The organism is Streptomyces sp. NPDC026206, assembly GCF_040638465.1.
GTDB lineage: Bacteria > Actinomycetota > Actinomycetes > Streptomycetales > Streptomycetaceae > Streptomyces.
The window spans coordinates 55440-169644 of record NZ_JBEZYL010000013.1; the positions used below are offsets into that span (position 1 = coordinate 55440).

At 70.9% G+C, this 114205-nt stretch carries 96 protein-coding genes, 3 tRNA genes, 1 other RNA gene and 6 pseudogenes; 37 read left to right on the top strand and 69 right to left on the bottom strand.

Going from position 1 to position 114205, the window contains the following annotated elements; genetic code table 11:
• Window positions 1-136 precede the first annotated feature (136 nt).
• From ftsH to dacB, 5 genes are all read right to left on the bottom strand, one after another.
• On the bottom strand, window positions 137-2152 hold the full coding sequence (gene ftsH / locus AB0F13_RS19230) for an ATP-dependent zinc metalloprotease FtsH (RefSeq protein WP_362083300.1): 2016 nt from the start codon (window positions 2150-2152) through the stop codon (window positions 137-139).
• A gap of 276 nt (window positions 2153-2428) precedes the next feature.
• Entirely contained in the window at window positions 2429-2968 is a 540-nt protein-coding gene (hpt, locus tag AB0F13_RS19235; RefSeq protein ID WP_004940393.1) for a hypoxanthine phosphoribosyltransferase, read from the bottom strand.
• Window positions 2969-3044: 76 nt separating this feature from the next.
• Entirely contained in the window at window positions 3045-4085 is a 1041-nt protein-coding gene (gene tilS, locus AB0F13_RS19240; protein ID WP_362083303.1) for a tRNA lysidine(34) synthetase TilS, read from the bottom strand.
• Between the two features lie 209 nt (window positions 4086-4294).
• Window positions 4295-5416, bottom strand: a complete 1122-nt coding sequence (locus AB0F13_RS19245) for a zinc-dependent metalloprotease (protein ID WP_362083306.1) — start codon at window positions 5414-5416, stop codon at window positions 4295-4297.
• Window positions 5417-5592: 176 nt separating this feature from the next.
• Complete coding sequence (gene dacB, locus AB0F13_RS19250) at window positions 5593-7050, bottom strand: D-alanyl-D-alanine carboxypeptidase/D-alanyl-D-alanine-endopeptidase (RefSeq protein WP_362083309.1); 1458 nt, start codon at window positions 7048-7050, stop codon at window positions 5593-5595.
• Between the two features lie 86 nt (window positions 7051-7136).
• On the opposite strand from dacB, the gene AB0F13_RS19255 reads away from it, so the two are divergent.
• Window positions 7137-7634 carry an inorganic diphosphatase gene (locus AB0F13_RS19255; RefSeq protein ID WP_045933001.1) on the top strand — a complete coding sequence of 166 codons (498 nt, stop codon included), beginning with the start codon at window positions 7137-7139 and terminating at the stop codon, window positions 7632-7634.
• 133 nt (window positions 7635-7767) lie between these two features.
• On the opposite strand, the gene AB0F13_RS19260 is transcribed toward AB0F13_RS19255, so the two are convergent.
• Window positions 7768-9435, bottom strand: coding sequence for a threonine/serine exporter family protein (locus AB0F13_RS19260; protein WP_362083312.1), 1668 nt, complete (start codon window positions 9433-9435; stop codon window positions 7768-7770).
• 89 nt (window positions 9436-9524) lie between these two features.
• Window positions 9525-10223: a VTT domain-containing protein gene (locus AB0F13_RS19265; protein WP_362083315.1), complete on the bottom strand. Its 699-nt coding sequence runs from the start codon at window positions 10221-10223 to the stop codon at window positions 9525-9527.
• A 213-nt stretch (window positions 10224-10436) separates the two neighbouring features.
• On the opposite strand from AB0F13_RS19265, the gene AB0F13_RS19270 reads away from it, so the two are divergent.
• Window positions 10437-10805 carry a YbjQ family protein gene (locus AB0F13_RS19270; RefSeq protein ID WP_362083318.1) on the top strand — a complete coding sequence of 123 codons (369 nt, stop codon included), beginning with the start codon at window positions 10437-10439 and terminating at the stop codon, window positions 10803-10805.
• Window positions 10806-10858: 53 nt separating this feature from the next.
• Here the strand turns inward: AB0F13_RS19270 and AB0F13_RS19275 are convergent.
• Window positions 10859-11395, bottom strand: a pseudogene (locus AB0F13_RS19275) (helix-turn-helix domain-containing protein); the annotation flags it as partial.
• A gap of 4 nt (window positions 11396-11399) precedes the next feature.
• Here AB0F13_RS19275 and AB0F13_RS19280 point away from each other — a divergent pair.
• From AB0F13_RS19280 to AB0F13_RS19290, 3 genes and pseudogenes are all read left to right on the top strand, one after another.
• Window positions 11400-11978 (top strand): annotated as a pseudogene (locus AB0F13_RS19280) (NADP-dependent oxidoreductase); the annotation flags it as partial.
• 248 nt (window positions 11979-12226) lie between these two features.
• On the top strand, window positions 12227-12766 hold the full coding sequence (locus tag AB0F13_RS19285; RefSeq protein ID WP_362083321.1) for a hypothetical protein: 540 nt from the start codon (window positions 12227-12229) through the stop codon (window positions 12764-12766).
• On the top strand, window positions 12763-13143 hold the full coding sequence (locus tag AB0F13_RS19290) for a peptidase inhibitor family I36 protein (RefSeq protein ID WP_362083324.1): 381 nt from the start codon (window positions 12763-12765) through the stop codon (window positions 13141-13143). Before AB0F13_RS19285 ends, AB0F13_RS19290 begins: the two co-directional genes overlap by 4 nt.
• Window positions 13144-13192: 49 nt before the next feature.
• Here AB0F13_RS19290 and AB0F13_RS19295 read toward each other — a convergent pair whose 3' ends face one another.
• Window positions 13193-13618 carry an ATP-binding protein gene (locus AB0F13_RS19295; RefSeq protein ID WP_362083327.1) on the bottom strand — a complete coding sequence of 142 codons (426 nt, stop codon included), beginning with the start codon at window positions 13616-13618 and terminating at the stop codon, window positions 13193-13195.
• A 151-nt stretch (window positions 13619-13769) separates the two neighbouring features.
• Here AB0F13_RS19295 and AB0F13_RS19300 point away from each other — a divergent pair, with 151 nt between their 5' ends.
• The 3 genes from AB0F13_RS19300 to AB0F13_RS19310 all read left to right on the top strand — a co-directional run bounded on the left by AB0F13_RS19300 (window position 13770) and on the right by AB0F13_RS19310 (window position 15906).
• Window positions 13770-14585: a helix-turn-helix transcriptional regulator gene (locus AB0F13_RS19300; protein WP_362083330.1), complete on the top strand. Its 816-nt coding sequence runs from the start codon at window positions 13770-13772 to the stop codon at window positions 14583-14585.
• Window positions 14582-14788, top strand: a complete 207-nt coding sequence (locus AB0F13_RS19305; RefSeq protein WP_362083333.1) for a DUF397 domain-containing protein — start codon at window positions 14582-14584, stop codon at window positions 14786-14788. Before AB0F13_RS19300 ends, AB0F13_RS19305 begins: the two co-directional genes overlap by 4 nt.
• A 194-nt stretch (window positions 14789-14982) precedes the next feature.
• Complete coding sequence (locus AB0F13_RS19310; protein WP_362083336.1) at window positions 14983-15906, top strand: hypothetical protein; 924 nt, start codon at window positions 14983-14985, stop codon at window positions 15904-15906.
• Window positions 15907-15939: 33 nt separating this feature from the next.
• Here AB0F13_RS19310 and AB0F13_RS19315 read toward each other — a convergent pair whose 3' ends face one another.
• The 6 genes from AB0F13_RS19315 to AB0F13_RS19340 form a co-directional block, all read right to left on the bottom strand.
• Complete coding sequence (locus tag AB0F13_RS19315; protein ID WP_362083339.1) at window positions 15940-16725, bottom strand: ABC transporter permease; 786 nt, start codon at window positions 16723-16725, stop codon at window positions 15940-15942.
• Complete coding sequence (locus tag AB0F13_RS19320) at window positions 16722-17765, bottom strand: ATP-binding cassette domain-containing protein (RefSeq protein ID WP_362083342.1); 1044 nt, start codon at window positions 17763-17765, stop codon at window positions 16722-16724. The genes AB0F13_RS19315 and AB0F13_RS19320 overlap by 4 nt, the downstream gene beginning before the upstream one ends.
• 116 nt (window positions 17766-17881) lie before the next feature.
• A complete protein-coding gene (locus tag AB0F13_RS19325; protein WP_362083345.1) occupies window positions 17882-18541 on the bottom strand; it encodes a PadR family transcriptional regulator in 660 nt (219 codons plus the stop codon).
• Between the two features lie 137 nt (window positions 18542-18678).
• Entirely contained in the window at window positions 18679-19224 is a 546-nt protein-coding gene (locus AB0F13_RS19330) for a DinB family protein (protein ID WP_362083348.1), read from the bottom strand.
• A 216-nt stretch (window positions 19225-19440) separates the two neighbouring features.
• A complete protein-coding gene (locus AB0F13_RS19335) occupies window positions 19441-20928 on the bottom strand; it encodes an aldehyde dehydrogenase family protein (protein ID WP_362083351.1) in 1488 nt (495 codons plus the stop codon).
• Between the two features lie 98 nt (window positions 20929-21026).
• Window positions 21027-21890, bottom strand: a complete 864-nt coding sequence (locus AB0F13_RS19340) for a helix-turn-helix transcriptional regulator (RefSeq protein WP_362083354.1) — start codon at window positions 21888-21890, stop codon at window positions 21027-21029.
• A gap of 313 nt (window positions 21891-22203) precedes the next feature.
• On the opposite strand from AB0F13_RS19340, the gene AB0F13_RS19345 reads away from it, so the two are divergent.
• Window positions 22204-22692 carry an ATP-binding protein gene (locus tag AB0F13_RS19345; RefSeq protein WP_362083357.1) on the top strand — a complete coding sequence of 163 codons (489 nt, stop codon included), beginning with the start codon at window positions 22204-22206 and terminating at the stop codon, window positions 22690-22692.
• 303 nt (window positions 22693-22995) lie between these two features.
• On the opposite strand, the gene AB0F13_RS19350 is transcribed toward AB0F13_RS19345, so the two are convergent.
• From AB0F13_RS19350 to rpmG, 5 genes are all read right to left on the bottom strand, one after another.
• Window positions 22996-23235 carry a DUF397 domain-containing protein gene (locus AB0F13_RS19350; protein WP_362083360.1) on the bottom strand — a complete coding sequence of 80 codons (240 nt, stop codon included), beginning with the start codon at window positions 23233-23235 and terminating at the stop codon, window positions 22996-22998.
• Window positions 23236-23374: 139 nt separating this feature from the next.
• On the bottom strand, window positions 23375-23644 hold the full coding sequence (gene rpsR, locus AB0F13_RS19355; RefSeq protein ID WP_362083363.1) for a 30S ribosomal protein S18: 270 nt from the start codon (window positions 23642-23644) through the stop codon (window positions 23375-23377).
• A gap of 89 nt (window positions 23645-23733) precedes the next feature.
• Window positions 23734-25146 (bottom strand): GTP-binding protein, encoded by a 1413-nt coding sequence (locus AB0F13_RS19360; protein ID WP_362083366.1) that lies wholly within the window; start codon window positions 25144-25146, stop codon window positions 23734-23736.
• Entirely contained in the window at window positions 25146-25403 is a 258-nt protein-coding gene (locus AB0F13_RS19365; RefSeq protein ID WP_362083369.1) for a type B 50S ribosomal protein L31, read from the bottom strand. Before AB0F13_RS19365 ends, AB0F13_RS19360 begins: the two co-directional genes overlap by 1 nt.
• A gap of 5 nt (window positions 25404-25408) precedes the next feature.
• Complete coding sequence (gene rpmG, locus AB0F13_RS19370) at window positions 25409-25573, bottom strand: 50S ribosomal protein L33 (RefSeq protein ID WP_087926956.1); 165 nt, start codon at window positions 25571-25573, stop codon at window positions 25409-25411.
• A gap of 50 nt (window positions 25574-25623) precedes the next feature.
• Between rpmG and rpmB the strand changes: the two genes are divergently transcribed.
• On the top strand, window positions 25624-25860 hold the full coding sequence (gene rpmB / locus AB0F13_RS19375; protein ID WP_362083372.1) for a 50S ribosomal protein L28: 237 nt from the start codon (window positions 25624-25626) through the stop codon (window positions 25858-25860).
• Window positions 25860-26165, top strand: coding sequence for a 30S ribosomal protein S14 (gene rpsN / locus AB0F13_RS19380; RefSeq protein ID WP_362083375.1), 306 nt, complete (start codon window positions 25860-25862; stop codon window positions 26163-26165). Before rpmB ends, rpsN begins: the two co-directional genes overlap by 1 nt.
• A 431-nt stretch (window positions 26166-26596) precedes the next feature.
• Here the strand turns inward: rpsN and AB0F13_RS19385 are convergent, their stop codons facing one another.
• Entirely contained in the window at window positions 26597-26935 is a 339-nt protein-coding gene (locus AB0F13_RS19385) for a UBP-type zinc finger domain-containing protein (protein ID WP_362083378.1), read from the bottom strand.
• A 511-nt stretch (window positions 26936-27446) separates the two neighbouring features.
• Between AB0F13_RS19385 and AB0F13_RS19390 the strand changes: the two genes are divergently transcribed.
• From AB0F13_RS19390 to AB0F13_RS19400, 3 genes are all read left to right on the top strand, one after another.
• On the top strand, window positions 27447-28475 hold the full coding sequence (locus tag AB0F13_RS19390; RefSeq protein ID WP_362083381.1) for a rod shape-determining protein: 1029 nt from the start codon (window positions 27447-27449) through the stop codon (window positions 28473-28475).
• A 111-nt stretch (window positions 28476-28586) separates the two neighbouring features.
• Window positions 28587-29042, top strand: a complete 456-nt coding sequence (locus AB0F13_RS19395) for a TerB family tellurite resistance protein (protein ID WP_362083384.1) — start codon at window positions 28587-28589, stop codon at window positions 29040-29042.
• Between the two features lie 394 nt (window positions 29043-29436).
• A complete protein-coding gene (locus AB0F13_RS19400) occupies window positions 29437-31113 on the top strand; it encodes a S8 family serine peptidase (RefSeq protein ID WP_362083386.1) in 1677 nt (558 codons plus the stop codon).
• Between the two features lie 221 nt (window positions 31114-31334).
• Here the strand turns inward: AB0F13_RS19400 and AB0F13_RS19405 are convergent, their stop codons facing one another.
• Window positions 31335-32432 carry a type III polyketide synthase gene (locus AB0F13_RS19405; protein ID WP_362083572.1) on the bottom strand — a complete coding sequence of 366 codons (1098 nt, stop codon included), beginning with the start codon at window positions 32430-32432 and terminating at the stop codon, window positions 31335-31337.
• A gap of 567 nt (window positions 32433-32999) precedes the next feature.
• Here AB0F13_RS19405 and AB0F13_RS19410 point away from each other — a divergent pair.
• Window positions 33000-33773 carry a glucose 1-dehydrogenase gene (locus tag AB0F13_RS19410; RefSeq protein WP_362083389.1) on the top strand — a complete coding sequence of 258 codons (774 nt, stop codon included), beginning with the start codon at window positions 33000-33002 and terminating at the stop codon, window positions 33771-33773.
• 35 nt (window positions 33774-33808) lie between these two features.
• Here AB0F13_RS19410 and AB0F13_RS19415 read toward each other — a convergent pair whose 3' ends face one another.
• Complete coding sequence (locus AB0F13_RS19415) at window positions 33809-34846, bottom strand: ScbA/BarX family gamma-butyrolactone biosynthesis protein (RefSeq protein ID WP_362083392.1); 1038 nt, start codon at window positions 34844-34846, stop codon at window positions 33809-33811.
• A gap of 113 nt (window positions 34847-34959) precedes the next feature.
• On the opposite strand from AB0F13_RS19415, the gene AB0F13_RS19420 reads away from it, so the two are divergent.
• Window positions 34960-35607, top strand: coding sequence for a ScbR family autoregulator-binding transcription factor (locus tag AB0F13_RS19420; protein WP_362083395.1), 648 nt, complete (start codon window positions 34960-34962; stop codon window positions 35605-35607).
• Between the two features lie 148 nt (window positions 35608-35755).
• Here AB0F13_RS19420 and AB0F13_RS19425 read toward each other — a convergent pair.
• From AB0F13_RS19425 to bldG, 10 genes and pseudogenes are all read right to left on the bottom strand, one after another.
• Window positions 35756-35832: transfer RNA gene (locus tag AB0F13_RS19425), tRNA-Thr, on the bottom strand.
• 133 nt (window positions 35833-35965) lie between these two features.
• Entirely contained in the window at window positions 35966-37522 is a 1557-nt protein-coding gene (locus tag AB0F13_RS19430; protein WP_362083397.1) for an alpha/beta hydrolase, read from the bottom strand.
• A gap of 340 nt (window positions 37523-37862) precedes the next feature.
• Window positions 37863-39104 carry a DNA polymerase III subunit delta' gene (locus tag AB0F13_RS19435; RefSeq protein ID WP_362083400.1) on the bottom strand — a complete coding sequence of 414 codons (1242 nt, stop codon included), beginning with the start codon at window positions 39102-39104 and terminating at the stop codon, window positions 37863-37865.
• A 1584-nt stretch (window positions 39105-40688) separates the two neighbouring features.
• Window positions 40689-43292: pseudogene (tmk, locus tag AB0F13_RS19440) on the bottom strand (dTMP kinase); the annotation flags it as partial.
• A gap of 224 nt (window positions 43293-43516) precedes the next feature.
• Window positions 43517-46402 (bottom strand): type I DNA topoisomerase, encoded by a 2886-nt coding sequence (gene topA / locus AB0F13_RS19445; protein ID WP_362083403.1) that lies wholly within the window; start codon window positions 46400-46402, stop codon window positions 43517-43519.
• A gap of 377 nt (window positions 46403-46779) precedes the next feature.
• Window positions 46780-48318: a methyltransferase gene (locus AB0F13_RS19450; RefSeq protein WP_362083406.1), complete on the bottom strand. Its 1539-nt coding sequence runs from the start codon at window positions 48316-48318 to the stop codon at window positions 46780-46782.
• A gap of 271 nt (window positions 48319-48589) precedes the next feature.
• A complete protein-coding gene (locus AB0F13_RS19455) occupies window positions 48590-49162 on the bottom strand; it encodes a small secreted protein (protein ID WP_362083409.1) in 573 nt (190 codons plus the stop codon).
• A 220-nt stretch (window positions 49163-49382) separates the two neighbouring features.
• Window positions 49383-51773: a sodium-translocating pyrophosphatase gene (locus tag AB0F13_RS19460; RefSeq protein ID WP_362083412.1), complete on the bottom strand. Its 2391-nt coding sequence runs from the start codon at window positions 51771-51773 to the stop codon at window positions 49383-49385.
• A 511-nt stretch (window positions 51774-52284) separates the two neighbouring features.
• Window positions 52285-52773: an ATP-binding protein gene (locus tag AB0F13_RS19465; RefSeq protein ID WP_362083415.1), complete on the bottom strand. Its 489-nt coding sequence runs from the start codon at window positions 52771-52773 to the stop codon at window positions 52285-52287.
• 206 nt (window positions 52774-52979) lie between these two features.
• Entirely contained in the window at window positions 52980-53321 is a 342-nt protein-coding gene (gene bldG, locus AB0F13_RS19470; RefSeq protein WP_030367299.1) for an anti-sigma factor antagonist BldG, read from the bottom strand.
• 54 nt (window positions 53322-53375) lie between these two features.
• Here bldG and AB0F13_RS19475 point away from each other — a divergent pair, with 54 nt between their 5' ends.
• The gene (locus AB0F13_RS19475; RefSeq protein WP_362083418.1) at window positions 53376-55847 is read left to right on the top strand and encodes a DEAD/DEAH box helicase; all 2472 of its coding nucleotides are present in this window, start codon (window positions 53376-53378) and stop codon (window positions 55845-55847) included.
• Between the two features lie 23 nt (window positions 55848-55870).
• On the opposite strand, the pseudogene AB0F13_RS19480 reads toward AB0F13_RS19475, so the two are convergent.
• The 7 genes and pseudogenes from AB0F13_RS19480 to ssd form a co-directional block, all read right to left on the bottom strand.
• Window positions 55871-56191, bottom strand: a pseudogene (locus tag AB0F13_RS19480) (Rv3654c family TadE-like protein); the annotation flags it as partial.
• The gene (locus AB0F13_RS19485; protein WP_362083421.1) at window positions 56169-56513 is read right to left on the bottom strand and encodes a TadE family type IV pilus minor pilin; all 345 of its coding nucleotides are present in this window, start codon (window positions 56511-56513) and stop codon (window positions 56169-56171) included. The pseudogene AB0F13_RS19480 and the gene AB0F13_RS19485, both read right to left, overlap by 23 nt.
• Complete coding sequence (locus AB0F13_RS19490; RefSeq protein WP_362083423.1) at window positions 56500-56706, bottom strand: DUF4244 domain-containing protein; 207 nt, start codon at window positions 56704-56706, stop codon at window positions 56500-56502. The genes AB0F13_RS19485 and AB0F13_RS19490 overlap by 14 nt, the downstream gene beginning before the upstream one ends.
• Window positions 56707-56819: 113 nt before the next feature.
• Window positions 56820-57398, bottom strand: coding sequence for a type II secretion system F family protein (locus AB0F13_RS19495; RefSeq protein ID WP_362083426.1), 579 nt, complete (start codon window positions 57396-57398; stop codon window positions 56820-56822).
• 215 nt (window positions 57399-57613) lie between these two features.
• Window positions 57614-58540 (bottom strand): type II secretion system F family protein, encoded by a 927-nt coding sequence (locus AB0F13_RS19500; protein WP_362083429.1) that lies wholly within the window; start codon window positions 58538-58540, stop codon window positions 57614-57616.
• Window positions 58537-59694 (bottom strand): TadA family conjugal transfer-associated ATPase, encoded by a 1158-nt coding sequence (locus AB0F13_RS19505; protein WP_362083432.1) that lies wholly within the window; start codon window positions 59692-59694, stop codon window positions 58537-58539. Before AB0F13_RS19505 ends, AB0F13_RS19500 begins: the two co-directional genes overlap by 4 nt.
• Complete coding sequence (gene ssd / locus AB0F13_RS19510) at window positions 59691-60833, bottom strand: septum site-determining protein Ssd (RefSeq protein ID WP_362083435.1); 1143 nt, start codon at window positions 60831-60833, stop codon at window positions 59691-59693. Before ssd ends, AB0F13_RS19505 begins: the two co-directional genes overlap by 4 nt.
• 418 nt (window positions 60834-61251) lie before the next feature.
• Here ssd and AB0F13_RS19515 point away from each other — a divergent pair, with 418 nt between their 5' ends.
• Complete coding sequence (locus AB0F13_RS19515; RefSeq protein WP_362083438.1) at window positions 61252-62151, top strand: HAD family hydrolase; 900 nt, start codon at window positions 61252-61254, stop codon at window positions 62149-62151.
• Window positions 62152-62523: 372 nt separating this feature from the next.
• Here AB0F13_RS19515 and AB0F13_RS19520 read toward each other — a convergent pair whose 3' ends face one another.
• Window positions 62524-63345, bottom strand: a complete 822-nt coding sequence (locus AB0F13_RS19520; protein WP_362083441.1) for an oxidoreductase — start codon at window positions 63343-63345, stop codon at window positions 62524-62526.
• A 101-nt stretch (window positions 63346-63446) separates the two neighbouring features.
• Here AB0F13_RS19520 and AB0F13_RS19525 point away from each other — a divergent pair, with 101 nt between their 5' ends.
• From AB0F13_RS19525 to AB0F13_RS19555, 7 genes are all read left to right on the top strand, one after another.
• Window positions 63447-64439 (top strand): ATP-binding protein, encoded by a 993-nt coding sequence (locus tag AB0F13_RS19525; protein ID WP_362083444.1) that lies wholly within the window; start codon window positions 63447-63449, stop codon window positions 64437-64439.
• An 816-nt stretch (window positions 64440-65255) separates the two neighbouring features.
• On the top strand, window positions 65256-67574 hold the full coding sequence (locus AB0F13_RS19530; protein ID WP_362083447.1) for a SulP family inorganic anion transporter: 2319 nt from the start codon (window positions 65256-65258) through the stop codon (window positions 67572-67574).
• A 169-nt stretch (window positions 67575-67743) separates the two neighbouring features.
• Window positions 67744-69723 carry an acetate--CoA ligase gene (gene acs, locus AB0F13_RS19535; RefSeq protein ID WP_362083450.1) on the top strand — a complete coding sequence of 660 codons (1980 nt, stop codon included), beginning with the start codon at window positions 67744-67746 and terminating at the stop codon, window positions 69721-69723.
• 208 nt (window positions 69724-69931) lie between these two features.
• Complete coding sequence (gene nhaA, locus AB0F13_RS19540) at window positions 69932-71329, top strand: Na+/H+ antiporter NhaA (protein ID WP_362083453.1); 1398 nt, start codon at window positions 69932-69934, stop codon at window positions 71327-71329.
• Between the two features lie 114 nt (window positions 71330-71443).
• Complete coding sequence (locus AB0F13_RS19545; RefSeq protein ID WP_362083456.1) at window positions 71444-71902, top strand: phage holin family protein; 459 nt, start codon at window positions 71444-71446, stop codon at window positions 71900-71902.
• Window positions 71899-72909: an alpha/beta fold hydrolase gene (locus AB0F13_RS19550; protein WP_362083459.1), complete on the top strand. Its 1011-nt coding sequence runs from the start codon at window positions 71899-71901 to the stop codon at window positions 72907-72909. The genes AB0F13_RS19545 and AB0F13_RS19550 overlap by 4 nt, the downstream gene beginning before the upstream one ends.
• Window positions 72910-73048: 139 nt before the next feature.
• Window positions 73049-73258, top strand: coding sequence for a hypothetical protein (locus AB0F13_RS19555; RefSeq protein ID WP_362083462.1), 210 nt, complete (start codon window positions 73049-73051; stop codon window positions 73256-73258).
• Between the two features lie 88 nt (window positions 73259-73346).
• Here AB0F13_RS19555 and AB0F13_RS19560 read toward each other — a convergent pair whose 3' ends face one another.
• Genes AB0F13_RS19560 through nth form a run of 3 tightly spaced genes read right to left on the bottom strand, consistent with a single transcriptional unit; the run spans window position 73347 to window position 76181 of the window.
• Window positions 73347-74546, bottom strand: coding sequence for a MarP family serine protease (locus tag AB0F13_RS19560; protein ID WP_362083465.1), 1200 nt, complete (start codon window positions 74544-74546; stop codon window positions 73347-73349).
• Between the two features lie 58 nt (window positions 74547-74604).
• Window positions 74605-75288, bottom strand: coding sequence for a CoA pyrophosphatase (locus AB0F13_RS19565; protein WP_362083468.1), 684 nt, complete (start codon window positions 75286-75288; stop codon window positions 74605-74607).
• 56 nt (window positions 75289-75344) lie between these two features.
• Window positions 75345-76181: an endonuclease III gene (gene nth, locus AB0F13_RS19570; protein WP_362083575.1), complete on the bottom strand. Its 837-nt coding sequence runs from the start codon at window positions 76179-76181 to the stop codon at window positions 75345-75347.
• Between the two features lie 592 nt (window positions 76182-76773).
• Here nth and AB0F13_RS19575 point away from each other — a divergent pair.
• Entirely contained in the window at window positions 76774-77448 is a 675-nt protein-coding gene (locus AB0F13_RS19575; RefSeq protein ID WP_004939715.1) for a Crp/Fnr family transcriptional regulator, read from the top strand.
• A 219-nt stretch (window positions 77449-77667) separates the two neighbouring features.
• Here AB0F13_RS19575 and AB0F13_RS19580 read toward each other — a convergent pair whose 3' ends face one another.
• The 4 genes from AB0F13_RS19580 to AB0F13_RS19595 form a co-directional block, all read right to left on the bottom strand.
• A complete protein-coding gene (locus AB0F13_RS19580; RefSeq protein ID WP_362083471.1) occupies window positions 77668-78498 on the bottom strand; it encodes an MBL fold metallo-hydrolase in 831 nt (276 codons plus the stop codon).
• Window positions 78495-79415 (bottom strand): NUDIX hydrolase, encoded by a 921-nt coding sequence (locus tag AB0F13_RS19585; protein ID WP_362083474.1) that lies wholly within the window; start codon window positions 79413-79415, stop codon window positions 78495-78497. The genes AB0F13_RS19580 and AB0F13_RS19585 overlap by 4 nt, the downstream gene beginning before the upstream one ends.
• A 261-nt stretch (window positions 79416-79676) precedes the next feature.
• Entirely contained in the window at window positions 79677-80141 is a 465-nt protein-coding gene (locus tag AB0F13_RS19590; protein WP_362083477.1) for a RidA family protein, read from the bottom strand.
• The gene (locus tag AB0F13_RS19595) at window positions 80138-80296 is read right to left on the bottom strand and encodes a DUF4177 domain-containing protein (protein WP_003967454.1); all 159 of its coding nucleotides are present in this window, start codon (window positions 80294-80296) and stop codon (window positions 80138-80140) included. The genes AB0F13_RS19590 and AB0F13_RS19595 overlap by 4 nt, the downstream gene beginning before the upstream one ends.
• A 173-nt stretch (window positions 80297-80469) precedes the next feature.
• Here AB0F13_RS19595 and AB0F13_RS19600 point away from each other — a divergent pair, with 173 nt between their 5' ends.
• Complete coding sequence (locus tag AB0F13_RS19600) at window positions 80470-81462, top strand: ArsA-related P-loop ATPase (protein ID WP_362083480.1); 993 nt, start codon at window positions 80470-80472, stop codon at window positions 81460-81462.
• Window positions 81459-82952, top strand: a complete 1494-nt coding sequence (locus AB0F13_RS19605; RefSeq protein ID WP_362083483.1) for an ArsA-related P-loop ATPase — start codon at window positions 81459-81461, stop codon at window positions 82950-82952. The genes AB0F13_RS19600 and AB0F13_RS19605 overlap by 4 nt, the downstream gene beginning before the upstream one ends.
• 134 nt (window positions 82953-83086) lie before the next feature.
• Here AB0F13_RS19605 and AB0F13_RS19610 read toward each other — a convergent pair whose 3' ends face one another.
• A complete protein-coding gene (locus AB0F13_RS19610) occupies window positions 83087-83422 on the bottom strand; it encodes a WhiB family transcriptional regulator (protein WP_362083486.1) in 336 nt (111 codons plus the stop codon).
• Between the two features lie 385 nt (window positions 83423-83807).
• Here AB0F13_RS19610 and AB0F13_RS19615 point away from each other — a divergent pair, with 385 nt between their 5' ends.
• Complete coding sequence (locus tag AB0F13_RS19615) at window positions 83808-86099, top strand: transglycosylase domain-containing protein (protein ID WP_362083489.1); 2292 nt, start codon at window positions 83808-83810, stop codon at window positions 86097-86099.
• Window positions 86100-86274: 175 nt separating this feature from the next.
• Here AB0F13_RS19615 and AB0F13_RS19620 read toward each other — a convergent pair whose 3' ends face one another.
• The gene (locus tag AB0F13_RS19620; protein ID WP_362083492.1) at window positions 86275-86739 is read right to left on the bottom strand and encodes a GatB/YqeY domain-containing protein; all 465 of its coding nucleotides are present in this window, start codon (window positions 86737-86739) and stop codon (window positions 86275-86277) included.
• 364 nt (window positions 86740-87103) lie between these two features.
• Here AB0F13_RS19620 and AB0F13_RS19625 point away from each other — a divergent pair, with 364 nt between their 5' ends.
• The 3 genes from AB0F13_RS19625 (at window position 87104) to AB0F13_RS19635 (ending at window position 89240) form a co-directional block, all read left to right on the top strand.
• Window positions 87104-88030, top strand: coding sequence for a metallophosphoesterase (locus AB0F13_RS19625; protein ID WP_362083495.1), 927 nt, complete (start codon window positions 87104-87106; stop codon window positions 88028-88030).
• A 118-nt stretch (window positions 88031-88148) separates the two neighbouring features.
• Window positions 88149-88222: transfer RNA gene (locus AB0F13_RS19630), tRNA-Pro, on the top strand.
• Window positions 88223-88778: 556 nt separating this feature from the next.
• Window positions 88779-89240 (top strand): phage tail protein, encoded by a 462-nt coding sequence (locus AB0F13_RS19635; protein WP_362083497.1) that lies wholly within the window; start codon window positions 88779-88781, stop codon window positions 89238-89240.
• On the opposite strand, the gene AB0F13_RS19640 is transcribed toward AB0F13_RS19635, so the two are convergent.
• The 5 genes and pseudogenes from AB0F13_RS19640 to AB0F13_RS19660 form a co-directional block, all read right to left on the bottom strand.
• Entirely contained in the window at window positions 89166-89750 is a 585-nt protein-coding gene (locus AB0F13_RS19640; protein ID WP_362083500.1) for a transposase, read from the bottom strand. The genes AB0F13_RS19635 and AB0F13_RS19640 overlap by 75 nt on opposite strands.
• 101 nt (window positions 89751-89851) lie before the next feature.
• Window positions 89852-90061, bottom strand: a pseudogene (locus AB0F13_RS19645) (transposase domain-containing protein); the annotation flags it as partial.
• A 126-nt stretch (window positions 90062-90187) separates the two neighbouring features.
• On the bottom strand, window positions 90188-90688 hold the full coding sequence (locus AB0F13_RS19650; RefSeq protein WP_362083503.1) for a hypothetical protein: 501 nt from the start codon (window positions 90686-90688) through the stop codon (window positions 90188-90190).
• Between the two features lie 183 nt (window positions 90689-90871).
• Window positions 90872-91234 carry a hypothetical protein gene (locus AB0F13_RS19655; protein WP_362083506.1) on the bottom strand — a complete coding sequence of 121 codons (363 nt, stop codon included), beginning with the start codon at window positions 91232-91234 and terminating at the stop codon, window positions 90872-90874.
• Between the two features lie 157 nt (window positions 91235-91391).
• Entirely contained in the window at window positions 91392-91613 is a 222-nt protein-coding gene (locus AB0F13_RS19660; protein WP_362083509.1) for a hypothetical protein, read from the bottom strand.
• A 633-nt stretch (window positions 91614-92246) separates the two neighbouring features.
• Between AB0F13_RS19660 and AB0F13_RS19665 the strand changes: the two are divergent.
• Both AB0F13_RS19665 and AB0F13_RS19670 read left to right on the top strand, forming a co-directional pair.
• Window positions 92247-92961 (top strand): annotated as a pseudogene (locus AB0F13_RS19665) (IS5 family transposase); the annotation flags it as partial.
• Window positions 92962-93455: 494 nt separating this feature from the next.
• On the top strand, window positions 93456-95270 hold the full coding sequence (locus AB0F13_RS19670) for a prolyl oligopeptidase family serine peptidase (protein ID WP_362083578.1): 1815 nt from the start codon (window positions 93456-93458) through the stop codon (window positions 95268-95270).
• Here the strand turns inward: AB0F13_RS19670 and AB0F13_RS19675 are convergent.
• The 10 genes from AB0F13_RS19675 to ffs all read right to left on the bottom strand — a co-directional run bounded on the left by AB0F13_RS19675 (window position 95185) and on the right by ffs (window position 105599).
• On the bottom strand, window positions 95185-96036 hold the full coding sequence (locus AB0F13_RS19675) for an SURF1 family protein (RefSeq protein WP_362083512.1): 852 nt from the start codon (window positions 96034-96036) through the stop codon (window positions 95185-95187). The genes AB0F13_RS19670 and AB0F13_RS19675 overlap by 86 nt on opposite strands.
• A gap of 220 nt (window positions 96037-96256) precedes the next feature.
• On the bottom strand, window positions 96257-97612 hold the full coding sequence (locus tag AB0F13_RS19680) for a hypothetical protein (protein WP_362083515.1): 1356 nt from the start codon (window positions 97610-97612) through the stop codon (window positions 96257-96259).
• Entirely contained in the window at window positions 97609-98268 is a 660-nt protein-coding gene (locus AB0F13_RS19685) for a SigE family RNA polymerase sigma factor (protein WP_362083580.1), read from the bottom strand. The genes AB0F13_RS19680 and AB0F13_RS19685 overlap by 4 nt, the downstream gene beginning before the upstream one ends.
• A gap of 374 nt (window positions 98269-98642) precedes the next feature.
• Window positions 98643-99851 (bottom strand): aspartate-semialdehyde dehydrogenase, encoded by a 1209-nt coding sequence (locus AB0F13_RS19690; RefSeq protein WP_362083518.1) that lies wholly within the window; start codon window positions 99849-99851, stop codon window positions 98643-98645.
• The gene (locus AB0F13_RS19695) at window positions 99851-101122 is read right to left on the bottom strand and encodes an aspartate kinase (protein WP_362083521.1); all 1272 of its coding nucleotides are present in this window, start codon (window positions 101120-101122) and stop codon (window positions 99851-99853) included. Before AB0F13_RS19695 ends, AB0F13_RS19690 begins: the two co-directional genes overlap by 1 nt.
• Before the next feature lie 207 nt (window positions 101123-101329).
• On the bottom strand, window positions 101330-101989 hold the full coding sequence (locus tag AB0F13_RS19700; RefSeq protein ID WP_362083524.1) for a DUF5063 domain-containing protein: 660 nt from the start codon (window positions 101987-101989) through the stop codon (window positions 101330-101332).
• Window positions 101982-102581, bottom strand: coding sequence for a recombination mediator RecR (gene recR / locus AB0F13_RS19705; RefSeq protein WP_362083527.1), 600 nt, complete (start codon window positions 102579-102581; stop codon window positions 101982-101984). Before recR ends, AB0F13_RS19700 begins: the two co-directional genes overlap by 8 nt.
• Window positions 102582-102646: 65 nt before the next feature.
• Complete coding sequence (locus AB0F13_RS19710) at window positions 102647-102985, bottom strand: YbaB/EbfC family nucleoid-associated protein (RefSeq protein WP_362083530.1); 339 nt, start codon at window positions 102983-102985, stop codon at window positions 102647-102649.
• A gap of 132 nt (window positions 102986-103117) precedes the next feature.
• Window positions 103118-105397: a DNA polymerase III subunit gamma and tau gene (locus AB0F13_RS19715; protein ID WP_362083532.1), complete on the bottom strand. Its 2280-nt coding sequence runs from the start codon at window positions 105395-105397 to the stop codon at window positions 103118-103120.
• Between the two features lie 107 nt (window positions 105398-105504).
• Window positions 105505-105599, bottom strand: an RNA gene (ffs, locus tag AB0F13_RS19720) — signal recognition particle sRNA small type.
• 132 nt (window positions 105600-105731) lie between these two features.
• On the opposite strand from ffs, the gene AB0F13_RS19725 reads away from it, so the two are divergent.
• Window positions 105732-105819 (top strand) — tRNA-Ser (locus AB0F13_RS19725).
• A gap of 427 nt (window positions 105820-106246) precedes the next feature.
• Here AB0F13_RS19725 and AB0F13_RS19730 read toward each other — a convergent pair.
• The 3 genes from AB0F13_RS19730 to AB0F13_RS19740 all read right to left on the bottom strand — a co-directional run bounded on the left by AB0F13_RS19730 (window position 106247) and on the right by AB0F13_RS19740 (window position 108686).
• On the bottom strand, window positions 106247-107128 hold the full coding sequence (locus AB0F13_RS19730; RefSeq protein ID WP_362083535.1) for a GNAT family N-acetyltransferase: 882 nt from the start codon (window positions 107126-107128) through the stop codon (window positions 106247-106249).
• Window positions 107129-107193: 65 nt separating this feature from the next.
• The gene (locus AB0F13_RS19735; RefSeq protein ID WP_362083583.1) at window positions 107194-108054 is read right to left on the bottom strand and encodes a VOC family protein; all 861 of its coding nucleotides are present in this window, start codon (window positions 108052-108054) and stop codon (window positions 107194-107196) included.
• Window positions 108055-108101: 47 nt separating this feature from the next.
• Window positions 108102-108686, bottom strand: a complete 585-nt coding sequence (locus tag AB0F13_RS19740; RefSeq protein ID WP_362083538.1) for a dihydrofolate reductase family protein — start codon at window positions 108684-108686, stop codon at window positions 108102-108104.
• Window positions 108687-108798: 112 nt separating this feature from the next.
• Here AB0F13_RS19740 and AB0F13_RS19745 point away from each other — a divergent pair, with 112 nt between their 5' ends.
• The gene (locus tag AB0F13_RS19745; protein ID WP_362083586.1) at window positions 108799-109428 is read left to right on the top strand and encodes a TetR/AcrR family transcriptional regulator; all 630 of its coding nucleotides are present in this window, start codon (window positions 108799-108801) and stop codon (window positions 109426-109428) included.
• Window positions 109429-109762: 334 nt separating this feature from the next.
• Complete coding sequence (locus tag AB0F13_RS19750) at window positions 109763-112063, top strand: helicase-associated domain-containing protein (protein ID WP_362083541.1); 2301 nt, start codon at window positions 109763-109765, stop codon at window positions 112061-112063.
• Here AB0F13_RS19750 and AB0F13_RS19755 read toward each other — a convergent pair.
• Window positions 112053-114104, bottom strand: a complete 2052-nt coding sequence (locus tag AB0F13_RS19755) for a M6 family metalloprotease domain-containing protein (RefSeq protein ID WP_362083544.1) — start codon at window positions 114102-114104, stop codon at window positions 112053-112055. The genes AB0F13_RS19750 and AB0F13_RS19755 overlap by 11 nt on opposite strands.
• Window positions 114105-114205: the final 101 nt, after the last annotated feature.

Here is a 114205-nt window from a genome sequence, read left to right on the forward strand (position 1 = left end):
TCTCGTACGTGTACGCGCAGGTGCGGCCTCTCAGGCGCGCGCATATGCGCGATGCCGCGCTCCCAAGGCTAAAACCTGGGGAACGCGGCATCCATTCCGGGCCCTGTCAGGGACCGGATCGCCTGTGGAGCCGGGATCAGCTCTCCGTCGTGCCGGAGCTGTCCTTCGGGAGCTCGACCGAGTCGATCGGGTTCACTCCGTTGTTGCTGGCCGGGGTGAGCTCCTTGGGGGAGAGCACCGGCGGCCGGGTGGAGGGGGTACGGCGCGAGGAACCGGTCCACGCCGGGCGGGCCGGGCGCTTCACGATGTGCTTGAAGACCTCGGCGATCTCCTCCTTGTTCAGCGTCTCCTTCTCCAGGAGCGCCAGAACCAGGTTGTCGAGAACGTCGCGGTTCTCGACGAGGATCTCCCACGCCTCGTTGTGCGCGGTCTCGATGAGCTTCTTGACCTCTTCGTCGACCAGCGCGGCGACCTCTTCGGAGTAGTCCCGCTGGTGCGCCATCTCACGGCCCAGGAAGGGCTCGGAGTTGTCGGAGCCGAACTTGATCGCGCCGAGCCGCTCGGTCATGCCGTACTGCGTGACCATCGCGCGGGCCGTGGCCGTGGCCTTCTCGATGTCGTTCGCGGCACCCGTGGTCGGGTCGTGGAAGACGAGCTCCTCCGCCGCGCGGCCGCCCAGCATGTAGGCCAGCTGGTCGAGCATCTCGTTGCGCGTGGTGGAGTACTTGTCCTCGTCGGGCAGGACCATGGTGTAGCCGAGCGCGCGGCCCCGGGACAAGATCGTGATCTTGTGAACCGGGTCGGAGTTCGGGGAGGCCGCCGCGACCAGGGCGTGTCCGCCCTCGTGGTACGCGGTGATCTTCTTCTCCTTGTCGCTCATGATCCGGGTCCGCTTCTGCGGTCCGGCCACGACACGGTCGATCGCCTCGTCCAGCGAGTGGTTGTCGACCAGCTTCTTGTCGCTGCGGGCCGTCAGCAGGGCGGCCTCGTTCAGCACGTTCGACAGGTCCGCACCGGTGAAGCCGGGCGTACGACGGGCGACGGCGCCGAGGTCGACGTCCGGGGCGACCGGCTTGCCCTTCTGGTGGACCTTGAGGATCTCCAGGCGGCCCTGCATGTCCGGACGGTCGACGGCGATCTGCCGGTCGAAGCGGCCCGGGCGCAGCAGCGCCGGGTCGAGGATGTCCGGGCGGTTGGTGGCGGCGATCAGGATGACGCCGCCCTTGACGTCGAAGCCGTCCATCTCGACGAGCAGCTGGTTCAGCGTCTGCTCGCGCTCGTCGTGGCCGCCGCCGAGGCCCGCACCGCGGTGCCGGCCGACGGCGTCGATCTCGTCGACGAAGACGATGGCGGGGGCGTTGGCCTTGGCCTGCTCGAACAGGTCACGGACCCGGGAGGCACCCACACCGACGAACATCTCGACGAAGTCGGAGCCGGAGATCGAGTAGAACGGCACGCCCGCCTCGCCGGCGACGGCGCGCGCGAGCAGCGTCTTGCCCGTACCGGGCGGGCCGTAGAGCAGCACGCCCTTGGGAATCTTGGCGCCGACGGCCTGGAACTTCGCCGGCTCCTGGAGGAACTCCTTGATCTCGTGGAGCTCCTCGACGGCCTCGTCCGCCCCTGCCACATCGGCGAAGGTCGTCTTCGGCGTGTCCTTGGTGATCAGCTTGGCCTTGGACTTCCCGAAGTTCATGACCCGGGAGCCGCCGCCCTGCATCTGATTCATCAGGAACAGGAAGACCACGACGATCAGTACGAACGGCAGCAGCGAGAGCAGCACCCCGATGAGGGGGTTCTGCTTCGTCGTCGAGACGTTGTAGCCCTCGGGCAGTGTCTTCTGGTCATCGTCATCGGCCTTGGCCTGCAGATCCTTGGAGATCTCCACGCCCTGGTCGCCGATGTAATTGGCCTGGACCTTGCTGGAACCCTTGATCTTCTGGCCGCTGATCAGCTCGACCTTGATCTTGTTCTCGTCGCCGGTCGTCAGCTCGGCCGATTTCACCAGATTCTTGTCGATCGCATGCACGACCTGGCTGGTGTCCACCGACTTGTAGCCGCCGGACGAGCCGACGACCTGCATCAACACGACCACGGCGAGGACGGCCAGCACGATCCACATGACCGGCCCACGGAAGTAGCGCTTCACGTCCATCCATACGGGGCGCGAGCGCCCCGTCCCTCCTGCCACAGTGAGGCACGGCGACCCCGGAATGGGGTGCCTGTGCGTGCGGTGTCCTGCTCGACCTTGCAGTGCTTGAAAAAGAATGCTTGAAAAGACTGACCTTCGGACGGTACCCCAGCATTGTCACCCGACGCCGCTGCGGACGGTCAATAAACCCGCCCTCACCATGCTCCAACGGCGGGAAACCGGGTACGGTTCCCGCGCGCCGGAGTGTGCCGGAGTGTCCGTTCCGGGGAACGGCCGCGCTCAGCCGCCGTAGACGTGCGGCGCGAGCGTGCCCACGAAGGGCAGGTTGCGGTACTTCTCCGCGAAATCGAGACCATAACCGACGACGAACTCGTTCGGGATGTCGAAGCCGACCCACTTCACGTCGATGGCGACCTTCGCCGCCTCCGGCTTGCGCAGCAGCGTCACGACATTGAGCGACGCCGGCTCGCGGGAGCCGAGGTTCGACAGCAGCCACGACAGAGTGAGGCCGGAGTCGATGATGTCCTCGACGATCAGGACGTGCTTGCCCTTGATGTCGGTGTCCAGGTCCTTCAGGATCCGCACCACACCGGAGGACTGGGTGCCCGCGCCGTAGGAGGACACGGCCATCCAGTCCATGGTGACGGGGTTGGACAGCGCACGCGCGAGGTCCGCCATCACCATCACGGCGCCCTTGAGCACGCCGACGATGAGCAGGTCCTTGCCCGCGTACTCCGCGTCGATCTTCGCGGCCAGCTCCGCCAGCTTCGCGTCGATCTCTTCCTTGGTGATGAGCACCGACTTCAGGTCGGTGCCCATGTCCTTGTCGTCCACCCGCGCCACTCTCGCTCGTTCAAGACTCGTCCGGCCTACGAGGCGAGCCGCCTCGTTCGAATCAGCCCTGCCGGAGGACCAGTCTGCCACCCTGCCTGCGAACCGCGACGCGCCCGGGCAGGTTGATGGCCCCCTGACCGCGCCAACCGGTGATCAGCCGGTCGACTTCCTCCAGGTGCCGGGCGAAGAGCGAACCGGCCGGGGAACCCGCCGCGATGGCCGCGCGGCGCAGCACCCGGCGGCGGACGGCGGGCGGCAGGGCGAAGAGCTTGGCGACCTCGAGGTCGCCGGAGTCGTCCCGTACGGACGTCTCCACGGCGGCGGCCCAGGAGTCGAGGGCGTCCGCGTCGTCGCGGGAGAGCTGGGCGGTGCGGGCGAGCGCCTCCACGACGCCCTTGCCGAGGGCCTTCTCCAGGACGGGCAGCGCCTCGTGGCGGACCCGGGAGCGGGTGTAGGCCGGGTCGGCGTTGTGCGGGTCGTCCCAGACGGGCAGCGACTGGACCATGCAGGCCTTGCGGGCGGTCTGCCGGTCCAGGCCCAGGAAGGGCCGGCGGTAGCGGCCGCCGACGCCGGAGGCGACGGCCATGCCGGACAGCGAACGGATGCCGGAACCGCGGGCCAGCCCCAGCAGAACCGTCTCCGCCTGGTCGTCGCGGGTGTGGCCGAGCAGGATCGCCGCGGCGCCATGGCGATCGGCGACGGCGTCCAGTGCGGCGTAGCGGGCGTCACGGGCGGCGGCCTCGGGACCGCCCTCCCGGCCGACGTCGACCCGGACGGCCTCGACGGGGTCGAGGTCGAAGGCGGCGAGGCGGCTGACGACCTCGGCGGCGCGGAGGTCGGAGCCCGGCTGCAGACCGTGGTCGACGGTGACCCCGCCGGCCCGGATGCCGAGCCTGGGGGCCTCGAAGGCGAGCGCGGAGGCGAGCGCCATGGAGTCCGCGCCGCCGGAACAGGCGACCAGGACGAGCGGCGGCAGGCCGGAGGAGGGGGGCGAGGAGGGCGACGCGCTGGGTACGGAGGCGGGGGGAGCCAGGGTGAGGACGTCGTGCAGTACGCGGCGGACCGCCAGGCGTATCGCCGCGACCGCGGGGTGTGGACCCATGTCCGTGTGTCCAATCGTTCCATTCGGAGGCCATCGCGAGAGGGCCGTAGCCTTGCGACTCCGAGCCTCGGTCACGCTGTGTGCGTCGATGGTGACAGAGACGAGCCTTTACCCGAGCATCGCACGCCCACCCTCGGCAAACGGTCCCTCGGACGGGTGATAACGGGAGCGTTCATCCGACACGGGGCGTGACAAGGGGCGTGCCGCCCTCACCCCTCGGTCTTGCCGTGCACCCGTGCGACCCAGTCCGCCGGTTTGGCGATCTCGGACTTGGTCGGGAGGGTGTTCGGCGACGTCCAGACCCGGTTGAAGCCCTCCATGCCGACCTCGTCGACGACGGCCCGTACGAACCGCTCGCCATCACGGTACTGCCGCAGCTTGGCGTCCAGGCCCAGCAGCTTGCGCAGGGCGGCGTCCAGCCGGCCGGCGCCACTGGCCCGCCGCTTCTGGAACTTCTCCCGGATCTCGGCCACGGACGGTACGACCTGGGGCCCGACGCCGTCCATCACGTAGTCCGCATGACCCTCCAGCAAGGACATCACGGCCGTCAGCCGGGCGAGGATCTCCCGCTGGGCGGGCGTCTGCACCAGGTCCACGATGCTGCGGCTCTCGCCCTCCGGGGGCTTGCCGCCCGCCAGCGACTGGGCGGCCTCCCGGATGCGCTCCAGAAGGGTGGCGGGGTCGACCTCGGTCTCCCCGAGGAACGTCTGGATCTCGCCCTCGATGTGGTCGCGGAGCCAGGGCACCCCCGTGAACTGGGTGCGGTGCGTCTCCTCATGCAGGCACACCCACAGCCGGAAGTCGTGCGGGGCGACCTCCAGCTCGCGCTCGACGTGGACGATGTTGGGGGCGACGAGCAGGAGCCGGCCGCCGCCGTTGGCCGAGCCCGGCAGGTCGTGGGCGGCCGGCGCGAACGTCTCGTACTGCCCCAGCACCCGGGACGCCAGGAACGACAGCAGCATCCCCAGCTCCACGCCGGTCACCTTGCCGCCGACGGTCCCCAGCACCGCGCCGCCCGGGGCGTTGCCCCGCCGGTCCTGCATCTTCTCCAACAGCGGCCCGAGCAGCGCCCGGAACCCCGCCACGTTCGCCTTGACCCACCCCGCCCGGTCCACGACGAGGACGGGCGTGTCCCCGCCGCTCAGCGCCGGGGGCGCCATCCGTGTGAACGCCCGTACGTGTTCCTCCGACGACCGCGCGTGCCGCCGCAGCTCCGCGACCACCGCACGCGCCTCTTCCCGGCTGACCTCCGGCCCCGGCCGTACGAGCCGAGTCGCGGTCGCCACCGCGAGCTTCCAGTCGACCATCTCCGTACCACCGACGCTCGTCATGACTTCACCGTACGTGCTGCGCCCGGCTCGGGTAGAGGCCTTACCCGGTCCGGGACCGGGGTCGGCTGTGCTTGTGTCCTCAAGCGCCGGACGGGCTGATTTTCAGCCCGTCCGGGGGCACCTCCCAGCGGTAGCTGGGGGAGCTTGAGGACATGGGGGTCCGGGCGGAGCCCCCGTCAGCCCTCCGTCGACGCCACCGCCGAGGCCAGCCGGTCCAGCGCACGCTGCGCCGTGTCCGCGGAAGGCGTGCCCGACGCCAGGAAGGCGAAGGACAGGAGGCGCCCGGAGGGCGTGAGGGCCGTGCCGGCGAGGGTGTTGACCCCGGTGAGCGTGCCGGTCTTGGCCCGTACCGTCGCGCGCCCCGCCATGTCGCGGCCGTAGCGCCCGCGCAGGGTGCCGGTGAAGCCGGCCACCGGCAGTCCGGTCAGGACCGGCCGCAGCCGGGGGGCCGCGCGGCCGGCCGCCCGGGCGAGCAGCCGGGCCAGGAACTCCGCCGAGGCCTGGTCGGCACGGTCCAGGCCGCTGCCGTCGGCGATGCGGACCCCCGACATCGGCAGGCCCAGCCCCGTCAGCCGCTCGGTGACGGCCCTCGCCGCGCCCTCGAAGCTCGCCGGCTGCCCGGACGCGAGGGCCGTCTGCCGCGCCAGCGCCTCGGCGATGTCGTTGTCGCTGTTGGTGAGCGCCCGCTCGACCAGGTCGGCCAGCGGCGCCGAGGAGACCGCGGCTACGCGGGCCGCGTCCGGCGCGGCCCGGCCCTCGACGACCTCGACCTCGACCTCCACGCCCCGCTCCCGCAGCAGCACGGCGAACTTCCGCGCCGCGTCGGCGGCCGGTTCGGCCGTACGGTCGGCGGGCCCCCGGTCGGAGTCGTCCAGGCGGCCCTCGTCGGTCATGAGCGCGCTGACGGGCGCGAGGTTCTCGTTGGCGCCGATCACGTGCTGTGCGGGACCGGTGTAGCGCGAGGCGTCGTAGGCGAGCCTGGTGCGCTGCACCCCGCGCGCCTTGAGCGCGCGCGCCGTCGCCTCGGCCAGCTCCCCCAGGCTCGCGGAACGCGGCCCGGGGCCTTCCGCGGGCCGGGCCGTGAGCGTGGGGTCACCCCCGCCGACCAGCACGATCCCGTCTCCGCCCGCGCCAACCACCGTCGTCTCGATGCGGTGCTCCGGCCCCAGCGCGGCCAGCGCCGCGGCGGCCGTGGCCAGCTTGATGGTGGAGGCGGGGGTGTACGGGGCGTCCTGCCCGGAGCCGTAGAGCAGCTCACCCGTCGTCACATCGACGACGGACGCCGAGTGCTCGGACCCGAGCGCCGAATCCTGCAGGAGCGGCTCCAGCGCCGCGGCGAGGGCCGCCCGCGTCCCGGGCCGCCCGGAGCCCAGCGAGCCCAGCACCGGCGGCGCGCCGGCCGGCACCCGCCCGCCCACGGCCGCGTGACCCTCGCCACCCGTTCGCGCGGCGGCCACGGCGCGGTCGCGTTCGGCCTTACGCTGACCTCCGTCCCAGGGGCCGGTGGCCGCCACCGCACCGGTCGCGATCACGAGTCCGGCCACGGCGGACGCGGCGGCGAACCTCAGGGTCCGGCGCTGCGCCGGGGGCGCGTCCTGCCACCGCCTGACCTGCCAGCGTCCGGACTCCGGCACCACGGACCAGCCCCTTTCGCCACCACACACCTGCGTGGGGGACACTTAATCACCAGACGTATGTGTTGATCATGAAGGAGCCATCCGTGGAGTTCGACGTCACCATCGAGATCCCGAAGGGTTCGCGGAACAAGTACGAGGTGGACCACGAGACCGGTCGCATCCGTCTGGACCGCCGACTCTTCACCTCGACCAGCTACCCGGCCGACTACGGCTTCGTCGAGAACACCCTCGGCGAGGACGGCGACCCGCTGGACGCCCTGGTCATTCTCGACGAGCCGACCTTCCCCGGCTGCCTCATCAAGTGCCGCGCCATCGGCATGTTCCGCATGACGGACGAGGCCGGCGGCGACGACAAGCTGCTGTGCGTCCCGGCGAACGACCCCCGCGTGGAGCACCTGCGCGACATCCACCACGTGTCGGAGTTCGACCGCCTGGAGATCCAGCACTTCTTCGAGGTCTACAAGGACCTGGAGCCGGGCAAGTCCGTCGAGGGGGCAGACTGGGTCGGCCGCGCCGAGGCCGAGGCCGAGATCGAGGCCTCGTACAAGCGCCTTGAGGCCGCGGGCGGCTCGCACCACTGAGCGTCCGCGTCCGTGTGACGCCCAAGAGCACGCGCGGCTTCCGCTTCCTGGAAGCCGCGCGTCTTTGTCGGGAGTCTCCTGGAAGGGCGTTCCTTGGAAGGACGTTCCTCGGAAGCCGCTTCTCGGAAGTCCCTCAGAAGCCGCGCGTCCGCTTTGCTGCCCGGCGCGACGGCCCGGGCACCTTCAGGAACATTCCGGCCATTTCGGACCCGAGGTTCACTCCGATGGCGATCGCCAGCGCCAGGGCCGCCGCCTTGGTGAGGCTGGAGATGCCGGTGTTCAGCTCGTTCTTCGCGAAGTTCAGCAGCGCGAAGTAGACCGCACTACCGGGCAGCAGCGGCCCGATCGCCGCCGTGACGTACGGCAGCGCGGACGCGTGACGGGTACGCGCGAAGAGCTGCCCGAAGAGGCCGACGAGCCCGGCGGCGACGGCCGTGGCGGGCACCGGGTCGGCCTCGATGGTGTCGGCGAGTGCCCCGTAGACCACCCAGGCGACGCCGCCGTTGAGCGTGGCCACCCACACGGTGTGACGTTCCTGCTGCAGCAGCACAGCGAAGGCGAAGGCCAGCAGCATGGCCGCGATGATCTGAATGACGGGCCGTTCCTGCCGTTCCAGCGCCGCCTCGGGGTTGAGCGTCCCGCCGCCGATGTGCACGCCTCCGTAGAGGACCACGAGCACGCCGCAGACGATGCCGACGATGAGGTAGCCGACCTCCAGCAGCCGGGCCGCGGCGGTGATGTAGTAGCCCGTCAGGCCGTCCTGCACGCCCGCCACCAGGGCCCGTCCCGGAATCAGCGCGAACAGCCCACCGGTGATCACGGCCGAGGCCTGTACGTGGACGTACCCGTGGGTGGCGCTCAGTGCGACGCCCATCGCCGCGGGCGGCATCGCGGCCGCCACGAACTGGTAGAACTCCGGCAGCCCGCGGCCCGCCGCCAGCCACGCCAGCCGGTCGCCGAGCATCGCGCCGGCCGCCGCCGCGAGGAACACCACCAGGCTGCCGCCCACGAGCAGGCTGGCCGCGCCGGCGAGCAGCCCGGACGCGAGGGTGAGCGCCCAGCCGGGATACGGGTGACGGTTACGGCGTATCTCGGCCAGCCGGCCGTACGCCTCCTCCAGGGTGAGCCCCTGCGAGGTGATGTCGTGGACGAGCCGGTAGACGGCGTTCAGCCGGGTGTAGTCGGTGCCGCGCCGCCGCACGGTGCGGTTGGCGGTGACCGGGTCGTCGATGAGGGACGGCTGATAGCTGACGGTCAGCAGCGTGAACGTGACGGTCGGCTCGCAACGCGCCAGCCCGTAGGCGTGCGCGACGCCGAACATCGCCGCCTCGACGTCCTCGGCGCCCTCGCCGCCCGCGAGCAGCAGCTCGCCGATGCGCAGCGTCAGGTCCAGGACGCGCGGTACGGGCGGCCCGGCCTCCTCCTGCTTCTCCGGCCGGTCCGGAACCGGCCGCTCCCCGACCGGCATGCGCAGCATGGTGCGCATCCGGTCCTGCCAGGGGGCCTCCTTGACGAGGCTGACCTTGGGGATGCCGTACGGCGGGGTGAAGGCCGGATGCAGGGGGGCGCCTCCGGGCCGGCTGAAGGCCGACACCTCGGGCCCGCTCTCCGGCTCGGCGGTGACGCCCTGCGGAAGGGCGAACTCCGACGTGGGGTGCTCTTCCTCGGGCGGCGCCGGCAGCGGCACCCCGGGGGGCGGGGCGAAGGCGCTGTGCGCCTCGTCGGGATGCGGCTTGCGATCCTCGCCCGGACCCGGATCCGGGTCCGAAGCGCCGCCACCCCGCTGCCGATCAGCCACCACGCGCTCCTCGATACGCCTCCTGTTACCGCCACCATGCCTGATGGGTGGTACGGATGCGCACCGGGGGGCTACGGAAGAGAGCTGCGGGCTCAGCGACGGGCGTGACGGCCGCGCTGCGCGGGCGGCTGCTGGTCGCCGCCGCCGACGGGCGGGCCGGCCTTCTTGGCCTTGGAACGGGCGCGCAGGAACTCGATGCCGATCGGCACGACCGAGATCAGCACGATCCCGACCAGCATCATCTCGATGTGCTTGTTGACGAACTCGATCTTGCCGAGCGAGGCGCCGAGCAGCGTCACACCGCCGCCCCACAGGGTGCCGCCGATGATGTTGAAGGTGAGGAACGAGCGGTAGTTCATCTGGCTCACGCCCGCGATGATCGGCGTGAAGGTCCGGATCACCGGGACGAAGCGGGCCAGCACCAGCGACTTCGGCCCGTACTTCTCGAAGAACTCGTGGGCCTTCTCGACGTTCTCCTGCTTGAAGAGCTTCGAGTCCGGCCGCCGGAAGAGCGCCGGTCCCACCTTCCGCCCGAACAGGTAGCCGGCCTGGTCACCGAGGACCGCCGCGAGGACGACGAGCCCGCACACCGCCCACAGCGGGTAGTCCAGCTTCCCTGTCGTGACCAGAAGTCCGGTCGTGAACAGCAGCGAGTCTCCCGGCAGGAAGAAGCCGATGAGCAGGCCCGACTCGGCGAAGACGATGGCCAGGACTCCGACCAGGCCGAATTGGCTGATCAGATAGTCCGAGTCCAGCCACTGGGGGCCGAGCGCGAGAGTGGTCGGGGTCACAGGTGTGAGGCTCCTGGATCGAGGGCGCAGGCTCGTTGCGAGGCCCGGGCACAGGCGGGGGAGGCGGTGTGCGGCCCCAAGTTATCAACGCCACCCGGCACCCCCCGGTTCCAGACGGCCGCAGGCCCCCCGCACCCGGTCGGCGCAACCCCGACGCCCCGGGGTGCGTCCCGGACAACAACCGGCAAAACTGCACAGACGGAGGTGGATGCGATGGGCATCGAGGAATTCGGCGGCGGTCAGCACGAGAAGTCCGATGTGCTCGTGGTCACGACCAACGACGTTCCCGGATTCCGGGTGGAGCGCGTCATCGGCGAGGTCTTCGGCCTCACCGTCCGCTCCCGCCACATCGGCAGCCAGATCGGCGCGGGCCTGAAGTCCCTCGTCGGCGGCGAGCTCAAGGGCCTGACCAAGACCCTGGTCGAGACCCGCAACCAGGCCATGGAACGCCTCATCCAGCAGGCCAAGGCCCGCGGCGCCAACGCGGTCCTCATGTTCCGCTTCGACGTGACGGAGGCGGCGGACGTGGGCACGGAGGTCTGCGCGTACGGCACGGCAGTGGTGATCACGCCTCAGCAGTAACGATCAGCCCGTCCGGGCACCTGCCTACGCGACGCGAGGTGCAAGTCCGTACGTCACCGCAGGGGGACGGGCGCGGCGGCGCGAAACGTCCGCCGGTACGCCTGCGGGGAGACTCCGGTCGCGGCGTGCAGGTGCTGCCGCAATGACGTACCGGTGCCGAAACCCGTGCGGTGGGCCACGAGGTCGACGGGCCAGTCCGTGCTCTCCAGGAGGTGGCGGGCCCGGTCGACACGCTGGCGCAGCAGCCACTGACCGGGGCTGGTGCCGGTCTCGTCGCGGAAGCGCCGGGTGAAGGTACGCACGCTGACCTGTGCGTGCGCCGCCATCTCGGCCAGGGTCACGGGCTCGTCGAGACGCCCCAGGGCCCATGCCCGGGTGGGCGCCGTGCCGCTGGCCGACGGCTCCGGGACCGGATGGCGGATGTACTGGGCCTGACCGCCGTCGCGCCAGGGCGGTACGACGCAGGAGCGGGCCACCTCGTTGGCGACCTCGCTGCCGTGGTCGCGGCGGACGATGTGCAGGCACAGGTCTACTCCTGCGGCCGCCCCGGCCGACGTCAGGACGTCGCCGTCGTCGACGAACAGGACGTTCGCCGCCCTCCCGCCGGCCGCCCTCACCGCCTGGCAGGCCCTCGTCGACACCGCCGACATCCGGCCAGGACAGCGCGTGCTCATCCACGCCGCGGCAGGCGGCGTCGGCCACCTCGCCGTACAGATCGCCAAGGCACGCGGCGCGTACGTCATCGGCACGGCCCGCGAGGCCAAGCACGACTTCCTGCGCGACCTGGGCGCCGACGAACTCGTCGACTACACGCAGGCCGACTTCGCGGAGGTCGTCCGTGACGTCGACGTCGTCCTCGAAACCATCGGCGGCGACTACGCGCTGCGCTCACTGCGCACACTGCGCCCGGGCGGCACCCTGGTGTCCATTCTCCCGCTGGACGAGTCCTTTCCGGCGGAGGAGGCACGGGCAGCGGACGTACGGGCCGCGTTCATGCTGGTCGAACCGGACCGGGCGGGGCTCCAGGAGATCGCCGCGCTGGTGGAGGACGGACGGCTGCGGGTCGTGGTGAACCCGGATGCGGTGTTTCCGCTGGAGGACGCGGCGAAGGCGCACGCGCTGGGCGAGACGGGCCGCACGACGGGCAAGATCGTGCTGTCGGTGGCGCGCTGACCGGCTCCGGCGGCCAGGGCGGCCCGGCCCTCCAGCGGCTGTTCGACAGGCCGCCCGCCGGTGACCTTTCGAACAGGTAGTCACCTTTTCGGGTGGTATGGCGCATGCCTGCGGTGGGAAGTGTGACCAGGCCCAGATCGACCACCGCCACCCGGGGGCCACTCGCATGCGTCAACCTGTTGCAGCCACAGTCGCGTTCGCCGCCGCCCTCACCACTGCCCGGGGGTGCGAGCCCGGCTGATCCGCAGATGCTTGTCCGTACGCGAGCGGCCGGGCTCCTGGCCGCCCCCCTGCTCCTGACCGGCATCCTTCTGACCGGCTGCACGGACCCGGCGCCCCGCCGCCCCGCCCCCGACGAGGTGATCAAGGCCGCCACCCAGCGCCTCACCGACACCTGCCTCATCCGCCAGGGCCTCACCCCGCCCCAGCCCGGGCAGAGCCCGCCGCCGACCGCCGAGCAACAGCGGGTCACCGCCGCGCTGTTCGGCACGGGCCCGGCCGAGCTGTCCATCACCCTGCCCACCGGCTACGTCGTACGCGCCCACACCGACGGCTGCCTGGCCGCCGCCCAGCAGCGGCTCTACGGCGACCAACGCCGCTGGTTCCGGGCATCGGTGATCGTCAACAACCTCACGCCCGAAGCCGAACACACCCACCGCAGCCTCGCCGACGTCCGCGCCCGGCACCGCGCCGAGATCGCCGACTGGCGGCGGCTGCGCGCACACGCCCTCACCGGAGCCACCGACCTGCTCGACAACCGACCACCGACGGGAGACCCACGACCATGAAGCGCCTCACCGCTCTCCTCGCAGCCGGACTGATCTCCACCGGCGCCGTCCTGGCCACCTCGGCCACCTCGGCCACCGCCCAGGCAGCGCCCTGCCGCAGCGGTTTCTTCTGCGTCTGGACGGACGCGAACTTCCACGGCATGAAGATCGAGCACAGCGGCGACGACCACTGGTGGGAGGGCGACATGTTCAAGCACGACTCTTCGTGGGCGAACCACGGCATCTCCGGGCCGGGCGTCCCCGACCACGTCAAGGTCTACGAAGGCCGCCAGCTGCTGGGACGCGTAACCCTCTGCCTGGCTCCCGGGCAGGAGGTCGGCTACAACGCGGGCGCGAACGACCACGGCGGCTCCCACACGTGGTCCGTCCGCTGCTGAATGCCACGCGGTGGCTCCGGCCGCCGTCGGACACACCCTCCAGGAGCCTCTAGGAGTCCGCGAGCGCCAGCTCGCACCACACCGTCTTGCCGATGCCGTGCGGACGCGGGCAGAAGCCCCACGCGTCCGCCAGGGCGGCTACGAGCCGAAGCCCCCGGCCCGCCTCGTCCCCCGCCGACGCACCACAGAGCCGGGGGACGCCGTCACCCGCGTCCGACACCTCGATGCGCAGTTTGCCGCCGGCCACGATGCACAGCACGTGGACCTCGCGGCCGGGTGACACGCGCGCGTGCTTGCACGCGTTCGTCAGCAGCTCGCTGAGCAGCAGCGCCGCCGTCCAGGCCCGCTCGTCCGGGATCCCCCACGAGCGGGCCTGTTCGCGCAGCAGGGCGCGAGCCCGGCCCACGCTGCGGGGGTGGCGGGTGAACCGCCACCAGACGTATGTGGGCGGGGCGTCGAGTCGCACGGCTGTCATCGGTGTCCTTGGTGCGCGAGCGTCGCTCGGGAGCGGGGAGTTTTCGGCGTTCAAGGCTCAAAGGGTGCTGGTGGGGGAGCAGAATCGGCAGTATCGACGTGGGTACGGGGCCCTGCCGTCCCAGGCATGGGCCCGGGGAGGGGGCAGCGCGGTGTCGATCGAGAGCTCACAACCGCCGATGGCCTGGCGCTATTGCGGCAACCAGATCAAGCTCTGGCGCACGCAGGCGGGCGTGAGCCGGGAGGAGCTCGCGCAAGAGGCCAATTACGGATACGAGAGCCTCAAGTCCATGGAGCAGGGTCGACGACGGCCGAGCCTGCGGCTGCTGCAGATCGCGGACGAGATGTGCGGGGCGAAGGGGTTGCTGCTGGCGGCGCGGGATTATCTGCAGCCGGAGCGGGTGCCCTCCCATGTCCGGGAGTTCTTGGACATCGAGGCTGAGGCCATCGCCGTGACGTCGTACGAGCCCCTGCTCATCCCTGGACTCCTGCAAACAGAGCCGTACATGTGGGCTATCTGGAAGGGGCACTGGCCACCTGTAGACGATGAGAGTCTCCAGGAACGCGTCACGCACCGCCTGAAGCGACAGGAAAAGCTGACGCACGAACCGTCCGTCGCATTCACTTACGTGATCTACGAGGCAGCGCTACGCGCGGGCGCCGGTGGACAGGCAGTGATGAAGGACCAGCTGGGACATCTGCTCAACAGGACACAGTTGCGCAACCTCTCTCTTCACGTGCTCCCCATCGACTGCTGCGCAACCGACCATCTGAACGGGGCTCTCACTCTGATGGAGACCCCAAACCACCAGCACTACGCCTACGTGGAAGCGCAGAGCACCTTCGTGATGCACAGTGACGCCGAGATGGTCAGCCACCTGACCAAGACGCTGAACATGCTCAGCAGGCAGGCGCTGAGCACTCAGGAATCCGCAGAGCTCATCAGAAAGGTCATGGCAGAGCTATGAACGGCCGACCGCCGTGGTTCAAGTCCAGCTACAGCCAACCCGACGCCAACTGCGTCGAAGTCGCCATCCCACCAGGAATGGTGCTCGTCCGGGACTCGAAGCTCGGGTCGGCGCAGGGCCATCCCCGAATAACAATCTCGCCCGCCACCTGGGCGGCCTTCACGGCCGAGCTTCGGGGGTCGGGGGTCGAGCCCCCTATGTAATGAATGGTGGGTTGGGACAACCCCACCCACCCTCCCAACTCCCGCGTAAGCACACGCGGATGACTTTCCGCAACCGAGTCGCCACACCGCGCACTCGCCCTGTAGCGTGCGCAGCAACAAGCAACCCCCGCCGGTGCTACCAACACCGAACGGGGGTCTGACCACCAAGATCGCTGATGAACGAGGACGATCCCGTGGCTGACGCCAAGACTATCGCTGCCCCGCGCCCGTACGACCCCCCAATGGCCTCACCCGGCTACGGAAAGAAGTCCGCGCCGGACCAGGCACCCCGCCGGGCGGACACGTTCGCTCACCTGCCCGAGCGCGAGGCGTACATCGCCTCTCACATCGACCGCCTGCCCGAGGGCGCGGCCATGGACGTGAAGACCCTGGCCAAGGAGCTGCCCGCGTACGGCCAACAGGCCATCCGCACCGCGCTCAACGCACTCTCCGCCGCAGGCCACCTCCGCCGGGAACGCGAACCGGTCGACGAGAACCGCACCCAGTGGGTGTTCCGCTCGTACTTCTCCCGCACGCCGCGCAGCGACGCGTGGTGGACGCGCTTCCTGCGTGGCGACGTACCGCAGGCAGAAGCCGGTACCCCGGAACGAACGCCCACCCACCCGCACCGCTCCGAGGCGTACGAGACGCTCGCCGCCCTGGGCCGCTCGGACGCCCGTATGACGCTCTCGGCGACGGAGTGCGCGGACCTGGAACCGTTGGCGGCGGAGTGGCTGGCCCGGGGCGTACCCCGGGAGCACCTGGTCCGCACCCTGACGGCGGACCTTCCGGCACAGGTCCACTCCCCCGGCGCCTTCGCCCGCAGGCGCCTCACGGCCAAGATCCCCCCGGAACCGCCCCCGCAGCCGGTGGCGCCCGCGCGCCGCCGCATGATGGAGTGCACCAACTGCGGCACTCCAGGCCGCCCGGAGGCCCTCTCCGGCGGCCTCTGCCGCCCCTGCCACAGCGAACACACGTCTCACATGTCTCACACGTCTGGATCGTCCCAACCACCGCCGGTGGACGTCCATGCCCTGGCCGCCGCAGCGAAAGCGGCCAGCCGCGCGGGCCGGGACGAGTTCCTCACGAGGAGGCGCCCCGGGCCCCCGCCGCGCTGACGGGTAGCGCCGGGTACGACCCCCGGCGTCGCCCTACGCCCCCAGCCGCCCGTACTTGCGCACCGCCAGCGGGAAGAAGACCGCCAGCAGCACCAGCGGCCACACCACAGCCATCGGCACCGCATGTTGCGCCGCCCACGCGTCGCCGCCCCAGCCGGGGTTGGCGAAGAGCTTCCGGACGGCGGCGGCTGTGGCGGACATGGGGTTCCACTCGGCGATGGTGCCCAGCCAGGCCGGCATGGACTCGGCCGACGCGAAGACGTTGGAGAGGAAGCCGACGGGCCAGACCAGGATCTGCACGGCCGTGACGAGCTCCGGCCGGCCGGCGACCAGGCCCAGCCAGATGCCGATCCAGAGCATGGCGAACCGCAGCAACAGCAGGAGCCCGGCCGCCGCCAGGGCGTCGCTCCAGCCGCCGTGCCAGCGCCAGCCCATCAGCAGGCCCGCGCCGACCATCGCCAGGAGGCTGAGCGCGGACTGGAGCATGTCCAGGGCGCTGCGGCCGATCAGTACCGCGCTCGGCGCCATCGGAAGGGAACGGAAGCGGTCGACGACGCCCTTGTTCACGTCGTCGGCGACGGCGGTCATCGTCGATTCGAGGCCGAAGGCCATGGTGAGGGCCAGCATGCCCGGCACCAGGAACTCCTTGTAGTCGCCGCCGCCCGCGACGGTCATGCCGCCGCCGAGGAAGTACGCGAACATCAGCAGCATCATCACGGGGAACGCCAGCCCCACGATCACCTGCACGGGCTGCCGGGCCCAGTGGGCCAGGCCGCGCCGGGTCATGGTCCAGGAGTCGGTGAGTACCCAGGTGGTCATACGGCGGCCTCCTCCTTCTGAGCCTCGCCGAACTTCTCGAACTTCTCGGACTTCTCGGTCAGGCGCAGGAAGACCTCGTCCAGCGTGGGGCGGCGCAGCGCGATGTCCTCGGCCTCGATGCCTGCGGCCGCGAGGGCCCCTACGACCCTGGTCAGCGCGGCCACGCGGTCGGTGACGGGGGCGCTGACGCGGCGGGCGTCGGGGTCGGTCTCCACCCCGACGGCACTCGTGGCCATGTCGTTCACCGTCCCGGCTCCGCCCACCGCCTCACCGATCACCGCCTCACCGATCACCACCGCGGCGTCCGCCAGCCTGCGCCCGTCGCGTACGACCACGTCGAGGCGGTCACCGCCGAGCCGGGACTTCAGCTCGTCCGGGCTGCCCTCGACGAGGACCTTGCCCGCGTCGATCACGGAGATGCGGTCGGCGAGCTGGTCCGCCTCCTCCAGGTACTGCGTGGTGAGCAGGACGGTCGTACCTCCGCCGACCAGCGAACGCACCGCCTTCCACACCTCCGTACGGCCCCGTGGGTCCAGGCCCGTGGTCGGCTCGTCGAGGAAGAGCACCTGCGGGTCGACGATCAGGCTCGCGGCGAGGTCGAGGCGGCGGCGCATGCCGCCGCTGTACTGGCGGACGGGTTTGCGGCCGGCGTCGGCGAGACCGAAGCGTTCCAGCAGCTCGTCGGCGCGGGCGGCCGCCCGGCGGTTCCCCAGGTGGTGGAGGCGGCCGAAGAGTTCGAGGTTCTGGCGGCCGCCGAGGCCCTCGTCGACGGCTGCGTGCTGCCCGAGCAGCCCGATCCGGCGCCGTACCTCGTCCGGCTGCCGCCGTACGTCGAAGCCGGCCACCAGGGCCCGCCCGCCGTCGGGCCGCAACAGGGTGGACAGGATGCGTACGGCGGTGGTCTTGCCCGCGCCGTTGGGGCCGAGTACGCCCTGGACGGTGCCGGGCGCGACGGTGAGGTCGAGCCCGTCGAGGGCGTGTTTGCCCTTGTAGGTCTTGCGGAGTCCTTCGACGACGATCACATGATCGTGGTCAGCCAAGACGCTTCCCTTCCTCTATTAATCAACTTTGACTAGTGCGCCACAGAAAGAGGAGAGTACCGCCCGCTACTGGACTAGTCAACGTTGATTACCCTCGGGCTGCCGACGTCACGGGCTCACTCGCCGCCCTGCTCGTCCCGCCCACCTCGCCCGCCCTGCCCGTCCTGCTGGTACTTCTCGTACAGCTCGGCGTCCGTGACGACCCCCTGCCACTGGTCGCCCTCCCCGGCCATGACGTAGGCCCCGCCTTCGAGCCGCTCGACCAGCCCGCGCGTCCACTGCGCACCGCTGTCCGCGGTGTGCACCCACATCCCCATGATCTCGCCGATGTGGCCCCAGTCCTCGCCCTCCGCCGGGGTCCAGCGCCGGCGGATGTCGTCGCGCCACTCCTCCAGCCCGGCGAGCCGCTGCTTCAGCAGGGCGATGGCCTCGGCGCGCGGCAGGTCGACGATGAAGCCCACACCGGCGGTGAGCACGTCGACCTTCTGGTCGACGGAGGAGAGCGCCTCACGCAGCAGCTTGAGGTACTCCTGCTCTCCCACCCCGGTCAGTTCGTACTCCGTACGCGGGGGGCCGCCCGCCTCGCTGGGGGCGACGTCGTGCGCGACGAGCAGGCCTTGCTTGGCCATGGTCTTCAGCGCGTGATAGATCGAACCCGGCTTGGCGTTGGACCACTCGTGCGCGCCCCAGAACTCCAGGTCGCCACGGACCTGATAGCCGTGGGCCCGCCCGTGCTGACGGACGGCGCCCAACACCAGCAGCCGGATGGCCGACATCTTCGCCTCAGTCTCCTCTTGCCGCATAACCGCTGAGGCGGTCCAGCCTAGGCGCTGAGGCGGCGCGGACCGGGCGCCGGGAGGGTCCGGGCCGGGCGCAGAGGCGGTCCGGCCACCACGCCCCGGCACCGCCTGCCCTACGAACCGGCGGCGCGCTCCTCGTCCACCAGCTCGAAGGCGGTCCGGCCGTCGAGGGACTCACGGATGACGTCGGCGTGGCCCGCGTGCCGGGCGGTCTCCTCGATGAGGTGCAGCAGCAGCCAGCGCATCGACACCCGGGTGGACGGCGGGAACCAGGGCGCCTCCGGCAGTGGGAAGGTGTCCTCCAGGCTGGGCACCGAGCGAATGAATTCCTCCGTCTCGGCGGCGATCTTATCCCAGTGGGCGAGCTGCCCGGCGATGCTCTCTCCCTCGACCAGCCGGAAGCTCTCACCCCACGTCTCCGGCGTGCGCTCGATGTCCGCCGGCCGGCCCTGGGCCATGCGCAACCAGCTGGACTCGGCCTCCGCCACATGCTTGAGCAGCCCGGCCGGCGACAGCTCGCTCGCGCTCGGCCTCAGCCGCCCCTGCTCCTCCGTCAGGCCGAGCACGGACCGGCGGATCCCGCCGCGCTGCGCCTCCAGGAAGTCCAGCAGGGTGCCGCGCTCGTCGGAGGGGTTCTTCTCGATCACGTGGGTGGGCATGGGGTTCCGCCTTTCCGTGTTCTTCGTCCGTCGTCGGCCGTCGCCGTCCGTTGCGGCCGTCGCCGTCCGTTACCGCCGTTGCCGTCCGTTACCGCCGTTGCCGTCCGTTGCCGTCCGTTGCCGCCGTTGCTTCGTGCGATGGCTCAAACGATAGAACCGCAGTAGGTCAGTCCCTGTCCTACATGCCTATGGCGCCGCGGAGTTGGCCCTTGGCCCTCAGAAGGGAAATCTGGTGCGGCCGTGCTGTATCGAAATCCACTTCGTCGTCGTGAACGCGTCCACCATCGACTCGCCGTTCAGCCGGCCCACACCCGAGTGCTTCTCGCCCCCGAACGGCACGATGGCCTCATCGTGCACCGTCCCGTCGTTGACGTGCACCATCCCCGTCTCGATGCGCTTGGCGACCCGTACACCCCGCTCCACGTCCCCTGTGTGGACGGCGCCGCTCAGCCCGTACGGAGTGGCATTGGCCAGCCGCACGGCCTCCTCCTCGCCGTCGAAGGGAATGATCAGCACGACCGGACCGAAGATCTCCTGAGCCAGGACCGGCGAGTCCTCCGCCAGTCCGGTGAGCACGGACGGACCGACCAGCGTGCCGTCCGCCTCCCCGCGTACGAGCGCGGTGGCGCCGTCCGCGACGGTCTGCGCCACGAGCGTAGTGATCGCCTCCGCCTGCCCTGAGTTGATGAGGGGGCCGATGTGCGTAGCCGGATCACCGGGGTCGCCGACCTTCAGGGTGCGCACCTTGGCGACGAACTTCTCGGTGAATTCACGCTCCACCACCCGGTCGACCAGCACGCGGTTGGCGGCCATGCAGACCTGGCCCTGGTGGATGAAACGGCTGAAAACAGCGGCGTCCACGGCATAGTCGAGGTCGGCGTCGTCCAGGACGATCAGCGCGCTGTTGCCGCCGAGTTCGAGGATGGTGCGCTTGAAGTGGGAGGCGGCGACGGTGGCGACGTGGCGGCCGACCTTGTCGGAGCCGGTGAAGGAGATGACCTTGGGCACGGGGTGCTCGATGAGGGCGTCGCCTATCTCCGCTATGTCGGTGACGACGACGTTCAGCACCCCGCCGGGCAGCCCCGCGTCCTCCAGCACCTTCGCGACCAGCCCGCCGCCGCATACCGGCGTGTTCTGGTGCGGCTTGAGGACGACGGCGTTGCCGAGCGCGAGCGCCGGCGCGACGGACTTCATCGACAGCAGGAAGGGGAAGTTGAAGGGGCTGATCACTCCGACGACCCCGACCGGCACCCGGTAGAGGCGGTTCTCCTTGGTGTCGTCCGGGGAGGGCAGGATGCGCCCCTCCGCGCGCAGCGCGAGGTGGATCGCCTCCCGCAGGAACTCACGGGCCAGGTGCAGCTCGAAGGCCGCCTTCAGGGCCGTACCGCCGCACTCCGCCGTGATGGCCACGGTCAGCTCGGCCTCATGGTCGTCGATGATGCGCAGCGCCCGCTCGAAGACGAGCCGGCGGGTGTACGGGTTGGTGGCCGCCCAGCGCGGCTGGGCGCGCTCGGCGGCACGGTAGGCCTGGTCGATCTCGGTGGCGCTGGCCACGGTGATGGAGGCGAGCTTCTCCCCGTCGTAGGGGTTGAAGTCCACGATGTCCCAGGAGCCGCTGCCGGCCCGCCACTCGCCGTCGATGTACTGGTAGGCGAGCTCGCTGAAGAGGGAGTCGTAAGTGCCGGGTCCGGTGCCGTAGGACATGCTGCGCCATCCTTCTGCGAAAGGCGGGGCGCTCGTGACGCCCTTAATGATGTGGGTGCGCGTGCTTACTCCTGATGCGACGTCATCGTACTGATGTGTCAGCAGAGTTGAAGTAGGCGCCCGATGAGTTCGCGACTCCTGGCCGGCGACAGGCTGTCGGCGCGGAGCCGCTCCATGACCCGCTCGTACTGCGCGACGTCCTCGGATTTGTCCAGGTAGAGCGCGCTGGTGAGCTGCTCCAGATAGACGACGTCGGAGAGGTCCGACTCCGGGAAGCGCAGCAGCGTGAAGGCCCCGCTCTCGCCCGCGTGGCCGCCGTGCGCGAAGGGCATCACCTGCAGCGTCACGTTGGACTGCTCGGAGATGTCGATGAGGTGCTGCAGCTGGTTGCGCATGACCGTTTCGCCACCGTACGGGCGGTGCAGCGCCGCCTCGTCCAGGACTGCGTGGAACCGTGGCGCCCGCTCGGAGAAGAGCAGCTTCTGACGCTCCATGCGCAGCGAGACGCGGCGCTCGATCTCCGCGTCGTCCGCCCGGGGCTGGCCGCGCACCACGACGGCGTGGGCGTAGCCCTCGGTCTGGAGCAGGCCGTGCACGAACTGCACCTCGTAGATCGAGATGTGCGAGGCGGCGCCCTCCAGGCCCACGTAGGTCTGGAACCAGGTGGGCAGCACGTCGCCGTAACTGTGCCACCAGCCCGCGACGTTGGCCTCGCGCGCCAGGCCCAGCAGGGCCTCGCGCTCGGCACCGTCGGTGACTCCGTAGAGCGTGAGGAGGTCCTCCACATCACGCGCCTTGAAGCTCACGCGACCCAACTCCATACGGCTGATCTTCGACTCGGACGCACGGATCGAGTACCCGGCTGCCTCACGCGTGATGCCACGCGACTCGCGCAGCCGCCTGAGCTGCGAGCCCAGGAGTATGCGTCGCACCACGGAACCGCTCGACTCGCTCGTGGCCATCTCTGCGACCCTTCCTCTTCCGGTCCTGTTCCGGTCTTGTCTGTTCAGCACCCTTCTGAGGGCGACCCCCGCTACCCCCGGCGCCGAAGTCTGCCATCTTCAGGCGTCGTTGAGTGCATGTCCGGTTACGCAGACAAGCCACTCGGCGGAGCGCTACCGCAGAGGGCGTAGGGAGAATTGCCTCCCAACCACCGCGTGCGCCCCCAAACCCCCCACGTGCACGTGCATCTGCCCTTGCATCCGCCCCGCGCATTGGCAACCATGGAGCTCGCACACGTGCACGTCACGTCCTCGATTGCCAGGAGTGCCTCGGATGGGTACCGAAGGATCGACTGTGCTCTCTCCCTTATGGAGAGGGTTGCCCGCGATCGACTCATCCGCTGTCTCCAACTCAGCCTCCTGTGCGCTGCCACCCCGCTTCGAAGCGGTAAGGAACGCCCGGGCGTTCACCAGGGCCACGCTCCACCAGTGGGACCTGGGCGGACTCTTCGACGACGTCGCTCTGGTCGTCTCCGAGCTGGTGACCAACTCCATGCGGTACGCCGTGCCGGCCGAGCTCGTCGGCACGGAGTACGAACCCTCCGTACGCCTGCACCTGATGCGCTGGACGTCGCGACTGGTGTGCGCGGTACGCGATCCGAGCGAGGCGAGCCCGGTCGCGGGGGAGGCCGACGCGGGGGACGAGTGCGGGCGCGGCCTCTTCCTGGTCGAGTCCTTCAGCGACGCGTGGGGCTGGCATCCGCTGGCCGGCGCGCTCCACGGCAAGGTCGTCTGGGCGCTGTTCCGCCTGCCGCGCGACTGACGGCCGCGAGTGGGGCCGGGGGCCGGGTGCGAGGGGCCCGGGTAAGGGCCGCGGCGGCCTCCACCGCCGGGGCGACGGGCCCGGGCAAGGGCCGGGGCGAGGGCTCCGGGCAAGGGCCGGGGCGACGGGCCCGGGCAGGGACCGGGGCGAGGGCTCCCCGCGTGGAGACCGGGGCGAGGGTTCCGCGTGGGGGCCTCAACTCGCCCCTGACAGGGGGCCGGCCGGGATCCGGGGGGCCGGCCGGCCCCCACCACACCCCACCCACCCCCACCCCACCGGACGACTATTCGCAGATCAGAGCGGCTATTCGCCGATCAGATAGTCGAATTCCCCGTCCTTGACCCCCAGCAGCATCGCCTCGATCTCGGCCGGCGTGTACACGAGCGCCGGACCGTCCGGATGGCGGGAGTTGCGCACGGCGATCCCGCCGCCCGGCAGCTTCGCGAACTCCACGCAGGAGCCCTGGGAGTTGGAGTGCCGACTCTTTCGCCAGACGACATCATCGATGTCCGAGGCGGCCATGCCGTTGTACGCCTGAGGCACTGGACTCTCCCGGATCATTGCAGGGGGCATCCTCACCCAAACACGGTTTCGAGGATGGCAACTGCTCCGGATCATAGCCGCGTTCATGTGCCTATGCATGAGCCGATGCACGTGCACTCAGGGTGTTCCCGCCACTACTTCACGACTTCTTCCCGGAAGGTGAACCTCCAGCGGAATAGGGCAGCAGCGCCATCTCCCGGGCATTCTTGATCGCCCGCGTCAGCTGCCGCTGCTGCTGCACGGTGACACGGGTCACTCTGCGGCTGCGGATCTTCCCGCGGTCCGAAATGAACTTCCGGAGGAGGTCGGTGTCCTTGTAGTCGACGTGGGTGATTCCGGCCGCATCCAGGGGATTCGGGCGTGGCTTGCCGTTCCTGGGGTTGTTGCGGTGATCGGGGCGGCGGGCCATGGGCAAAGTCCTTTCAGGCGGGAAGAGGATGTGATGGGCGTGAGGTGAAGTGGGGTGGGGCGGGGCGGGCCGGGAGGCCCGCAGTGGCGTCAGGAAACCGGATCGAGAAGTTCATCGAATGCGGGGAACAACCGGCGCCACGCATCCGGACCGCCCTGGTATTCGGCATCGGTGAGCAGGCACGATTCCAGCAACGAGGTCAGCCCGTCGCCGTCCAGGCCGGGTGAGGTGAACGTGAGGTGCTGGGCGCGGTCGCCGTTCTCCGGGTGCCAGTCCAGCGCCGCGGCCACGCGGCGCGTCGCCGGAACCAAGTCCCAGGCGGCGTCCGGCAGCGCGGCCAGCCAGGGCCCGGCGTTCTCCACGCACAGGGCGCCACCCGTCGCATCCCACGACAGCAGCGTGTCCGGCCGGTCCGCGAGCCAGAACCGCCCCCTGCTGCGCAGTGCGGCGCAGGCCAGGTCCTCCAGCGCCGCGTACAGCCGGCCGGGGTGGAACGGGCGGTGGCGGCGCCATACGAGCGTGGCGATGCCATGCGCGTCGGCCTCCTGCGGCAGCAGCGCGCACGCGGGGTGCTGGCGGGCGGCGGCGGCCTCCACGTCGAAGCCCGCGACGGCCGCGGCTGCCAACTCCGCGGAGCCGACCGGGATCTGCCGGGCGGCGGGGGCCAGTTGGTGCAGCAGCGCGTAGTCGGCGGGGTCGGCTGGGTCGGCTGGGGCTGCTGGGAGGTCCGGGCCGGCATTGGCGGGGTCGGCGGGGTCGACTCGGGCTGCTGGGAGGGCCGGGTCGGCATGGGCGGGGTCGGCGGCGTCGGCGGGGTCGACTCGGGCTGCTGGGACGGCCGGGTCGGCGTCGGCCCGGCCAGCATCGGGCCGGCCAGCATCGGCCGGGCCGGCCGGGCCGGCGCCGTGGGGTGCTCCCTCCGCGCCCCTCTCCGCGTAGCCTTCCGCGCCGCCGGGGTGCTCGGCCGCTTCCGCCAAGGCCAGCACGGACACGTACTCCAGCTGCCGGGCGAAGGTGTCCCCCACCGTGCGCTGGTCGGTCGCGGCGGCCGCCAGGCCGGCCTCGGCCAGGTCGTCACCGTTGGCGAGCACCGGCAGGACCAGTGCCGGGTCCACGGCCGTGAAGACGCCGGTCAGCGTGGCGTCGTCACCGCAGTGGGCGGCCACGACCTCGGCCATGGCCTTGGGCTCGACGGAGTCCCAGAGCTCGACGACGGCCAGCCTGCACAGCCCCGACGCCGCGAGCCGCTCCAGCTCGGGCACCAGGTCCTCACGCAGGGCGCAGCAGGCGCAGTCATTGACCAGGGGCGCCTCGCCCTCGTCGAGGAGGCCGGAGCGGTCCCGCACGGTCCGGCGGACCGTTCCGGCGGCGGCCGTCGAGAGGTCGTGATGCAGCGCGACGCTGCCCGGCACGGCGTGCAGCAGCCGCTCGACGGTGGTCCTGCGGGCGTCGGCGTGCAGACCGGCGACGAGGACGACGGGCAGGGCACGCGTCGCGGACATCAGCGGCCGCCCTCGCGCTTGCCGTAGCGGCGCTCGAAGCGCTCGACGCGGCCGGCGGTGTCCAGGACGCGCGCGGTGCCGGTGTAGAAGGGGTGGCTCGCCGAGGAGATCTCGACGTCGATGACGGGGTAGGTGTTGCCGTCCTCCCACTCGACCGTCTTGCCGCTGGTGGCGGTCGAGCGGGTGAGGAAGGCGAAGCCGGCGGCGCGGTCGCGGAAGACGACGGGGCCGTAGGGCGGGTGGATTCCGGGCTTCATGGCGGTCAGCGCTCCTCTCGGAAGGTCACGTGACGGCCGGCGACCGGGTCGTACTTGCGCAGTTCCATTCGGTCGGGGTCGTTACGGCGGTTCTTGCGGGTCACGTAGGTGTAGCCGGTCCCGGCGGTGGACCGGAGCTTGATGACGGGGCGTAGTTCGTTGCGGGCCATGGGGGCTACTATACAGAAATGGTTTCCATTTTCATTAGGAGGTGCGTGCCATGTCCGCCCACTGCCAACTGACCGGCCGCAAGCCCGGCTTCGGCAACACCATCTCCCACTCCCACCGCCGCACCACCCGCCGCTTCGACCCCAACATCCAGCGCAAGCGCTACTGGCTCGCGAGTGAGGGCCGCCATGTCCGCCTCACGCTGAGCGCGAAGGGAATCAAGACCGTGGATCAGATCGGCATCGAGGCCGCCGTGGCCCGGATCCGTGCCCGAGGGGGAAGCGTCTGATGGCAAAGAAGAGCAAGATCGCGAAGAACGAGCAGCGCCGCCTGACCGTCGCCCGCTACGCCGCCCGCCGGGCCCTCCTCAAGGCGGTCATCCGCAACCCCCGCACCCCTCACGAAGAACGGGACGCCGCCCAGCGCGAGCTCCACCGCCAGCCGCGTGACGCGAGCGCGACACGCGTACGCAACCGCGACGCGGTGGACGGCCGCCCACGCGGCTACTTCCGCGCGTTCGGCCTCTCCCGCGTAAACCTGCGCGAGCAGGCACATGCGGGGTACCTGCCGGGGGTCCGGAAGTCGAGCTGGTAGGGCGGACGCAGGCGCCGATCACCGACGCCGGAGGCGGCGGCCTCCGGCGTCGGGGCGCGGCAGGAGGAGGACCGGGGGCGGCCCCTCCCCGCCGTAGCCGAGGCCCTGCCCGGCCTGCATGGACACGGGCGCACGGACACGGGCGCACGGGTACGTCGCACGGACACGGGCGCACGGGTACGTCGCACGGGTACGGGCGCCTGGGTACGCCGCACGGGTACGGGCGCCTGGGTACGCCGCACGAGTGCGGGCGCCTGGGTACGCCGCACGAGTACGTCACATGGACAGGTCGCATGGACAGGTCGTGCGGGCACCCGCCCGGGCCTGGCACCCGCCGCCGCCCCAGCCCCAGCCCACGGGCGATAGTCGCCCGACGCGAGAGTCGGCCCCGCCCTGGCCCAAGCGCCTACGCAAGCGCCGGCGCGGGGCGCCTACGCTCCCGCCGAGCCGGCCGGGACGAGGAGGAGGTCGTCCGCATAACACCACGCCCAGTCCTCGCCCGGCTCGAAGGACCGGGCGAGATCATGGCCGGGTTCGGCCCGCGCGTGGGCGCTGGCGTGCCGGTTCGGGGAACTGTCGCAGCAGCCCACGTGCCCGCACACCAGGCACTCGCGCAGGTGCACCCAGGTGGACCCCGTCCGCAGGCAGTCCTCGCAGCCTTCCGTCGTGCTCGGTGCCACCTCGCGGGGCTCGCCCAAATGGGCGCAGGCCCGTTCGGTGGGACGGCCCTCCACGTCGGCGGCGACCTGCCATGTCAGTGGCTCGCTCATACCTTCGAGCGTAGGCCGACAGACGCCCTCTCGCGCGGCGAAAGCCGAGGTCAGCGTGATTGTCAGACCCTGCTGGCAGACTCACTTCCGTGAGCCGGGGAGTGGAGACGGGCGACGGGGGTGTTCGTCTCCGCCCCGGTCACGGGTGACCCGACGAGCCCGGAACGGCGCCGGATCGCGAGGCGCCGAGGGGAGAACGGGACGAGGGGCCGACGGCGCCGGGGGGCGAGGGGACGACGGGCGAGGGGACGACGGGCGAGGGGACGACGGGACGACGCGGACGGGCGCCGACACCGGAGGGCAACGACGCCAGAGGGCGACGACCCCAGACGGCGACCGCACCAGACGGCAACCGCGCCGGGGGCGACGGCCTGACGGCCTGACACGACGTCATCGGCGCTCCCCCGTGCGGCGCATTCCAGCGGGCAGTCCGGCGTGCCTCCTTGCACGATGGCCGCAGGGCCTCCGGTGAACGGCCCGCATCCGTCGCACCCCCAGGGCAGGGACCACCATGACCCTCAGTCTCGATCAGCTGAGCCGCTGCACCGTAGCCGTCGACCTCGGAGCGGCCAGGACCCGCGTCTATGTGAAGGACACCGGCCTGGTCGTGGACGAACCGAGTCTGGCCGCGGTCAATACGCGGACGGGCTCGCTGATCGCCGTCGGCACGCTCGCCGGCGGCATGGCCGGCCGCACGCCCGGCCACATCCGCGTCGTACGCCCCATCTCCGGCGGCACGGTCGTCGACATCGAGATGGCGCAACGCATGCTGCGCTTCCTCGTCAATGACAAGATCCGCCGGGCCTGGCGGCGCAAGCCGATGCTGCGCGCGGCCGTCTGCCTGCCGCATGACGCGGAGCCGATCGCGCAGCGGGCGGCCGTCGAGGTGCTCAGCGCGCTCGGCGCGCGCCGCGTCGAGATGGTCGACACCCTGATCGCCGCCGCCGTCGGCTGCGGGCTGCCGGTCCAGCAGCCGGAGGCGACGATGATCCTGGTGTGCGGGGCGGCGTCCACGCAGGTCGCGGTCCTGTCGCTGGGTTCGATCGTGGCGGCCGAGAAGGTGCAGGTGGGCGGCGACGCCATCGACTACGCCGTGATTCAGCACCTGCGCAGCGAACACGAGCTGATGCTGCCGTCCCAGGGTCTGCACCCGCTGCACCTGGCCCTCTTCGACCCTGCCGCGGCCTGCATGGAGGCGGAGGTGCGCGGCCGGGACGTGGCGACGGGGCTCTCCCGTACGGTCCTGGTGAACACCGCCCACATCCGGGAGGCCATTCACACCCCGCTCACCGCCGTGCTCGACGCCATCGGGCGCGTGCTGCGCCAATGCCCGCCCGACCTCGTGGCCGATCTCGCGGAGCGCGGAGTCATGCTCGCGGGCGGCAGCGCGATGCTGCCGGGCCTGGACACGATGATCGAAGAAGCGACCGGCATGGTCGTACGCATCGCGGATCAGCCCGATGTCTGCTCCGTGGTCGGGCTGGGCGCGATGATCGAGGGAAAGATCAAGCCACTGCATCTCGATCCGATGGCGAGCTGAATAGCTCATAGCAGTTCGCCCCCGGCTCGTCTTCGCCCTTCTTGGGAACTTCTTTACCCCCCGGAACAGTTCTGCCAGTGCACCCCTATTTCACCAAGGAGATACACGCACATGGCGCTCTGGGACCGGCTCAAGGATTCGGCCACGACGATGCAGGGCCAGCTGATAGCCAAGAAGAACGACCTCAAGAGCGGGGCATTCCGTGACGCGAGCATGGCAATGTGCGCTCTGGTGGCGGCTGCTGACGGCTCGATCGACGCCTCCGAGCGGCAGCGCGTCGCTTCGCTGATCGCCACCAACGACGTCCTGCAGAACTTCCCGGCCGACGACCTGCAGGCGCGATTCAACGACTATTGCCAGAAGCTGACGGCTGATTTCGCCTTCGGCAAGGTCAGCATCCTGCAGACCATCGGCAAGGTACAGAAGAAGCCGACCGAGGCGCGTGCCGTCATCCAGATCGGCATCGTGATCGGCGGCGCCGACGGCGACTTCGACAAGAGCGAGCAGGCCGTCGTCCGTGAGGCGTGCTTCGCTCTCGGCATCAATCCCGCCGAGTTCGACCTCTGATACACGACCGGCGGCCGAGGAGCCGCCCGGCGGCTCACTGATCCATTCAGCCATTACCGGCCGGCTGACCGGATCCACAACCGGCACCGGCTCACTGACAAGCCATTGCTCAGTGAGCCGGTCCGGCCCGTGAAACGGCGGATAATCGCCTGCCATTCCGGCGGAGCAAGCGCGGCTCGCCCTGCGCGAAACCGGGGTGACCTGCGCGTGTCCCGTTACGTTCCCCGGCCGGCCCGGCCCTCGCCGTGTCCGACGCGACCGCCTTGCCACGCCTCTTGATGCCCCAGCAGATTGAGGCCCCATGATTGACGGGCAAGGGCAAGGGCAACCGCAAGGCCCCGGCACAGGCGGCTTCACCTGTCGTCCCTATCTCCCCGCGGACCGCGAACTGATCGTGGTCGCTCATCCCGGCGCCGCACTGCGCGCGGACCCGGCAGGCGTACGGTCCGGGACCGGCGCCGACACCTCGGCGCTGAACCGCTTCCTCACCGACGAGCAGCTCACCCTCGAGCCCCTCTTCGGTTACGGGCCCACGGGGACCGGGAACGAGGACCTGCGCGCACTGCTGCCCCTGTTCCACCGCGTGCGGGGCATGGACCACCACCACGACGAGCTGGCCGCACGGCTGACCGTACTGCCGGGAATCGACGCCGCGTACGTCAAACCGGGCGCGCTGCCCGCATACGGCCCCGACGGCGACGGCACCGGCCACCCCCAGCACCCCGACCGTCCCACAGCTCCCACGGCCCCCATAGCCCCCACGGCTCCCACAACCCCCCGTACGCCCGACTACGCCGGCCGCCAGGGATACCTGGCCCCTGCCCCGAAAGGCGTCGACGCCCGCTGGGCCTGGGCACAGCCGGGCGGCACGGGCGACGGCGTGGGCGTCGTCGCCGTCGAGGGCGCCTGGCGGCTCGGCCACGCCGACCTGGGGCGGAAGCTCGCCGGGATCGTCGTCGGCACACCTCTGGAGGACCCGGCCTGGCGCAACCACGGCACGAACACCCTCGGCGTCATCGGCGGCGACCGCACCGGCTCCGGCGTCACCGGCATAGCCCCCGGCACGCTCGCCGCCGCCGCGTCCTTCCCCGGCATCGGTTCCGCCCGCGCCGTCCGGGCCGCGGCCGACCGGTTGCCGGCGGGCGGCCTGGTGCTGGTCGCGCTGCAGCGGCCCGGCCCCCGGTTCGGCTACTGCGACCGTGACGACCAGCGCGGGTGCATCCCCCTGGAGTGGTGGCCCGACGACTTCGCCGCCGCCCGCTATGCCACAGCGAAGGGGGTCCTTGTCGTCGCGGCCGGTGGAAACGGCGCGGAGTGCCTGGACGACGCCCTGTACGAGAGGCGGCCGGACGGCTTCCCGTCCTGGTGGCGCAACCCGTTCGGCCCCTCGGGCCCGTCCTCCGGCGCGGTACTCGTGGGCGCGGGCGCACCGCCGCCCGGCACGCACGGCCGGGACCACGGCCCGGACCGCTCGCGGCTCGCCTTCTCCAACTTCGGGACGCGGCTGGACGCCCAGGGCTGGGGGGCGGAGGTCACCACCGCGGGCGGCCACGGGGACGGGGCCGGTGATCTTCAGGGGGGCGCCGAGGAGGACGCCTGGTACACGGACGTCTTCTGCGGCACATCGGCTGCCTCGGCAATCGTGGTGGGCGCGCTGGCGTCGGTCCAGGGCGTGCTCAAGGCGTCGGGCCGGGCGCCACTGGCCCCCGAACGGGCCCGCGAGTTGCTGCGGACGACCGGTGCGCCGCAGCAGGACGCACCGGGCCGCCCCGCATCCCAGCGCATCGGCAACCGCCCCGACATCCGGGCGGCCGTCGGCGGGCTGCTGCCCTCACGGGTCGCCTCCGGCACCGCCGAGCGCCTCTGGGACGAACTGATCCCCTACCCTCCCGAGCGCCCGCCGCAGCTGAGGCTGTACGTGGCTGGGGCCTGGCGCGGGCTCGACAGCCCGGACCCGGCAGTACGGCAGGCGGTGCACACCGCCTTCGCGAGCGGCCGGGCCGCCGGGAACGTACGGGTCTGGTACGCGGACGACAAGGTCGTCGGGCTGGTCGTCACCGACAGTCCGTAGCCGGGAACAAGGCCGGGGAGCGGGGCCGGGAACGGGGCCGGGAGCCGGTGACCCGCTGGGCCGGACCCGCCGGGTCCGATCCAGGGAGCCGGTGACCCGCTGGGCCGGACCCGCCGGGTCCGATCCGCCGGTCCGGCCCCGCACGGACCGCGCCTTCCTGTGGACCGCGCGTTCGTGCGTTCATACGTTCGCGCCTTCCCGGAAGCGGGCGGCGAGCGCCCTCAGGCCGGCAGCGGCACCGACTCCCGTTCCGACCGGTCGTGCCCGGGCCCCGGGCCGGTCCACGTACCGAGCGCGATCTCCGCGGTGATGCCCGGGCCGAACCCGGCGATGATGCCCCGCGCATTGTGGCCGGCGCCGCCGTCCACGAAGAGCCGTTCCAGGGCGTCGAAGATGACCGCACTGGCGATGTTGCCGCGCTCGGTGAGCGTCTCCCTGCTGTAGCGGAACGTCTCCGGAGCAAGGCCGAGGTAGCGGCTGAGGTCGTCCAGGATGCGGGGGCCGCCGGCGTGCACGATGTAGAAATCGAGGTCGGAGACGTCCCACTGGTGCGGCTCCGCCATGTCGCGCATGGCGGGCGCGAGCATCGCCATCGTCCCGGGGACGCGCTTGTCCAGGATGAAGTGGAAGCCGGTCTCCCGGACTCCGTAGGAGATCCACTCCTCTGTGTCGGGCACCAGGTGCGAGCCGTTGCGCTCGATCCGTACGCCCGTACCGCCTTCGCCGCGCACCACGGCGGCGGCCAGGGCGTCGCCGAAGAGCCCGTTGGAGAGCAGGTTGCCCACGCCCAGGTCCGTCGGCTGATAGAGCAGCGAGCAGAACTCGCACGCCACGATCAGCACGTTGGACTCGGGGTAGGCCTGACAGAAGTCGTGCGCCCGGTTGATGGCCGCACCACCGGCCGCGCAGCCGAGTTGGGCAATCGGCAGCTGCCGGGTCTCGTTGCGGAAGTCCATGGTGTTGATCAACCACGCGGTCATCGACGGCATCATGAAACCTGTACACGACACGTACACGATGAGGTCGATGTCCCGCGGCGTCAGCTCGGCGTGGTCCAGCGCCCGGCGTACGACGTCGGGCACCCGCGCCTTCGCCTCACGTTCGTAACGGGCGTTCCGTACGGTGAAGCCGGGATGCTTGAGTGTGTCTTCGATCGGTTGAACGAGGTGTCGTTTCTGCACCCCGGTGTTGCCGATCAGCCGGAGAGCGAGTTCCAGCTGTGGATGGTCGCCGTGCAGCGTGCGCGCGAGGTGGAGGGTCTCTTCCCTCGTGATCACGTGCTCGGGAACGGCGATGGCCGGTCTGCACAGTGTCGCCATGACGGCCTCCCAGTCGCGTCGGTGCTCGATGCCCAGGGCCGCCAGAACGGCGTGCCAGCTTATGTCCAGTGCATGCCGCATTGGGAAGCGCGCCACACCTATGCTCGGAAAGTTCACTCAAAGAGCGGACTTTTCCCCATAACTGAACTGGCATCCGTCGAACGCCATAGAAAGTACATGGGGATTCCACAGGAAACCCATGGAAAGTGCAGCGATCCGGCATAGATATGACGAAATGAACGGTCGCGTACCCCAGTCGCTGCAGGGCCGGTGAGACCGCCAGAAGAACGCCAGGGGCACCCTCCGCCCCTTGCTCCCCGGGCGCCCCGCCGCCTCGCCTACTGCGACCGCACCGCCCTCTCCCCCGCCGCCCGCCGCCCCGGAGGACCGCACGGTTCGTCGCCTCCGCAAACTCGCCGACCAGTTGGTCGCCAAGTCGGCCTGAAACGCGCACGGCACAGGAAGTTCGTCAGAAATCCGTCACCGTCGGCGCACCCCGGCGCACCGTCGGTGAGGCGGCCGACCCGCGCGACCAGGCCTCCCCGTCCCCTGGCACACTGCACACTCATGACGAGCACGAGAAATCACCTCCTTTCCGGCAAAGTGACCTTCATCAGCGGTGCGAGCAGCGGCATAGGCGCGGCGGCGGCCCGCGTGTTCGCGCGGGAGGGTGCGACGGTCGTCCTGGCCGCCCGCCGGGAGGACCGGCTGGCGGCCCTCGCCGAGGAGCTGAACGGCCAGGGCGCCGAGGCCGCGTACGTCGTCGCCGACGTCACCAAGGCCGCGGACGCCCAGCGGGCCGTGGAGTTCGCCGTCGAGCGGTACGGGCGGCTGGACGCGGCCTTCAACAACGCGGGCATCGGCGGCGACCGCACCCCCATGCACCTCATGGGCGACGACGTCTACGACACGATCATGGAGACCAACGTCCGTGGCGTGTGGAACTGCATGCGCCACGAACTGGCGGCGATGCTGGTGGGCGGAGGCGGCGCCATCGTCAACAACAGCAGCGTCGGCGGCCTCGTCGCCATCCCCGCCGCCGCGCCCTACGTGGCCTCCAAGCATGCGGTCGTCGGGCTGACCCGGGCCGCGGCCGACGAGTACGCCAAACAGGGCATCCGGGTCAACGCGGTGGCGCCCGGCACGACGCGCAGCGAGATCACGGCCGACTGGTTCGAGCGCAATCCCGGCCTGGAGGACATGGTCAACGCGATGACGCCGCAGGCCCGCACGGCCGCCCCCGAGGAGATCGCCGAGGCGGCGGCCTGGCTCCTCAGCGACCGCTCGCCCTTCCTCACCGGTGTGGTCATGCCGGTGGACGGCGGCTTCGTCAACCAGTGACGCCCGGCCGCCGCCCGTTCGGCGTCGGCGACCGCTCAGCGCAGCAGCCCCCGCAGCCCGATCCGGAAGGCCGCTTCCCCGTTCTGCACTCCGATGACCTCCACCGCGGTGTGCCCCGGGGCGTCGGTGGGCAGCACGAGGGCCTCCAGCCGGCAGGGGGCGTCGAACTCCACGTACCGGCTGTAGGACGTGGTCACACCGGTGGGCACCAGGATCCCCGGTGAGACGGCCGCCTGGGCGGCCTGGCCGGCGGCGGCGAGCAGGGCCAGCCCGGGCACATGGTCGACAGGGTGGTCGAACATGGCCTTGTTCTCGACGTCATTGCGCAGCAGCCAGCTCCCGGGCCGGTCACCGGCCGCCAGTACGACCTCCGACGCCGACAGACAGCCGACGCTCGCGGCCGGCACGGGCGGCGGCACCTCCCACTCGCCCCAGGCCGGTGACACGTACTCGCCGCGCAGGCGCGAATAGACACCGGGGGAAATCCACGACGAACGGGAGTGGGCGCGGATGACCGTATGCCGGCCCTGCCGGACGGTGAAGTCCATGGTTTCCGCCCCGAGTGCACAGTCACCGCGCCCTTTCTTCACCGGGGAACACCTCAGGTCCACGGTGAGACGCAACGGCCCATTCCCGGCCTTGGGCACGGTGGGGTCAATGCTGTAGTTCAGGTCGCGCAACAACGACTGGTGGTCGAGAGGCACCCCGAACTCGGCGTGGGAAATGGCCAGTCCGCACTGCCGGACCGTCTGTGCGGCCAGGACGGGATCGGGCCGGGTGCCCGATGTGCTGCCGGGCCACTCGACGGCGAGCGTGAATTCCGTAGGGCTCCGGCGGACCCAGCCGGTGACGAGCACCGATTCCTGGTCGCGGAAGTGGACGAGCTCTTTGGGAACCCTGCCCTCCAGGTCGAGGGCCGGTATGGAGGGCAGGACGGGTGCTTCCGCGGGGGCTTCCGCAAGGGCCTGCCCCGGGTCGGGAGCAGGCGCGGGCATCGCCAGTCCGTCGGGGTCGGCCGCCGATTTCGGAATTCCGGGCGTCAGCGTGCAGGATTGCTGCACAGTTGCGGACATGATCCCCCCTGGGGCCCAAGGCGTAGGACTGAGCGAGACAGACACTGGCCGCCAAAGATACCTACCTATTGGTACATTCCAACGGGGGCCGCTGAGCAGAAGGAGGGGTATCCGTGGCGCAGCAGGAACGCGCGATCCGGACCCGGCAGGTGATTCTGGAAGCCGCCGGAATGGTCTTCGACGAGTGCGGCTACGAAGCGGCCACCATTTCCCAGATCCTCGCACGCGCCGACGTGACGCGGGGCGCCCTGTACTTCCATTTCAGCTCCAAGGAGGACCTGGCGCGCGGCGTGCTCGGCCAGGCCGTGACGACGGAGGGCGTGGTACCGCAGCAGTTCAAGTTGCAGGAGCTGCTGGACACTTCACTGCTCCTCGCCTACCGGCTGCCGCGTGAGCCGATGCTGCGCGCCTCCATCAGGCTCTCCGTGGACCAGCGGGCGCGCGCCCTGTTCGGCACCAGCTGGCCCGACTGGATCACCGTCGGGGCGGAACTCCTCGCGGACGCCAAGTCCCGGGGCGAGGTGCTGCCGCACGTCGACCCGCAGGAGACCTCGCGCCTCCTGGTGGGCGCCTGGACAGGGGTACAGCTGGTCTCCGAGGCCGTGCCGGAGCCCACGGACCTCGTCCGCGAGATCTCCCTGCTCTACCAGCTCCTGCTGCCGAACATCGCCGTCCCCACCGTCCTGGCCCGCCTGGACATCTCCCCGGACCGCCCCCTGCGCCTGCGCTCGACGACCCCCGAGGCGGCCCACCAGGCGTGACCCGTCCGGAGGCTCCTCGGGACGCACCCCCGGCTTCTCCGCCCGGCGCCGGGTTGTGATCCTCGGCACATCCGCCGGCTCCGGCGCCGAAAGGCGCGTCAGCACACCAAAAAGCCCAGCCCGGGAAGGTTCCTGGGCTGGGCTTTGCTGGAGCCGCCTTCGGGATTCGAACCCGAGACCTACGCATTACGAGTGCGTTGCTCTGGCCAACTGAGCTAAGGCGGCAAGCTGCGGGAAACCAAGGTTGGCATCAGCAACGCGCCCAAGTCTACACAGTTTCCGGGGGTGCTCCGTACGCGGCGATCCGCCAGAGGATCGCGCAGGTCAGGGGCGGGCCGGGGGCCGGGCAGGGGCCGGGTCAGGAGCACTTGCGGGAGGCGGGGGGCGGGGTGGTGGTGAGGAGGTAGCTGTTGATCGCGGCGTCCACGCAGTCGCTGCCCCGGTTGTAGGCGGTGTGGCCGTCGCCGTCGTAGGTCAGGAGGCGGCCCGAGGAGAGCTGGGCGGCGAGGGCGCGGGCCCAGGGGTAGGGCGTCGCGGGGTCGCGGGTGGTACCGACGACGAGGATGGGGGCGGCGCCGGGGGCCGTGATGCGGTGGGGGGCACCCACGGCCGGGACCGGCCAGTATGCGCAGCTCAGGGCGGCCCAGGCGAAGCTCGTGCCGAGAGCCGGGGAGGCCTCCTCGAAGCCGGACAGGGCCCGGCGGACGCCGGTGGGGTTGCGGAAGGCGGGCGGGAGGTCGAGGCAGTTCACGGCCGAGTTGGCGGGCATGAGGTTGGTGTAGACGCCCCGGTCGTCGCGCTCGTAGTAGGCGTCGGACAGCCTGAGCAGCAGGCCTCCGTCGCCGTTGCGCGCGTTGCGCAGGGCCTTGCGCAGGAGGGGCCACGCCGCCTCGTCGTACATGGCCGAGATCACACCGGTGGTGGCGAGGCTTTCGGTGAGTTCGCGGGATTTGCCGGTGGAAAGGGGGTGGCGGTCGAGGTCGTCGAAGAACGACTTGAGCCGGGCCCCCGCGATGTCGGCGCGGCCGCCGCCTTCCAGCGGGCAGTCCTCGTGGTGGGCGCAGTCCCCCGCAAAGGAAGCGAAGGCGGTCTGGAAGCCCGCCGTCTGCTCACGATTGATCTGCTCCGCGCTGAGCGAGGGGTCCAGCGCGCCGTCGAGGACGAGCCTGCCGACGCGGGCCGGGAAGAGCCCGGCATAGGTGGCACCGAGGAAGGTGCCGTAGGAGGCGCCGACGTAGTGCAGCTTGTCGTCGCCCAGGGCGGCCCGGAAGACGTCCATGTCGCGGGCGGCCTCGACGGTGGAGACATGGCGGAGCAGCTTGCCGGAGCGGGCCGCGCAGGCCTTCGCGAACTTCTTGTACGCGTCGGTGAGTCGGCGGACCTCCGCGAGGTCGTCCGGGGTCGAATCGATCTTGGTGAAGGCGTCCATCTCCGCGTCGGAGAGACAGGTGACGGGCTCGCTCGCGGCCACTCCCCGCGGGTCCATCGCCACCATGTCGTAGCGGGCGCGCACGGGGGCGGGGTAGCCGCTGGCCGCGTAGCCCTGGAGGAAGCCGATCGCCGAGCCGCCCGGTCCGCCGGGGTTGACCAGGAGCGAGCCCAGGCGTTTGCCGGGGCCGGTCGCCTTCTTGCGGGAGACGGCGAGCCTGAGGTCCTCGCCGGGGCGGGGCTCGGCGTAGTCCAGCGGTGCCCGCAGCGTGGCGCACTCGAAGCCCGCGTGCTTGCCGGGGCAGGCGTGCCAGTTGGGCTTCTGCTCGTAGTACGGGCGGAGTGCGGCGGGCGCCGCGTCCCGCGTTCTGTCCGATGCCGATGTCGCCGCGCTCGGCGCCGCACCTCCCGAAACAGCGGCTGAGATCAGCAGGGCCGCGGTCGCGGCCAGCGTGCCGGAGATACGGAACAAGCGGCTGGTGTCCATCGGCTGGTCCCTCTGTGTGGGAGACAGGTGGGCAGGCATGAGGCAACAAGGCATAGCGGACGTACGTCACACGTCCGTACATAGGTAAATGCGTAGGACTTACGCGGCATACGGAGCGTATCCGGACGGACACCAGCCTTGGCCAGCCATACCGGCCACTAGTCCTCGTACGAGTGAGGAATCACCCAACCTGCGGTGTGCCCACCCTCAGCCGTACTACTCGCTCCTACTAGCCCTCGCCCTGCTCGTTCGCCCCGCTTGCTCGTCCTGCCTGCTCGTCCTGCCTGCTCGTCCTGCCTGCTCGTCCTGCCTGCTCGTCCTGCCTGCTCGTCCTGCTCGGTCAGCCCGCCCTGAGGGCGACCGCCATCGCCTCGACCGCGAGCAGTGGGGCCACGTTCCGGTCGAGCGCCTGCCGGCAGGCGCCGATCGCCTCGATGCGGCGCAGCGTTCCCTCCGGCCGCGAGGCGGAGGCGACCCGCTCCAGGGTGTCGCGGGCGTCCACGTTGGCGAGGGCCACGCGCGAGCCGAGCTGTATCGCGAGCACGTCGCGGTAGAAGCCGGTCAGATCGGTGAGGGCCAGGTCGAGGGTGTCGCGCTGGGTGCGGGTCGAGCGGCGCTTCTGCCGGTCCTGGAGGTCCTTCATCGCGCCGGCCGTGCCCCGGGGGAGCCGGCCGCCGGTGCCGGCCGCGGCGCCGAGCGCGGCACGCAGCTCCTCGGTCTCCTTGGTGTCGACGTCCTCGGCGACCTGCTTGGCGTCCTCCGCGGCGGCGTCGATGAGTTCCTGGGCCGCCTTGAGACAGCCGCCCATGTCCGCGACGCGCAGCGGCATCTTCAGGACGGCCGCCCGGCGGGCCCGGGCGCGCTCGTCCGTGGCGAGGCGGCGAGCGCGGCCGATGTGCCCCTGCGTGGCCTGGGCCACCTGCGCGGCGAGCGCCGGATCGATGCCGTCCCGGCGGACGAGGACGTCCGCGACCGCCGCGACGGGCGGCGTCCGCATAGTCAGCGACCGGCAGCGGGACCGGATCGTCGGCAGCACGTCCTCCAGGGACGGCGCGCACAACAGCCACACCGTGCGCGGAGCGGGCTCCTCCACGGCCTTGAGCAGGACGTTGCCCGCGCCCTCCGTCAGCCGGTCCGCGTCCTCCAGGACGATCACTTGCCAGCGGCCGCCCGCGGGCGAGAGCTGGGCGCGGCGGACGAGCTCACGCGTCTCCTTGACGCCGATGGACAGGACGTCCGTACGGACGATCTCGACGTCGGCGTGCGTCCCCACCAACGTGGTGTGGCAGCCGTCGCAGAAACCGCAGCCGGGGGCGGCGCCGATCGCCCGGTCCGGGCTGACGCACTGCAGCGCGGCGGCGAAGGCCCGGGCGGAGGTGGCCCTTCCGCAGCCGGGCGGGCCCGTGAACAGCCACGCATGGGTCATCTTGGACGTCCCGGCAGAGACGTCCGCCGATCCGCCCGGGACTTCCTCAGCGGAGCCGGCCGCGGCGGCCGTGACCAGCGCGTCCGCGTCCCGCGCGGCAGCGGCGAGCTGCTCGATCACCCGGTCCTGGCCGACCAGGTCGTCCCACACCGCCATTGGCTGTCCTCCGCGCTGTCCGTCCTGCGTTACCCATTGTGGGACACGCCACTGACAGCGCGGCCCGCGTCCGGCCGTCGGCGCCTATCGGCGCCCGTGCCCCCGGCCGTCACGAGGACCGTCCTCACCGGAACCCTCACCCTCACGGGAGCGGTCGTCCCCACGGGAGCGGTCGTCCCCACGGGAGCGGTCACCCGCCCGGCGGCCGTCGTCGCGGCGCCCGAGGAGATCGTCCGCGAGGGTGGGGGCGTCCTCCGCCCACTCCGGCCTGCGACGTGCCCTCCTCACGGGCTCGTCCGGCCGCCCGGTCCGGTCGTCCTGCTCGTAGGCGCCGTCCGCGTCGATGTGCGGCAGCTCACGCGTGCGCTCGGTCTCCGGCTCCGCGGGCGCCTCGTCCTCCGGACGGAACAGCCACGTCGGCACCCGGTCCGCCGGGTTCTCCGGCCGTACGTGCGGCTTCGGGTGTGCGGGTGTCCCGGGCGGCGTCCCGGGCGTCCCGGGCGCCTGGGGCGTCCGGGGTGTCCCGGGCGTCCTGGGGAGCACCGCCGTCTCCTCCGCCTCCGCGCCCGCGTCGGCCGCCTTCGGCCGGGTACCCCAGGTCACGCGCTGGTCGATCGGCCCACTGGCCGGTACGGGCGGCAGCACCGCCGTCTCCTCCTCGGCGCTCGCGGGCGCCGGCCGCGAACCCGCGTCACGCGGGTCGGGCCGGTGCACCACCGGCGCCTGAACGGTCTGCGTCTCCTCGGCGTCGCCGACCTCCGGCTTGCGAGGGGACGGGGTCTCCACGGTCGGGGCGTCCCCGGCACCGAAGTCGCTCCCCGCGCGCGGCGCGGGCGCACCGGCCGCTGTCCGGGTGGAACCGGTTCCACCCGGCGAGCCGGCCGCGAGCGAGGACCGTGGGTCCGCCGCACGCGGAGCCGGCGTCTCCGCCGTCCCTCCGCCCCCGGCCCCGCGCGGGGCCGGCTTACGGAAGGACGCCGTCCCGACGACGGGGGCCCGGCCCGCGCTGTCCTCGTCGCCCCGGCGCGGAGCCGGCGTCTCGACGGTGCGGTCATCGGCGACGCCGGAAGCGGTACCGCTACGTGCGGAAGCGCCCGGAGCAGAAGCGCTACGCGCCTGCTCCGCGCGCCCCTCGGCGGCGCCACGCGCCCCGGCAGCGGCCGCGCTCGCCTGCGCACCACCCGCGTCACCGCGTACGTCGTCCTCGCGCAAGGCCGGCCTCTCGACCGTCGGCACGTCATCCGCACCCCGCGCGTCGTCCCTGCGCAGCACCGGCCTCTCCACCGTCGGCGCCTCACCCGCACCCCGCGCGTCGTCCTCGCGCAGCACCGGCCTCTCCACCGTCGGCGCCTCACCCGCAACGGAAGCCCCGCCGGGCGCATGCGGCGACGGCGTCTCGGCGGTCGGCGCATCGGCGCCCGGAGCAGTACCACCGGCCCGGCCGACACCACCCGCACGGCCGACACCACCCGCACCGCGAGCACCCGCACCGCGGGCAGCACCCGCACCACCAGCGGCGCCCTCGGCCGCACCAGCGGTGCCCTCGACCGCACCAGCAGCCCCCTCGGCCGCACCCCCGCCCTCCGCCGCACCAGCGGCCTCCGCAGCCTCAGCGGCGATCCGCGCGCGCTCCGCGCGCAGCAGGGCCTCCTCAGCCTTGCGCTGCTTCTCCAGGCGCCGTTCCTCGGCCTCGGCGCGCAGGCGCGCCTCCTCGGCCGCGCGCTTGCGCAGCCGCTCCTGTTCGGCGGCCCGGGCGCGTTCCTCCGCCTCGCGGCGCAGGCGCGCCTCCTCGGCCCGCCTACGCGCTTCCTCGGCCCGCTGACGGGCCTCCTCCGCCTGGCGCTCGGCCTCGCGGAGGCGGGCTTCCTCCGCTTCCTTGCGCTTGCGCTCCTCTTCCTCGGCGCGCAGCCGGGCGAGCTGCTCCTGGCGCTCGCGCTCCAGGCGCTCCTCGGCGGCCTTGCGGGCCGCTTCCTCCTCCGCCTTGCGCCGGGCCTCCTCCTCGGCCGCCCTGCGGGCCTCCTCAAGGGCCTTGATCTCGGCCGCAGAGAGCGGAAGGAGCCGGTCCAGCCGGTGGCGTACGACCTTGGTGATGGCCTCGGGCTCCTGGCCGGCGTCCACCACGAGGTAGCGCGCCGGGTCGGCGGCGGCCAGGGTCAGGAACCCGGTCCGTACCCGCTGGTGGAACTCGGCCGGCTCGGACTCCAGCCGGTCGGGCGCCTCGGTGAAACGTTCGCGCGCGGTCTCGGGCGAGACGTCCAGCAGCACCGTCAGGTGCGGGACGAGCCCGTCCGTCGCCCAGCGCGAGATACGGGCGATCTCGGTGGGCGAGAGGTCGCGCCCGGCGCCCTGATAGGCGACGGAGGAGTCGATGTAGCGGTCGGTGATGACGATCGCACCGCGCTCGAGGGCGGGCCGTACGACGGAATCGACGTGCTCGGCGCGGTCGGCCGCGTACAGCAGCGCCTCCGCACGGTCCGAGAGACCGGCGGACGACACGTCCAGCAGGATCGCGCGCAACCGCTTGCCGATGGCCGTGGCGCCGGGCTCCCGGGTGACGACGACCTCGTGCCCCTTGCCGCGGATCCACTCCGCGACGGCCTGCACCTGAGTGGACTTGCCGGCGCCGTCGCCGCCCTCGAAGGCGATGAAGAAGCCGCTGCCGCTCACGCCCTCCGCCGGGTCGCCGCCCCGCAGCGAGTCCAGCAGGTCCTGGTGGAACGGCACCCCGTGCCGGTCGTCCGTCCTGCCCAGGACCAGTGCGCCGACGGGCAGCAGCAGCGCGCCGACGAGCATCAGCGTGAACGCCGCCCCGCCGTGCGCGAAGACGAAGCTGCCGTCCCCGATCCGGTGCGGGCCGATGGCCGCGGCCAGCAGCGGCGCCACGACGGCACCCAGCGCGACGGTGACGCGGACGACGGCGTGCAGGTGCTCGGTCGTGCGCGCCCGGCGGCTCTCCTCGGTCTCCTGGTCGAGCAGGCCGTGGCCGGTGTTGGCGACGATTCCGGCGGACACGCCCGCCAGGGCGACGAGCAGCAGTACCGTCGTCGCGTCGGGCACCAGGCCGGCGGCGAGCAGCGCCAGGCCCGTCAGGGCCAGGGCGAGCGCGAGAAGGCGGCGCCGCGAGAAGCCGGGCAGCACCCTGCGGGCGCCCCGGATGCCGAGGACCGGGCCGCCGGAGAGCGCGAGGACCAGCAGTCCGAAGCTCACCGGGCCGCCGCCGAGGTCCATCGCCTGCAGGGTGGCGACGCCGACCGCCGCGGCCACCGCCCCCGCGATGGCCGCACAGGCCAGCACGAGCACCGGAATCGCGCCCGTACGGCCCTTGTCGGGCACGCCCTGGGCGGTCTTGGGGCGGCGCATGCCCTCCAGCGGGGAGCGCACGCGCGGAGCCTGCACGCCCTCGGGGAGGCCGGGCAGCTCGACGGGGTAGAGAATCACGACGGACGTCGCGAAGAGCCCGGCCGCGAGATACGAGCCGAGGGCCGCCTGGTGCAGGTGGAACCAGTCGATCCCCGAACCGAGCGCATTGCTCACCAGCGTGATGACGACGAGCGCGGCCGCGGCGACGGGCAGCGCGACGAAGGTCGTCCGCAGCGACAGGCGCCGCAGCGCCTCGTAGTGGTCCGGCAGCGGGCGCACGGCCGCGCCCTCCGGCGGCGGCGCGGGCAGCAGCGCGGGCGCCGCCCCGTCCTTCGCCACCGTCCAGACGCGCTCGGCGGCCCCGACGACGAAGGCCGTGACCAGCAGCCACACCAGAGCCTTGCCCTCGGTCCAGTCGAGCCACGTGGGCGCGACGGCGAGCAGCGCGAGCCGCACCCCGTCCGCGCCGATCATCGTCCAGCGGCGGTCGAGCGGACCGGCCGGCGCGAACAGCGAGGACAGCGGGCCGAGCAGGACCGCACCGGCGAGCAGCGTCGCGAGCAGCCGCACCCCGATGACGGCGGCGACCGCGAGGGCCGCGCCCCGGTAGCCACCGCCGAACGACCCCGCCGCGACCGACGCCTGCAACGCCAGCAGGAGAAGCACAAGAAGGGCCAGGGCGTCGCCGACACCGCCGGCGAACTGGGCGCTCCACAACCGCCTGAGCGGACGCAAGCGCAGCAGGGCTCGTACGGCGCGCTCGCGGGAGTCCGCGGCTAGGGCGCCGGATGTGGGGGTGACCACTGCTGGCTGCTCGGCTCGCGTCATCCTGCCAGCCTATCCGGAGTGCCCCGATACGGGATGCCTCCCCGAACGCACGCACGAACATACGCGCGAGCGGAAGACGGGCGAACGAGCACGCGACATCGCCGGACATCACCGCACATCACCGGTGACACAAAGGCGGTGGACCGGATTCCGGTCCACCGCCCAGGTGCTGTGCGCGAGAACGTACGGCGAGGTACGTACCGCTCCTACGACTACGCGCGGGCCTACTCGGCGTCGGCCGCCGCCGAGGCGTTCGCCGCCGCGGTCTTCTTGGCCGTCGCCTTCTTCGTCGTCGTCTTCTTGGCGGTCGTCGTCTTCGCCGCGGCGGTCTTCTTCGTCGCGGTCGTCTTCTTGGCGGCCGTCTTCTTCGCGGCGGTCTTCTTCGCCGGCGCCTTCTTGGCGACGGCCTTCTTCGCCGGCGCCTTCTTCGCCGTCTTCTTGGCCGGACCCTTGGCGCGCTTCTCCGCCAGCAGCTCGTAACCGCGCTCGGGCGTGATCGTCTCGACGTCGTCGTCGCGGCGCAGCGTCGCGTTCGTCTCGCCGTCGGTGACGTACGGGCCGAAGCGGCCGTCCTTGACCACGACCGGGCGCTCGCTGACCGGGTCGGTGCCCAGCTCCTTCAGCGGCGGCTTGGCCGCGGCGCGGCCGCGCTGCTTGGGCTGCGCGTAGATCGCGAGGGCCTCGTCCAGCGTGATGCTGAAGAGCTGGTCCTCCGACTCCAGCGACCGCGAGTCCGTGCCCTTCTTCAGGTACGGGCCGTAGCGGCCGTTCTGGGCCGTGATCTCCACACCTTCGGCGTCCTTGCCGACGACGCGGGGCAGCGACATCAGCTTGAGGGCGTCGTCGAGGGTGACCGTGTCGAGGGACATGGACTTGAAGAGCGAGGCGGTGCGCGGCTTGACCGCGTTCTTGCCGGTCTTCGGGGTGTCCTCGGGCAGGACCTCGGTGACGTACGGGCCGTAGCGGCCGTCCCTGGCGACGATCGGGTGACCGCTGACGGGGTCGGTGCCCAGCTCGAAGTCGCCGCTCGGCTTCGCCAGCAGCTCCTCCGCGTACTCCACCGTCAGCTCGTCCGGAGCGAGGTCGTCCGCCACGTCGGCGCGCTGGTGGCCCTCGGTGTCCTTCTCGCCGCGCTCCACGTACGGGCCGTAGCGGCCCACGCGCAGCACGATGTCGTTGCCGACGGGGAACGAGGACACCTCGCGGGCGTCGATCGCGCCCAGGTCGGTGACCAGTTCCTTCAGACCGCCGAGGTGGTCGCCGTCGCCGTTGCCGGCCTCGGCCGCGCCACCCGCCGAGCCCTCGGTGCCCTCGCCGAAGTAGAAGCGGCGCAGCCACGGCACGGCCTGGGCCTCGCCGCGCGCGATGCGGTCGAGGTCCTCCTCCATGGAGGCGGTGAAGTCGTAGTCCACGAGCCGGCCGAAGTGCTTCTCCAGCAGATTGACGACGGCGAAGCTCAGGAAGGACGGCACGAGCGCCGTGCCCTTCTTGAAGACGTAGCCGCGGTCGAGGATCGTGCCGATGATCGACGCGTACGTCGACGGACGGCCGATCTCCCGCTCCTCCAGCTCCTTGACCAGCGAGGCCTCGGTGTAGCGGGCCGGGGGCTTGGTGGCGTGGCCGTCGGCGGTGATCTCCTCGGCCGTCAGCGGGTCGCCCTCGGTGACCTGCGGCAGCCGGCGCTCGCGGTCGTCGAGCTCGGCGTTCGGGTCGTCGGCGCCCTCGACGTAGGCCTTCATGAAGCCGTGGAAGGTGATCGTCTTGCCGGACGCGCTGAACTCGGCGTCCCGGCCGTCGCCCGACCGGCCGGCGATCCGCACGGTGACGGAGTTACCGGTCGCATCCTTCATCTGGGAGGCGACGGTCCGCTTCCAGATCAGTTCGTAGAGCCGGAACTGGTCGCCGGTCAGGCGGGTCTCCGCCGGAGTGCGGAAACGATCACCCGAAGGACGGATCGCCTCGTGCGCCTCCTGGGCGTTCTTGACCTTCCCGGCGTACGTGCGCGGCTTCTCCGGCAGGTAGTCCGCGCCGTAAAGCTGCGTGACCTGGGCGCGGGCGGCGCCGATCGCCGTCTCGGAGAGAGTCGTGGAGTCCGTACGCATGTAGGTGATGAAGCCGTTCTCATACAGCTTCTGGGCCACCTGCATGGTGGCCTTCGCGCCGAAGCCCAGCTTGCGCGAGGCCTCCTGCTGCAGCGTGGTGGTACGGAACGGGGCGTACGGGGAGCGGCGGTACGGCTTGGACTCGACGGAGCGCACGGCGAACGACGAGTTGGCCAGGGCGGCGGCCAGCGCGCGGGCGGCCGCCTCGTCCAGGTGCAGGACCGGGGAGCCTTCCTTGAGCCGCCCGGTCGAACCGAAGTCGCGGCCCTGGGCGACCCGGCGGCCGTCGACCGAGGTCAGACGTGCGGTGAGGGTGCTGGGGTCGCCGGCGTCGCCGCCGCGGCCCGTGCCGAAGGTGCCGGTCAGGTCCCAGTACTCGGCGGAGCGGAAGGCGATGCGCTCGCGCTCCCGCTCGACGACGAGGCGGGTCGCCACGGACTGCACCCGGCCGGCGGACAGCCGGGGCATGACCTTCTTCCACAGCACCGGTGAGACCTCGTAGCCGTAGAGGCGGTCGAGGATGCGGCGGGTCTCCTGGGCGTCGACGAGCTTCTTGTTCAGCTCGCGCGGGCTGGCGACGGCGGCCTGGATCGCGTCCTTGGTGATCTCGTGGAAGACCATCCGGCGGACGGGGACCTTGGGCTTGAGGACTTCCTGCAGGTGCCAGGCGATGGCCTCGCCCTCGCGGTCCTCATCGGTGGCGAGGAAAAGCTCGTCGGACTCGGCCAGCAGCTCCTTGAGCTTCTTGACCTGGTCCTTCTTGTCGGCGTTGACGACATAGATGGGCTGGAAGTCGGCGTCGACGTTCACACCCAGGCGGGCCCAGGGCTCGCCCTTGTACTTGGCCGGGACCTCGGCGGCCCCGTTCGGCAGGTCACGGATGTGCCCGACGCTCGCCTCGACGACGTATCCGGGGCCGAGGTAGCCCTTGATCGTCTTCGCCTTGGCAGGCGACTCGACGATGACGAGTCGGCGGCCGCCCTGTGCGGTCTCGCTGGTCGGGGACAACTTCGCTCTTCTTCCGGTCGACACTCGGTGTGGGCGTTGCGGTGACGCTGCGGAGTGTGACGGTACATCCCGCCTCCGTGTCAAACGGAAAAAGCCCGCAACGCCACTCGAACGGTAACCCGACAAGCGTCCTGTCTGCCGCCCGGACCGTCACAGCATGCATGTGACGGCCCTGACACAAGCGCTCACAGCGAGGGCCGGGCGGCCCGGATCCGAAGCAGCGACCGGTACGGGGCAAGGGACGGTGAATGAGGCGGGAGACCGACGGGCGCACCGGACGGCGACCTGAAGAAGAGGAATGTGACGCGAACACGACCCCTCCTTTTCCCCTTCTCGTAGGTCTGCCTGCTCCCTGCCCGTACGCTCCCTGCCCCCGGTCAGCCGGTCACCGGCAGGAGGAAGCCCTGCTCGACGAGCATCCGGATCGCCTCCGGCGTACGGTCGCGCAGGAGCACCGGGTCCTCCCCCACAAGCTGGGCGATGGCATCGAGGATGCGGCCCGCGGGGAGAGATCCGTCGCACACTCCGGCGAAGCCCGCGCCCACCGTGTCGACCTTGGTGGCCCTGCGCATACCGCGGTTCTGGCGCAGCACCACGTGCTCGGGGTCCTCGGCGCCCGGCATCCCGACCTGCTCCTGCACGACCTGGTCGGCCAGCCGGAAACGTGCGGCGAGCAGCGCCGCGTCGTCATGCGTCCGCAGGAAATCCTGCCGCTCGAAATGTGCACGTACGGTCGCACCCAGCGGCTGCTCGACCGGATGCGGCCACTCCTCGACGGTCACCGACGGCCGGTCCGAGCCAGATTTACGCAGCGTGATCCAGCCAAATCCGATGCCCTTGACCTTCCGGGCCTCGAACTCCTCCAGCCAGGCGTCGTAGCGGGCCGCGTACTCCTGCGGGGCGGCGCGGTGGTCGCCGCCGTCGCGCAGCCACAGCTCGGCGTACTGCGCGATGTCCTGCACCTCGCGCTGGACGATCCACGCGTCGCAGCCGCGCGGCACCCAGGACGACAGCCGCTCGCGCCAGTCCTCACCCTCGACGTGCTGCCAGTTGGCGAGCAGCTGGCAGTAACCGCCGTCGTTGAGCCGGTCGGCCGACTGCCGCACCAGCGTGCGGCACAGGTCGTCGCCGCTCATGCCGCCGTCGCGGTAGGTGAGGCGGGCGCCGGGCGAGATGACGAACGGCGGGTTCGAGACGATCAGGTCGTACGTCTCCCCGGCGACCGGCTCGAAGAGCGAACCCTGGCGCAGGTCGGCCTCCGGTGCGCCGGAGAGTGCGAGTGTGAGCCGCGTGATGTGCAGTGCGCGCGGGTTCAGGTCGGTGGCCGTGACCTTCGTGGCGTGCTGGGCGGCGTGCAGCGCCTGGATGCCGGAGCCGGTGCCCAGGTCGAGGGCGCTCGCCACGGGCGTACGGACCGTGATCCCGGCGAGTGTGGTGGACGCGCCGCCCACGCCGAGGACGAGCTCGGAGCGGTCCACACCGCCGGGGCCCGCACTGCCTCCGGCGATCCCGCCGGCGCCGCCGACGGCGCAGCCCAGGTCGGAGACGATCCACCAGTCCTGCCCCTCGGGGCCGCCGTACGGGCGTACGTCCACGCTCGCCCGCACGAACTCGCCGTCCGCCCCGTCGCGCACCAGCCAGCCGTCGGCGAGGCAGTCCGCGACCGGGAGCGCGGCGGCGGCGCGGGCGTGCGCCACGGGCCGCTGCAGCAGGAAGAGCCGGACCAGCGTCTCCAGGGGGCTGTCCCCGCGCGTGGCCCGCAGGGCGGGGACCGTCTCGCTGCGGGCGAGAGCGGCGTAGGCGGAGGCGCCGAGCAGGTCGAGGAGGCCGTCGGCCGTGAAGGCGGCGGCCAGCAGGGCGTCGCGCAGTCGGGCGGTGCGCGCCGGATCGGCGGTGGGGAGGTGCGTCGTACTCACCGCACCATTGTCGGGGGCGCCACTGACAAATGGCGAAAGCCCGGCTGACGAATGACGAAAGCCCGGCACCGCGCCCGAGGGCGCGGCGCCGGGCGGGACCAACCTCGGCTGCGGAGGACCCACTTCCCGGACCGGCGCCGGCGCGCGGCCGGGGCCTCCACGCGGCCGGGGCCGGGGCCTCCGCACGGCCGGGGCCGGGACCGGGGCCTCCGCACGGCCGGGGCCGTTCCCGGCCGGGCCTACTTCTCCCTCGGCCTACTTCTTCGTCGGCCTACTTCTTCGTCGGCGTCGAGGTGACCGAGGTCTTCTGACAGCCCGGCTGCTTCGCCATCGCCTTGCCGACGTCACCCGACTGCAGCTTCTTGAGCGCTTCGTCACTCCTGCTGCTCAGCTTGCCGATGTCCCCGGCGATGCCCTTGAGGCCCTCGGCGAACTTGGACTTGTCGCCGGTGTCCAGCCCGTCCATCCGCTTCTTCAGCCCTGCGTACGCGCCCGAGAGGTCGTTGAGCGCCTTGACGGCGTTCTTCTGGCTGCTCTCGCCGTCCTTGACGGGCGGCGGGCCCGCACGGTCCACGGAGGTGGCGAGCGCCTTGTAGGCGTCGGCGTTGGCCTGGAAGGCCGTCGAGTCGGTCTGCTGGATCTTCTTCGAGTCCTCCTCGTTCTGGACGTTGGCGATCGAGGAGTTGGCGTCCTGGATCTTCTTCACTTGAGGCTGCATCTGGTCGCAGACACTCTTGGCCCAGTCGTCCAGCTTCTTGTTGCCGCCGTCGTCACCGCCGCAGCCCGTCAGTGCCAGGACAAGTGCCGCCCCGCCGGACAGTGCAGCCACAAGCTTCTTGTTCACCGGATTGGTCCCTTCAATGGCTCTCGGCCCCGGAACTTACACGTCCAGGCGACAGGGGCCGGGAGCCGAGCACACCGCATGCACCCGTTACGCACCGTTTTCAAGCCATTTGCACCAAGCTCGGCGTGGCGTTCGCCGCACCTGACGCCGGTGCCGGCAGGCGCGGGGACGGGCGCATACGGGGTGCTCTTCCGCTTCCCTCACTCCGGCTGAGGAGCCGTCAGGACACCACCGCCGGGTCCACGGGCTTCGCCGACCGCTCGGTGCCGTCGTCGCCGTCCACGGCGACACCACGCCGCTTGGAGACGTACACCGCACCCACGATGACGACAACGGCCAGCACAGCGACGCCGATTCGCAGACCCCGGTTGGCGTCGGCTCCGTAGGAGAACTTCACCACCGCCGGCGCGATGAGCAGCGCCACCAGGTTCATCACCTTCAGCAGCGGATTGATCGCGGGACCGGCGGTGTCCTTGAACGGGTCGCCGACCGTGTCACCGATGACCGTCGCCGCGTGCGCCTCACTGCCCTTGCCGCCGTGATGACCGTCCTCGACCAGCTTCTTGGCGTTGTCCCAGGCGCCACCGGAGTTGGCGAGGAAGACCGCCATCAGAGTGCCGGTGCCGATGGCGCCCGCCAGGTACGAACCGAGCGCGCCGACGCCGAGCGCGAAGCCGACCGCGATGGGGGCCATGACGGCGAGCAGACCCGGCGTGGCGAGCTCGCGCAGCGCATCCTTGGTGCAGATGTCCACCACGCGCCCGTACTCCGGCTTCTCCGTGTAATCCATGATTCCGGGGTGCTCGCGGAACTGCCGCCGCACCTCGTAGACCACCGCACCCGCCGACCGCGACACCGCGCTGATCGCCAGCCCCGAGAAGAGGAAGACGACGGCCGCACCGAGCACCAGCCCCACCAGATTGTTGGGCTGCGAGATGTCCAGGCTCAGCCCCACTTCCCCGGCACTGGCGTGCACCTCGTCGACGGCCGTGGCTATCGCGTCGCGGTACGAACCGAACAGCGCCGACGCCGCCAGGACGGCCGTGGCGATGGCGATGCCCTTCGTGATCGCCTTGGTGGTGTTGCCCACGGCGTCGAGGTCGGTGAGCACCTGCGCGCCCGCGCCCTGGACGTCACCGGACATCTCGGCGATGCCCTGCGCGTTGTCGGAAACCGGTCCGAAGGTGTCCATGGCGACGATGACACCGACAGTGGTCAGCAGACCCGTGCCGGCGAGGGCGACGGCGAACAGCGCCAGCATGATCGACGTGCCACCCAGCAGGAACGCCCCGTACACGCTGAGAGCGATCAGCACCGCCGAGTAGACCGCGGACTCCAGGCCGATGGCGATGCCGGCGAGGACGACGGTCGCGGGGCCTGTCAGGGAGGACTTGCCGATGTCCCTCACGGGCCGCCGGTTGGTCTCCGTGAAGTAGCCGGTCAGCTGCTGGATGAGCGCGGCGAGCACGATGCCGATGGCGACGGCCACCAGCGCGAACACGCGAGGGTCACCGCCGTGTTCGCGGATGGCGGCATCCCCGATGCCCTTCAGATCCGCATAGCTGGACGGCAGGTAGGCGAACACGGCCAGCGCCACCAGGGCGAGGGAGATCGCCGCCGAGATGAAGAAGCCCCGGTTGATGGCGGTCATCCCGCTGCGGTCACTGCGGCGCGGCGCCACCGCAAAGATGCCGATCATTGCGGTGAGCACGCCGATGGCGGGCACGAGCAGCGGGAAGGCGAGACCGGCGTCGCCGAAGGCCGCCTTGCCTAGGATCAGCGCGGCGACGAGCGTCACGGCGTACGACTCGAAGAGGTCGGCCGCCATGCCCGCGCAGTCCCCGACGTTGTCGCCCACGTTGTCCGCGATGGTGGCGGCGTTGCGCGGGTCGTCCTCGGGAATGCCCTTCTCGACCTTGCCGACCAGGTCCGCGCCCACATCCGCGGCCTTGGTGAAGATGCCGCCGCCGACACGCATGAACATGGCCAGCAGCGCGGCACCGAAGCCGAAGCCCTCCAGCACCTTGGGCGCGTCGGCCGCGTAGACCAGCACCACGCAGGAGGCGCCCAGCAGGCCGAGGCCGACCGTGAACATGCCGACGACCCCGCCCGTCCGGAACGCGATCTTCATGGCCTGGTGCGCGACCGCCGTCAGGTCCTTCTCGGGCTCACCCTCGGCAGGGGTCGCCTCACGCGCCGCGGCCGCCACGCGCACATTGCTGCGCACCGCGAGCCACATGCCGATATAGCCGGTGGCCGCGGAGAACAGCGCGCCGACCAGGAAGAAGAGCGAACGTCCGATCCGCTGCGACCAGTTGTCCGCCGGCAACAGCATGAGCAGGAAGAACACGATCACGGCGAAGATGCCGAGCGTGCGCAACTGCCGGGCGAGATAGGCATTGGCGCCTTCCTGCACCGCCGCGGCGATTCTCTTCATGCTGTCCGTACCCTCGCCCGCCGAGAGCACCTGACGCACCAGCACCACGGCCACCGCGAGTGCGGCGATCGCGACTGCCGCGATCACCATCACCAGGGTGCGATTGCCGTCGGTCAGCTCGACCGCGAGTTTCTGAGTGAAGTCCACCTGTTCAGGGGTAAGGGGCCCCGCCATTCGTCCTCCTTGACGTTTGGCACATGGGCGCGTAGCCGGCCCGCAACGGAAGGACAACCGCGGGAACAGCCGCCACGCTCAGGCGTCCTGAGCTCAAGATGGACGGATTGTAGGGAGCATGGCGAGATCTCAACAGGGCGCGGGAAACGGAATGAGACTGCCCAAGTGAAGATCGCAACGATGATCCGCGAATACTCGGCGGGCGAGTCGCGGATGGTTTGCGGATGATGCGCGCGTGATCAATCGGCGATTTCGTCGTTGATCAACCAGTGAATTGATCCACTGCGAACGGCCACAAGTGATCAATAGGCCATTCGGCTGGTTGATGGAACCATCAACGACATTCTGCGCCCGTCGACGGACGAACACACCCTGCCGTCGGCTCAAGCGCAGGTCAGCCCCGGCTCAGCCGCGACTCCCCCAGCGACATTTGCGGGCCGCGATTACGGCATGCGCAGCGGCATTTACGGCATGCGCAGGGCAGCGGGCTACCGCAGGAGGAGCAGCCGCCCTACGGCAGCGGGGCCGTCGGCGTCGTCGGCCAGCTCATACGGATCACGCCGCCGCTCTCATCGGCCGCAACCTCTACATCGTCGACCAGCCCGCTGATGACGGCGAGGCCCATGTCGTCCTCGCTGTCGGCCCCGGCGTCATCCGGTGGGGCGGCGGGCACCGTGGAAGCGGAAGGTCCGGCGGAACCCGTGGCCGCTCTGGCCGCGGCGGACGCCGCGGCCGCCACGGCGGCCGGGCGCGGCGCGTCATCGCCGACCTCGATGGAGAACTTCTTCTCGTCCTCGGTCAACACCACCCGTACCGGGCTGGAGATCCCATGGCTGTTGTGCAGGCCGACGGCGCGCGAGCACGCCTCACCGACGGCGAGCCGGACCTCGTCCAGCACGGCCTCGTCGACCCCGGCCCGGCGCGCCACCGCGGCCGCGACGAGCCTGGCCGTACGGACATGCTCGGGAAGGGCACTGAAGAGCAGTTCGACGGTGGCCATGCCATCCCCCTCGGTGGTCCTGCCTGCCCCCTTCCCTCATCGGGAACAGGGCGAACTCGCAGAGGGGGACGGACCCTCGAGCCCGTTACCCCCCGGCGCGGCTGTGCGGCTATTCACCCGTTCGAGTGATCGCCTGTTCGACTGTGCGGCTGCACGCCGGGTAGCGGCTGCCGGCCGGTCCACCCGGCCGTCGAGCCGCCCGGCCGTCAGTCGGTCGCCTGTACCGCGTCCTCGACCGAGGTGTGGATCGGGAACACCTTGGTCAGACCGGTGATTCGGAAAATCTTGAGAATGCGCTCCTGGTTGCAGACCAGTCGCAGCGAGCCCTCATGGGCACGCACACGCTTGAGCCCGCCGACCAGGACGCCGAGCCCGGTGGAGTCGAGAAAGTCGACGCCCTCCATGTCGACGACGAGGTGATAGCTGCCGTCGTTGACAAGCTCGACCAGCTGCTCACGCAGCTTGGGCGCGGTGTACACATCAATCTCGCCACCGACCCGGACAACCGTACGGTCGCCTACGGTCTCGGTCGACAGGGACAGGTCCACGGATCCTCCAGCACCTTGCATCGAGCGGTCGCCCCCCATGGATCGGCAGCCGCGATGGCATTCAATCACTTACCGGCAGGCGCGCACGACGCCTTGACGCCATTGTCCGCCACGCCAGTGACACACTCGGTGTCGATGGCCAACGATCAACTCCCGCCGGAGGCGGGCGTGCACCCCTCTCCCCGGACGGTCCTCGACCGACTCGCCACCGGGCCGGGCCGGGCTGCACGCATCACTCATACGGAGCACTTGCCCCCTCGTCCCGGACGTCATGCCCCCTGGCCGGAGAAGATCCGGCCGGAAGTGATCGACGCCATCCGCGCCGCCGGCATCGAGCGGCCCTGGGCCCACCAGGCGCTCACCGCCGAGCACGCGCTGCGCGGCGAGTCGGTCGTGGTGGCCACCGGTACCGCCTCCGGCAAGTCGCTCGCCTACCTCGCCCCCGTGCTGAGCACCCTGCTGGACGGCTCGGAGGCCCCCAACGGCCGCGGTGCGACAGCCCTGTACATCGCCCCCACCAAGGCCCTGGCCGCCGACCAGCGCCGCGCCGTGCGAGAACTGTCCGGGCCCCTCGGCAAGAGCATCCGGCCCGCCGTCTACGACGGGGACACGCCGGTAGAAGAGCGGGAGTGGGTGCGCCAGTACGCCAATTACGCGCTGACCAACCCGGACATGCTCCACCTGTCGATCCTGCCCGCCCACCCCAAATGGGCCTCCTTCCTGCGCGCCCTGCGCTACGTCGTCATCGACGAGTGCCACAGCTACCGGGGCGTCTTCGGCTCCCACGTCGCCCAGGTCCTGCGCCGCCTGCGGCGCGTCTGCGCCCGCTACGGCTCCGATCCCGTCTTCCTCCTCGCCTCCGCCACCGCCTCCGACCCCGCCACCGCCGCGACCCGGCTCACCGGGGTCCCGGTCACGGAGATCACCGACGACGCCTCCCCGCGCGGCGAACTCGTCTTCGCCCTGTGGGAGCCCCCGCTCACCGAGCTCCACGGCGAGCGGGACGCCCCCGTCCGTCGCACCGCCACCGCCGAGACCGCGGACCTCCTCACCGACCTCGCCGTCCAGGGCGTACGCACCGTCGCATTCGTGCGTTCCCGGCGCGGCGCCGAACTGGTGTCCCTGATCGCCCAGGAACGCCTCGCCGCGGTGGACCGCTCCCTCCCCTCCCGTGTCGCCGCCTACCGCGGCGGCTATCTCCCCGAAGAGCGCCGCGCCATCGAGCGCTCCCTGCACACCGGCGAACTGCTTGGCCTGTCCGCCACCTCCGCCCTCGAACTGGGCGTCGACGTCGCCGGCCTCGACGCCGTCCTCCTCTCCGGCTATCCCGGCACCCGTGCCTCGCTGTGGCAGCAGGCCGGCCGCGCCGGCCGCACCGGCAGGGGCGCGCTGGCCATCCTCATCGCCCGTGACGACCCGCTGGACACCTACCTCGTCCACCACCCCGAGGCGCTCTTCCAGCGGCCGGTGGAGTCCACCGTCCTCGACCCGGACAACCCCTACGTCCTCGCCCCCCACCTGTGCGCCGCCGCCGAGGAGCTACCCCTCACCGAGGCCGACCTGTCCCTGTTCGGCCCCGAGGCCATGGTCGTGATCTCCCAGCTCGAGGCCCGCAAGCTGCTGCGCCGCCGGGCCTCGGCCTGGCACTGGACCCGCCGCGAGCGCGCCGCCGACCTCGCCGACATCCGCGGCGGGGGCGGCCGCCCCATCCAGGTCGTGGAGGAGGGAACGGGGCGGCTGCTGGGCACCGTGGACGCGTCCGCCGCCCACACCACCGTCCACGAGGGCGCCGTCCACCTCCACCAGGGCCGCAGCTACCTCGTACGCCACCTCGACCTGGAGGAGTCCGTGGCCCTGGTCGAGCAGGCCGACCCGCCCTACTCGACGACGGCCCGCGACACCACCACCATCTCCATCCTGGAGACCACCACCGAGGTCCCCTGCGGCCAGGCGCGCCTGTGCTTCGGCTCCGTCGAAGTCACCAACCAGGTCGTCTCCTTCCTCCGCCGCAAACTCATCACCGGCGAGGTGCTCGGTGAGTCCAAGCTGGACCTGCCGCCCCGCACCCTGCGCACCCGCGCCGTGTGGTGGACCGTCACCGAGGACCAGCTCGACGCCGCCCGCATCGACCCCGAAGCCCTCGGCGGTGCCCTGCACGCCGCCGAACACGCCTCCATCGGCATGCTGCCGCTCTTCGCCACCTGTGACCGCTGGGACATCGGCGGCGTCTCCATCCCCCTCCACCCCGACACGCTCCTGCCGACCGTCTTCGTCTACGACGGCCACCCCGGCGGCGCAGGCTTCGCCGAGCGGGCCTTCCACACCGCCGCCCGCTGGCTCAGCGCGACCCGCGAGGCGATCGCCGCCTGCGAGTGCGAGACGGGCTGCCCCTCCTGTATCCAGTCCCCCAAGTGCGGCAACGGCAATGACCCGCTGGACAAAAGGGGCGCCATCCGCCTGCTGGCCCATCTCCTCTCCGGCGCCCCCACCGACGCCGCCCCGGACAGCACCCCGGGCGGGGTGTAGGCGCTCCCGGGCGGCCCCGCCCGGGAGCGCACCCGCACGGCGTATGGCCCGGCCTGCGCCTCCACCGCAACCTCCGCGAACTCCCCCTGCACCACGCACCGCACCACACGCGCCCCCTGAGCCGAGGCGACCCTCCGGGCGAGCCCACAGGCCGTGCCCTCACCGTGCAGGGCGTGGTCGGCGGCGGCCAGCACCGCCAGATCCGCGGCCCCGCCCGCCCGGTGGCGCGCCATCACCGCCTGGCCCATCGCCAGTACCGCGGCGAACACCACGCAGAACACCATTGCCGCGACCGCCGACCACACCGACGCGGAGCCCCTGTCACCCCACGCTCTCTTCCGCAAGAGCCACCGCCTCCCCGCTCAGTCGCACCGCGAGCGGCCCCGGGCCCGCCGCCCGTGCCTGGACGCGCACTCGCACCAGGTCCCCCTCCCGCGCGAGGCCGACCAGTGCCCCCGGCGGAGCCGCCGATCTGGCCGCCGCGACGGCTGCCGACGGCGGGTCGGACCGGGCCGCCGCCCTCGCCCCCGCCCGGGCCGCGTCCACACACTGGATCTGTGCGGCCGCGGCCATCAGACCCCAGATCAGGGTCAGGGCGAACAGCATCAGCGCCGGCAGCACCATGGCCGCCTCAGCGGTCACATAGCCACCGTCAGAACGTCGCATGAAGGGCCTTCACGATCAGCTGCTGCAGTGCGGCGCTGACGGGCCCGCTGGTGACGACCTTGTACAGCACCGCCGCCAGTGCACACGCCGCGAGCGTCCCCACTGCGTACTCCGCCGTGGTCATACCGGCGTCACCACCTGCCCTCACCGGCCACCACCACCGGGACCTCCGTGCCGCTTGTGCCGTCCTCACCGTTCCCGGCGAAGTCGTTCCTGCCCCTTTCCCAGCCCCTGCACCTGCACCTGTTGCCCCTGCTGTTGTCATAACCGTTCCCCGTTCTCTGTGAGTCGTGATTGACCGCACCGTCAATTGCCTTGCATGAGCCCGTCGGCCAGCCCGATGACCACCGGCACCACCCCGACCGTCAAGAACGCGGGCAGGAAGCACAGCCCGAGCGGGGCTGTCGCCAGGACACCCGCACGCCGGGCCCGTGTGCCCGCCGCCCTGGACTGCACCGCACGCAGCTGCGCTGCCAGGCGCGTCATGGGTTCCACCGCCGGGACCCCGGTCGCCTGGGCCCTTTCCAGGCAGCGGGCCGTACCGGCGGCGCCGGGAAGGTCGCCCAGCCGACCCCATGCCGTGACGGGATCACCGCCGAGCCGCACCTCCGCCGCGGCCTGGGCCAACCGCTCACCCACCGGCCCGCCCAACGAGCCCCCGACCGCCTCCGCGGCCTCTCGGGGCCCCGCCCCAGCTGCCAGACACGCCACCAGGAGATCGGCCGACAACGGCAGTTGCCGCCCTACCTGCTCTGCCGAGACCTCGCCACCGGCGCGCTCCGCCTTCCGCCGCCAGCGCCACACCCCCAGGGCGGCGGCGAGCCCCAGCAGGCACCCAGTGACTCCACCGGCGAAACCGATGAGAAGGAACCCTCCGATCCCCATCACCACTGGGAGCCGCCCATCCCGGGCCGCAGCAGCGCCCTGCAACCGCATCCGCAACCCACCGCGGGTCCCGCCCGGCGCACGTCCTCCGAAGAGGAAGGTCACCCGGCGTCGCGCCGATCTGCTCCGGCGGGACTCGCTTCCCACAAGCGCCACACATAACACTGCGACCACGGCCAGAACCGCCGCCCACAGGCTGTGGACAAGCCCCCCGCTCACCCCGTCCGCCCTCTCCCGGGCCCTTCCGCGGCCCGTACGATCCGTCGCGTCCACGCGATACCCGCGCACTCGAGCAGCCCGCCGAGGACAAGGCAGCCAAGCCCGGCCGAGGTGTGCAGCAGCACCCGCAACGGTGCGGCACCGAGCGCACTGCCCATCAGAAGGGCGAGCACGGGCAGCAGGGCGAGCATGGCGGCGGTGGATCTCGTTCCCGCCAACTGGGCACGCAGCTCGTCACGTTGATCCCGCTCGGCGCTGAGAGCCGCAGCCACCCGTTCCAGCCCCGCGGCCAGACCCGCTCCTCCGTCGACCGCCACCCGCCAGCAAGCCGCCACGCCATGGAGGCCCTCGGCTCCCGGCTGGAGACCTGCTTTCCGCAACGCCCCCGGCACGTCCCCGCCGAACCTCGCAGCCGCGGGCACGGCCGGCCAGCCCGGGCCCAGCTCGACTCCCGTCAGCCCTGCCACCGCCTCACCGGGCTGCCGCCCCGCCCGCAGCTCGCCCGCGACAGTGCCGCACATCTCGATCACGGCGCTCTCCCGTCGCTCCCGTTCACGCTCCCGCCGCCGGAGCACAAGCCACCGCCGTACGAGCGGCACGGCCAGCGCCCCCGCGATCAACGGCAGGACCGACTCCCCCAGCAACGCGACGCCACAGCCGATCGGCAGACAGGCCAGCTCACGCCGCTCCCGCCCCCACCGGCACAGGCCCTCGGCCCACTCCCCCACCCGGGCGGACAGAGACGGACCACCATCAGGTCCTGCCCCGAACCCGACGCCGCCGCCGCAGGCCAGCAGTAGCCTGGCCCGCCGCACCTGGGGTCCCGGCCTCGCCCACAGCCCGGCCAGGGCGAGGGCGCAGAGAAGCAATGCCACGCCCCAGGCCGCGCCCTGCGGCACCGGAGTCGGCAGCCAGCCGGTCATGAGAGACCCCCACCGCGCTCGCACAGTGATGCCAGCCGGTCCCATCCGGGGGCACGCTCAAAGCCCTCCGCGCTCCACACGGCTGCCGGCACGGTCGTCACGAATCCGGCCCCGCCCCGGTCCAGAACATGTACTTCCGCGATACGCCGCCGCCCGCTGTGGTCGCGCGCCAGATGAATCACCACCGACAACGCGGCCGCCAGCTGGCTGTGCAGCGCCGCCCGGTCGAGGCCCGCGGAGGATCCCAGCGCTTCCAGCCGGGCAGGCACGTCGGCCGCCGCGTTCGCGTGCACGGTGCCGGAGCCGCCTTCGTGCCCCGTATTGAGAGCCGCCAGCAGATCGGTGACCTCCGGTCCGCGCACTTCGCCCACGACCAGCCGGTCCGGGCGCATGCGCAGCGCCTGCCGCACCAGGTCCCGCAGGGTGACCAGACCGGTGCCCTCCTGATTGGCGGGCCGGGTCTCCAGCCGCACCACATGGGGATGGTCCGGGCGCAGCTCGGCGGAGTCCTCGGCGAGCACGATCCGCTCGTCCGGCGCGACGAGCCCCAGCAGACTGGAGAGCAAGGTGGTCTTGCCCGAACCCGTACCGCCGCTGATGACGAACGACAGCCGGGCGTCCAGCACCGCGCGCAGCAGGCGCTGTCCGCCGGGCGGCACCGTGCCCGCGGCCACCAGTTCCTCCAGCGAGAAGGCGCGGGGGCGGACGACCCGCAGCGACAGGCACGTCGAGCCGACGGCCACCGGAGGCAGCACCGCGTGCAGGCGCGTGCCGTCCGGAAGACGCGCGTCCACCCAGGGCCGGGCATCGTCCAGCCTGCGCCCGGCGATGGCGGCGAGGCGCTGCGCGAGGCGGCGCACCGCCGCCGCGTCGGGGAAGGACACCTCCGTGCGCTGCAGGCCCGTTCCCCGGTCCACCCATACCCGGTCGGGCGCGGTGACCAGCACATCGGTGACATCGGGCTCCGCGAGGAGCGGCTCCAGCGGGCCGGCGCCGATCAGCTCGGAGCGCATTCTGGTCGCGACGCCCAGCACCTCGGCGTCCCCGAGCAGACGTCCCTCCAGGCGCAGGGCCTCCGCGACCCGCGCGGGCGTGGGATCGGCTCCGCTTTCCGCCAGCCGCAGGCGCACCGCGTCCAGCAGCGCGGTGCTCATACCGGCACACCTCCCTCTTCGGTCAGTGCCCGCGCCCAGAACTCCGCGCTGAAGCGGGCCAGCGGCCCACGCTCGCCACCACCCGGCGGCCGGCCGGCAAGCAGCGTGCCCGACAGGCCTGGTTCCGGAGGGAGTTCGCCGACCAGGGGCAGCCCGAGAAGGTGGGCGATCTCCTGCCCGTCGAGTCCGTGGCCGAACGGGCCGCGCACCACTGCCCGGAGATCACCGAGCATCATTCCCAGCATCGAGGCGACCTGGTGTGCGGCCGCGACCGCGCGCAGTTCGGCAGGCACCACCAACAGGCCGACATCGAGTTGTTCGAGGGCTTCCACGGCGGTCTCGTCGAGCCTGCGCGGCAGGTCCACGACCACCACGCCGCCACGTCTGCGGGCGGCGGCCAGCACGGCCCGCATCGCTTCGCGCGGAACGGCCGCGCAGTCGCCCCGGTCCCAGCTCAGGACGCGCAGGGAGTGCAGCTCGGGCAGGGCCTCCTCCAACGCGCGGCCGGCCACACGGCCCCGCGAATCGGCGAAGGCGGGCCAGCGCAGCCCCTCGGTCCTCTCCCCGCCCAGCAGTACATCGAGCCCGCCGCCCAGCGGGTCGCCGTCGATCAGCATCGTGCGCTGTCCGGCGCGGGCGGCCCCCACGGCCAGGGCGCAGGCCAGCGTGCTCGCTCCGGCACCACCCCGGCCACCGATCACCCCGACGGTGATCGCCGGGCGTCCCACGCCCTCCACGGCGTCGGCGATCCGGTCGACCAGCCAGCTCTCGCCGTCAGGCAGCAGTGTCACATTGCGGGCGCCGATGGCGACGGCCCGGCGCCAGACACCGGAGTCGTCGAGATCCTTGCCCACGAGCACCACCCCCTCCCGGCGGGCGGCGCTCCCCAGGCGGGTCGCACAATCGTCACCGACCAGGACGAGTGGCGCGCTGTCCCAACTGCCCCTGTGCGCGGGCGCCCCATGAATGACCTCGGGTACGGCTCCGGCCGCCGCGCACAGTCTCAACAGGTCGTCGAGCAGTCCTTCGTCCTCCGTGACGATCAGCGGGCCACTCTGCCGTGTGTCCCTGGAAGTGGGCCAATCGGATGTGTTGGATCCGGTCACGGTCTCCTCCCCTCTCACTACGCGCTCTCGCATCCGCGAACATCGCGGAACTCGCGGGGAATCACCGTGCAGCGAACTGGGAAATCGTGTGGATCTTGGTCAAAAACTGTGGACAACTCAACGGATGTGAATATCCCGCTCACCTATACCGGTGACTTCCGGAGAGCAGCGTGCTGATTACCCTGCGTAACAGGTATGAAGGGTGCAAGGCCTGCGCCCGAGCGGGCTCACGAAGGGGAGGAAGGCTCGATGGCAACGCCCGAAACGCATCCGGACATGCGACGACCCCCGCCGGGGGGGAGAGCGGGGGTCGTCCCCACGGCCGACTCGGGGGGGGAGGAGTCGGGCCGGGTTAGACACGGTCGCGAACGATCCGTGACTTCCATGGTGTACCCGAGAGCCTTCTCAGGCAAACCCACACGCCACAGCTTACGCCGAATGGAGGGCCCCTATGCTCGGCGGAGTGGAAAACCACTCCTTGCCTCGGACAGCCGCCTTCTTTGATCTGGACAAGACGGTCATTGCGAAGTCGAGCACGCTCACCTTCAGCAAGTCCTTCTACCAAGGCGGCTTGATCAACAGGCGTGCCGCGTTGCGCACCGCCTATGCGCAGTTCGTCTTCCTGGCCGGCGGAGCCGACCACGACCAGATGGAGCGGATGCGCCGGTATCTCTCCGCCCTCTGCCGGGGGTGGAATGTCCGGCTGGTCCGCGAGATCGTCGCCGAGACCCTCCATGAACTCATCGACCCGATCATTTACGACGAGGCCGCCTCGCTCATCGAGGAACACCACACCGCCGGCCGCGACGTAGTGATTGTCAGCACCTCGGGAGCCGAGGTCGTCGAACCCATCGGCGAGCTCCTGGGCGCCGATCGCGTCGTCGCCACCCGCATGATCGTCGAGGACGGGGTGTTCACCGGAGAGATCGAGTACTACGCCTACGGCCCGACGAAGGCCGAGGCCATCAGGGAACTCGCCGCCTCGGAGGGATACGACCTGGCGCGCTGCTACGCCTACAGCGATTCCGTGACCGACATCCCGATGCTGGAGTCGGTCGGCCATCCGCACGCCGTCAACCCGGACCGCGCACTGCGGCGCGAGGCTGTCGCCCGTGACTGGCCCGTGCTCTCCTTCAACCGACCCGTCCGGCTCAAACAGCGCTTTTCCTCCCTGCCCATGCCCTCCCGCCCGGCCCTGGTCACAGCCGCCGCGATCGGTGCGGCCGCTGCCACGGCGGGGCTGATGTGGTTCGCCAGCCGCCGCCGCACATCTGCGTCCGTATTGCCGGTGTTTGCGGCTAAAAGCAAAGAACTGCGGCTTGGGCTTCCGCTTCCGCCGCGACAGGAGTAGAAATGACTTAACGGCCCGCGAGACCAGGGACATCCGAGAGGACGCCCTTCACGCACCAAGGCCCCACGGACCGCGCATGAAAGCCGAGCACCCACGCGACGCCGACCCGTCGATTACGGGCCAGCCGCACCAGGTGACGGGCGAAGTACCCGGCCTGATGGGCAAATTTCGTGCACGCATGGTAACCCGGCGGACGTGCCAGCGGCGGTACCCGAGCTGTACAGGTACCGCCGCAACCCTTTGTCCGCGTTGTCCGCGCGCGGGCCACCCTCCGGTGCAGGCACGATGCCCCGCAATTCAGGCGCGCCGCACTATCGCTTCGGCGCGGTGAACGATGACCTCAGGCCCGGTCACCGCCGCCCTTGACCCGCCTCAGGCCGCACCGCGCTGGAGCGCCTCGCACACCGCGGTGCTCTCCCGGACGCCGAGCTCCAGGGCGCGGCCGCAGTGCGCGATCCACGCCGCCATCCCCTCCGGCGTTCCGGACACGTAGCCCTCGAGCGCCGCGACGTAGGCCGCCCGGCCCAATTCCGCGTGGCCCACTTCAGCCGGGCATATCGACTTCGGGTCCAGACCACTGCCCACCAGGACGATCCGCTCGGCGGCCCGGGCGACCAGGCCGTTGTACGACCCGAACGGCCGCAGGGCGAGCAGCTCTCCGTGCACCACGGCCGCCGTCACCAGTGCCGGTGCGTCGCTGCCCGCGATCAGGAGCCCGGCCAGCCCTTCGAGCCGCCCCGACACCTCGTCCGCCGTCGGCACGGGCAGTTCGATCAGAGGCTCCGCCACCGGCTCGCCCGGCAGTCGCGGCCGCCCCACCGACTCGTCCGGGCGGTCCCGCCCGGCAGCCACCAGATGCAGTCGGGCCAGCACTCGCAACGGCGACTGCCGCCAGACGCTCAGCAGTTGGCCCGACTCGGCGGTCAGCCGCAGCGCGGCACCCACCGTTCGCGGCTCACCCTCGCTGCCGAAGTCGGATCGGCGGCGCACCTCCTCGAGCGCCCAGTCGGCACCCGAGAGCGCGGCCGAGCCGCGCGCGCCGCGCAGTGCGGCCTCCGAGGTGACCTCATTGCTGCGGCGGCGCATCACCCGGTGGCCGTACACCCGGTCCACCGCCTTGCGTACGGAGTCCACGGAGTCGGCCACGCCCGGGAGCGAGCCCAGAACGGCAAGCGGATCGGCTGTCGTACTCATGGGTACGACACTACGCACTTCGGCTCTACACCCCTCGAAAGAGTGGTCCTCTTCACTCACGACTCTCACTCAACGCACCCTCGCACCTACTCTTGGTGAACATGAAGATCGCTTTCGTAGGGAAGGGTGGCAGCGGCAAGACCACGCTGTCCTCTCTGTTCATCCGCCACCTCGCCGCCACCCACGCCCCGGTCATCGCCGTGGATGCGGACATCAACCAGCACCTGGGCGCGGCGCTCGGGCTCGACGAGGCGGAAAGCGCCGCGCTTCCCGCGATGGGCGCACAGCTGCCCCTGATCAAGGAATACCTGCGCGGTGCGAATCCCCGCATCGCCTCCGCGGAGACGATGATCAAGACGACACCGCCGGGAGAGGGCTCCCGCCTGCTGCGCGTCGGCGAGGACAACCCGGTCTACGAAGCGTGCGCCCGCACCGTTCAGCTGGACGACGACGCGATTGTGCGGCTGATGGCAACGGGCCCCTTCACGGATTCCGATCTCGGTGTCGCCTGCTACCACTCCAAGGTCGGCGCGGTCGAGCTGTGCCTGAACCACCTCGTCGACGGCCCCGGCGAGTACGTGGTGGTCGACATGACGGCCGGCAGCGACTCATTCGCCTCCGGGATGTTCACCCGCTTCGACATGACCTTCCTGATCGCCGAGCCCACTCGTAAGGGTGTCTCCGTCTACCGCCAGTACAAGGAGTACGCGCGGGACTTCGGCATCGGCCTGAAGGTGGTCGGCAACAAGGTGCACGGCGCGGACGACTTGGACTTCCTGCAGGCCGAGGTCGGCGACGACCTGCTCACCACGGTCGGGCACTCGGACTGGGTGCGTGCGATGGAAAAAGGCCGGCCGCCCCGGTTCGAGCTACTGGAGGAGGCCAACCACCAGGCATTGCGCACGCTGCGAGAGACGTCCGACGGTACATACGAGGGGCGGGACTGGCAGCGCTACACCCGTCAGATGGTGCACTTCCACCTGAAGAACGCGGAGAGCTGGGGCAACGCGAAGACGGGCGCCGATCTGGCGGCTCAGGTCGACCCGGCCTTCGTGCTGGACGAGCGGCTCCTGGCTGCCCCCCAGCCCGCCTGAGCCCGGCGAACCGCGCCCAGCCCCTTCGGGCCTTGCCCACCTCCGGCTTGCGCCGCCTGGCGAGGAGTGGGGGTCCTGGGCATCGAGCCGGTCCGCCAGATGCTTCAAGGACACACAGCGCACCTCGGTGAACGGTAGAGCTTCCTCTTCTCCACGCGGAGCAGGTAGACGGCGCTGAGGAAGTACCTCATGGTCGCGTGGTCTTCTTCCCGGCCGCGCGAAAGCGGGAAACAGCTTCTACTGGTCCTCGCCGGAGCGCCCGGGGAGAAGACCACGAACTGCGGGGCCTCTCGCCCGGCGCCAGCCGCTGCGGCGCGGGCCGCCCCAGTTGGGGGCCGCTATCGGCTGTGGAGCCGTCACCGATGAGCCGGGCTGAGCGTCCGGGCCGACCGCCCCCTGCCCGATACCGCCCGTCACCGCCAGGGCCCGGCCCTCCGGAGCAGCCGACGGCGCCCGACGTCGGGGCCAGGGCCGGCCACGAGGCCGCCCCACCCGAATCTCCATGCTGCAGCCACCGGCCACCTCGCCCTCAGGCCTGCTCAGCCGGGTTCGAGGGCACGCGGGCAAGCACTCAGCTGCGGCCGACCTGGCACGGGCCCAGGTAATACAAAACACAACAAACGCATAGAAATGCATATTCACTCAATCGAAGGAAGCAGGCCAGCAGCTCTTCGCCAACCCTTTACTCTCCATTACGATCCGTTTACCGAGAGTTGAGAAACACCCCGCCATCGCAGCCGCTCCCGCCGCTGCACGCCGTGACCCACGTGCGCGTTCCCGCGCGCCCGCGCCGCTCCGACGAAGACGGGAACGACCATGCACGCTCAGCCGACTCAGACGAACCGCCTGCCTTCAGCACCAGGACAGGACGCTGCCCCCGAACCGGACGGATGTGCGCGTTCGGGCTGGCGGAGGCACCTGTCCGCCTCCATCGCCATCTTCCTGATCGCCGTTCCCCTCTCCCTGGGGGTCGCGCTCGCCACGGGAGCACCGCTCCAGGCGGGCCTGGTCGCGGCCGCGGTCGGCGGCATCGTCGCCGGCCTGCTGGGCGGTGCCCCACTGCAGGTCAGCGGGGCTGCCACCGGCCTGGTGGTGGTGACCGCCGAGCTGGTGCAGCGCTACGGCTGGCGGGCCACCTGCGCGATCACCGCCCTCGCCGGCCTGGCCCAACTCGCGCTCGGTGCGGCACGGGTGGCCCGCGCCGCGCTGGCGATCAGCCCGGCGATCGTGCACGGCATGCTCGCCGGCATCGGCGTCACTGTCGCGCTGGGCCAGTTGCACGTCGTGCTGGGCGACAGCCCGAGCCTCTCCGCGCCGGAGAACCTCAGAGCGCTGCCCTCGGAGTTCATGCACCTGCATCCACCGGCGCTGATGATCGGCGCGGTCACGGTAGGCGTCCTGCTCGCCTGGCCCCGCCTGCCCGGGCGGGCGGGTCGCTGGGCCCGTCTGCTCCCGGCGCCCCTGGTTGCCGTGGCCCTCGCCACGGCAGCGAGCCTGGGCATGCCCCTTCCCCGGGTCTCCCTGCCGGACTGGGAGGTGCAGGCGCTGCCCACGCTGCCGGACGGGCCGGTGCTCGGGATCTTCGCGGCCGTTCTGACGGTCACGCTCGTCGCGAGCATGGAGTCTCTGCTGTCCGCCATCGCCATGGAGCGACTGCGCGCCGAGCGTCCTGGCGAGCTGGCGGCCGCCCCCACCGAGCTGGACCACGAGCTGACCGGACAGGGCGCGGCGAACGTGGTGTCCGGTCTGCTGGGCGGACTGCCGATCGCCGGCGGGGCGATCCGCGGCTCGGCCAACATCGCGGCGGGTGCCAGATCCCGCACGTCCACTGTGCTGCACGGCGTCTGGGTGCTGGTGTGCGCGGGGCTGCTCACGGCCGTGCTGGAAATGATCCCGCTGGCCGCACTGGCCGCACTGGTCATGGCGGTCGGCGTGCGGATGGTGAGCTTCGCCCACCTCAAGCATGTCCAGCGGCACCGCGAGTTCCCGACGTACGCGGCCACGCTCGGGTCCGTGGTGCTGCTCGGCGTGTTGCAGGGAGTGGCGGTGGGCGTCGCGGTCGCCGCCCTTCTCGCGCTGCGTCGGCTCACCCACACCGGGATCACCGTCACCGAGGAACAGGGCTGCCACCGCGTGCGGGTCAACGGGCAGCTGACGTTCCTGGCGGTGCCCAGGCTGAGCCGGGCGCTCGCTCAGGTGCCGGACGAGGCGAACGTGGTGGTCGAGCTGGGCGGCTCGTTCATGGACCATGCCGCGTACGACGCACTGCAGTCCTGGTCCAACGCCCACCGCTCGCGCGGCGGGTGGGTCACCCTCCGGGGCCGCTACGGGCGCCCGGTCGCCGAGCCCGTCAGCACCCACGCCTGCCGCCCATGGACGCCCTGGCGCAACCACCACTGCACCCGGCCCGCCGGGTCCGGCGCCGGACCCGGCGGCGGGCGGCAGCTGCTCGGCGGGGTCAGCGCGTTCCAGCGCAACACCGCCCCGCTTGTCCGCGAGGAGCTGGCACGGCTCGCCCGTGAGGGCCAGCGGCCCAGCCAGCTCTTTCTGACGTGCGCCGACTCCCGGCTGGTGACCAGCATGATCACCTCCAGTGGGCCCGGCGATCTGTTCACCGTGCGCAATGTCGGCAATCTGATGCCGCCGCCCGACAACGACGGTGGTGGCTGCGATTCCGTCGGGGCCGCCGTGGAGTACGCCGTGGAGGTGCTGAAGGTCGCCAGCATCACCGTGTGCGGGCACTCCGGGTGCGGTGCCATGCAGGCCTTGCTGGACATCGCCGCTTCTCCCGCCGGCCAAGGGCTCGCGCCGGACGGCCAGACCCCGCTCGCCCGCTGGCTGCGCCACGGCCGGCCCAGCCTGGCCCGTATGCAGCGGATCGGCCGGCTGGGCCGCGGAGAGGTGGCGCTCGCCGACCGGCCCGTGGCGGACGACGTCGAGCGGCTGGCGCTGGTCAATGTGATGCAGCAGCTCGATCACCTGATGGCTCACTCCCGCGTCGCCCGGCGCGTGGCCGAGGGCTCGCTGCATCTGCAGGGCATGTACTTTCATGTCGCCGAAGCCCAGGCCTATGTCCTCGACCAGCGCTCGCGCACCTTCAGTGCCGTCCGCCCGGAGGTCCTCGACGCGGTCTGAGACCGGCCGCACCGGCGCGACCAGGCGCCACACCACCCCCTCTGACCTCGGACAACCCTGGCGATGAACAGGTCTAAACCAATAGTTGTCCACAGCCCTTGTCAGGCTGTGCCCCGGCCTGATGAGCTATGGCCGGGACGCAACGAGTCCCCTGGGAAAGGGAGATGTCGTGAGCAACGAAAGCCTGGCCAACCTTCTGAAGGAGGAGCGCCGCTTCGCACCGCCTGCGGGCCTGGCCGCCGAGGCCAACGTCACCGCACAGGCGTACGAGCAGGCGCGGGCTGACCGGCTGGGCTTCTGGGCCGCGCAGGCCCGCCGCCTGAGCTGGGAGACCGAGCCGACCGAGACCCTGGACTGGTCGAATCCCCCGTTCGCCAAGTGGTTCGCCGACGGCAAGCTCAACGTGGCGTACAACTGCGTCGACCGCCATGTGGAGAACGGCCTGGGTGACCGGGTGGCCCTGCACTTCGAGGGCGAGCCGGGCGACACCCGGTCGATCACCTACGCCGAGCTCCAGCGTGAGGTCTCCCGGGCCGCCAACGCCCTGACCGAGCTGGGCGTCCAGGCCGGTGACCGGGTCGCCATCTACCTGCCGATGATCCCCGAAGCAGTCGTCTCGATGCTCGCCTGCGCCCGTATCGGCGCCCCGCACTCACTCGTCTTCGGCGGATTCTCCGCGGACGCCCTCGCCACCCGCATCAACGACGCCGACGCCCGCGTCGTCATCACCGCCGACGGCGGCTACCGGCGCGGCAAGCCCTCAGCGCTCAAGCCCGCCGTCGACGAGGCCCTCACCCGTCCCGGCACCGAGAACGTCCGCAGCGTGCTCGTCGTCCGCCGCACCGGCCAGGAGGACGTCGCCTGGACCGAGGGCCGCGACGTGTGGTGGCACGACCTGGTCGAGCGCCAGTCCGACCAGCACACCCCCGAGGCGTTCGACGCCGAGCACCCGCTCTTCATCCTCTACACCTCGGGCACCACGGGTAAGCCGAAGGGCATCCTGCACACCACCGGTGGCTACCTCGCCCAGGCCTCGTACACCCACCACGCCGTCTTCGACCTCAAGCCCGAGACGGACGTCTTCTGGTGCACCGCCGACGTCGGCTGGGTCACCGGCCACTCGTACATCGTCTACGGCCCGCTGAGCAACGGCGCGACCGAAGTGCTCTACGAGGGCACCCCCGACACCCCGCACCAGGGGCGCTGGTGGGAGATCGTCCAGAAGTACGGCGTCACGATCCTCTACACCGCTCCCACCGCGATCCGCGCCGCCATGAAGTGGGGCGACGACATCCCGGCCAAGTTCGACCTGTCCAGCCTGCGCATCCTGGGTTCGGTCGGCGAGCCCATCAATCCCGAGGCCTGGATCTGGTACCGCAAGCACATCGGTGCCGACACCACGCCCGTGGTCGACACGTGGTGGCAGACCGAGACCGGCGCCATCATGATCAGCCCGCTGCCGGGTGTCACCGAGACCAAGCCCGGCTCCGCGCAGGTTCCGCTGCCCGGCATCGCCGCCACCGTCGTGGACGACGACGCCCACGAGGTGCCCGACGGCTCCGGCGGCTACCTCGTCCTCACCGAGCCGTGGCCGTCCATGCTGCGCACCATCTGGGGCGACGACCAGCGGTACATCGACACCTACTGGTCACGCTTCGAGGGCCGCTACTTCGCGGGTGACGGCGCCAAGAAGGATGACGACGGCGACATCTGGCTCCTGGGCCGCGTGGACGACGTCATGCTGGTCTCCGGCCACAACATCTCCACCACCGAGGTCGAGTCCGCCCTCGTCTCCCACCCCAAGGTCGCCGAAGCGGCGGTCGTCGGCGCCAACGACCCGCAGACCACCCAGGCGATCTGCGCCTTCGTCATCCTGCGCGGCACCGCCGAGAGCGCCGCCGCCGAAGACGAGGAGGGTCTCACCGAGGAGCTGCGGGCACACGTCGCCAAGCAGCTCGGCCCGATCGCCAAGCCCAAGCGCATCATGCAGGTCGCCGAACTGCCCAAGACCCGCTCCGGCAAGATCATGCGCCGGCTCCTGCGCGACGTGGCCGAAAACCGCACCCTCGGCGACGTCACCACGCTCACCGATTCCTCGGTCATGGACCTCATCCAGGCCAAGCTCCCGTCCTCCTCCACCGAGGACTGACCACTCCGCAGCAGGCCCGCACGGCCGCTACGGGTGAAGGGCACCCGGCGTGACGCCGGGTGCCCTTCACCCGTTCCGGCTAGAGTAAGTACCTGTCGCGTAAAGATCGCGACAAGAATCAAGGGCGCGCCGGGAAGTCTGGTCGGCACACAGGACACGTGTACGCACGTGCACGCAGTCGACAGTCGAGCCCAGGAGGTCCACCACCGTGGCCGCGCCCAAGAACCGCCGTTCCGTCTTTCTCGGCAGGCTCCCGCTGCCCGAGCGGAACTTCCTCGCGGACGCGCTGCGTACCGAGACCGTGGGCGGCGTACTCCTGCTGGTCGCGGCCGTCGCGGCCCTGCTGTGGGCCAACACCCCGCTGCGCGAGAGCTACGAGTCCGTGCGCTCCTTCCACATCGGCCCCACCGGCCTCGGCCTGAATCTCTCCCTCCAGCACTGGGCGGCCGACGGCCTGCTGGCCGTCTTCTTCTTCGTCGCCGGTATCGAGCTCAAGCGCGAGCTCGTCGCGGGCGAGCTGCGCGACCCCAAGGCCGCGATCCTGCCCGTCGTCGCCGCAGTCTGCGGAATGGCCGCACCCGCACTCGTCTACTTCACCGTCGCCTCCAGCGGAAACGGCTCGCTGGCCGGATGGGCCGTACCCACCGCCACCGACATCGCCTTCGCCCTCGCCGTGCTCGCCGTCATCGGCACCGCACTGCCGTCGGCACTGCGTGCCTTCCTGCTGACCCTGGCCGTCGTCGACGACCTCTTCGCGATCCTGATCATCGCGGTCTTTTTCACCTCCGCCCTCGACTTCGCCGCCCTCGGCTTCGCCGTGGTGGGCCTGGTGGTCTTCTGGCTCCTACTCCGCAAGGGCGTACGCGGCTGGTACATCTACGTGCCGCTGGCCGTCGTCAACTGGGCTCTGATGTACAACAGCGGCGTCCATGCAACCATCGCCGGTGTCGCCATGGGACTGATGCTGCGCTGCACCCGCCGCGACGACGAGCAGCGCTCCCCGGGCGAGCACATCGAACACCTCGTACGCCCCTTGTCGGCAGGGCTGGCCGTGCCGCTGTTCGCGCTCTTCTCGGCAGGCGTCGCGATCTCCGGTGGTGCGCTGTCGGACGTCTTCACCAGGCCCGAGACGCTCGGTGTCGTACTCGGCCTGGTCGTGGGCAAGGCGATCGGCGTCTTCGGCGGCACCTGGTTGGCGGCCCGCTTCACCAGAGCGGAACTCAACCCCGACCTCAAGTGGCCCGACGTCCTGGCCGTCGCCTCACTGGCCGGCATCGGCTTCACGGTGTCCCTGCTGATCGGTGAGCTCGCCTTCGCCGCCGACACGGTTCTCGTCGGCGAGGTCAAGGCCGCCGTGCTGGTCGGCTCGCTGATAGCGGCGGTCCTGGCGAGCACGCTGCTGAAGCTGCGCGACAACAAGTACCGCAAGCTCTGCGAGGAGGAGGACCGGGACGAGGACGAGGACGGCATCCCGGACATCTACGAACAGGACAACCCGGCGTACCACCTCCGCATGGCCGCGAAGTACGAAGCGAAGGCGGCCACACACCGCAAATTGGCGGAAGTCGCCTCGCAGCGCACCACCCAGGGCGACGGTCCGGCATGATCTGAGAGTCTTTACACCTGCGGTGCCATGCCCGGAGACGGGAGACCGGGAGACCGGGGCCCGGAGGACGACGTTCCGCGGATGACGAAGCTGATGACGATGAGGGAGCAGCCGATGAGCGCAGCCGACGACGGCGCGAACCGCAGCCTCGGCCAGCTGGTGGCCACGGCCACCACCGAGCTGTCCGCGCTGGTGCACGACGAGATCGCGCTGGCCAAGGCCGAGCTGCGACAGGACGCCCGGCGGCTGGGCATCGGTGGCGGGGCCATCGCCGCCGCAGGGGTCCTGGCGCTCTTCTCCCTGCCCGTGCTGAGCTTCGCGGCAGCGTACGGGATCCACCACCTCGGCCTCGGGCTCGCCTGGTCCTTCCTGATCACCGGTGGTGCGTATCTGCTACTCGCGGCGCTGCTCGGGCTGATGGCGATCGCCAAGTTCAAGAAGATCAAGAAGCCCGAGAAGAGCATCGCGGCAGCGAAGGAGACGGCGGCCGTGCTGAGCACCGTCAAGCCGCACCCCCGGCCGGTGGCCGACACGAGCCACGCCGACGCATCTGTGACACGCTCGTCCGTATGACGGTGCCCGATACCCCCGCAGCGCCCGCGTCCCCCGAACCCGGCCTGCCCTCGGCACCGCAGGCACCGGCGGCGACGCCGGGCCCGTCGGGGGGCTCGCCCACCGGGGTCGTACGGCCGGACGGCCCGTGGACGCACCGCGAGGTCGCGGCGAACGGAGCGCGGTTCCACATCGCTGAAATGGGCGAGGGGCCGCTGGTGCTGCTGTTGCACGGGTTCCCGCAGTTCTGGTGGACGTGGCGGCATCAGCTGCCGGTGCTCGCGGAGGCGGGCTTCCGGGCGGTGGCGATGGACCTGCGCGGCGTAGGCGGCAGCGACCGTACGCCCAGGGGTTACGACCCGGCGAACCTCGCCCTCGACATCACCGGCGTGATCCGCTCCCTCGGCGAGCCCGACGCCGCGCTGGTCGGGCACGACCTGGGCGGCTATCTGGCCTGGACGGCGGCGGTGATGCGGCCCAAGCTGGTGCGCCGGCTCGTGGTGTCCTCGATGCCGCATCCGCGCCGCTGGCGGTCGGCGATGCTGGCCGATCCCAAGCAGAGTGCCGCCGGCTCGCACATCTGGGGCTTTCAGCGGCCGTGGCTGCCCGAGCGGCGGCTGGTCGCGGACGACGCGGCGCTGGTCGGCCGGCTGATCCGGGACTGGTCGGGGCCGCGGCTGCCGGACGACGAGGCAATCGAGGTCTACCGGCGGGCGGTGTCGATCCCCTCCACGGCCCACTGCTCGATCGAGCCGTACCGCTGGATGGTCCGGTCGCTGGCCCGGCCCGACGGCATCCAGTTCAACCGCCGCATGAAGCGCCCGGTGCGCGTACCGACCCTGCACCTGCACGGTTCGCTCGATCCGGTGATGCGCACACGCAGCGCTGCGGGCTCCGGGGAGTATGTGGAGGCGCCCTACCGCTGGCGGCTGTTCGAGGGCCTCGGGCACTTTCCGCACGAGGAGGACCCGGCAGCGTTCTCGGCCGAGCTCATCGGCTGGCTGAAGGACCCCGAACCGGACCGCTAGAGACCGGCCCAACCGCTGGAGACCGGCCGGCCCAGCGGAGGGAACGGCTGTTCCCCAGGTGGCCAATTGCCTCGCGCATAGGCCAATTGCCGGACCCATGGGCGATTACCGACCTTTGGGCCCGGGCAGAGCTTTTGGTATGGGCTGGACGCACGACTACCGTGACGTGACCGACGTGACTCAGGAGCACGGCATCGAGGGTGATGCCGTGCTTGCTGTGACGGAGGCACCCGAGCGGGGGCAACACCGGCCGGAGGCCGGACCCGACCCCCGGATCGGCATTCCCCGCATCATCCGGCGCCGCGCCCGCTGGGTGTCGGCGCGGCTGAGGCATCCCCGCAGCCGCTGATCACCTCACCGCCCCCAGCATCCCGTCTCGCACGCACGTACGACTGCGGGATGCCTCCCGCACGGCCCCCTGGGGCCCCTGGGGCGGGTCAGAGCGCGCACCCCTGGGTATTCGCCCTGCCCGAGGCTGTACGGCCGTATGCGGCGTCCTGACGCACTTCGTCGGCGGTCAGCGCGTAACCGGTTTCGGCGTCGTCGAGGGACTTGGCGAAGACCACCCCGTAGACCTGCCCGTCGGGGGTGAGCAGGGGCCCGCCCGAGTTGCCCTGCCGCACGGTGGCGTAGAGGGAGTAGACGTCGCGGCGGACGTTGCCGCGGTGGTAGATGTCGGGGCCGTTGGCCTGGACGCGGCTGCGGACGCGGGCGGCGCGCACGTCGTAGGAGCCGTTCTCGGGGAAGCCCGCGACGATGGCGCTCTTGCCGCTCTCCGCGTCGTCCCCGGCGAACCGCAGCGCGGGCGTGTCCAGCGACGGCACGTCGAGGACTGCGACGTCGCGCTTCCAGTCGTAGAGCACGACCTTGGCGTCGTGGAGCCGGCCCTGGCCGCCGATCTGCACGGTGGGCTCGTCCACGCCACCGACGACGTGGGCGTTGGTCATCACCCGGTGGGGGGCGAAGACGAAACCGGTGCCTTCCAGCACCTTGCCGCAGGCGGGGGCGTTACCGACGACCTTGACGATGCTGCGCTGGGCGGCCACGGCGACCGGGCTGCCCGCAAGCTCGGGGTCGGGGGCGGGGACCGAGGTGATGGGCTCGGTGGAGAACGGCGCGAAGACCTGCGGGAAGCCGTTCTGCGCGAGGACCGTGCTGAAGTCGGCGAACCAGGTGTTGGCCTGGGACGGGACCACCCGGGCGACGCCGAGCAGCACCTTGGAGCTGCGGACCTCCTTGCCCAGCGTCGGCAGGGTCGTGCCGGCGAGGGCGGAGCCGATCAGCCAGGCGACCAGCAGCATCGCGACCACATTGACGAGGGCACCGCCCGTGGCGTCCAGTGCGCGCGCCGGCGACCACGTGATGTGGCGGCGCAGCTTGTTGCCGAGGTGGGTGGTGGCGGCCTGGCCCACGGAGGCGCACAGGATGATGATGGCGACGGCCGCGACGGCCGCGATCGTGCCCGGCTCGGCTTCGTCGGTGGCGCTGTCCCAGATGACGGGCAGCGCATAGACGGCGACGAGGCCGCCCCCCAGAAAACCGATCACCGAGAGCACGCCGACGACGAAGCCCTGACGGTAGCCGACGATCGCGAACCACACGGCGGCGATCAGCAGCACGATGTCCAGCACGTTCACCGAAAGATGCCTCGCATTGCAGTTGTCGTGGCCAGCGGGGGCCACCGTCTCATGCTCGTCAGGAGCGCCAGTCCAGCGGGACCTCCCGCTCGCGGTCCCAGGACCGCTCCCATCCGGCATAGTGCAGGATCCGGTCGATCACTCCGGCCGTGAATCCCCACACCAGCGCCGGGCCCACCCGGAAGGCCGGGCCCTTGTGGCCACTGGGGTGGACGGCCATCGCGCGGTTCTCCGGGGCCGTGAGCTCGGTGACGGGGACGGTGAACACCCGGGCCGTCTCCTGCAGGGAGACCGGCGAGACCGGGCTGGGCTCACGCCACCAGCCGAGCACGGGCGTCACGACGAAGCTGCTCACGGGGATGTAGAGCCGGGGCAGCACGCCGAAGACCTGGACACCGGAAGGATCGAGTCCGGTCTCCTCCTCGGCCTCGCGCAGCGCGGCCCGCACCGGGCCGCCACCATCCGGATCACCATCCTCCGGATCGAGGGCACCGCCGGGGAAGGACGGCTGGCCGGCGTGCGAGCGCAGCGTCCCAGCGCGCTCCATGAGCAACAGCTCCGGGCCCTGTTCCCCCTCACCGAAAAGGACGAGCACGGCGGACTGACGACCGCCGCTCGCCGGCGGAAGAAAGCGGCTGAGCTGATGCGGCTCGATGGTCGGAGCGGCGCGCGCCACCGGCTCCAGCCACTCGGGCAGGCCCTCGGCGCTGACCACGCTCTCCTTGCCGTACGTGCTCGGCATGCGCTTTCCCCGGTCTTCCTCGGCGTCTGGGCAGCGGTCTCTCGGCGTGCGCTCGCTCACTCGGCTCCCAGCGGACTGGCGGGCAGACCCGGGTAGTCGGACGGGGGCTTCAGCCGCTGGCCCGGCCGGCCGCCCATCTCGTACTTGAGCAGCTTCTTGGCCTTCTCCGGGTCGGTCTCGCCCTCGCCGTAGGACGGGCAGAGCGGAGCGATCGGGCACGCGCCGCAGGCGGGCCTGCGCGAGTGGCAGACCCGGCGGCCGTGGAAGATCACGCGGTGCGAGAGCATCGTCCACTCGCTCTTGGGGAAGAGGGCGCACACGTCGGCCTCGACCCTCTCCGCGTCCTCCGCGTCGGTCCACTTCCAGCGCCGCACGAGGCGGCCGAAGTGGGTGTCGACGGTGATCCCCGGGACGCCGAAGGCGTTGCCCAGCACGACGTTGGCGGTCTTCCTGCCGACACCGGGGAGAGTGACCAGGTCTTCTATGCGCCCGGGCACCTCGCCGCCGAAGCGGTCGCGCAGCGCGGCGGAGAGACCTATCAGGGACCTGGCCTTGGCACGGAAGAAGCCGGTCGGCCGGATCAGCTGCTCGAGCGTCTGCGGGTCGGCCGCCGCCATGTCCTCCGGAGTGGGGTAGGCGGCGAAGAGGGCGGGGGTGGTCTGGTTGACGCGCAGGTCGGTGGTCTGCGCGGAGAGGACCGTGGCGACCAGGAGCTGGAAGGGATCCTCGAAGTCCAGCTCGGGGTGGGCGTAGTGGTAGACCTCGGCGAGCTCACGGTTGATCCGGCGCGCGCGGCGGACGAGCGCGGTCCGCGATTCCGTCTTCTCTGCCGGCTTGGCGGCGGTCTTCGCGGCGGAGGGATTGCCGCCGGCCTTCGTGGCGGACTTGGCCACGGATTTGGCGGCGGTCTTCGCGGCAGTGTTGCCCGCAGGCTTCGCGTCGGCCTTCGCAGCAGGCTTCGCGGCGGACGTGGCCGCGCGCTCCCCCGCAGGCTTCGCGCCGGACGTGGCCGCGCGCTTCCCCGCGGACTCCCCGGCGGGTTTCGCTGCGGGCTTGGCAGCGGGCTTCGCAGCGGACTTGGCCGCCGTTCCCCGAGCGGACTTCGCCGCCGTCCTCGGCGTCGTCTTCACTACCCTCCCCCGCGTGGACTCCCGGGCCGCAGTGAGCGCCTCACCGTCCGGCGATTTTTCGCTATTGACGGATTTTGTCTTCTTCCCGGCAGGCTGTTCGCCCACAGCGGAATTACGGTCCGAAGTCACCCTCCCAGCCCCCTTGCCCTCTGCTCTCACCGGCGAATTGGACACCCGGCCAGACTAAAGCCCGGCACTGACATCCGCCCCGGCCGCAGGAAAACCACAGCCCAATCGGACCCCTGCCGTAGGGCTTCGGTCGACGATGCGCCACACTTGTGTTTGATCACACAGTTTTACCGACGGGCATCATGGGGACCACGGTCCTCTGTGCATGTCGACAAGGAGAGAACTCGTGGACGACGTTCTGCGGCGCGCCCCGCTTTTCGCGGCGCTCGATGACGAGCAGGCCGCTGAGCTGCGCGCCTCCATGGGCGAGGTCACCCTCGCAAGGGGCGACGCCCTGTTCCACGAAGGCGACCCGGGCGACCGCCTCTACGTGGTGACCGAGGGCAAGGTGAAGCTTCACCGCACCTCCCCCGACGGCCGCGAGAACATGCTGGCGGTCCTGGGCCCCGGCGAGCTCATCGGCGAGCTGTCCCTCTTCGACCCCGGACCGCGCACCGCCACCGCAACCGCGCTGACCGAGGTCAAGTTGCTCGGCCTCGGCCACGGCGACCTGCAGCCCTGGCTCAACGCCCGCCCGGAGGTGGCCACCGCCCTGCTGAGGGCCGTCGCCCGCCGGCTGCGCCGCACCAACGACTCGATGTCGGACCTCGTCTTCTCCGACGTTCCCGGCCGCGTCGCCAAGGCCCTGCTCGACCTGTCGCGCCGCTTCGGCGTGCAGTCCGAAGAGGGCATCCACGTCGTGCACGACCTCACCCAGGAGGAGCTCGCCCAGCTGGTCGGCGCCTCCCGTGAGACCGTCAACAAGGCCCTCGCGGACTTCGCCGGCCGCGGCTGGCTCCGCCTGGAGGCACGCGCCGTGATCCTGCTGGACGTCGAGCGCCTCGCCAAGCGCTCCCGCTGACGCGGGCACGCGCGAACGCACGCCACGAAGGGCCCCGCACGCCGCAAGGCGCGACGGGGCCCTTCGCCGTACCGCCGCTTCCGGACTCCGGGACCGGAAACCGGTCCTCGGCGATGCCCGGCTGCGGCCTCGGACCAGGTCCTCGGAGCGGGCCGTCGGACGGGACCCTCGGACCAGGTGATCGGAGCAGGCCGTCGGACCGGGCCCTCGTATCCGGCCTCAGATCAATCCGTGCTCGTCCAGGTAGTCCAGCTGTGCCCGCACCGAGAGCTCGGCGGCCGGCCACAGCCCGCGGTCGACGTCCGCGTAGACGGCCGCCACGACCTCGGACGGGGTGCGCCGGCCGTTCTCGACCGCCGTCTCGACCTGGGCGAGGCGCTTGGCCCGGTGGGCGAGGTAGTACTCGATGGCGCCCCGGGCGTCGTCCAGCACGGGACCATGACCGGGCAGCACCGCGTCCACGCCCTCGTCGACCGTGAGCGCGCGCAGCCGGCGCAGTGAGTCGAGGTAGTCGCCCAGCCGCCCGTCCGGGTGCGCGACGACCGTGGTGCCGCGCCCCAGCACCGTGTCGCCGGTGAGGACCGCCCGGTCCGCCGGGAGGTGGAAGCACAGGGAGTCCGCGGTGTGCCCGGGAGTGGACAGGACATGCAGCTCCAGGCCGCCGGTGGTGACGACGTCGCCCACACCGAGCCCTTCGCCGCCCAGCCGCAGCGCCGGGTCCAGCGCCCGTACGTGTGTCCCCGTCAGCTCGGCGAAGCGGGCCGCCCCTTCGCAGTGGTCGTGGTGGCCGTGGGTGAGAAGGGTCAGAGCGACGCGTTTGCCCGCCGCGGCGGCCGTGTCGATGACCTTGCGCAGGTGGTTGTCGTCCAGCGGCCCGGGGTCGACGACGACGGCGAGATCGGAGTCCGGCTCGGCGAGGATCCAGGTGTTGGTGCCGTCCAGCGTCATCGCGGAGGGGTTGGGCGCGAGGACGCAGGTCGCGCGGGCGGTCGCCGGGCCGCCGATCGCGCCTGGGCGCGGCCGTCCTGGCAGGTCGGTTGCGTACGTCATCCGTCGGCTCCCGCGGGTCCTGAGGTTCTCGAGGTTCCTGAAGCGATGTGCCGGGCGATGTGCCGGGCGATGTGCTTGGTGAATTCATCGTGCCCCGGCCAGCTCAGCACGATCTCTTCCCCGTCGAGCCGCGCCCGAGCGAGTACGGGGGTGAGATCCCGCTCACCGGAGGCCGCGAGGGTCTCGGCCGCGCTCGCGTACGGCAGCAGCGACCGCAGGGTGGAGATGGTCGGCGGCATCATCAGCAGATCACCCCGGTCGTAACCGGCGGCCGCCTCTGCGGGGGCGGTCCACACCGTGCGGTCGGCCTCCGTGGAGGCGTTACGGGTGCGTTGGCCCTCGGGAAGGGCGGCGACGAAGAACCAGGTGTCGTAGCGACGGGGCTCGAACTCAGGGGTGATCCACCGCGCCCAGGGGCCGAGGAGGTCGCTGCGCAGCAACAGGCCCCGCCGGTCGAGGAAGTCGGCGAAGGACAGCTCACGGCTGACGAGCGCGGCCCGGTCGGCCTCCCACTGCTCGCCCGTCGTGTCCGCGACGACCGTGTCCGGTGCCGGCCCCGCCAGCAGCACGCCCGCCTCCTCGAAGGTCTCACGGACGGCGGCGCACACGATGGCCTGCGCGGTGGCCGCATCGGTCCCCAGGCGCGCCGCCCATTCCGCACGCGAGGGGCCCGCCCAGGGCACGTCGCGCTCGTCGCGCGGGTCCACCGAGCCGCCCGGATACGCGTACGCGCCCCCGGCGAAAGCCATGGAGGCGCGTCTGCGCAACATGTGAACGGCGAGGCCGCCGGCTCCGGCGCGCAACAGAAGGACGGTCGCGGCGCGACGGGGCGCCACTGGCCGGAGTTCGCCACGGGCGAGTGCTCTGATCCGGTCCGGCCACTCCGGCGGGTACCACTGGCCGTTCGAAGTCGACATGGCCGGATGCTATGCGCTCACGCGCGGATGTTCGAGAGGAACCGGCCGGGGACGACCGGTCGGGGGCCACCGCCGCCCACCTGCGAGCCCGGACCACTCGGAACCCGGACCGCCCGGAACCCGGACCGCCCGGAACCCGGACCGCCCGGAACCCGGACCGCCCGGAACCCGGCCCGCCCGGAACCCGGCCCGCCCGGAACCCGGCCCGCCCGGAACCCGGACCGGCCGCAAGGTGGCCCGGCCGCAAGGTGGCCCGGCCCGTCAGTCCCGGACCTCCACCAGGATCTCGACCTCGACCGGCGCGTCCAGCGGCAGCACGGCCACGCCCACGGCCGAGCGGGCGTGCACGCCCTTCTCGCCCAGCACCTCACCCAGCAGCTCGCTCGCGCCGTTGAGGACGCCCGGCTGACCGGTGAAGTCCTGCGCGGAGGCGACGAAGCCCACGACCTTCACGACCCGCACGATCTTGTCCAGGTCGCCGATGACGGACTTCACGGCGGCCAGGGCGTTGAGCGCGCAGACGCCCGCGAGTTCCTTGGCCTGCTCCGGGCTGACCTCGGCACCGACCTTGCCGGTGGCCGGGACGGCGCCCTTGACGATGGGGAGCTGGCCGGCGGTGTGGACGTAGGCGCCGGTGCGTACGGCCGGCTGGTAGGCGGCCAGCGGCGGCACGACCTCCGGAAGGGTCAGTCCCAGCTCCGAGAGCTTGGACTCGACCGCACTCACGCCTTCTCCCGCTTGAGGTAGGCCACCAGCTGCTCGGGGTTGTTCGGACCCGGCACGACCTGGACGAGCTCCCAGCCGTCCTCGCCCCAGGTGTCCAGAATCTGCTTGGTCGCGTGTACGAGAAGCGGCACAGTCGCGTATTCCCACTTGGTCATGGGCCCGACTGTAATGCCTCACACCGACAGCCTCGTGCGTAGCCCGCACGGGGACTGGCTAGACACCTCACGAGCCCCGCTCCAACAAGGCGTGACGGTCCTCACCACTCGAACGACCGGATGTTGCCCACCTGGCTCCACCCGGCCGCTGGCAACGAATTAGGCTCCGATTCATGAGCAGGCTCCATGTCGTCAGCGGCAAGGGCGGTACCGGTAAGACCACGGTCGCCGCAGCCCTAGCGCTTGCCCTCGCAACCGAGGGAAAGCGCGTCCTGCTGGTCGAGGTCGAAGGCCGGCAGGGCATCGCACAGCTCTTCGAGACGGAGGCATTGCCCTACGAGGAACGGAAGATCGCCGTCGCTCCCGGCGGCGGTGAGGTGTTCGCGCTCGCCATCGACGCCGAACAGGCTCTTCTCGACTACCTCCACATGTTCTACAAACTGGGCGGTGCCGGGCGGGCCCTGAGGAAAATCGGCGCGATCGACTTCGCGACGACCATCGCACCGGGTCTGCGGGACGTCCTGCTGACCGGCAAGGCGTGCGAGGCGGTGCGCAGGAAGGGCCGTACGGGTCGCTTCGTCTACGACTACGTCGTCATGGACGCACCACCCACGGGCCGTGTCACCCGTTTTCTGAATGTCAACGACGAGGTGGCCGGTCTGGCCCGGATCGGCCCCATCCACAATCAGGCCCAAGCCGTGATGCGGGTAATCAAGTCCCCTGAGACGGCAGTGCACTTCGTCACGCTGCTGGAGGAGATGCCCGTCCAGGAGACCTCCGACGGCATCACCGGGCTGCGGGCCGCGGGGCTGCCGGTGGGCAGCGTCGTCATCAACATGGTGCGGCCCGGGATCCTCGACGAGGCGGCTGTGGAGGCCGCCGCGAACGGCCGGCGCGAGGAGGTCGCGCGCGCCCTCACGTGCGCCCTGGAGCGCACCGGCTCCGGCACCGCACGGCGTGCAGGCCTCGCGGAGCCGCTCGTCGACGCCCTGCTGCAGCAGGCGCGCGAGCACACCGAGCGGCTCGCGCTGGAACACCGCGGCCGTGCCGATGTGGCACGGCTCGGTCTGCCCACGTACGAACTTCAGCTGCTCGGCGACGGCGTCGACCTGGCGGGCCTCTACCGCATGGCGCGCGAACTGCGGAAGCAAGGAGTGGCAGGGTGAGCCTGGATCCGGCAGAACCGCTCGAGATAGACATCGTCCTGGACAATCCACGCACCCGCATCGTGGTGTGCTGCGGCTCGGGCGGTGTCGGCAAGACCACGACCGCGGCCGCCCTGGGGGTACGGGCCGCCGAGCGCGGCCGGAAGGTCGTCGTCCTGACCATCGACCCGGCGCGCCGGCTGGCGCAGTCGATGGGGATCGACGAACTCGACAACGTGCCGCGCCGCGTCCCCGGCATCGACGGCTCCGCGGGCGGCGAGCTGCACGCCATGATGCTCGACATGAAGCGGACCTTCGACGAGATCGTCGAGGCGCACGCCGACAAGGACCGTGCCCGGGCGATCCTGGACAACCCCTTCTACCAGTCCCTGTCGGCCGGTTTCGCGGGCACGCAGGAGTACATGGCCATGGAGAAGCTCGGCCAGCTGCGTGCACGCGACGACTGGGACCTCATCGTCGTGGACACCCCTCCGAGCCGCTCGGCGCTGGACTTCCTGGATGCTCCGGGACGCATGGGCTCCTTCCTCGACGGACGGTTCATCAAGGTGCTGATGGCGCCGGCGAAGATCGGCGGCCGGGCCGGGATGAAGTTCCTGGGCGCCGGCATGTCCGTGATGAGCGGCCCCCTGAATAAACTGATGGGGGGCCAACTTCTCCGGGACGTACAGACGTTCGCCGCCGCGATGGACACCATGTTCGGCGGCTTCCGTACCCGCGCCGACGCCACCTACCGGCTGCTCCAGGCGCCGGGCACGGCCTTCCTGGTCGTCGCGGCGCCCGAGCGGGACGCCCTGCGGGAGGCCGCGTACTTCGTGGAGCGGCTGGCAGCGGAGCGGATGCCGCTGGCCGGGCTCGTGCTGAACCGGGTGCACGGCAGCGGGGCGGCGCGGCTCTCGGCGGAGCGGGCGCTGGCCGCCGCCGAGGCGCTCACAAGAGGAACATCCGAATACGCAGAAAATCTTGACGGCGACGGCATTGTGGATCGTGACAGCGGGCAGGCTGGCTCACGTACCGCTGACGACCCTGGCACCCTCGCTCCCACGGACACGTCCTCTCCCGAGAGCGGCTTCCCCCAGCCCGCGTTCTCAGGAGCGACGGCCTCGGACGCCCCAGCGGAACAATCGGTGCCCGCGGAAGAGGCCTCTGCACGACTCGAGGAGTCTTCTGCACGGCTCGAGGAATCCTCTGCACGGCTCGCCGCCGGGCTGCTGCGGCTGCACGCCGAGCGCATGCAGGTGCTCGTTCGCGAGCAGCGCACGCGTGACCGCTTCACCGCTCTGCACCCTGAGGTCCCGGTGGCGGAGGTGGCCGCACTGCCCGGCGATGTGCACGATCTGGCGGGGCTGCGGGCGATCGCCGAGTGCCTCGCCGACCAAACAGGCACCGACCAAACAGGCCGCGTGGACCGGGCCGACCGAGCGCAGCGGTTCGCCACGGCAGGTCCCGCCGAGGGTGCCGAGGATGCTGAGGACGCCTCGAGGGAGAGGTGACCGTCACTGTCCATGTGCGGACGTGATCGCGTCTGCCGAGCTGCCGGACGGACCGGGGACTGCGGCTGTCACACGAACCGTGACCGTCGTAGGGCCCTGACCGTTAGTAGAGACGGAGCCGGAACCGCTGCCGGCTACCCGGCCGCCGCGTACTCGTCGTACTCCAACTCGCCCACTGGCAGCATGCCCGCGCCACGCTCGTACTCCGTGCGTGCCGTCTCCAGGAGCCTGCGCCAGGAGGTGACCGTCGGCCTGCGCCGGAGCAGGGCCCGCCGCTCGCGCTCGGTCATTCCGCCCCAGACGCCGAACTCGACGCGGTTGTCCAGCGCGTCGGCCAGACACTCGGTACGCACCGGGCAGCCTGTGCAGACCGCCTTCGCCCTGTTCTGCGCTGCGCCCTGAACGAATAGTTCATCCGGATCGGTAGTGCGGCAGGCGGCCTGCGCACTCCAGTCGGTTACCCAGCCCATGCTGGCGCCGTCCTCTCCCGAATCGAGGCTCCCCCACGGCGGCAGCGGCATATTCACCGTTGCCAGTTGAGGACGTTACGGAAGGCAGGCAGGGGGCAACACCCCCTTCGGGCCCAATCTTGAATGGCCCGAACGGACTATGCGTACGCGGCAGATCACCCACCGGAGTGAGCTGGCGACATTACAGACCCTTGCCCTCATACGAGGGCACTTCGCCCGTGTCGTGACGGGCAGCTGGTGACACAGGCGGCAATACGGGCACGTCTCATCACTCACAAGAGTGAAGTCAGAGGTGATGCTGGAAGGCACCGCAGTGACTGGCGTGAAACAGCGTAGGCGAACACACCTGCGTCTGTCCGCCGAATGAGAACGTAGGCTTCCCTCCATGGCTATGAAGCGCTCGGGCGAGGGTCCCAACGTGACCCGGCAGGCCGCGAAGTTCCTCGGCGTCAGCGTGCTCTCCGGAGTCGTCCTGGCAGGTCTGGCCCTACCGGGCATCGGCGCATTCGGCCTAGTGGCCAAGGGCTCGGTCGAGGGCTTCGACGAGATCCCCGCCAACCTCAAGACACCCCCGCTCAGTCAGCGCACCACCATCCTCGACTCCGAGGGCGGCGAAATCGCGAAGGTCTACTCCCGCGACCGCACCGTGGTGCCGCTGAACGAGATCTCCCCCTACCTGCGCAAGGCGATCGTCGACATCGAGGACTCGCGCTTCTACGAGCACGGCGCGATCGACCTCAAGGGCGTCCTTCGCGCGGTCAACAAGAACGCACAGTCCGGCGGCGTCTCGGAAGGCGCCTCCACACTCACCCAGCAGTACGTCAAGAACGTCTTCGTCGAGGAGGCCGGCGACGACCCCGACAAGGTCGCCGTGGCCACCCAGCAGACCATCGGCCGCAAGGTCAAGGAGCTGAAGTACGCCATCCAGGTCGAGAAGGAGCTCGGCAAGGAGCGGATCCTCAACAACTATCTGAACATCACCTTCTTCGGACAGCAGGCCTACGGCGTCGAGGCCGCCTCCCAGCGCTACTTCAGCAAGCACGCCAAGGACCTCACCCTCGGCGAGTCCGCCCTGATGGCCGGCATCGTCCAGTCCCCCAGCCGCTACGACCCGGTCAATTCCTCCAAGGAGGCGACCAAGCGGCGCAACACCGTGCTGCAGCGCATGGCCGAGCTGAAGCACATCACCCCGGCCGAAGCCACCGCCGAACAGGCCAAGCCGATCAAGCTCAACGTCAGCCGGCCGAAGAGCGGCTGCATCACCGCCGTCAACGGCGCCGGCTTCTTCTGCGACTACGTCCGCGAGACCTTCCTCAACGACCCGGTCTTCGGCAAGACGAAGGAGGCCCGGGCCAAGCGCTGGAACGAGGGCGGCATGACCATCCGCACCACCCTCGACCCGCAGACCCAGAAGTCCGTACAGAAGTCGATCACCGACCACGTCTACCAGAGCGACTCGGTGGCCACCGCCGTGTCGATCGTCCAGCCCGGCAGCGGCAAGGTCCTCGGCATGGGCCAGTCCCGCCCGTACGGATTCGGCGATCACCAGACGCAGATCAACCTCTCCGCCGACAAGTCCATGGGTGGCTCGAACTACGGCTTCCAGGTCGGCTCGACGTTCAAGCCGATCGTCGCGGCGGCCGCCCTGGAACAAGGCGTCTCGCCGTACAAGAGCTACCCCTCGCCCTTCCGGATGGCGTATCCGGAGGAGGTGGAGACCTGCGGCAAGCCGTGGAAGAACAGCGTCGGCAACACCGTCCAGAACGAGAACCGCAGCGAGGTCGGCCCGTACGGGATGAAGGAGGCGACCGCGAAGTCGGTCAACACCTACTTCATCCAGCTCGTCGAGGACATCGGCCTCTGCCCGGTGACCAAGATGGCGGAGAAGCTGGGCGTGAAGCCCGCCGCAGGCGGCAAGCTCGACCAGGTGCCGGCCCTCACCCTCGGCGGCTCGGACGGCCTGTCCCCGCTCACCATGGCCGCCGCCTACGCGACCTTCGCCAACCAGGGCACGTACTGCACGCCCGTCATCGTCGAGTCGGCCACCGGTCCCGACGGCAAGAAGCTGCGGGTACCCAAGACCAAGTGCTCGCGGGCGATGTCCGAGCAGACCGCCGACACGGTCAACGCACTGCTGCAGGGCGTGGTCGAGGACGGCACGGGCAAGGAGGCCGGGCTCAGCGGCCGGGACAGCGCGGGCAAGACGGGTACGACGGACGAGCGGCGGGCCGCCTGGTTCGTCGGCTACACCCCGAACCTGGCCGGCGCGGTCTGGGTCGGCGGCCCCGGCGACAAGGTCGAGATGGAGAACATCACCATCGGCGGCGTCTACCACGACAAGGTCTACGGCGCCGACACCCCCGGCCCGATCTGGCGCGACGCCATGTCCGGTGCCCTGGACGGACGCGACGCGCCGTCCTTCAGCGGCACCCCCATCGCCGACGCCGACAAGGGCTCGGGCAACAAGGGCGAGAAGCCCGGCACAGGCCGCGGCCAGCGCAAGCCCGGCACCAACAAGCCGGGCACGAACAAGCCCGGCAACAACAAGCCGGGCAACACCAAGCCCGGCAACAAGCCCAACGACGCCAAGCCCGACCCGGCGGCACCGGGCGGCGGCATCATCCCGCCCGGCATCATCGGCGGACCAGAAGGCACCGCTTCCGGCGACGAGCAGTAACCGCTCGCCGGAGGCGGAAGCTCCGAGCACGCGCGCGAAAGGGGGCGCCCGGACCACTACGGTCCGGGCGCCCCCTCCGCTTGTTCACTTGTTCACTTGCCGTGACGCGTGGTCGTGCTTAGGCGCCCGGAACCTGGCCCCCGGCGCCCGTGAGGTCTGTACGGGATCCGTCGGGTCAGCCCGCGAGCAGGCGCTTGACCTCGGCGGCCACACGACCGCCCTCGGCGCGGCCGGCGACCTTCGGGTTCACGATCTTCATGACGGCACCCATGGCGCGGGGGCCCTCGGCGCCACCCGCCCTGGCCTCGGCCACCGCCTCCGCGACGATCGCGGCAAGCTCCTCGTCCGACAGCTGCTTCGGCAGGTACTCGGCGAGCACCTCCCCCTCGGCGATCTCACGCTGCGCCGAGTCGGCCCGGCCACCCTTGTCGAAGGCGTCCGCGGCCTCACGGCGCTTCTTCGCCTCGCGCGCGATCACCTTCAGCACCTCGTCGTCGGAGAGCTCACGGGCGACCTTGCCCGCGGTCTCCTCGTAACCGACGGCGGAGAGGGTGAGGCGGAGCGTGGAGGAGCGCAGCTCATCGCGCGCCTTGATGGCGGCCGTGAGGTCTTCCTTGAGCTTGGACTTCAGCGTGGTCATGCCGCAATCTTCGCATCCCGCCCCGGCGTGCGCCTCGAATTACCCGCCGGGCGCCTTCCGGCAGCGGGCCGGCGTCCATCCCGGCAGCGGACCGGCGTCTACCCGGCAGCGACTCGGCGTCCATCCAGGCAGCGGGTCGGCGTCCGCCCAGGCAGCGGACCGGCGTCCATCCAGACAGCGGGCCCACCGGTGATCCAGGAGCGATTCGAGAGTGATCCGAGAACGATCTGAGAGCGATCCGGAAACGGTCCCAGAGCAGTCCGGAATCAGCGGCCCTACACAATCCGGGCGGCGGATGCGGTAACTCCCTTATGTGCCCTCGCCCGTGACCGCGCACCCACAGCGGTCTGCGACGATGGACGGCATGCGTGCGCGATACGGAGTACCCCTGGGAATCACTGCGGTCGGCGCGGCAGGCCTCGCCTATGCCGCCGGCTTCGAAGTCCGGTCCTTCCGGCTGCGACGGGTCACCGTGCCCGTGCTGCCGCAGGGCATGCGACCGATGCGTGTGCTCCAGGTCTCCGACATCCACATGGTCGGCGGACAGCGCAAGAAGCAGCGCTGGCTGCAGTCGCTCGCCGGGCTGCGCCCCGACTTCGTGATCAACACCGGTGACAACCTCTCCGACCCGGAGGGCGTGCCCGAGACGCTCGACGCGCTCGGCCCGCTGATGCGCTTCCCCGGCGCCTACGTCTTCGGCTCCAACGACTACTACGGGCCCAAGCTGCGCAACCCCGCCCGCTACCTCCTGGAAAAGACCAGCGGACGGCACGGGCTGAACGGCAACGCTCCGGCCGTCAGCGCGATCCACAACCCGTGGGAGGAGCTGCGCGACGGCTTCGACTCGGCGGGCTGGGTCAATCTCACCAACACGCGCGGCTCGCTCAAGATCGACGGCATGGAGATCGCCCTCACCGGCCTGGACGACCCGCACATCAAGCGCGACCGGTACGAGCAGGTCGCCGGGGGCCCGGCGGAGGGTGCCGACTTCTCGCTCGCCGTCGTCCACGCCCCGTACCTGCGGGTGCTCGACGCCTTCACCGCCGACCGCTACCCGCTGATCCTCGCCGGGCACACGCACGGCGGCCAGCTCTGCATCCCCTTCTACGGCGCGCTGGTCACCAACTGCGACATCGACACCCGGCGCGTGAAGGGCCTCTCCGCCCACGAGGCCGAAGGCCACCGGTCCTATCTCCACGTCTCCGCAGGCTGCGGCACCAACCGCTACACCCCGGTCCGCTTCGCCTGCCCGCCCGAGGCCACCCTCCTCACCCTCGTTGCCCGGGACTGAGCCCCTTGGGCGGCGGCCGGGAAGTCGCGAACGGTGCCCCCGCACCCCTCACCTGCGCCTCCCGGGAAACCGGATTTCACCTCCCGGCTCCGGTCCGCTAAAGTAGAGCTCGTTGCACCGGGGTGTAGCGCAGCTTGGCAGCGCGCTTCGTTCGGGACGAAGAGGTCGTGGGTTCAAATCCCGCCACCCCGACTGGTGAAACACCTGGTCAGGGGCCTGATCCACTCAGTGGATCAGGCCCCTGACTCGTTTCCGGAGATCGTTTGGGAGAAATCTGGGAGAAGATCTTGGCCGGCTTCTCCCAAGCCGCTGGCGTCTTTGAGTTCATGGCCCGCACCGCGGATCTCGCCGGGGCTTGTACGTCTGCGAATCCGAGTGGGGCAGCGGGCAGCCCTGCCCCCACTCCTCAGTTCGCGCCTTGGCAGGTGCCTGATCTCTCATCATGGGGCGGTCGGGGGCAACGAGCTTGATGCCTGGCGGCGCCAGCGGCTGCTCGACGTGGATGCCCCTCCGGGCAGCCCTACATGTGGCTACGACGTGTCTGGTGGATAGGACCGATCAAACTCAGCCCGTCCGTTTTCCGGTGCCGGCTTAGGCACGTAGCCCATTCGTGGCCCAGATCTGCGGATTGCGCGTGGCGCGTGGGCAGAAGCGGGATCTCCTGCGACTGGAGACGGAGAAGTGCCTCGTGTTCGGTCCTCGGAGGGCCCAGCCTGTGACGTGGGGCGCGAAACTGAGAGGAGTCCACATGGCTGTCGGCGATGCGCTCAGGACAGACTTGTTTGGCGTGGATCTGGGCAAGTTCCGGGTGACGACCTACAAGGAGGTCAGTGGCCTGGCCTTTGGGCAGGATGCCACGGAGGTGAAGAGAGTCACAGCGGATGGACATCTCGTCGCCCGGAAGAATCCCGGTGCTCGTCAGCTCCCGGACATCACCTTGTCCCGGCCCATGGACACGAACCATGTGTGGAGCGAATGGGTCCGGCAGACGGCAATGGAGCAAGATGTCGATCAGGCACGGACGAACCTCTCGATCTCGCTCTTGGACTCGAAGATGAGGCCGATCAAGCGTGTCAACCTGCTCAATGCCTGGGCCTCACGTTGGAAGGGACCGGCTCTGCAGGCGGACAATGCCTCAGCGGCTATCGAGAAGGTGACGATCGTCTACGAAGACATGACCGTCGATGGGATCGCTGACCTCCCTGCATGACCGAGGGCCTCGCCTGACCGGCACCGGGTCGCGTTTCCTGCCGTCGGTGCAGGCATGGATACGGCTGAGCCAGGAACCATCCGGCAGCCGGGCCTGCACAGGCAGGACACGGTTGGCCGACACCCGCCACAACACGTGGGCGCCACTCGCGGTGAACGCCCGCAACAACGGGACACCGAGGAACTCACGGTCAGCCAGGACCAACATGTCCGGCCCGGTGGAGCGGACCAGGCGGGCGGACAAGGTGAGCTCGCCCGTCCGGCAGCCGCCCAGCTCCGCGTCCAGCACCGGATGCGTGCCGCACTCGGCCAGCGCGGCCATCCGCACCTGCGGAAACGCCGCCCTGTCCGGGCCGCGGGTATTGCCGGGCCGGCCGAACGCCGCCTCGTTCGCGGCTGTGTCCGCCACGTCCCAGCAGGTGCTGTCCACCGCCACCAGCCGCAAGCCCTGCCAGAACGCTCCCGGCATCCTCTCGTCGGCCAGAGGCCCGGCAGTGGTGGCGAACAGCACTCGCAATGGCTCTGGTCCCAACCGGTCCCGGGCCCGGAACAGCGAAGACTTCGCCGGGATCCGCCACGATCCGAGCATCCCGGCGCCGCGCAGCCCTCGACCAGATGCCGCAGCACCTCCAGATACGGCGCGGGCGAGAACAATGCCAGACCGAGACCGAAGTAGACCACCAGCCGCGCGGGCAGCAGCCGTCTGCGCTGCTCGGTCCGGCCGCACGCGGCAACGACCCGGTCCACCAGATCCGGCGGATACACGCAGGTCAACAGCCCCAAGCCCGATAACTCCGGCACACCCTCGGCCACCGGCGCCACCCCCGAGCCTCATGCCAGCAGCGCACGCCCGAACCAACGGAGCGGTAAGGCAACGGCATTGGGTCTAAGAGGTCGTTCAATTGGTGAGGCGGGGCCTACGGCCCCGCCCTTCCGATCTGCTGTCCATCAGTCATTTAGGTAGAGGATTCGGGAGCCCGTCCAGCCCCAGTAGCCGGCGAAGGCTCCGCCCCAGCCTCCGGCGCGGATCCACAGCTTGCCGTCAGAGCCGAGTTTTCCAGATTCTTTGACCTGAACTTTCGACGAATTGAGGCATTGCGCCTCGACAATCCTCCATGATTCGCTGCTCGAGCCGTATTGGAGGCCCATCCATGGCTGTGCCGTGCCCACGGCATGCGAGCAGCTACCTTCCAGGGTGCCTGTGAGCGTGTAGGTACCATTTTCGCTGCTCGCTTTACCGTGGAACTTCACGTGCCAGTGGCCGGTGCCGCCAGCGTAGATGTAGCTTGACTTGGCGTCGTGCGTCCTCGCCGAGGCGGGTGTTGTTGTCCCGGCTACCAGGGTCAACGCGGCCATCAGTGCCGTGAAGAGGTACCTGGAAGACAGCCGTGCCCGGAAACGGCGCTGTGGCTTTGTGATAGGGGCTGTACGTGATGTCGATTCGTTCATGAGGTCTCCTGTTCGGCAAACGGCAGGGATGCTTTGCCCGCGATGGCCGCGGGTGTGGAAAGGCGAGGGACAGACGGATTTCCGGTCCCGAGCGCGATGGTCCGGTGCTGGGCACGCGCGTTCTTGCCGAGCTGCATCCGTGGCACAGGCGCCGCCCGGCAAGTGGCCGGGCGACGCCTGCTGTTACGTCAGTGCCGAGCCGACGGTGCTGGAGGCGCCGCTGGTGGCGGACTGGACGGCGCTGTTGGCGGTGTCCTTGAGGCTGGTCGCCACGCCCTGCTGGGAGGCGGGGCTCTGGGCCGACGGCGCGGAGCTGGAGGCGTCGGCGGAGGAGCCTGCCGTGGGGTTGTACTGGTAGGTGTCGGTGATCTTGTGCTCCCTGGTGATCTTGCCGGGAGCTGGGGAGACCACCAGCACCGGCAGGTCACGCAGCCCGTCATCTGACGGGTGGTCGTCAGCGGAGGCTGACGGTGCCAGGCCCAGCATCGAACCGCCGACCGCGGCGGCCAGCACCAGGGCCGCCAGGCGGCTACGCATCGAAGACATCCGAAGGGCTCCTTCACGAGAACTCGACAGCGGAAGCGCCGCTATGGGCGCAGGGGTGATGTCACCGTGCATGAAGGGGGCGCGCTGTGCTGAACGGCTGGGTCCAGGGTGGAATCCGCTCGGCCATCAAATAAATAGCGATGCGATCAGCCTTTGGTCAAACGATCGGGTCAGATATCACCAGCATGTGTACGGACTTGAGGACGAACAGCAAATATGCAGTCGGGCAGGTGTGGCGGCTAACGGTGTGCTTCAGCATCACGCGCCATTTAAACCCTTCCGGCCCGTCCGTCTGAGTGAATTCCTTGCCGCGGGCCGTACTGGAATCAGTCGAATGGGTGAGATTTTCGTCTCGCCCGGGTTCGGGCCGCTCGGTCACTCAGCCTGGCCGTACTGACGGACAGCTCGTCATAGGCGAGGTTCACGTGCCTGTTCCTGGGTGGCTGCTGTGGTGGAGATCTGATCGCGGACGCGGATGAGGTGAGTTGTCGGTCTGCGCGTGGCGGTCAGGGCCTCGTTCTCCTCGCCGGAGGTCACCCACGTAGGTTGTGGTCATCGGTATGCACGCACGGCTCAACGCCGCGTAGGCAGCGAGGGCACGGTGCAGCGGTGACGGCTGAGGCGGGCGTCAACACCGGGCTCGAGCGGCGCCTCGCGTCAGTGGTGGCGCCAAGAGTCGTCGGAATCCAGCGGCTCGTGCAGGTGATGAGTCACTGGCGTGGAGACGGTTTTCCGTCGTCCTGGATCTGCCAGCGAGGTTTGTCCTGGCGTCGCACGGGGATGCCGTCACCTCGCCGCTCGCCAATCCGGGCATCATTTCGGGAGGCAGGTCGAATGTGCGAGGGCGTGGCGCACGTCTTTCGGTCCGATGTTCCGGCCTGGCCATGAAGCACGATCGCCGTCAGAACCTCACCCGGCACCAACCGCTCGGCAAGACTTGCCAAGCTCGGGCAATGAGCAGCCGAGGCCATAAGGCCGTGCCCTACATGGTCAGTTGGCAGTTGTCCTGGGTATGGGGAGTGGACGGTGGGGTTGTATCGCTCCGGAGGGCCTGTGGGAGATTGCGAGGCCGTTGTTGCCGCCAGCTCGAATGTGGCCGCAAGGCGGCGGGGTCGCGAACATCGATGATGAGGCGGTCTTCGCCGCGATCATCTAGGTACTGGTCAGCGATTGTGCCTGGCGAGCCTTGCCGCCGTGCTTTGGGGCATCGAAGTCGACTGTGCATCGGCGGTTTGTCATCTGGTCGCTTACAGGGGTCTGGGGCCGACTGCATCAGGAGGTTCTCCAACTCCTGGACGAACGAGACCTGGTAGACCTCTCCCCGCGCGGTACTCGACTCTCCCATGTCCGCGCTAAAAAAAGGGGGGCGAGCTTACAGGTCCGAGCCCCGTGGACCGGGGTAAGCCGGGTTTCCAAGATGCATGTCCTGTCCCACGCGGACGGACTTCCCCTACGCGCCGAAATCGCCGCGGCCAACACCCACGACAGTCAGGCACTGAAGCCGATGCTGTCCCATTTCCACATGGGACACGAATCCCACGCAGCCGAGTCCAAGCCCCAACGCCTTCACGCGGACAAGGCGTACGACGTCCCTCACCTGCGAAAAATGGCTATGGGGCATGTCCTGGCTGACCGGCTACCGCAGACTCAACCACCGCTACGAACGGCATCCGGGTAACTACCTGGCCTTTCTTGGGCTGGCCGCCGCCATCTGCTGCTGCAAACGCTTCGGCAACCTCACATGTAGGACACGGTCTAAGTTGCTCCAGCAACGCCGCCCTCAGCGGCATCGACACCACGGCCGCGTCAGATCCCACGGGCTCCTGGGAGAAAATTGGGAGATGATCTTCCTTCGAAGCCCCTTCACGTCCCCGCGAGACCAAGCCAGGCCAAGCCTCTGACCTGCACAGTTTTCAATCTGTGCAGGTAGCGCGCCGGCCCGGACCTCATTCGGGACGAAGAGGTCGTGGGTTCAAATCCCGCCACCCTGACCTGTTTCTCCGGTCCGCCGACGCCGCTCTCATCCATTCGCACGCCCTCTTTCCATGCAGTGGCGTACGTCACTCAACTCGTCCGGGTGAGCGAGATATGCACAACCAGCGGGTAGTCCACAGGCTGTGGTGCTCCCCGCCGAGTTGTCGGCTGGGCGGCGCAGAATGGGGGCATGACTGAGAGCAACGGGTCCCTGCGGGGCGATGCGGCCGTGCCGTCGACGACATCCATGCCGGACTGGGAGAAGCGCTTCCGGGCGCCACGGGTGGGGCTGCCACGGTGGGCGAAGAGCGCTCCGGACCGGTCGCTGTTCACCTCCAACGCGACGGGGACCTTCGAGCTGTACGCCTGGGACCGGGCCACAGGCGGACAGCGGCAGGTCACGGACCGACCCAACGGAACGTCGGGCGGGAAGCTGTCGCCCGACGGTGAGTGGATCTGGTGGTTCTCCGACACCGACGGCGACGAGTTCGGCGTATGGGTCCGCCAGCCGTTCCACGGCGGGGCGGACGAGCCCGCCGCACCGGGACTCGACCCCTCGTATCCGGACGGGCTGGCGCTGGGCCGGGACGGCACGGCGGTCATCGGCCGGTCGACGGACAAGGGCGGCTCGACCGTTCACGTCGTACGCCCCGGGGGCGAGCCGGTGGAGATCTACCGGCATCAGCAGTCGGCGGGCGTGGGGGATCTGTCCCACGACGGCTCGCTGATCGCGATCGAGCACACCGAGCACGGCGATGCCATGCACTCGACGATCCGCGTCGTAAGGACTGACGGCACGGTCGTCAGTGAACTGGACGACACCCGGGGCGGCACCGAGGAGCTGGGCCTGGCCGTGATGGGGTTCGCCCCCGTCGACGGGGATTCGCGGCTGCTCGTGGGGCACCAGCGGCGGGGCCGCTGGGAGCCGATGCTGTGGGACGCGGTCACGGGCGAGGAGACGACGCTCGCCGTGGACCTGCCGGGCGACCTGGACGCGACCTGGTTCCCGGACGGCAGGGCGCTACTGATCGACCACAGCTACCAGGCACGCAGCGAGCTGTGGCGGTACGAACTGGCCAGCGGCGGACTGACCCGCCTGGACACCCCGCCGGGCACGGTGTCGGGGGCGCTGCCGCGGCCGGACGGGACGGTGGAGTTCCTGTGGTCCTCGGCCGCCGAACCGCCCGTGGTGCGGTCCACGGCCGGTCGCATAGTCCTCACTCCGCCCGCGGTGCCCCACGGCACAGCTCAGGCCCCCGGTTCGGTGCCGGCCTCCGACATATGGGTCGACGGGCCCGGCGGCAAGGTGCACGCGCTGATACAGAAGCCCGCGGGTGAGGGACCGTTCCCGACGGTGTTCGACATTCACGGCGGCCCGACCTGGCACGACAGTGACGCGTTCGCCGCCGGACCGGCGGCCTGGGTGGACCACGGCTTCGCGGTCATACGCGTCAACTACCGCGGCTCCACGGGATACGGGCGAGCCTGGACGGACGCGCTCAAGCACCGGGTCGGGCTCATCGAGCTGGAGGACATCGCGGCGGTACGCCAGTGGGCCGTGGCATCGGGTCTCTCGGACCCGGAGCGGATGGTGCTCGCCGGCGGCTCGTGGGGCGGCTACCTGACCCTGCTCGGCCTGGGCACGCAGCCCGACGCGTGGACGCTCGGCCTGGCCGCCGTGCCGGTCGCGGACTATGTGACGGCCTACCACGACGAGATGGAGGTACTGAAGGCACTGGACCGCACGCTGCTCGGCGGGACCCCGGAGGAGGTGCCGGAACGCTTCGCGGCATCGTCACCGCTGACGTACGTCGACCAGGTCCGGGCCCCGGTTTACATCTCCGCCGGCATGAACGACCCGCGCTGCCCGATACGTCAGGTGGAGAACTATGTGGAGCGGCTGGCGCAGCGCGGCCACCCGCATGAGGTGTACCGCTACGACGCGGGGCACGGCTCGCTGGTGGTAGAGGAGCGGATCAAGCAGCTCCGGTTGGAGATCGCTTTCGTTGAGCGTCATCTGGGCCGTCCGGGCCACCGGGACCGGCCGGCTGATCGGGGGTGATGCCCAGCGCCAGGTCCCTGGCGGCCTCGGCCTCCCGGCGGAAGAGCCGGAACCACATGAAGGCGACGAAACCCGCGAAGACGAACCACTCGCCGGTGTAGCCGAGGTTCTGGAACGCCTTGAGGTCAAGGCCGCTGTTGGGAGCCGCGGTCGGGGGCACCGCGGCCAGGGGGGCCGGTGCCTTGGAAACGGTGATCCACGCGTCGTACACCCCGTACGGCACGAGGTTGACCAGCGAGGCGGCGCTGATCACGCCGAGCTGTCCCTGGGGGAGCCCGCCGGACGTTCGTACGCCCTTCGACGAAGGGCTCTCCGACGCCTGGAGCGCGCCGGTCACGGCGACCTCGCCGGACGGCGGGGCCGGCACCTTCGCGGTGTCGTCCTTCGACGCGGCGTCGCCGGGCAGCCAGCCCCGGACGACGGGCAGGGCCTTGCCGCCGTCGGTGCGCAGGAGGGTCAGCACATAGAAGCCCTTACGGGAGTCCAGGTCCCGGTCGGGTACGAGCAGTTGGTGCCCGATGTCGTACCGTCCGGTCGCCGTGGCCTGGCGACCGGAGGTCTCGGTGGTCACCGGCAGCAGTTCGTTCAGCGGCGCGGACTTGGCCGTCCGGGCTTCGTCGGCCTGGGTCTGCTGGTCGCGGTGTGAGTCGACGCGCGTTTCGAAGCGGCTGAGCTGCCAGCTGCCCATGAACAGGCACACGGGGATGGCCAGCACCGCGAAGACGTTGATTCCCCACCAGCGGGGAGTCAGCAGGAACCGATACACACCACCACGGTACGGGCAACGCCGCAGCCGCCATCCGGCGGGGCAGCACCGGCCGGGTGGGGAGGGGCGGAGCAGGGGAGGGGGCGAGGGGGATGGGGGCGGGGGGGGACCCCCTCACTGCGGCCCTACGGCTCCGCAGTCCTGCAGCTCCGCAGCCTCACCGCCGCGCAGCCTCACCGCCACGCAGCCCACCGCCGCACAGCCCCACCGTCGAGCGCCCCTACGGCTTCGGGGCTGCGGTCAGGGCGCCAGTGCGGTAGATCGTGCCTGCGCAGGCGTCGGGGATCGTCGCGTCGGCCGCCTTCGGCTCGCCCACGTCGGGGGTGTGGCTGAGCACGACGCTCGCCGGGGGCTTGGCCGGCTCGGTGTCCTGGGTGGTGGCCTTCGGCTGTTCCTCCGCCGTGGTGGTCGCCCCGGGGGCGGCGGAGGGCTTGGACGACGGAACCGGCGTGGGGCCCGCCGGCTTGGAGCAGCCGCTGGGGCCGCCATCGGCCGACGGGACCCAGGCGAACTTGATCTCGTACGCCTGCCCCGGCTGGAGGATCACCTGGCTGGGCTCGGTGGCCGGGTCGGGCAGCCCGGATGCGGCGTCGCCGACCGTGTGGTCCACGACGGTGACCCGTGAGCTCTCGGCGCTGCCCTGCGCCTGGGCCGCCACGACGCCCGCGCCGGCCACGGCGCAGACGGTGCCCGAGACGTTGACGACCCGGAAGGCGCCGTAGACGCGGCCGTCCTTGTCCGCCGTGCCGACGGTGCCGACGCCCCTGCCGAGCTGGTTGCGGTCGCAGGTGGGCGAGGACGCGGCGAGTGTCGGACCGGGCGCGGGGGCCGTGCCGCCCGCGGCGCCGGTGGGGCCGGTGGTGCTGCCGTCCTTCTTCCCGTCCTCGCTTTTCTGCTTCTCCTCGTCCTTCCGGGCGTCCGGTCCGGTGGTGCTCTCCCCCGGTTTGCCTTCTTCGCCGCCGCCGCTCCGGCGTCCGTCGGACAGCTCGTGCGTGCGCTGGCGGCTGCTGGCGGCGTTGGCCGGGCGTTCGCCGGCGGTGCCGACGGTCGTGGCGACGTGGATGAGCGCGGGCATGGCCGCGGCCCCGAAGATCACAGCGGCCGCGATGCCGACGGCGGCCTGCCGCCGCCGCGTACGCCGGGCGGGCACGGCATGACGCAGCTGCTCCAGCGCGTCGGCGGACGGTTCGATGTCGTCGACCGCTCCGTGCAGCAGGCGTCGGAGCGCCTGCTCGTCGAGATCGGATGCGAGATCAGATGCGAGACCGGACGGGAAACCGGAGGGGAGACCGGACACGGGGCCCGACGCGAAACTGGACGGGAGGTCGCACGCCCTGCCAGACGCCTGGCCGGACGCGAGGTCGGACACCTGGCCGGACACCTGGTCCGACGCCTGGTCCGACCGCAGGTCACGCGCGAGATCAGCCGAACCCGCCGGGCCGCAGGGGCCGCCCTGGCCGCCCTCCGACGCGTCGTCCGGGTGCACGCCGTCAGCCTCGCCGTGACGACCGCGGGAACCATCCCCCGGACGTCCGGCCTCGCCGTGACCGTCGCGGTTGTCGTGGTGGTGGCTCATACCGGCGCCTCCATGGCGATCCGGAGCGCGGCGATGCCTCGCGAGCCGTAGGCCTTGACCGATCCCAGGGAGAGACCCAGGGTCTCGGCGACCTGGGCCTCGGTCATGTCGGCGAAATAGCGCAGGACGAGGACTTCGCGCTGGCGGCGCTGAAGTCCACGCATGGCTTTGATCAATTGGTCGCGCTCCAGCTGTTCGTACGCCCCTTCCTCGGCGCTCGCCATGTCGGGCATCGGCTTGGACAGCAGCTTCAGTCCGAGGATGCGACGGCGGAGCGCGGAGCGGGACAGGTTGACGACAGTCTGCCGCAGATAGGCGAGGGTCTTTTCCGGGTCGCGGACGCGGCTGCGCGCGGAGTGCACCCGGATGAAGGCTTCCTGCACGACGTCCTCGCAGGAGGCGGTGTCGTCGAGGAGCAGGGCTGCGAGACCGAGCAGCGACCGGTAGTGGGCCCGGTAGGTCTCGGTGAGGTGGTCGACTGTGGTGCCCGCTGCCATCGCCTCGTCAGCGTCCCCCCAGTGCGACGCCGCGGACGAGGCTGTCTGCGCGGTCGCCTGAGGGGGCGTCTGCACGGATGGCGGCGGCGACGTCTGCGAGGGGATCTGCGGCGGTATCTGCCCGGGGCGGGCGGCCGGCCAGGGCGCGATCACCGGCATGCCGCCCGGTGTGCCGGGACGCGGGCGCACCGTGGCGCTGCCGCGCCGCGGGACGGTTGCGATGCTGATGACCTCTGCCACGCCTGTTGGACACGCTTCCCCCCGTCAGGGTTGTACGCGCTAGGCATCGCGGTAGCGATTGACGACGCTTCGTCGGACGATGCGCCACATGCCCTCATGCGTACCAGCTCTTCCTCAATGCCCCGGTTTTTGGTACCGCCGTGAGAGACGGCAACAAAGACGCTCCCCACCCCGGCTGCGGTTGCAGCGGGACGGGGAGCGAATAGCCGAACAGATCAACTGCCCAGTTCAAGAGGTCTGGACCAACGAGTTGATCTCAGAACCTTCACACATCCCCCATGCATTCCCAAGTATTACTGAGCAGTCAGCTCCGCCGCCACGACTTCCGCGATCTGTGCCGTGTTGAGGGCCGCGCCCTTGCGCAGATTGTCGCCGCAGACGAAGAGTTCCAACGCCCTGGGGTCGTCCAGTGCGCGCCGGACCCGCCCCACCCACGTCGGGTCGGTGCCCACCGCGTCGGCCGGTGTGGGGAACTCCCCCTCGGCCGGGCTGTCGCACAGCACCACCCCCGGCGCGTTGGCCAGGATCTCGTGCGCCCGCTGGACTGTCACCTCGTTCTCGAACCGGGCGTGCACGCTCAGCGAGTGCGTCGTGATCACCGGTACGCGCACGCACGTCGCGCTCACCCGCAGCTCCGGCAGGCCCAGGATCTTGCGCGACTCACCGCGCACCTTGAGCTCCTCCGACGACCAGCCGTCCGCCATCAGCGACCCGGCCCACGGCACCACGTTCAGCGCCACCGGCGCCGGGAAGGGCCCGGTGTCGTCGCCGACCGCGCGCCGCACGTCGCCGGGCTGCGTACCCAGCTCTGTACCGGCCACGGCCGCGAGCTGCGTCCGCAGTGCGTCCACGCCCGCCTTGCCCGCGCCCGATACCGCCTGGTACGAGGAGACGATCAGCTCGCTCAGCCCGAACTCGGCGTGCAGCGCGCCCACTGCGACGATCATCGACAGCGTGGTGCAGTTGGGGTTGGCGATGATGCCGCGCGGGCGGACCCGGGCGGCGTGCGCGTTCACCTCGGGCACCACCAGCGGAACGTCCGGGTCCATCCGGAAGGCCGCGGAGTTGTCCACGACAACCGCACCCTTGGCCACGGCGATCGGCGCCCAGCGCGCGGAGACCTCGTCCGGCACATCGAACATCGCAACGGCGACGCCCTCGAACGCCTCCTCGCTCAACGCGACGACCTCGACCTGCTCACCCCGGACGGTCAGCTTCCGCCCTGCCGAGCGCGCGGACGCGATGAGGCGGATCTCGCCCCAGATGTCCGCATGCTGGGAGAGGATCTCCAGCATGACCGTACCGACGGCGCCGGTCGCGCCGACGACGGCGAGCGTGGGCCTGGTGGTGCGGGCGCCCGTGCGGCCGCCGGTGAAGGCATCCGCACGGGCGGCGACGCCGCCCAGGTCCCCGTAGCCACCCAGCAGACCCGGCCCGCCACCCAGCAGACCCGGCCCGCCGACCGGGGCAGGCGCGCCGAAGCCCTCCGGGTGGGCGGACATCATCGGCCGGTGCCGCCGTACACGACCGCTTCGTCGCTCTCGGTGTCCAGGCCGAAGGCGGTGTGGACGGCCCGTACGGACTCGTTCACGTCGTCGGCGCGCGTGACGACCGAGATGCGGATCTCGGAGGTCGAGATCAGCTCGATGTTCACGCCGGCGTTCGACAGCGCCTCGAAGAACGTCGCCGTGACGCCGGGGTTGGTCTTCATCCCGGCACCGACCAGCGAGATCTTCGCGATCTGGTCGTCGTAGCGCAGGGAGTCGAAGCCCACGCGGGCCCTCGTACGCTCCAGCGCCTCGATCGCCTTGCGGCCCTCGGTCTTCGGGAGGGTGAAGGAGATGTCCGTCAGGCCCGTGGAGGCCGCCGAGACGTTCTGGACGATCATGTCGATGTTGATCTCGGCGTCCGAGATGGCCCGGAAGATCGTCGCGGCCTCGCCCGGCTTGTCCGGCACCCCGACGACCGTGACCTTCGCCTCGGACGTGTCGTGTGCGACACCCGAGATGATCGCCTGCTCCATCGGCTGATCCCCTTGCGGTTCGTTGCTGACCCAGGTGCCGCGCAGCCCGGAGAAGGACGAGCGGACGTGGATCGGGATGTTGTAACGGCGTGCGTACTCCACGCAGCGGTGCAGCAGCACCTTCGAACCGGAGCTCGCCAGCTCCAGCATGTCCTCGAACGAGATCCAGTCGATCTTGCGGGCCTTCTTCACGACCCGCGGGTCGGCGGTGAAGACACCGTCGACATCGGTGTAGATCTCGCACACCTCGGCGTCCAGCGCGGCCGCGAGCGCGACGGCGGTGGTGTCGCTGCCGCCCCGGCCCAGGGTCGTGATGTCCTTCTTGTCCTGGGACACACCCTGGAAGCCGGCCACGATCGCGATGTTGCCCGCGTCCACGGACTGCTGGATGCGGCCCGGCGTGACATCGATGATGCGCGCTTTGTTGTGGACCGAGTCGGTGATGACTCCGGCCTGGCTGCCCGTGAACGACTGCGCCTCGTGACCGAGGTTTTTGATCGCCATCGCCAGCAGCGCCATGGAGATCCGCTCTCCGGCGGTCAGCAGCATGTCGAACTCACGCCCGGCAGGGATCGGGGAAACCTGCGCGGCGAGATCGATCAACTCGTCCGTCGTGTCGCCCATCGCGGAAACCACGACGACCACCTGGTGGCCGTTCTTCTTGGCTTCCACGACTCGCTTGGCAACCCGCTTGATGCCTTCGGCATCGGCAACGGAGGAGCCTCCGTACTTCTGCACGACAAGGCCCACGTGCGCTCCTCGCAGCTATACGTAATGCGGTCGGCTCAGTCTAACGAGCGGTCCTAATCGGCCATGCCGATGTCACATGGTGAGATATACCGCGTAAGCGCGTGCCGCTCGGCGGAACCGGGAGCGTACGCCCCTGCCCCGCCCGCCCGCAGCTCCCTCCGCCTCGCCGCTCGGCCGCCACCTCTCCGCGGCCACCCGCCGCGAAAATCAGACGCCCGGGCCCCGCAGGCCCAGTGGGCCGCCGATCTCCGCGGCCATGACCCGGCCGGCCTCCTCGGCCAGCTGCTCGTCGGCCACCGCGTCCGTGTCGAGTCCGTCGAGCTCGTCCAGCGGCTGGTCGAGCCGTACGTGCGCGACGAGGGACTGCAGGGCGCGCAGGCAGGCGGAGGCGGTGGTGCCCCAGTTGGAGAGGTAGGAGAACTGCCACCACCACAGGGCCTCGCTGACGCGGCCGTCGCGGTAGTGGGCCATGCCGTGCCGCAGGTCGGTGATGATGTCGGCGAGGTCGTCGGAGATGCGGGACGCCACGGGGGCGCTGCGCGGTACGTAGGGGTCGAAGACCTCGGAGTAGACGTCCACCGGGTCGAGCATGGCCGCGAACCGCTCGCGCAGCTCGTCGACGTCCGGCTCGGGGCCGACGTCCGGCTCGTAGCGCTCGTCCGGGAGGAAGTCCTCGTGCGCGCCCAGCCTGCCACCGGTGAGAAGGAGCTGGGAGACCTCCAGCAACAGGAAGGGCACGGCGCTGTCGGCCGCGTCGCCGCGGGACACCTCGGCGACGGCCACGATGAAACTCTCGATCGAGTCCGCGACCGATACGGCGAAGTCGCCCGGGTCGCGCTTCGAGTCGTGCAGCGTTGCGTCAGACATCGAGAAGTCTTCTCCCTTCGAAGGCACGCCCCAGCGTGACCTCGTCGGCATATTCAAGATCTCCACCAACAGGCAGGCCACTGGCCAGCCGTGTGACCTTCATCCCCATCGGCTTCACCATGCGCGCGAGGTACGTGGCCGTGGCCTCCCCCTCGAGATTGGGGTCGGTGGCCAGGATCAGCTCGGTGACCGTGCCGTCCGCGAGCCGCGCCAGCAGTTCGCGGATGCGCAGGTCGTCCGGTCCGACGCCCTCGATGGGGCTGATCGCCCCGCCGAGTACGTGGTAGCGGCCGCGGAACTCTCTCGTCCGCTCGATGGCCACGACGTCCTTGGACTCCTCCACGACGCAGATGACGGCCCGGTCGCGGCGCGGGTCCTGGCAGACCCGGCACTGCTCCTCCTGCGCCACGTTGCCGCAGACCGCGCAGAACCGGACCTTCGCCTTGACCTCGGTCAGCGCGTGTGCGAGCCGGCGGACGTCGGCCGGCTCCGCCTGGAGGATGTGGAACGCGATCCGCTGGGCGCTCTTGGGCCCGACGCCGGGCAGCCTGCCCAGTTCGTCGATGAGGTCCTGGACTACGCCTTCATACACGGATCGGGTTCTCCTTCTGCGTTTGTCTCTGACTCGGCCGGTGTCCGGCCGAGCCGGTCAGCGGGTCAGAACGGGAGGCCGGGGATGCCGCCGCCCAGGCCTTCGGCGAGCGGGCCGAGCTTCTGCTGCTGCATCTGCTGGGCGCTCGCGTTGGCGTCGCGCACGGCGGCGAGAACGAGGTCGGCGAGGGTCTCGGTGTCCTCGGGGTCCACGGCCTTGGGGTCGATGACCAGGCCCTGGAGCTCACCGGCGCCGCTGACGGTCGCCTTCACCAGGCCGCCGCCGGCCGTGCCCTCGACGAGGGTGCGGGCCAGCTCGTCCTGGGCCGCGGCGAGGTCCTGCTGCATCTTCTGGGCCTGCTGAAGCAGCTGCTGCATGTTGGGCTGGCCACCACCGGGGATCACGGGATTCGCTCCTGGCTGTCGACAACTATTTGCTTCGGTAGCCCGAGCCTACGTGCTCCCCGCGCGGCGCGCCCTACGCCGCAGGAACGAGAGCGGGAGGGCCCTGAAGCGTAGGGGGCGCCTCCCCGTCCGCTACTCGTTGGCGATCTCCTCGATGACCGTCGCGCCCAGTTCGCGCACGATCAGGTCGTGGCCGGTCAGGGCGGTGTCGTCGAGGTCGGGGTCGTCCTCGGCGGGTACGTCGTCCTCGGGCGCGACGGGCGGCGGCTCCGGCTCCCGGTACTGCTGCGGGGGACCGGTCGGAGGCACGGCCGGCGCCGGGCGCTGCTCCGGCCCGGGGGCCTGCGGCGCGGTCGCGGGACGGGGGGCGGCGGCCGGGACGGGCACCGGTGCCTGGGGCGGGGCGTAGGAGGGTGCCGGTGCGCTGCTGCCGAAGCCACCCCCGAAGCCACCGCTGGGCGCCCCGGCGCCGCCTCCGGAGGGGTCGACGAGAATTTCGGTCTTCCACTGCACGCCGAGGTCGCCGATGGCCTGCCGCAGGACGTCCTCGCTGCCGCTGTTGGCGAAGCTGTCGCGGGCTCCGGCGTTGGAGAAGCCGACCTGCAGCGTGGTGCCGTCGAAGCCGGCGACCTGGGCGTTCTGGCTGAGCAGGATCCACGTGAAACGTCGGCGGTTCTTGACCGCCTCCAGGATCGCGGGCCACATCTGCCGGGCCTGCGTCGCGTCGCCCTGCGGCTGCGGGGCGGCGTACGAGCCGGCGGGCGCGACTGTGGTGGTGGCCGGGGCGGGTGCGGGTGCGGGGGCCTGCGGCGCCGTGGCGGCGGAGGGCCAGGCACCGGCCTGGGGCGCCGCGGCGGGAGCGGCCGGGGCCGCGGGGGTTGCCGGTGCGGCGGCTGTCGGCCAGGCACCGGCCTGGGGGGCGGCGGGCGCCGCAGCCGCGGCGGGGGCTGCCGCGGCGGGCCAGGCGCCCGGTCTCGGGGCGCTCGCCGCGGGCGGTGCCGTTTCCGGCGCGGGCGGCGCGGCAGGTGCCTGAGCGGTCACCGGGGCCGGTGCTGCGGCAGCGGCAGCGGCGGCGGCAGGAGCGGGTACGGGCGCGGATGCGGGCGCCGGGGCGCCGGTGACCGCCGCACGGGCCGCGGCGGCACCGGAAAGACCGCCGGGCGCGCCGGTGCCGGCGGGGGCCTGGGCGGGAGCGTGGGCGTCCGGGCCGGGGACATAGCCCACGGCCGGCCCGGCCGCGGGTGCGCTCACGACTCCGCCGCGCTCGAGCCTGTCGAGCCGCGCCCGGACCGAGCGCTCGTCGTCGAAGGCGGCGGGCAGCAGGACTCGCGCACAGATCAGCTCCAGCTGAAGCCGCGGGGAGGTGGCGCCGCGCATCTCCGTCAGGCCCTCGTTGACGAGGTCGGCGGCACGGCTGAGCTCGCCGGGGCCGAAGACGGAGGCCTGGGCCTGCATGCGCTCCACGACGTCCACAGGGGCGTCGATGAGGCCCTTCTCGGCGGCGTCCGGGACGGCGGCGAGGATCACCAGATCCCGCAGCCGCTCCAGCAGGTCGGCCACGAACCGCCGGGGGTCGTTGCCGCCCTCGATGACCCGGTCGACGATCTCGAAGGCCGCTCCCCCGTCGCCCGCGGCGAAGGCGTCGACGACGGCGTCGAGCAGCGAGCCGTCCGTGTAGCCGAGGAGGGACGTGGCCATGGCATACGTCACACCGTCCTCGGCGGCCCCCGCGAGCAACTGGTCCATCACCGACATCGAGTCACGTACGGACCCGGCGCCGGCCCGTACGACCAGCGGCAGCACGCCCTCCGCGACGGGAATGGCCTCCTGCTCGCACACCTCGCCCAGGTAGTCACGCAGGGTGCCCGGCGGGACGAGGCGGAACGGATAGTGGTGCGTACGCGACCGGATCGTGCCGATGACCTTCTCGGGCTCGGTGGTCGCGAAGATGAACTTGAGGTGCTCCGGCGGCTCCTCGACCACCTTCAGCAGGGCGTTGAAGCCCGCCGAGGTGACCATGTGGGCCTCGTCGATGATGTAGATCTTGTAGCGGCTGTAGGCAGGCCCGAAGAAGGCCTTCTCGCGCAGCTCACGGGCGTCGTCCACGCCACCGTGCGACGCGGCGTCGATCTCGATGACATCGATGGACCCGCGGCCGTTGCGCGCCAGGTCCTGGCACGACTGGCACTCCCCGCACGGGGTGGGCGTCGGCCCCTTCTCGCAGTTCAGGCAGCGCGCGAGGATGCGCGCACTGGTCGTCTTGCCACAGCCGCGCGGCCCGCTGAACAGGTACGCGTGATTGACCCGGTTGTTGCGCAGCGCCTGCTGCAACGGGGTGGTGACATGCTCCTGTCCGATGACCTCGGCGAAGGACTCGGGACGGTAGCGGCGGTAAAGCGCGAGGGACGACACACCTACGACGATATCGGGCCCCACTGACAAGTGGCCTCGGTCACAGATTCCAGGCCCTCAGCCCCACCCGTAACCCTGCCGGCCCCACCCGGACCCCGCCCGGAAACGCAAGGGCCCCTCACGCACCCGCCAGAGCCCACTTACCCTTGCTGCCTTCCGGCCCTGGGGGAATTGGGTGAGATAGCGCCACGTGAGGGGCTTACCCCCACCCTAGCCGATCCCGGGCAGTGCGTGGACCCTCCTTCCCCTCCCAGGACCCTCCCGGCCCTCCGCCGGGACCCCCCTCCCGGATCGGGTTCGCGAGCACTGCTCCACGTCTTGTATTGTTTGCGGCGGAGGATTCGCCTAGAGGCCTAGGGCGCACGCTTGGAAAGCGTGTTGGGGGCAACCCCTCACGAGTTCGAATCTCGTATCCTCCGCCAGTGCCTCACCGGGCACGACTCGAAGGGCCCCACCGCTTGCGGTGGGGCCCTTCGACGTTGTCCGTGTTGTCCGTCTCGGCTGTTGTCCGTCTCGACGTGATCCCCGGAAAAGTGATCCCCGGAAAAGGCAGTCCCCGGTAGTCCTTCTCGGTTCCACGAGTTCCAGCCGTCGCTGGATCCTCCGGGGCCGAGTGGATCTGCCGGGGGCCTGGCCAGAGCCAACAAGTGGTCACGCGCGTCGATGAACGTCTCCACCGATGGCGCGGCTCGCTCTGGTTTTCTGGTGTATTGCCATTTTCCTCCTCATTTCGCGTGAGTCAAGAGATTCGTAGCAAACAAGACACCCCGGGCCGGCCTCCTCGTCGCCTCCTCGTCACTGAGCCACGGAGGCACGTAGGCGCCGTCGCCGGCGGCCTCCTGCGCTCGGCTACACGTCGAGCTGGTACTCGTGGGCCGTGTGCGTCGGCAGGTAGCCGAGCTCGTCGTTGACGTGCCGCATGTACGGGTTGTTGTCGGCGGTGTCGGTCAGCAGGCCGGCGAGGTGGGGGTGGCGTTCGCGGGCCTGGATGATCGAGGCGGCCTTCATCCAGCGGGCGAGGCTGCGGCCGCGGTGCTCCGGCAGCACCGCCGTGCCGTAGTGCTGGGCGTCGCCCGTCCCGCTGCCGGGGACCACGAGTTCGGTGAAGCCGGCGATGGAGCCGTCCGACCGGTCGATGGCCGCCACGGTGTGGAGAACGTCCCCACGTGCGGCGATGGCCGAGGCCGCCTCCCGTACCCGGTCAAGATCCCAGACCACCGTGCCGTAGTCGACTGCGCCCATGGGCATGTCGTCCATGGCCCGGCGCGATGCCACGAAGGTGTCGGCGAGCTCATCGGGCACCATCCCCTCCCACGCCGCCAGCTGGTAACCGGCATGCGGCTTCTCTGCGATGGCGGTGAGCGCGGGGAGATCCGCGTCGGCCGGCAGCAGCCGGGCGTAGGTCAGGGCCAGCACTGCGCGGAAGCCGGTGGCGATGAGGAAGCCGGCACCGGGAGAGCCGGCTTCGGCCTGGGATATGACGGCACGACGGCCGTCCAGGCGGGCGGCGGCGACGGCCGCGTCGAGCAGCAGGGAGCCCGCCCGCCGGCGCCGTTCGGCCGGGTGGACCTGAACATCCAGTTCGGCGAGGTGGCGCTGGCCCTCCTTGGTGAACAGGCGCAGGAAGGCGGACCCGACGGGGCGGCCGTCAGGGCCGCAGGCCAGCCAGACCAGGCGGCGGCCGGCGGACGTCTCCTCCGGGTCGGTCAGGGCGGTGATGCGTACGGACAAGCTGTCTCCGTCACGGGTAAGTACTTGCGAGGGATGGGATTCGTCCTGCGCCAGGCCCCAGGCCGTCACTGGGCCCAGGGCAGGATGCGGGTGCCCTCGGTGCCGGGCACGGAGGCCACGCCGTCGGAGCGCATGGCGACGTGGGCCTCGGCCGCCTGCGGGGCGTGGACCTGGCGGAGTACGTCCGGCGGGAGGACGAAGGTCTGCCCGGCCGTGATCTTCTCGGTGCGGCCTGCGCAGGTGACCTGAAGGACGCCGGCGGTCACGGTCCAGACCTGCTCGCGGCTGATCGAGTGCTCGGGGCCGGTCTGGCCGGACTCCATCTCCACGGCCCAGGTGCTGAGTTCTGTGCTGCCCCGGCTGGGAGCGGCCAGACCGGTCATGCGGGCGTTCGGTGAGTCGGTGACGTTCTCGCCGGCGGGGCTGATCACGCGCACGGCGGGCTCGTCGGTCTGCGCGGGCTCGTCGGTCTGCGCCGGCTCCCCGGTCTGCGCGGGCTCGTCGGGGGTGGCCCATTCGACGAGCTGGACGACGATTCCGTTCGGGTCGGTGAGCTGGAACAGCCGCTCGCCCCAGGGCTCTTCGCGCAGCGGCATGGTGATCGGGGCGCCGGCCTCACGCAGGCGCCGCTCCTCGGCGTCGAGGCCGGTGACGGTGAGCGCGAAGATCAGGCCGTCGGCCTGCCGGTCGCGCTGCCCGGCTGGGAGCACCTCGCTTCCGCGGCAGAGCAGCACGATGTCGGCGGTGGCGTCACCGCGGGTCAGGGACGCGAAGCCGTCGGCGGCCATGGCGACCTGGTAGCCGAGGTGGGTGCAGAAGAATTCGCACGAGGCGTCCACGTCAGCGACGGTGAGGGACAGGGTGGAGGTGGTGACGTTCAGGGCATCTCCTGGCAGGTTCAGGCGTGGGGCGTTCCGGCGCGGCAGGTTCCGGCGCGGTGAATTGCGTACGAGGGTGCTGAGCGGCTGCTGCTCTAGTCGGAGGCCTTCGCGTAGGTGAGGACGAGGTTGCCGCCCTCGAACACTCGGCTGTCCGTGAGCCGGAAGGCGCGCGGCGAGAAGTCTGCGCGGAAGAGCGGGATGCCGGTGCCGGCCACGACCGGGTACTGCTTGATGATCAGCTCATCGATCTCGGGGAGCAGTTGGCCGGCCAGGTCGGCGCCGCCGCAGAGCCAGATCCCGAGCCCGTCCTCCCGCTTGAGCTTGCGGACCAGGACGGCCGGGTCCTCGGCGGTGACCTCCACGGCCGGGTCCGGGCTGGTGGCGAGCGAGCGGGAGAACACGATCTGCCGCAGGTGGGCGTAGGGGCTGGTGATGCCGTCGGCCAGACCCGGGCCGTACGTGCTGCGGCCCATGAGCACGGTATCGAAGCGGGTGTTGGGCGCGTCCCCGACGCCGAGGGCGGCGCGGGCCGGGGTCCAGAGGGTGTCCGCAAACTCGCCGATCAGGTGCGGGAGGTAGTCCCCGGCGACGTACGGGGTGAAGAAGTCGAAGTCGCCGTCGGGGGCGGCGATGAAGCCGTCGATGGTGGTGCCGACGACGTAGGTGAGCTTGCGCATCCAGATCCATTCGCTCGGCCTATTTTTGCAACGGACGTAACTTTAGGCGGAGGCATCCGATCGGTCAAGCATAAATTTGCCACGGATGTAAGATTGCCGCATGGCCACCGAGATGGGACTCCGCGAGTCCAAGAAGCAGGAGACCAGGCAGCTGATCTCCGACTGTGCGACCAGGCTCTTCATCGAGCAGGGCTTCGAGCAGACCACCATCGCCGAGATCGCCGCCGCGGCCCGCGTGGCCAAGAAGACGGTGACCAACTACTTCCCCCGCAAGGAAGACCTGGCCCTCGACCACCACGAGGCGTTCACCCAGGGCCTGGCCCGGAGCGTCGCCGAGCGCGGGCCCGACGAAGAGCCGCTCACCGCCCTGGGACGGACGTTCCGCACCGCCCTGCTGGAACACAGCCCCGTCGTCGGCTTCACCGGTCCCGCGTTCGCCCGCATGGTCGCCGGCAGCCCCACCCTCACCGCCCGGCTTCGCGAACTGCACGACCAGCGAGAGGCGGCACTCGCCGCAGCGCTGACCGCCGCCGACCCCGATCCCGACCCGGCCATCGCGCCCAGGGCCGCCGCCGCCCTGATTGCCGCGGCGGACCGTCTGCTGTTCCGGCGCATCCAGGAACTCACCCTGGCCGGCCGCACCGACGACCAGATCGAGGCCACGCTGATTCCGGAGGCCGACCACCTCCGCACCCTTCTCGCCGCCGCCCTTGGCAACCGCCCCTCCCCCGCGGCCTGGTGACCTCGCCGCATGCCCGGGACCGCGCGACGGAGAAACGACCCGCCCGTTGGCAGCTCTGGTGGCGGTCACCCCGTACAGCGGTGTCCGGAACCCGGTGAGCGAGCCGCTCCGTCGCTGGGCAGGACGCCTCCGGACTGCGTCCTCCCGCGGCTCGCAGTCGCCGACCTCCGAGCGGGCGCGGGCTGCCCTGGCGCCGTACGGCCCTGCACCGCGCCGCGCCCGAGCAGCGGTCAAAACCCTTTCGGGTGACCGGTTCCGCTTCGTCGGTGCGCCATCCTGAGTCTTGTGCGGTCCCTGTCCTGCTCCGGAAACCGATGTGTCCTTCGATGGCGAGGTGGCCCCCATCCGTAAGCCCAACGGATCAACACTGGCAGCCTGGCTGCACGGTCTCGACACTCCGCGGCTGGAGCGAGTCCTCGCGGTGCGGACGGATGCCGTGTCCCCTCCGGAGCCACGGTCGGTCGGCGAGCTGGCGGACCGCCTTCAGCGTCCCGGGGCGGTGGCACTGGTACTGCCCCGGCTCGCACTGCCACACCTGCAGGTGGCCGAGGCGCTCTCGGCGCTGACGCCCACCTCGCGTGATGCCTTGGCGGAACTGCTGGGCGCGGTGGACGGGGAGCGCGCCCGCGGGCTGGACGCGGCGCTTCGGACACTGGCCGACCATGCGCTGGTCTGGCCGGACGGGGAGGGGCTGATGCGCATGGCGGCGCCGTTGCGGCAGGCGTGGGACGCGCCGCTGGGGCTGGACGCGCCGCTGGAGCGGGGACTGCTGGGGCGGGGACTGCCGGAGCGGGGACTGCTGGTCCAGGACCGTCGCGGGTACGGAATCGCCCGCATACCGGCCGAGGTTGGGCCGGCACTGCGCGGGACCGGCCGGCACGCTCCGTTCGATCCCACCCCGCCCGTCGTGCGTACCGTGTCCGTCACGTCGGCGGAGGTGGAACGGGAGGCGACGGCCGCGGCCATGGCGTTCGCCGCTCATGCCGCCTCGGTCCTCGCAGCGTGTGCCGGCTCTCCGCCGGCCCGGCTGAAGACCGGCGGGATCGGAGCGCGAGAACTCTCCCGGATCGGCAAGGCGGCGCGATGCGACGACGCCGTGGTGCGCATCACCCTCGAAACGGCGTACGCAGCCGGTCTGTTGGCCCGGGATGGCGACAGGGTCACGGCAGCGGAAGGCTACGACGCCTGGGCGGACCGTGAGCCGGCCGGCCGGCTCACGGTCCTTCTCCAGACGTGGCGGACGCTGCGTCTCATCCCCGCCCAGACCCGCGACGAGGACGGCAAGGCCCTGCCCGCGCTCGCCGGAACGCCCCCCTGCGGCAGCTGCCTGCAGGCCCGGGAAGGTCTCCTCATCGCCGCGGCGCGGCTCCCGAAGGGGCAGGGCGCGAAGCGCGCCGCGGAGCTGGGGCCGCTCGTCGCCTGGCACCGTCCGCTCGCCGACCGGCTTCCCCAGGACGCCACGCCGTTCGCCACCGTGATTCGCGAGGCGGAACTGCTCGGCGTCCTCGCCCGCGGCTCACTGTCCCCCCTCGGGGCCGCCCTGCTCGACGAGGACGCCGAGGCACTGGCCACTGCCTGCCGACGGCTGCTTCCCGCCGCCACCAGGACCGCCCGCTTCGGCGCCGACCTTACGGCCGTCGTCACCGGCACGCCGTCCGCCCGCCTCACCACGCTGCTGGATTCGGTCGCCGACCGCGAGGCCGGCGGCACGGCATCGGTGTGGCGGTTCAGCCCTGGCACCGTCCGCCGGGCCCTGGACGCCGGCCGCGCCCCCGACGCCATCGAAGCCGACCTGGCCGCCGTCGCCGTCGAGCCCCTCCCCCAGCCGCTGTCGTACCTGATCCACGACACCGCGCGCAGCCACGGCCGGGTGCGCATCGCCCCCGCGGCCTGCGTGCTCCACGGCGAAGAGCCCGCCCTTCTGGCCGAGCTCGCCGCCCACCGCAAGCTCGCCGGACTCGGGCTGCGATGCCTGGCCCCGACGGTGCTGGTGAGCCGGACCCCGCTCGACGAAACCCTCGCCGCGCTCCGGGCCGCGGGCTATGCCCCTGTCGCCGAGACCGCCGACGGGACGGTACGCATCGAGCGAGTCCGGCGCCGCCGCGCCGCCGCCCCGGTCCCGGCCCCGCGCCTGCCCGGCGGGTCCTCCCGTCGCCGGACGACCGGCGGCCGCGCGGAGGAGGCTCCGGCGACGCCCGACCTGCGTGCCCTGGCCACCCGGCTGAAGGCCGCACCACCAGCCACCCCGCAACCCGACCCGGACTACGGGGTCCCCTTCGACAGCGACATCGAGGAAATCATCGCCGGGTCCGCCCGTCAGCTGTCCCTCACCGACGTCCGCCAGCTGGCCCATGCCGTCATCGAAAGCCAGGCGGTCACCATCGAATACGTCGCCGCCTCGGGCAGCCGCACCGTGCGCACCCTCAGCGAGCTCGATCTTGACGCGCCCTACCTGTACGCCTGGTGCCACCTGCGCGACGACGAACGCGTCTTCACCCTCTCCCGCATTCACGGCGTCATGCCCGCATCCGCACAGCTCACCGTCATGCCCGCACCCGCACAGCTCACCGTCACAGATGCTCACGAACACCCCCGTCCCACCGACCTCCCAGACCGACGCCGTCCTATTTCCTGAGCGTGCAGACGGCCTCGGACGTCTTGCCCGGGTCGCTCTCCGAGCGCGCGGTGAGGGTGATCCGGCCGTTCCGGTCGGCGCCCGCCTTCGCGCTCACGGCGACGTCGACGGGGACAGCGGTGCCGGGCGCGGCGGTGGCGAGGCGGTTGGGGAGCCAGGCGGACCAGCCGCGGCCGGAGGCGGTGGCCGACAGCCGGTAGACGTCGGAGGACGCGTAGGGGCCGGTCTGCGGGGCGGTCTGCCCGGTGTTGGCGAGGGTGAAGGTGCACAGGGCCCGGCCGTCACCGGGCCTGCCCTTCGCCGTGCCCCGGCCCAGGGCGAGCCCGCGGGCCTGCGGCCCGGCACCGTCCAGGGACTTGACGCCGACGCTGTAGGAGAGCACTCCGGAGGCGTCGCGTCGCACGTCGAGAACGTAGAAGTGCAGCCGGTTGGCCTTGTCGGTGAACTCGTACGAGCTGCCCGAGTCTGCGCCCGCGTGGAAGAGCGCGTCGCTGAGCTGCCGGTAATCGCCCATGGTGATCTTCTGCGGGGTGCCGTCGGGGCGCGTGAAGTCGACCATGCCGATGTCCTCGGGGTGCGCGTCGATCACCCAGGCGAACGGGGCCCGGTCCGCGTTCTTGGTCTTGCTGATCAGCACCCCGTTGTCGGGTGTGAAGGAGTCCATGCCCATGCGGTCGACGACCTCGACGGTGTAGTTGTCGTAGCCGCCGCCGTCACACAGGGGGTCGGTATTGCGGTCGCAGGCCGGGGACAGGTCGCGGCCCATGGTGATGTTGACGCCGGCGAGGCCCTTCTCGCCGGGCGGCGCGGAGCGTGCGGTGACGCGGGCGACGACGAGGCCGGAGTCCTTCAGGGCGTCGCGGTCCAGGCGCAGGACGTTCTTCTCGTCCACGATGCCGAGCTTGAGCTTGTCGCGCAGCACGTGCTGGGCGCCCATCGAACCGCCGGCGGCGGCAGGGATCTGCCAGCGGGTGTGCGGCCCTCCGGGGCCGTTGAACGAACCGCGGGAGAGCATGCTCCAGATACCGGTGTAGGCGCGGCTCAGCGGCGTGCCGTAGGGGTTGTTGTAGTTGTCGCCTATGCCCAGGATGTGGCTGAGTTCGTGGGCGAACGTGGCCATGCCGGAGCTTTCGGCCTGGGTGGAGGAGCCGTTGGCCGCGTTGGGCCAGATGCGGGCGGCCGCCTGCCAGGACGTCCACGGCACGTAACGGGTCCTGGCGGCGTTGCCGCCGCCGGTGACGGGGGACGGCGGTCCCCAGGCGGCCGGCACATCCTGCGCACTGCGGAACTTCATCTGACCGAACTCCTGCCAGGCGGACGACTCGTCGACCCCGGCCGTGAGATAGAAGACGAAGTCGAAGTCGTCGGCCCTGTCCGCACCCACGTCGGCGACCCAATTGCGCTTGCCGTCGGCGCGGATGTCCTTGCCACAGGTGTCACCGACCGGGCAGGCACCGGGGTTCATCCCCGGCTCGATGCCGTACTGGTAGGACTTCCACGGCATGCGGTACACGCCAAAGGCCGTCAGCTCGACCCCGACGCGGCCGCCGGAGTCCTCCATCCAGTACTCGTTGATGGTGTGGCCGTGGTTGAGCGTGCCGGGCCTGTTCAGGAAGTCCTGGTAGAACTTCGGGACTTGCGCACGGGGGATGCCGGAGGCGCTGGGCAGCGGATTGCCGAAGATGCCGGAGCCGGGCGGCCTGCTGACCGAGAACTCCTCGTCGGGGTAGTCCAGGAGCACCAGGGCGCCCTTGAACGTGCGTTTCGTCGGCTTGACGTCCGGGTTCGCCCAGTCGGTGCCGGGCACCGGGCGGTACTCGGCCCAGGTCATGTCGTCGGGGTTGCGCCAGTGCTGCGGGTCGACCGGCTGGACGAGGGACGGCCGGGGCCGGGAGGTGGCGTCGGGTATCGCCCGCGCCGGGCCGGTGGCGAGGGCTGCCAGAACGCCGAGGAGCAGGGTGACGACGCTCAGCCGGCGTAATCGGCTCGTTCTTCGGGCGGATGCGCGGGCAGGCGTGCGGGCCGGTATGCGGGCCGGCATGCCGGCAACTGTACGAACCGGCGTGCGGGCGGAGCTACGGCGGAGGGACAAGACGCACCTCTTGTCTGACGTCATCGGACGAGGAGATGGCGAGTCGTTCG

Excerpts from the sequence above, each read along its gene's own strand:
- ftsH (WP_362083300.1), bottom strand. The coding sequence starts at position 2,152 with ATGGACGTGAAGCGCTACTTCCGTGGGCCGGTCATGTGGATCGTGCTG.
- hpt (WP_004940393.1), bottom strand. The coding sequence starts at position 2,968 with ATGGGCACCGACCTGAAGTCGGTGCTCATCACCAAGGAAGAGATCGAC.
- tilS (WP_362083303.1), bottom strand. The coding sequence starts at position 4,085 with ATGGGTCCACACCCCGCGGTCGCGGCGATACGCCTGGCGGTCCGCCGC.
- AB0F13_RS19245 (WP_362083306.1), bottom strand. The coding sequence starts at position 5,416 with ATGACGAGCGTCGGTGGTACGGAGATGGTCGACTGGAAGCTCGCGGTG.
- AB0F13_RS19270 (WP_362083318.1), top strand. The coding sequence starts at position 10,437 with ATGGGCATCGAGGAATTCGGCGGCGGTCAGCACGAGAAGTCCGATGTG.
- AB0F13_RS19285 (WP_362083321.1), top strand. The coding sequence starts at position 12,227 with ATGCTTGTCCGTACGCGAGCGGCCGGGCTCCTGGCCGCCCCCCTGCTC.
- AB0F13_RS19290 (WP_362083324.1), top strand. The coding sequence starts at position 12,763 with ATGAAGCGCCTCACCGCTCTCCTCGCAGCCGGACTGATCTCCACCGGC.
- AB0F13_RS19295 (WP_362083327.1), bottom strand. The coding sequence starts at position 13,618 with ATGACAGCCGTGCGACTCGACGCCCCGCCCACATACGTCTGGTGGCGG.
- AB0F13_RS19305 (WP_362083333.1), top strand. The coding sequence starts at position 14,582 with ATGAACGGCCGACCGCCGTGGTTCAAGTCCAGCTACAGCCAACCCGAC.
- AB0F13_RS19315 (WP_362083339.1), bottom strand. The coding sequence starts at position 16,725 with ATGACCACCTGGGTACTCACCGACTCCTGGACCATGACCCGGCGCGGC.
- AB0F13_RS19325 (WP_362083345.1), bottom strand. The coding sequence starts at position 18,541 with ATGTCGGCCATCCGGCTGCTGGTGTTGGGCGCCGTCCGTCAGCACGGG.
- AB0F13_RS19330 (WP_362083348.1), bottom strand. The coding sequence starts at position 19,224 with ATGCCCACCCACGTGATCGAGAAGAACCCCTCCGACGAGCGCGGCACC.
- AB0F13_RS19335 (WP_362083351.1), bottom strand. The coding sequence starts at position 20,928 with ATGTCCTACGGCACCGGACCCGGCACTTACGACTCCCTCTTCAGCGAG.
- AB0F13_RS19340 (WP_362083354.1), bottom strand. The coding sequence starts at position 21,890 with ATGGCCACGAGCGAGTCGAGCGGTTCCGTGGTGCGACGCATACTCCTG.
- AB0F13_RS19345 (WP_362083357.1), top strand. The coding sequence starts at position 22,204 with ATGGGTACCGAAGGATCGACTGTGCTCTCTCCCTTATGGAGAGGGTTG.
- rpsR (WP_362083363.1), bottom strand. The coding sequence starts at position 23,644 with ATGGCCCGCCGCCCCGATCACCGCAACAACCCCAGGAACGGCAAGCCA.
- AB0F13_RS19360 (WP_362083366.1), bottom strand. The coding sequence starts at position 25,146 with ATGTCCGCGACGCGTGCCCTGCCCGTCGTCCTCGTCGCCGGTCTGCAC.
- AB0F13_RS19365 (WP_362083369.1), bottom strand. The coding sequence starts at position 25,403 with ATGAAGCCCGGAATCCACCCGCCCTACGGCCCCGTCGTCTTCCGCGAC.
- rpmG (WP_087926956.1), bottom strand. The coding sequence starts at position 25,573 with ATGGCCCGCAACGAACTACGCCCCGTCATCAAGCTCCGGTCCACCGCC.
- rpmB (WP_362083372.1), top strand. The coding sequence starts at position 25,624 with ATGTCCGCCCACTGCCAACTGACCGGCCGCAAGCCCGGCTTCGGCAAC.
- rpsN (WP_362083375.1), top strand. The coding sequence starts at position 25,860 with ATGGCAAAGAAGAGCAAGATCGCGAAGAACGAGCAGCGCCGCCTGACC.
- AB0F13_RS19385 (WP_362083378.1), bottom strand. The coding sequence starts at position 26,935 with ATGAGCGAGCCACTGACATGGCAGGTCGCCGCCGACGTGGAGGGCCGT.
- AB0F13_RS19390 (WP_362083381.1), top strand. The coding sequence starts at position 27,447 with ATGACCCTCAGTCTCGATCAGCTGAGCCGCTGCACCGTAGCCGTCGAC.
- AB0F13_RS19395 (WP_362083384.1), top strand. The coding sequence starts at position 28,587 with ATGGCGCTCTGGGACCGGCTCAAGGATTCGGCCACGACGATGCAGGGC.
- AB0F13_RS19405 (WP_362083572.1), bottom strand. The coding sequence starts at position 32,432 with ATGGCGACACTGTGCAGACCGGCCATCGCCGTTCCCGAGCACGTGATC.
- AB0F13_RS19410 (WP_362083389.1), top strand. The coding sequence starts at position 33,000 with ATGACGAGCACGAGAAATCACCTCCTTTCCGGCAAAGTGACCTTCATC.
- AB0F13_RS19415 (WP_362083392.1), bottom strand. The coding sequence starts at position 34,846 with ATGTCCGCAACTGTGCAGCAATCCTGCACGCTGACGCCCGGAATTCCG.
- AB0F13_RS19430 (WP_362083397.1), bottom strand. The coding sequence starts at position 37,522 with ATGGACACCAGCCGCTTGTTCCGTATCTCCGGCACGCTGGCCGCGACC.
- AB0F13_RS19435 (WP_362083400.1), bottom strand. The coding sequence starts at position 39,104 with ATGGCGGTGTGGGACGACCTGGTCGGCCAGGACCGGGTGATCGAGCAG.
- AB0F13_RS19460 (WP_362083412.1), bottom strand. The coding sequence starts at position 51,773 with ATGGCGGGGCCCCTTACCCCTGAACAGGTGGACTTCACTCAGAAACTC.
- AB0F13_RS19465 (WP_362083415.1), bottom strand. The coding sequence starts at position 52,773 with ATGGCCACCGTCGAACTGCTCTTCAGTGCCCTTCCCGAGCATGTCCGT.
- AB0F13_RS19475 (WP_362083418.1), top strand. The coding sequence starts at position 53,376 with ATGGCATTCAATCACTTACCGGCAGGCGCGCACGACGCCTTGACGCCA.
- AB0F13_RS19485 (WP_362083421.1), bottom strand. The coding sequence starts at position 56,513 with ATGCGACGTTCTGACGGTGGCTATGTGACCGCTGAGGCGGCCATGGTG.
- AB0F13_RS19495 (WP_362083426.1), bottom strand. The coding sequence starts at position 57,398 with ATGGGGATCGGAGGGTTCCTTCTCATCGGTTTCGCCGGTGGAGTCACT.
- AB0F13_RS19500 (WP_362083429.1), bottom strand. The coding sequence starts at position 58,540 with ATGACCGGCTGGCTGCCGACTCCGGTGCCGCAGGGCGCGGCCTGGGGC.
- AB0F13_RS19505 (WP_362083432.1), bottom strand. The coding sequence starts at position 59,694 with ATGAGCACCGCGCTGCTGGACGCGGTGCGCCTGCGGCTGGCGGAAAGC.
- ssd (WP_362083435.1), bottom strand. The coding sequence starts at position 60,833 with ATGCGAGAGCGCGTAGTGAGAGGGGAGGAGACCGTGACCGGATCCAAC.
- AB0F13_RS19515 (WP_362083438.1), top strand. The coding sequence starts at position 61,252 with ATGCTCGGCGGAGTGGAAAACCACTCCTTGCCTCGGACAGCCGCCTTC.
- AB0F13_RS19520 (WP_362083441.1), bottom strand. The coding sequence starts at position 63,345 with ATGAGTACGACAGCCGATCCGCTTGCCGTTCTGGGCTCGCTCCCGGGC.
- AB0F13_RS19525 (WP_362083444.1), top strand. The coding sequence starts at position 63,447 with ATGAAGATCGCTTTCGTAGGGAAGGGTGGCAGCGGCAAGACCACGCTG.
- AB0F13_RS19530 (WP_362083447.1), top strand. The coding sequence starts at position 65,256 with ATGCACGCTCAGCCGACTCAGACGAACCGCCTGCCTTCAGCACCAGGA.
- AB0F13_RS19545 (WP_362083456.1), top strand. The coding sequence starts at position 71,444 with ATGAGCGCAGCCGACGACGGCGCGAACCGCAGCCTCGGCCAGCTGGTG.
- AB0F13_RS19550 (WP_362083459.1), top strand. The coding sequence starts at position 71,899 with ATGACGGTGCCCGATACCCCCGCAGCGCCCGCGTCCCCCGAACCCGGC.
- AB0F13_RS19555 (WP_362083462.1), top strand. The coding sequence starts at position 73,049 with ATGGGCTGGACGCACGACTACCGTGACGTGACCGACGTGACTCAGGAG.
- AB0F13_RS19565 (WP_362083468.1), bottom strand. The coding sequence starts at position 75,288 with ATGCCGAGCACGTACGGCAAGGAGAGCGTGGTCAGCGCCGAGGGCCTG.
- AB0F13_RS19580 (WP_362083471.1), bottom strand. The coding sequence starts at position 78,498 with ATGACGTACGCAACCGACCTGCCAGGACGGCCGCGCCCAGGCGCGATC.
- AB0F13_RS19585 (WP_362083474.1), bottom strand. The coding sequence starts at position 79,415 with ATGTCGACTTCGAACGGCCAGTGGTACCCGCCGGAGTGGCCGGACCGG.
- AB0F13_RS19595 (WP_003967454.1), bottom strand. The coding sequence starts at position 80,296 with ATGACCAAGTGGGAATACGCGACTGTGCCGCTTCTCGTACACGCGACC.
- AB0F13_RS19600 (WP_362083480.1), top strand. The coding sequence starts at position 80,470 with ATGAGCAGGCTCCATGTCGTCAGCGGCAAGGGCGGTACCGGTAAGACC.
- AB0F13_RS19610 (WP_362083486.1), bottom strand. The coding sequence starts at position 83,422 with ATGGGCTGGGTAACCGACTGGAGTGCGCAGGCCGCCTGCCGCACTACC.
- AB0F13_RS19615 (WP_362083489.1), top strand. The coding sequence starts at position 83,808 with ATGGCTATGAAGCGCTCGGGCGAGGGTCCCAACGTGACCCGGCAGGCC.
- AB0F13_RS19620 (WP_362083492.1), bottom strand. The coding sequence starts at position 86,739 with ATGACCACGCTGAAGTCCAAGCTCAAGGAAGACCTCACGGCCGCCATC.
- AB0F13_RS19625 (WP_362083495.1), top strand. The coding sequence starts at position 87,104 with ATGCGTGCGCGATACGGAGTACCCCTGGGAATCACTGCGGTCGGCGCG.
- AB0F13_RS19635 (WP_362083497.1), top strand. The coding sequence starts at position 88,779 with ATGGCTGTCGGCGATGCGCTCAGGACAGACTTGTTTGGCGTGGATCTG.
- AB0F13_RS19650 (WP_362083503.1), bottom strand. The coding sequence starts at position 90,688 with ATGAACGAATCGACATCACGTACAGCCCCTATCACAAAGCCACAGCGC.
- AB0F13_RS19655 (WP_362083506.1), bottom strand. The coding sequence starts at position 91,234 with ATGTCTTCGATGCGTAGCCGCCTGGCGGCCCTGGTGCTGGCCGCCGCG.
- AB0F13_RS19670 (WP_362083578.1), top strand. The coding sequence starts at position 93,456 with ATGCCGGACTGGGAGAAGCGCTTCCGGGCGCCACGGGTGGGGCTGCCA.
- AB0F13_RS19680 (WP_362083515.1), bottom strand. The coding sequence starts at position 97,612 with ATGAGCCACCACCACGACAACCGCGACGGTCACGGCGAGGCCGGACGT.
- AB0F13_RS19685 (WP_362083580.1), bottom strand. The coding sequence starts at position 98,268 with ATGCCGGTGATCGCGCCCTGGCCGGCCGCCCGCCCCGGGCAGATACCG.
- AB0F13_RS19690 (WP_362083518.1), bottom strand. The coding sequence starts at position 99,851 with ATGTCCGCCCACCCGGAGGGCTTCGGCGCGCCTGCCCCGGTCGGCGGG.
- AB0F13_RS19700 (WP_362083524.1), bottom strand. The coding sequence starts at position 101,989 with ATGTCTGACGCAACGCTGCACGACTCGAAGCGCGACCCGGGCGACTTC.
- AB0F13_RS19740 (WP_362083538.1), bottom strand. The coding sequence starts at position 108,686 with ATGCGCAAGCTCACCTACGTCGTCGGCACCACCATCGACGGCTTCATC.
- AB0F13_RS19745 (WP_362083586.1), top strand. The coding sequence starts at position 108,799 with ATGGGACTCCGCGAGTCCAAGAAGCAGGAGACCAGGCAGCTGATCTCC.
- AB0F13_RS19755 (WP_362083544.1), bottom strand. The coding sequence starts at position 114,104 with ATGCCGGCCCGCATACCGGCCCGCACGCCTGCCCGCGCATCCGCCCGA.